We start from the raw sequence: 114,367 nt of genomic DNA, 5'->3' as shown, positions 1-114,367 counted from the left end.
AAGGCCAACTCCTGGAAGCCGACCGTCGCGGACTCCACGGCCAAGGGTTCGTACCGGATGCGGGTGTGGCGCACGGACTACGGCATCGTCACCCACCGCGCCACGGTGGACGGCAAGCCCGTCGCGTACACCACGCTGCGCACCACCTACCGGCACGAGGCCGACTCGATCATCGGCTTCCAGATGCTCAACGACCCGTCGTACGTCACCGACGCCGCCTCCTTCCAGCGGGCGGCGAGCAACATCGACTACGCCTTCAACTGGTTCTACGCCGACTCCCGCACCGCCGCCTACTACAACAGCGGCATGAACCCGGTGCGCGCGGCCGGCGTCGACCCGGCGCTGCCCATCAGGGCCGAGAAGGCGTACGAGTGGCAGGGCTACGACCCGGCGGCCAACACCGCCGCGTACACGCCCTTCGCCGAGCACCCGCACTCCAGCGGCCAGGACTACTACGTCTCCTGGAACAACAAGCAGGCCGAGGGGTACGCCGCCGCGGGCTTCGGGCTCAGCGCGGTGCACCGGGGCGACCTGCTCGACGACCGGGTCTCCAAGCTGGTCGACGAGGGCGGCGTGACCCGCGCCTCCCTGACCCGCGCGATGGCGGACGCGGCCCTCACCGACCTGCGCGGGGAGCAGTTGCTGCCCGAGCTGCTGAAGGTGATCCGCTCCCAGCCGGTCACCGACCCGGACCTGAACGCGGTGGTCCAGCAGCTGGACTCCTGGCGCGCCTCGGGCGCCCAGCGCAAGGAGAGCAGCCCCGGCTCGCACGCGTACACCCATGCCGACGCGGTACGGATCATGGACGCGTGGTGGCCGCGGCTGATCGAGGCGGAGTTCCGGCCGGGGCTCGGTGACGACCTGTACGGGGCACTGACCGCGAACCTCGCCACCGACGAGTCCCCGGCCGCCAGCCACGGACCGAGCGGGGCGCACAGCGGTTCGGCCTTCCAGTACGGCTGGTGGGGCTTCGCCGACAAGGACCTGCGCCAGGTGCTGGGCCGGCCGGTCAAGGGCCCGCTGGCCAAGTCGTACTGCGGCGACGGCGACCTGAGCGCCTGCCGTACGGCGCTGCTGTCCTCGCTGAAGGAGGCGGCGGCGGTGCCGGCGGCCGAGGTCTACCCGGCCGACGACAACTGCAAGGCCGGCGACCAGTGGTGCACGGACTCGATCATCCACCGCGCACTGGGCGGCATCGCCCAGAAGGCCATCCACTGGCAGAACCGCCCGACGTACCAGCAGGTGGTGGAATTCCCGGCCCACCGCTGACGAACCCAGCCGGCCCGGCCAACCATTCCAGCCCGTCCGGCGTTTGAGGACGGAACCGTTCACGCGGGCGGGCCCGAATCCAACGGGCCCGCCCGGCACCACCTCACCGATACTGCAAGTACCGTTTCCGCACCGCCCGGAACGCCGCGAGGTCGGCCGCCCACGCCCCCACCACCTCGTCCACATCCGCCCCCGCATCGATCATCGTGCGGACCCGCGTGTTGCCGGTCAGCTTGTCGATCCAGTTGTCCGACCGCCACGCGAACCCGCTCCACGTCCGCTTGGCCGTGATCAGCAGCGCGATCCCCGTGCGCACCGGGTCGAAGACCTCGCGGTCCAGGACGTGCACCTGCACCCCGCCCACCGTCACGCCCTCGAACTTCGAGAACGTCGGCGCGAAGTACGCCTCGCGGAACGCCACTCCGGGCAGGTCCAGCGTGTTCGCGGCGGCCGCCCAGGTGTGGTCGATGCCCTCCGCGCCCAGCAGCTCGAACGGCTGGGTCGTGCCGCGCCCCTCGGAGAGGTTCGTCCCCTCGAACAGGCAGGTGCCCGAGTAGACGAGCGCCGTGGCGGGCGTCGGCATGTTGGGGCTCGGCTGCACCCACGGCAGGCCCGTCTCGTCGAAGAAGTCGGAGCGCGACCACCCCGACATCTTCACGATCTGCAGGTCCGCCGGGCGGTCCGCCAGGAACTCGCCGTTGAACAGCAGTGCCAGCTCGGTGACCGTCATGCCGTGCGCCTGGGAGATCTCCCGGCGGCCCACGAACGTCCCGAACGCCGGGTCGAGGACGGGCCCGAGCGCGGCCCGCCCGGTCACCGGGTTCGGCCGGTCCAGCACGACGAACTTCTTGCCCGCGAGGGCGGCCGCCTCCATGCAGTCGTACAGCGTCCAGATGTACGTGTAGAAGCGTGCGCCCGCGTCCTGGATGTCGAAGACGACCGTGTCCACGCCGGACGCGGTGAAGACGTCCGCGAGGGCCCGGCCGCTCTTCAGGTACGTGTCGTAGACCGGGAGCCCGGTCGCGGGGTCGTCGTACCGGCCCTCCGAGCCGCCCGCCTGCGCGGTGCCCCGGAAGCCGTGCTCGGGGCCGAAGACGGCGGTGAGGTTCACCCGGCGGTCCGGGTGCATGACGTCCACGATGTGCCGGACATCGGACGTGATCCCGGTCGGATTGGTGACGACGCCGACCCGCTGCCCCTTCAGCAGGGCGTAGCCGTCCGCCGCCAGCCGGTCGAATCCGGTACGGACCCGGCGCTGCCCGTTGCCGTTGCCGTTCCCGTGTCCGTGACCCTTGCCGTGCGACGTACCGGCGGCCGCGGGCCCGGCCGACGCGGCCGTCGCCGCGAGGGCCCCCACCGCTCCGCCGGCGGTCAGCAAACCACGCCTGGACAGGCTCATTCGGCTACCTCCATGATCGCGACGTCTGTCATGGTCACGCACGCTAGCGCGCGGACGGGCCACGGGGAACGCGTCGGACGGGGCCGCCGTGCCAGGCGTGGTCCATGAGGTGGGGCCCACCCCTTCCCTGACGACATACCGACTGGTTAGTCTGCCGGTGCGGTCGTCGGCTGAGAGAGGCGTGAGCGATGAGTACGGTGCAGGGCGCGGGCGTGGTGGTCACCGGGGCCGGAGGCGGCATCGGCGCCGCGCTCGCCCGCAGATTCGCCGCCGAGGGCGCACGGGTCGTCGTCAACGACCTGGACGAGTCCCGGATCAAGGCACTCGCCGAGGAGACCGGCGCCGTCGCGGTCGCCGGGGACGCCTCGCGGATCGTGGACGCGGCCCGGGGCGCGCTGGACGGCACCATCGACGTCTACTGCGCCAACGCGGGCCTCGCCTCGCCGGGCGACCCCCTCGCCGACGAGGAGGTCTGGGCCGCCGCCTGGGACGTCAACGTCATGGCCCACGTCCGGGCGGCCCGCGCCCTGCTCCCCGACTGGCTGGAGCGAGGCGGCGGCCGGTTCGTCTCCACCGCCTCCGCCGCCGGACTGCTGACGATGATCGGCGCCGCGCCGTACAGCGTCACCAAGCACGGCGCGGTCGCCTTCGCCGAGTGGCTGTCCCTCACCTACCGCCACCGGGGCGTCAAGGTGCACGCGATCTGCCCGCAGGGCGTGCGTACGGACATGCTCACGGCCGCCGGATCGGCCGGCGAACTCGTCCTCGCCCCCGGCGCCATCGAGCCCGAGGCCGTCGCCGACGCGCTGTTCGACGCCATGGCCCAGGACCGCTTCCTGGTCCTGCCCCACCCCGAGGTCGGCCGCTACTACCAGGCCCGGGCCGAGGACACCGACCGCTGGCTCCGCGGCATGAACCGCCTTCAGCGCACCTGGGAGGAGACCGGCGCATGACCGAGTCGATCTACGCGGCGAAGCCCTGGCTCCCGCTGCTCAGCGAGGCCCAGCGGGCCCCCGTCCACCCCGCCGAGACCCTGGTGCACGCCTTCCGCGACTCGGTGGGCCGCACCCCGGACCACCCGGCGCTCGCCTACTTCGACGGACGCCTCAGCTACCGCGAGACGGACGAGCTGTCCGACTCCGTGGCCGGCCACCTCGCCGCCCGGGGCCTGGAGCGCGGCGACCGGGTCGCGATCATGCTCCAGAACTCCCCGCAGTTCGTCCTCGCCCTCCTCGGCGCCTGGAAGGCCGGGGCGACGGTCGTCCCGCTCAACCCGATGTACAAGTCCGCCGAGGTCGGCCATGTCCTCAAGGACGCCGAGGTCACCGCCCTCATCTGCGCGGACCGGGCCTGGGAGGCGTACCTGCGGGACACCGCGGCCGCCGCGCCCCGCGTCCGGATCGCCCTCACCGCGTGCGAGCTGGACTTCCAGACGGAGAACGACGAGCGGGTCCTGAACTTCGAGCGGCTGCCCGCCGCCCCGGACGCCGACGACCTGGTCGCCGTCGCCCGCCAGGGCCTGGCCGCCCCCGCCGGACGCGACCTCACCGCCGCCGACGTGGCGCTGATCAGCTACACGTCCGGGACCAGCGGCACCCCCAAGGGCGCCATGAACTCCCACGGCAACATCATGGTCAACGCCGAACGCCAGCGCACCGGCCACCCCGTCCCCGAGGGCGCCGCCTACTTCGCCCTCGCCCCGCTCTTCCACATCACCGGCATGGTCTGCCAGCTCGCCGCCTGCCTCACCAACGGGGGCACCCTCGTCCTCGCCTACCGCTTCCACCCCGGCGTGGTCCTAGACGCCTTCACCGAGCACCGCCCCGCGTACACCGTCGGCCCCTCGACCGCCTTCATGGCGCTCGCCGCCACCCCCGGCGTCACGCCCGAGCACTTCGCGTCCTTCCGGGTCATCTCCTCCGGCGGGGCGCCGCTGCCGCCCGCGCTCGTGGAGAAGTTCCGGGCGGGCCTCGGCCCGTACATACGCAACGGCTACGGCCTCACCGAGTGCACCGCCCCCTGCGCCTCCGTACCGCCCGAGCGCGAAGCCCCCGTCGACCCGGTCTCCGGCACCCTCTCGGTCGGCGTGCCGGGACCGGACACCGTCGTACGGATCATCGACGAGAACGGCGCGGACGTGCCCTTCGGCGAGCAGGGCGAGATCGCGGTGCGCGGCCCGCAGGTCGTCTCCGGCTACTGGCGGCTGCCCGAGGCCACCGCGGCCGCCTTCCCCGACGGCGAGCTGCGCACCGGCGACATCGGCTTCATGGACCGCGAGGGCTGGCTCTACGTCGTGGACCGCAAGAAGGACATGATCAACGCCTCCGGCTTCAAGGTCTGGCCCCGCGAGGTCGAGGACGTCCTCTACACCCACCCCGCCGTGCGCGAGGCGGCCGTCGTCGGCGTGCCCGACACCTACCGGGGCGAGACGGTCCGCGCCTACGTCAGCCTGCGCCCCGGCGCCACGGCCGACCCCGCCGAACTGGGCGCGTACTGCAAGGAACGGCTCGCCGCGTACAAGTACCCGCGCGAAGTCGAGATCCTGGCCGAACTGCCCAAGACGGCTAGTGGGAAGATCCTCAGGCGGGAACTGCGTTCACCCCGCTAGAAACGGTTCACCGGGCACGGTCCACCACGGAACGGAAGGAAGGCGGCGGCTATGGCCAAGGAGACGGACGGGAGCGGCACCCCCGTCCCCCAGCGGCTGCTGGCCGCCGCCACCCGGCTCTTCGCCGAGCAGGGCTACGACCGCACCTCGGTCCAGGAGATCGTGGAGGCGGCCGGCGTCACCAAGGGGGCGCTCTACCACTACTTCGGCTCCAAGGAGGACCTGCTCCAGGAGGTGTACGCCCGGGTGCTGCGCCTCCAGCAGGAGCGCCTGGACGCCTTCGCGAACGCCGAGGCGCCCATCGAGCAGCGGCTGCGCGACGCGGCGGCCGACGTGGTCGTCACCACCATCGAGAACCTGGACGACGCCTCGATCTTCTTCCGCTCCATGCACCACCTGAGCCCGGAGAAGAACAAGCAGGTACGGGGCGAGCGCCGCCGCTACCACGAGCGCTTCCGCGCCCTGGTCGAGGAGGGCCAGCACGGCGGGGTGTTCTCCACGGCCACCCCGGCCGACCTGATCGTGGACTACCACTTCGGCTCGGTCCACCACCTGTCGACCTGGTACCGCCCGGACGGCCCCCTCACCCCGCAGGAGGTCGCCGACCATCTGGCCGACCTGCTGCTCCGGGCGCTCAGGCCGTAGCGCGGTCCTCGCCGCCCAGCCGCCCGAGCAGCGCCTCCGCCGCCGGGTTGCGCGGCCGGGGCGCCCGCCCCACCAGCAGCACGCTCCGGCCCGGCTCCGGCTGCCGGATGGCCACGCACGGCAGCCCCGCGTCCTCGCCGATCCGGCGCGGCACGATCGCGACGCCGATGCCCGCCCGCACGAGGTCCACGAGCAGCCGGATCTGCGTGACGTCACAGGTGATGCGGCGCTCCAGACCGCAGTGCGCGGCCAGCCGGCGCACCGCCGTCTCCAGGCCCGTGCCCGCCCGGAAGTCCACGAACGGCTCGTCGGCGAGGTCCCTGATCAGGGTGCGCCCGGCCGTCGCCAGCCGGTGTCCGGGTGCGGTGATCAGCACCAGGTCCTCCCGCCAGGACGCGAACGCGGTGATGTCCGCGGGCAGTCCGGTGGTGTCCGGCGCCAGATGGGCGAGGTCCAGCTCACCGGCGCGCACCCCCGCCACCAGCTCCGGCGTCGTCGCCTCGCGCAGCGAGATCTGCACCCCGGGCATCCGGGGTTCCACCCGCATCCCCGTCCTGTGGACCGTGGCCTACGGCCCCGACCGCCCCCGCCCGGTCCGCCTCTTCGCCCGCTCCCTGCTCCGCGTCCGGGCCTTCGCCCGTGGCCTGGCGCTGGCCGATCACCTGCCGTCGGGCGGTTACTGACAGCGCGGCGGGCCCGCCGAAGGACACGGGTCCGCCGGAGCCGGTTCCCTACAGGTACCGCTTGATCTCCCGCCGGGCCAGCGACCGCTGGTGCACCTCGTCCGGGCCGTCCGCCAGGCGCAGCGTCCGCGCCGACGCCCAGAGTTCGGCCAGCGGGAAGTCCTGGCTCACCCCGCCTGCGCCGTGCAGCTGCACAGCCTGGTCGAGGATGGCGACGACCGCGCGCGGGGTGGCGATCTTGATGGACTGGATCTCGGTGTGCGCGCCCCGGTTGCCGACCGTGTCCATCAGCCAGGCCGTCTTCAGCACCAGCAGCCGCAGCTGCTCGACGGTGACCCGGGCGTCCGCGATCCAGTTCTGGACGACGCCCTGCTGGGCCAGCGGCTTGCCGAAGGCGGTACGGGAGACCGCGCGCCGGCACATCAGCTCGATGGCGCGCTCCGCCATGCCGATGAGCCGCATGCAGTGGTGGATGCGGCCGGGGCCCAGCCGGGCCTGGGCGATGGCGAAACCGCCGCCCTCCTCGCCGATGAGGTTCGCCGCCGGCACCCGCACGTCGTCGAAGACGACCTCCGCGTGGCCGCCGTGCCAGTGGTCCTCGTAGCCGTACACCTGCATGGCGCGCTTCACCGTGAGGCCCGGGGTGTCGCGGGGGACGAGGATCTGCGACTGCTGGCGGCGGATGTCCGCGCCGTCCGGGTCGGTCTTGCCCATCACGATGAAGATCGCGCAGTCCGGGTTCATCGCCCCGGAGATGTACCACTTGCGCCCGTTGATCACATAGTCATCCCCGTCGCGGATGATCCGGGTCTCGATGTTCGTCGCGTCCGAGGAGGCGACCTCCGGCTCCGTCATCGCGAACGCGGAGCGGATCTCGCCGGCCAGCAGCGGTTCCAGCCACTGCTTCTTCTGCTCGTCCGTGCCGAACTCGGCCAGCACCTCCATGTTCCCGGTGTCCGGCGCGGCGCAGTTCGTCGCGGTCGGCGCCAGGCGCGGGGAGCGGCCCAGGATCTCCGCCAGCGGGGCGTACTGGAGGTTGGTCAGCCCGGCGCCGTGCCCGGCGCCCGGCAGGAAGAGGTTCCACAGGCCCTGCCTGCGGGCCTCCGCCTTCAGGTCCTCCACCACCTGCGGGGTCTGCCAGGGCGAGTCCAGCTCGGCGCGCTGCTCGTCCGCGACCGGCTCGGCCGGGTGGACGTGCTCGTCCATGAAGGCGAGCAGCCGGGCGCGCAGCTCCTCGGTACGGGCGTCGAATGCGAAGTCCATGGGGTCGGTCAGCCTTCCTGGAGGGTGGTGAGACCGTGCTCGATGAAGACGGGGACGAGGTCGCCGATGCGGTCGAAGCCGCTGCCGACCGTCTGGCCCAGCGTGTAGCGGTAGTGGATGCCCTCCAGGATCACGGCGAGCTTGAACCAGGCGAACGCCGTGTACCAGGAGATGGCGGAGGTGTCCCGGCCGGAGCGGGCGGCGTAGCGCTCGATCAGCTCGGCGGGGGAGGGGTGGCCGGCCGCGCCGCTGGTGGTGGAGACGGGCGACTCGGGCAGGCCCAGGTCGGAGCTGTACATCACCAGCAGGCCGAGATCGGTCAGCGGGTCGCCGAGCGTCGACATCTCCCAGTCGAGGACGGCCTTGATCTCGTCGTCGGCGCCGATCAGGGCGTTGTCCAGGCGGTAGTCGCCGTGCACGACCGTGGGGGCGGGGGAGACGGGCAGGTCCCGGCCGAGCGCCGCGTGCAGTGCGTCGATGCCGGGCAGCTCGCGGTTGCGGGAGGCGTCCAGCTGCTTGCCCCAGCGGCGCAGCTGCCGGTCGAGGAAGCCCTCCGGGCGCCCGAAGTCGCCGAGCCCGACGGCTTCCGGGTCCACGGCGTGCAGCTCCACCAGGGTGTCGACCAGGGCGAGCACCGCCGCCCGGGTGCGCTCGGGACCGAGCGGGGCCAGCTGCTCCGCCGTGCGGTACGGGGTGCCCTCCACGTACTCCATGACGTAGAACGGTGAGCTGACGACGGTGTCGTCCTCGCAGAGCAGCACCGGCTCGGGGACCGGGACCGCCGTCGGGTGCAGTGCGCTGATCACCCGGTGCTCGCGCTTCATGTCGTGGGCGGTGGCCAGTACGTGCCCCAGCGGCGGCCGGCGGACCACCCAGCGGCTGGTGCCGTCGGTGACGACGTACGTCAGGTTCGACCGGCCGCCCTCCACGACCCGGGCGTCGAGCGGTCCGTTCACCAGCCCCGGGCGCTCGCGGTCGAGATGTCCGCGCAACCGGTCGAGGTCGAGACCTGGCGGGTGGGCGTGGCTCATCGTGCGTACCTCCGGACTGGGCGAACGGTCGGTCTCATGATGCCGACCAGTCGGTATGTCGTCCAGTGAACTCCCTTAACCGGACGCGCGGGCTCCGGCCGCGCCGCCGTCCGCCCCCTGGCGCGAGGTCGTATCCCTGAATAGAGTTCACGTATGGATACCGCGCTGCTGATCGACCACGTCCGGCTCACCCCGATCCTGATAGCCGACCCGCCCCTCCTCAACACCCAGGGCGTCCACCAGCCCTACACCCCGAGGCTGGTCGTGGAGGTCGTCACCCGGGGCGGGGTCACCGGCGTCGGGGAGACCTACGGCGACGGCAAGTACCTCGGACTCGCGGCGCCCCTCGCCGCCGCCCTGCCCGGACGGGCGGTCAGCGATGTGAACGGGCTGTTCGCCCTGGCCGACGAGGTGTGCGGAGATTCGCGGGCGGCCGACGAGCGGGTCGACGCGGGCGGGCTGCGGGGCGTCCAGACCTCCGACAAGCTCCGGCTCTCGGTCGTCTCCGGCTTCGAGGTGGCCTGCCTGGACGCGCTCGGCAAGACCCTCGGGCTGCCGGTGCACGCGCTGCTCGGCGGCAGGGTCCGCGACCGCGTCGAGTACAGCGCGTACCTCTTCTACCGCTGGGCCGAGCACCCCGAGGGCGGCGAGCGCGACGACTGGGGCGCGGCCCTCGACCCGGCCGGAGTCGTCGCCCAGGCCCGGCGCTTCGCCCGTGCCCACGGCTTCTCCTCCTTCAAGCTCAAGGGCGGCGTCTTCCCGCCCGACCAGGAGATCGCGGCCGTCCGCGCGCTCGCCGAGGCGTTCCCCGGCCGCCCGCTGCGGCTGGACCCCAATGGCGCCTGGTCCGTGGAGACCTCGCTGTACGTCGCCGAGCAGCTGAAGGACGTACTCGAATACCTGGAGGACCCGGCGAGCGGCACCGGGCCGATGGCCGCCGTCGCGGCGGGCACCGATGTGCCGCTGGCCACGAACATGTGCGTCACGACCCTCGCCGAGCTCCCGGAGGCGTTCGCCCGGGACGCCGTCCAGGTCGTCCTGTCCGACCACCACTACTGGGGCGGGCTGCACCGCACCCGTGAGCTGGCCGGTATCTGCCGCACCTACGGCGTCGGGCTCTCGATGCACTCCAACACCCACCTCGGGATCAGCCTCGCCGCCATGACGCACGTCGCGGCCACCGTCCCCAACCTCGACTACGCCTGCGACAGCCACTACCCCTGGCAGAGCGAGGACGTCATCACCACCCGCCACGTCTTCGAGGACGGCCACCTCACCGTCTCCGACGCCCCCGGTCTCGGCGTCGAACTGGACCGGGACCGGCTGGCCGCGCTGCACCGCCGCTGGCGCGACGACGACGGCACGATGCGCGAACGCGACGACGCCGCCGCGATGCGCAAGGCCGAGCCGGAATGGGTCACGCCGTCGATCCCGCGCTGGTGACGGGCCGGGCCGAGTTGCGGACGCCCCGGCGCGCCTTGAGGGTCGGAACATGAAGGCGATCAGTTACAGCAGATTCGGCGATGACGGCGTCCTGGAGTACGGGGAGCGGCCGGACCCCAAGGTCGGCCCCGACACCGTCCTGGTGAAGGTCCGGGCCGCCGCCGTGAACCCGGTCGACCGGCAGGCCAGGGAAGGCAACCTGGACGGCCTCCTGGACGCGGTCTTCCCGGTGATCCCCGGCTGGGACGTCTCCGGCGTCGTCGTCCAGCCCGGGGTGGCCGTGGACGAGTTCGCGGTCGGCGACGAGGTCATCGGCTACGTCCGCGAGGACTTCCTCGGCCGGGGCACCTTCGCCGAATACGTCGCCGCCCCCGTGCGCACCCTCGCGCGCAAACCGCTCAGCCTGAGCTTCGAGGAGGCGGCGGGCCTGCCCCTGGCCGGCCTCACCGCCTACCAGGTGCTCCACCGCACCCTGCACGTCCGCGAGGGGGAGACCGTCCTCGTCCACGCGGCGGCGGGAGGCGTCGGCTCGCTCGCCGTGCAGCTCGCCCGGCACGCCGGCTGCCGGGTCATCGGGACCGCGAGCGAACGCAACCACGACCACCTGCGGCGGCTCGGCGCGGAACCCGTGGAGTACGGGGACGGCCTCGCCGGCCGGCTGCGGGCCCTGGCTCCCGACGGGATCGACGCCGCGTTCGACACCGTGGGCGGCGAGGCCCTGCGCGCCTCCGCCGAGACGCTCGCCCCCGAAGGGCGGCTGGCCTCCATCGTGGACACCGAGGTGTTCTCGTACGGCGGCCGGTACGCCTTCGTCCGGCCGGACGCCCAGGACCTGGCGCATCTGGCGGAGCTGGCCGAACAGGGCATCGTCTCGGTCCACGTGGACCGGGTCTTCCCGCTGGCCGAGACGGCCGAGGCCCACCGGCTCAACGCCGAGGGCCGCACCCGCGGAAAGATCGTCGTCACGGTGGACTGGGACACGCCGGAGAGCTGACGCGCCCCGCGCGCGCCCGGGGTCAGAACAGCATGGCCGCCGCGAACACCGCCAGCGCGATCGTGCACGCGGCGGCCGTCACCGCTCCCGGGGCCTCCAGCGGGCGCGGGCGGGCGCCGCCCATGGCCTGCACCCGGCGGTTGGCGACCCACAGGAACCCCAGCCAGGCCAGCGCGCTCAACGCCAGGGCCACGATCCCGGCGCCCGACGCGCCGCCGTGCAGCGCCTGCTTGCCGGCCAGCAGCGCCGCCACCGTGCAGGACAGCGTCGTACGCCGCCACGCCAGCCGGGTCCGCTCGGGCTGGAGACCCGGGTCGCGCTCCTCGGCGGTCATCGGCCCTCCCAGCCGAAGACCACCACTACCACCATCGCCACCGCCACCACGGCGACCGCGAGGCTCAGCAGCGTCGGGAAGCGGGAGACCGGCAGGTCCTCGCCGCGCCGCATGGCCCGCTCGCACCGCACCCAGTGGTTGACGGCCCGCAGCGCGCACAGCACCCCGGCCGCCAGCAGGGCGAGAGCCAGTCCCGCGCGCACCCCCCAGGACAGCCCCGGCAGGAACTGGTCGACCGCGAAGCCCCCGCCGATCAGGGCCAGGGCCGTCCGGATCCAGGCGAGGAAGGTCCGCTCGTTGGCGAGCGAGAAGCGGTAGTCGGGGGTGTCGCCCTCGTCGCGGATGCGCTGCGGTGCGAACCACAGCCGCAGACTCTGCACGAATTCGTTCACGTGGCGACCTTATCCGTCACCTTCTCGCACACTCCTGGAGCGTTCAGGACACTTCCCGGTCCTGGAGCGCCCGCAGCCGCCGGTAGCAGTCGAGGCCGTCCGGCACCCACAGCCAGTCGCCGAGCCGCCGCTCCAGCTCCTCGTCGGTCAGGAAGGTGTGCCAGGCGACCTCCTCCACCTGGGGCCGCACCGGCAGCTCGCACCGGACCCGGTAGACGGACGACCACCAGGTGTGCCGGCCGCCCTCGTAGAGGAACTTGAACAGCGGCTGCGGGCGGGGCAGCCCCGAGACGCCCAGCTCCTCCTCGGCCTCCCGCAGCGCCGCCTCGTCGTAGCTCTCGCCGGCGCCGACCACCCCGCCGACGAACATGTCGTAGTGCGAGGGGAAGACCAGCTTGGCGGCGGTCCTGCGGTGCACGAAGATCCGGCCCTCGGCGTCCCGGGCCTCGATGAAGACGCACCGGTGGCGCAGGCCACGGGCCGTCGCCTCACCGCGCGGGGCCTGCCCCACGACCACGTCGTCCTCATCGACGATGTCCAGGATCTCGTCAGAAGGTGTCATGCCCGCCATCCAACAGCAGCCCGCCGACACCGTCCCACCCCCACCCCGGCCCCGGGGGCTCAGCGCGGCTGGAGGCTGTGCGTACGACGGCCGCCCATCGGCCCCTCCGGCATCGCCGGATGAAGCCCCAGCAGCACGATCCCGGCCACGATCGCCGCGAGTCCCGCCGCCTGCCAGGCCAGCGCGCCCGTGTCCGTCCGCACCTGGTCGCCCATGAACCCGATCCCGCAGGCGATCCCGGCCAGCGGCTGGGCCGCCGTCAGGGCGGGCAGCGACGTCCGGAGCGGGCCCGTCTCGAAGGCGCTCTGCACCAGCAGCAGCCCCGTCACCCCGAGCACGAGCACCGCGTACGGCTGCCAGGACGTCATCAGGCCCGCCCAGCCGCCCTCCGAGAAGCGCTGCCCGCTGACCCGGGTCAGCGCATCCTGCAATCCGTAGAGCAGCCCGGCCGCCACCGCGAGCAGCGCCGGGGACGCTGCGGACCGCCGGCGCTTGGCGAACGCGGTGAGCAGCAGGGCGAGGCCGGCCACCACGCCCACCACCAGCCAGTGCCGCAGCGGGCTGGACACCGCCTGGCCGCCCTTCGGCTCGCCCGCCAGCAGGAACGCGGCGACCCCGCCGGCCAGCAGCCAGAGCCCCGCCCAGCCCTGCCGGCCCAGCCGCTGGCCGGTGCGGTGCCGGGACAGGGTCATCGCGAAGAGCAGGTTGGTCGCGAGCAGCGGCTCCACGAGGGAGACCTCGCCCTTGCCCAGCGCCAGGGCGCCCAGCACCATGCCGCACACCATCAGACCGATACCGGCCAGCCAGCTGCGCACCTTCATCAGGTCGAGCAGCAGCCGGAACGTCAGATAGTCGCGCTTGGGCGCGTGGGCGGCGGCGGCCTGCTGGAGCACGAAGCCGAAGCCCAGGCAGCAGGCGGCAGCCACGGCGAGCACGAGGACCAGCACCGACACGCTTGTCCACCCCACGTCAGGCCGGAAGAGGGTGATGTGCTTCGACGATAGCGTCTGGGCGGGGCCGGTGCGGCGGCAGCGCGGCCGACCGGGCGGTTGACGCGGGGGCGGGCGGTGCCGAAGATCTGACGCACCAGTAACTTCGCGAGCCCCGACAAGGATGGAAGCCATGGCGTACGACGCTGATGTGATCGTGATCGGGGCAGGGCTCGCGGGTCTCGTGGCCGCCGCGGAACTCGTGGACGCGGGGCGCTCGGTCATCCTGCTCGACCAGGAGCCCGAGCAGTCGCTCGGCGGTCAGGCGCACTGGTCCTTCGGCGGCCTCTTCTTCGTGGACTCGCCGGAACAGCGCCGGCTGCGGATCAAGGACAGCCCCGAACTGGCCCTCCAGGACTGGATGGGCACGGCCGGCTTCGACCGCGAGGAGGACCACTGGCCGCGGAAGTGGGCCGAGGCGTACGTCGACTTCGCCGCCGGTGAGAAGCGCTCCTGGCTGCGCGCGCAGGGCCTGCGGCTCTTCCCCGTCGTCGGCTGGGCCGAACGCGGCGGCTACGACGCGACCGGCCACGGCAACTCCGTCCCCCGCTTCCACATCACCTGGGGCACCGGACCCGGTGTCGTCGCCCCCTTCGAGCGCCGGGTCCGCGAGGGCGTCGCCAGGGGCCTGGTCACTTTCCGCTTCCGCCACCGCGTCACCGGCCTCGCGCGCACCGGGGGCACCATCGACACGGTGACCGGCGAGGTGCTGGAACCGAGCGCCGCCCCGCGCGGGACCGCCAGCAGCCGGGAGAGCGCCGGCACCTTCGAGCTCCGGGCCCAGGCGGTGATCGTCACCTCGGGCGGCATCGGCGGCAACCACGACCTCGTACGCGCGCAGTGGCCCGAACGGCTCGGCACCCCGCCGGCCAAGATGCTCTCCGGCGTCCCCGCACACGTCGACGGGCTGATGCTCGGCATCGCCGAGGAGGCGGGCGCCTACCACATCAACCGGGACCGGATGTGGCACTACACCGAGGGCATCGAGAACTGGAACCCGATCTGGGACAAGCACGCCATCCGCATCCTGCCCGGCCCCTCCTCGCTCTGGCTGGACGCGCGCGGCAAGCGGCTGCCCGTCCCGCTCTTCCCCGGCTTCGACACGCTGGGCACCCTCGAACACATCATGCGCACCGGCCACGACCACACCTGGTTCGTGCTGGACCGGAAGATCATCGGCAAGGAGTTCGCGCTCTCCGGCTCCGAGCAGAACCCCGACCTGACCGGCAAGTCGATCCGCGACGTCATCGGCCGGGCCCGCGCGGACGTGCCGGGACCCGTCCAGGCGTTCATGGACAACGGTGTGGACTTCGTCGTGGAGAAGGACCTCGGCGCCCTCGTACGCGGCATGAACGCGCTCACCGGGGACGGGCTCATCGACGAGGACGAGCTGCGCCGCGAGATCACCGCCCGCGACCGGGAGATCGCCAACCCCTTCACCAAGGACCTCCAGGTCACCGCGATCCGCGGCGCCCGCACCTACCTCGGCGACCGGCTGATCCGTACGGCCGCGCCCCACCGCATCCTCGACCCCGCGGCCGGCCCGCTGATCGCCGTACGGCTGAACATCCTGACCCGCAAGTCGCTCGGCGGACTGGAGACGGACCTGACCTCGCGCGTCCTGACCGAGGACGGCACCCCGCTGGCCGGGGTGTACGCGGCCGGCGAGGCGGCCGGCTTCGGCGGCGGCGGGGTACACGGCTACCGCTCGCTGGAGGGCACCTTCCTCGGCGGCTGCATATTCTCCGGCCGGGCGGCGGGCCGTGCGGCGGCGAAGGCGGTCGGCTAGGTCGTCCTGCGGGGGCTTCGCGCCCCCCGCGCGCGTCCGTCCGGTGGGGTTCGGCGGCCGGAACCGTGCACAGGGGCCGGATCCGGGCATGGGAAGAAGATGCCAGGAGTAGCCGAACCCGTCATCAAACTCGTCCGGCGTACCACCGAACCCGTGGCGGCGCAGACCCTGCGCTCCACGGGCGCGGCGGTGATCGCCTATGCCGTGGCGACCGCGACGCTGACCGAGCCCGCACCCCTGACCGCACCGCTGACCGCGCTGCTCGTCGTCCAGGTGACCCTCTACGCCACTGTCAACATGTCGGTCAAGCGCGTGACCGCCGTGATCGTCGGCGTCCTGATCGCGAGCGGTTTCAGTTCGCTGGTCGGCCTGTCCTGGTGGAGCCTGGGGCTGACCATCTTCACGGCGCTGATCATCGGCAGACTGGTCCGGGTCGACGAATTCGTCCCCGAGGTGGCGATCAGCGCCATGCTCGTCCTCGGCGTCACCTCGGTGGCCGCGCGAACGAGCATGGCGTGGGAGCGCGTGTTCGAGACACTGATCGGCGCCGGTGTGGGCCTGCTGTTCAACCTGCTGTTCGCCCCGCCCGTGTGGGTGCAGACCGCGGGCGCCTCCATCGACGGACTGGCCCGCGAGATGGGGCAGATGTTCCGCGACCTGGGCAGCGACCTCGCCCGCCCGGTCACCGTCCCGGAGGCGGCCGACCGGCTGCACCGGGCCCGCCGTCTCGACCACGACATCGTGGAGGTGGACGCCTCGCTGCGGCAGGCCGAGGAAAGCCTCATGCTCAACCCGAGGGTGCGGCAGGGGCTGCTGCACCGCGTGGTGCTGCGCACCGGTCTGGACACGCTGGAGATCTGCGCGGTCGTCGTGCGGGTGCTGTCGAGGACGCTGACCGACCTCGCCAAGGACCGGGTGGACGAACCCCTCTTCCCCGCCGAGGTCGCCGGGCACATCACGGAGCTGTTCGAACAGATGGCGGGGGCCATCGAGAGCTTCTCGGTGCTCATCACCACCCCGGTGGCCGCCAGCGCGGAGGAGGCCGAGGACCGGCTCTTCGACGCGCTCAACACCAGCCGGGAGACCCGCGACCTGGTGGCGGACATGCTGCTGGCCGCGGTCCAGGAGCACCCCAGGAAGTGGCAGCTGCACGGGGCGCTCCTCGCCGAGGTGGACCGCATCCTGGACGAGCTGGACATCGAGAAGCGCACCGAGCGCCTCGGCCAGGAGCTGGACCGGCGCTCGGCCGAACTGCACGAGCGCCATCCCCGGCTGCTCGCGTTCCGCCGCCGTCTCGGCCTGGTCAAGAGCGCGCACCGGCGCGAGAGGGCGGCGGCGGAGGTGCGGTGAGCGGGACGGGCCCCGGTCAGTCCCGTACGGGCTCCGCGTCCACGGGCTCCGCGTCCACGGGCTCCGCGTCCACGGGCTCCGCGTCCACGGGCTCCGCGGCGGGGCCGAGGCGTTCGACGACCCGGAACCGTTCGGCGACGATCATGGTCTCGCCGTCGACCGTGAACTCCGGGTCGCCGAGCGCCTCGCGCATCTCGTCGCTGTGCCAGAAGCGCTCGTGTCCGGCCCGCCACTCGGCGACCGACGCGTAGCCCTCGCCCTCGTCCAGCGCGTGCTGGAGGTCGACGTCGGCCAGCCGCAGCACCCGTACCTCGGTCACTTCGAGCACCGCGGTCTCCCGGCCGTCCGAGTCGATGAGGGCGGACCGCTCACCGATCGGGGGCAGCTCCTCCTTCTCGATCTCGTACTCCAGGAGCAGGCCGGAGGTCGACACCTTCCGCCCGTCCAGGACCGCGGCGACCAGCTGGTCGCGCAGCGGACCGGGGAAGGCGAGGAGGAAGGGCTTGAGCGCTTCGCGGTTCTCCATGGCGCAAGTCTGGCATCCACCGGGGCGGATGCCAGACCTGCGGGCGGCTGACCGGCCCCGGCTACAGGACCAGGGACAGCAGCAGGATGAAGACCAGCGAGGCCACGGAGATGATGGTCTCCATCACCGACCAGGTCTTCACGGTCTGGCCGACGTCCATGCCGAAGTACTCCTTCACCAGCCAGAAGCCGGCGTCGTTGACATGGCTGAAGAAGAGCGAGCCCGCGCCGACGGCGAGGACCAGCAGGGCCGCGTGCGAGGTCGACATGTCGGCCGCCAGCGGGGCGACCAGACCGGCCGCCGAGATGGTCGCCACGGTCGCCGAACCGGTCGCGAGCCGGATCGCCACGGCGATCAGCCAGCCCAGCAGCAGCGCGGGGATCGACCAGTCCTCGGAGAAGTCCAGGATCATCTGCCCCACCCCGGCGTCGATCAGCGTCTGCTTGAAGCCGCCGCCCGCGCCCACGATGAGCAGCACGCCGGCGATCGGGGCGAGGGACTTCTCCACCGTCGTGGAGAGCCGCGCCCTGGTGAACCCGGCGGCCCGGCCCAGCGTGAACATGCCGACGAGCACGGCCGCGAGGAGCGCGATCAGCGGCGAGCCGATCACATCGGTGACCTTCTGGACCCCCTGCTCGGGGTCGTCCACGACGATGTCGACGAGCGCCTTGACCAGCATCAGCACGACGGGCAGCAGGATCGTCGCGAGGGTGGCGCCGAACCCGGGCCGGCGTTCCAGGTCCTCGGAGGGACGCTGCGGGATCATCTTCTCCGGCGCCTGGATGTCCACCCAGCGCGCGGCGAAGCGGGAGAAGACCGGTCCGGCGAGGATCACCGTCGGGATCGCGACGACCACGCCGAGGGCCAGCGTGACGCCGAGGTTGGCGTCGAGGGCGTCGATCGCGACGAGCGGGCCGGGGTGTGGCGGGATGAGCCCGTGCATCACGGACAGCCCGGCCAGGGCCGGGAGGCCGACGCGCATCAGGGAGTAGTTGCCGCGCTTGGCGACGAGCAGCACGACCGGGATCAGCAGGACGATCCCGACCTCGAAGAACAGCGGCAGGCCGATGATCGAGGCGATGAGGACCATCGCCCACGGCATGGCCCGCTTGCTCGTCCTCGCCAGGATCGTGTCCACGATCTGGTCGGCGCCGCCCGAGTCCGCGAGCAGCTTGCCCAGGATCGCGCCGAGCGCGATGAGGACGCCGACGCCCGCGACGGTCGAGCCGAGGCCCGCGGTGAAGCTCGCTATCGTCTTCGCCGGCGCGGCGCCGGCGAACGAGCCGAGCGCCAGCGAGCCGATGGTCAGCGCGAGGAACGCGTGCATCTTGAACTTGGTGATGAGCAGGACGATGACGGCGATGCCCGCCAGGACGGCGATGCCCAACTGCGCGTTGCCGGCCGAGGTGATCGGTTCGACGGCGTCCGCTGCCAGCATCTCGACGCTGAGACTGGTCACGGTGGTGATCCTTAGTCGTCGAGCCGGCGCAACGCGGCGACGGCTCGCTGGGTGATTTCTTCGGGGGTGCCGGATACGTCCACGGCGACGCCGGCCTCGTCGTCCTCCAGGGGCTGGAGGGTGGCGAACTGCGAGTCGAGGAGGGCGGTCGGCATGAAGTGGCCCTTGCGGCCCGCCATCCGCTCCTCGATCAGGGACCGGTCACCGGTCAGGTGCAGGAAGACCGCACCGGGGGCCCCGGCGCGCAGCCGGTCGCGGTAGGCGCGCTTGAGGGCCGAGCTGCTGACGACCCCGCCGAGCCCCGCCCGGCCGTGCGCCCACTTCCCGATCGCGTCCAGCCAGGGCCACCGGTCCGCGTCCTCCAGCGGGGTGCCGGCCGACATCTTGGCGATGTTCGCGGGGGGATGGAAGTCGTCGCCCTCGGCGTACGGAACGCCCAGTGCGGCGGCGAGCAGGGGGCCGATCGTGGTCTTGCCGGTCCCTGCGACGCCCATCACCACGACGACGTGGGGGGTGCTCATTGCGGTGCCTCGCTGTCTCTTCGATGTCTTCCTCGACATCGGTCCGTCGCGCTACTGAAACGCATACGTACGACTTATTCAAGATGCTGTGACATAAACGTCGTACTTTTTTGTGCCGGAGGCGGCCCCGTACTCTGGGGCCATGACCACACCTGCCCAGGGTCTCCACACGCATGTCCTGGACGCCCTGGGCCTGGAGATCGCCGCGGGGGAGCACCGGCCCGGCCAGGTGCTGCGCACGGACGAACTGGCGCAGCGCTTCGACGTCTCGCGCACCGTCGTCCGCGAGGTGGTCCGGGTGCTGGAGTCCATGCACCTGGTCGAGTCCCGCCGCCGGGTCGGTGTGACCGTGCGGCCGGCCGAGGCGTGGAACGTGTACGACCCCCAGGTCATCCGGTGGCGGCTGGCCGGCGCCGACCGCCCCCGCCAGCTGCGCTCCCTGACCGTGCTGCGCTCCGCGATCGAGCCGGTCGCCGCCTCGCTCGCCGCCCGCAACGCCACCCCCGAGCAGTGCGCCGAGCTGACCGAACGCGCCCTCGGCATGGTCGCCACCTCGCGCGGCCGGCAGCTGGAGGGCTACCTCGCGCACGACATCGCCTTCCACCGCATCGTCCTCAACGCCTCCGGCAACGAGATGTTCGCGCGCCTGGGCGACGTGGTCGCCGAGGTCCTGGCCGGCCGCACCCACCACCAGGTGATGTTCGAGGACCCCGACCCGGCGGCCGTCACCCTGCACGTCCGGCTCGCCGAAGCCGTACGCGCGGGCGACGCGACCGAGGCCGAGCGCCTGACGAAGGAGATCGCGGTCGGCGCCCTGCACGAGCTGGACGTCCTCGCGCCCTGAAGCCGGCAGCCGCCCCGCACGGCGTACCGTTGCCCGTGATCGATCCCGGGAGAAGCCGGGAGCACCGGTCTCAGCGAAGAGTCGGGATAAGGGAGTCCACGGGAATGCCGCAGCACGTACAAGGGGTCATCGCACCGGGCAAGAACGAACCGGTGCGCGTCGAGACGATCGTCATTCCGGACCCCGGCCCCGGTGAGGCCGTGGTCAAGGTCCAGGCGTGCGGCGTCTGCCACACCGACCTGCACTACAAGCAGGGCGGCATCAACGACGAGTTCCCCTTCCTCCTCGGCCACGAGGCCGCGGGGGTCGTGGAGTCCGTCGGCGAGGGCGTCACCGACGTGGCGCCGGGCGACTTCGTGATCCTCAACTGGCGTGCCGTGTGCGGCCAGTGCCGGGCCTGTCTGCGCGGCCGCCCCTGGTACTGCTTCGACACGCACAACGCGAAGCGGAAGATGACCCTGCTCGACGGCACCGAGCTGTCCCCGGCCCTGGGCATCGGCGCCTTCGCCGAGAAGACCCTCGTCGCCGCAGGACAGTGCACCAAGGTCGACCCCGAGGTCTCCCCGGCCGTCGCCGGACTCCTCGGCTGCGGCGTCATGGCGGGCATCGGCGCCGCCATCAACACCGGCCAGGTCGGCCGCGGCGACTCGGTCGCCGTCATCGGCTGCGGCGGCGTCGGCGACGCGGCCATCGCGGGCGCCCGGCTGGCCGGCGCGGCGAAGATCATCGCCGTGGACATCGACGACCGCAAGCTGGAGACGGCGAAGTCGATGGGCGCCACCCACACCGTCAACTCCCGCTCCGCCGACCCCGTCGAGGCCATCCGCGAGCTCACCGGCGGCAACGGCGCCGACGTCGTCATCGAGGCCGTCGGCCGCCCGGAGACGTACAAGCAGGCGTTCTACGCCCGCGACCTCGCCGGCACCGTCGTCCTGGTCGGCGTCCCCACCCCCGAGATGCAGCTCGAACTCCCGCTGCTCGACGTCTTCGGCCGCGGCGGCTCGCTCAAGTCCTCCTGGTACGGCGACTGCCTGCCCTCCCGCGACTTCCCGATGCTCATCGACCTGCACCAGCAGGGCCGCCTGGACCTCGCCGCGTTCGTCACCGAGACCATCGGACTCGGCGACATCGAGCAGGCATTCGGCCGGATGCACGACGGCGACGTCCTGCGCTCGGTGGTGGTCCTCTGATGGCCGCCCGCATCGACCACCTCGTCACCTCCGGCACCTTCGCCCTCGACGGCGGCGAGTGGGACGTCGACAACAACGTCTGGCTCGTCGGCGACGACACCGAGGCCGTCGTCATCGACGCCGCCCACGACGCCGCCGCCATCGAGGCCGTGCTCGCCGGGCGCCGGCTGCGCGCCATCATCTGCACCCACGCGCACAACGACCACATCGACGCCGCCCCCGCGCTCGCCGACGCCACCGGCGCGCCGATCCTGCTCCACCCGGACGACCTGCCGCTGTGGAGGCAGACCCATCCCGACCGCACGCCCGACGGCGAACTGGCCGACGGTCAGGAGATCACCGTCGCGGGCACCACGCTGACCGTCCTGCACACCCCGGGACACGCCCCCGGCGCGGTCTGCCTGTACGCCCCCGAGCTGGCCGCCGTCTTCACCGGCGACACGCTCTTCCAGGGCGGGCCCGGCGCCACCGGCCGGTCCTTCTCGTCCTTCCCGGTGATCGTCGACTCGATCAGGGACCGGCTGCTCACCCTGGACCCGGCGACCGCCGTGCGCACCGGACACGGCGACTCCACCACCATCGGCGCGGAGGCCCCGCACCTGGACGAGTGGATCGCCCGCGGTCACTGACCGCCCGGCCGCTCAGCCCTCCGGCCACGCGGAGAGCCGCAGCCCGCTCTCGAAGCGGTGCGGCTCTCCCGTGACCGGGTCGGTGAACTCCAGCACCCGGGCCAGGAGTTGCAGCGGACGCGAGAAGTCACCGGGGGCGGGGTCCGGCAGGACCGCGGGGTAGACCGGGTCGTGGACGAGCGGCAGGCCCAGGCCGTTCATGTGGACCCGCAGCTGATGCGTGCGCCCGGTGGCGGGCAGCAGCCGGTAGCGGCCGAGGCCCGCCCGGTGCTCCAGCAGCTCGATCCGGCTCTCGCTGTTCGGCTCGCCGGGCTCCTCGCGGGCGGCGATCACCCCGCGCTCCTTCACGATGCGGCTGCGCACGGTACGCGGCAGGACGAACCCGGGATCGTGAGGCGCCACCGCCTCGTACTCCTTGCACACCAGCCGGTCCCGGAACAGGGTCTGGTACGCGCCCCGCTCCCCGGGCCGCACCACGCACAGCACCAGGCCGGCGGTCAGCCGGTCCAGCCGGTGCGCGGGCTGGAGCAGCGGCAGGTCCAGTTCGCGGCGGAGCCGGGCCACGACCGTCTCGGTGATGTGCCGGCCGCGCGGGGTCGTCGCCAGGAAGTGCGGTTTGTCCGCGATCACCAGGTGCTCGTCCCGGTACACCACCGAGACCGGGAACGGCACCGGCTCCTCGGGGGCGAAGTTCCGGTGGAACCACAGGTAGCGGCCCGCCGCGTACGGCTCGTCGCCGGAGACCGGGCCCGCCGTCGACACGATCCGGCCGCCGGCGAGCAGCGCCCCGACCCGGTCCGCGCCGATCGCCCCGGCGAACCGGTCCAGCAGATGGTCGCGGACCGTCGCCCACCGCCCGTCCGGGTCCTCGGGGAGCCGCACCCGCACCGGGTCGACGCCCTCGCGCTGGGGGAGCGGCGAGGGCGGCGGCTTCGCCCGGCCCCTCACCGGGGACCCCCGCCCGGCACCGGCAAGCTGGTTGTTCTCATGGTGCCGGGCATCATTTCACGGCCCCCAGCCGACGCCGCACGGGCGTCAGGACGCGGAGGGCCTCAGCTTCTGCGGGCCGCAGCCGATCCGCTCGGCCTCCGCCGCCACGTAGTCCGGCAGCAGGTCGCGGGCGAACGTGAAGCGGCTGCCCTTGCCCGCCGGGCGCAGCTGCTCCACGACGAGCATGACCGGACCGGTCTGGCAGATCGCCTTGAACACGGCCCGGTTCCCGCCGATCTTGCCGTAGCCCTGGTTGCCGGTGCCGCTGACGGACTCGCCGGAACGCAGCGCGTCCCAGGAGAAGATCTCCGTCAGCGCCGGGTCCACCACCGTCGTCAGCCGCACGGACGCCTCCCGGGAACTGGTCCCCGCCTCGCAGACCCGGGCCGGGCCGCCCTCGCCGCCGACGCGGACCTGCCGCAGTTCCTCGCGGTACGCCTGGGGAAGGGTGAGACCCTCGATGCCGCAGAAGGCGGACGCCTTGGTGTCGTCCCACTTCACCGGCGCGGGCAGGGTGCGCGGCTCCTGGTACGTGCCGGTGCAGCCGAACTCCTTGATCACGCCGTTGGCGGCGTCCACGACGGCCGCGGTCAGGTCGCCCCGGTCCCGCAGGGTGTACTCGGACGAGACCTCGAAGCCCGCCCGGCCCATGCCGATGTCCACCACGGTGGGCCCGGTGAACTCGCTGCGCCCCGTGCATGCCTGCGGCAGCGCGATCCAGGCGCGCGAGGAGGAGGCCATGCCGGGCAGCCCGTCGCCGAGCGAGACCATTGCGGAGGAGAGGAACTCGCTGGGCCAGCTCCGGGAGTCGGTGCCCCGCAGGCCGTCCAGCCGGCGCACGTTCAGGGTGACCTGGCGGCGGGCCCGGTCGCCGTCGAAGCTCGTGATGCGGCACTGGCCGTACGTCAGCGCCTCGGCCATCGGGTCGCTGCGCAGCGACTGCTCCTCGACCTCGGTCCTGCGGTCGCCGAACAGCGACTTCATGGAGCCGTCACTGAGCGAGTCCCAGCAGGGCGCGGGCCCCAGCAGCGGAAGCGTGTCGGTGCGCCAGGCCACCGCACCGGCCCCCACGAGCGCCCCGGCCAGCGCGGCGGCGGTGACCGCCCGGGCGGTACGGCTGCGCAGCAGACGGCGGACGAACGAGGGCCGCGGGCCTTCGGGGAAGGACGGGGCCTCGGGGGTGGTGGCGCTCTCCGGGACGGCGGGGCCTTCGGGGGCTGTGGCCGGTGCGCCGGTCCCGTCTCCGGTGTCCGTCAAGGGCTTCTCCCCGTTCTTCTCCCGGTGCGTTTCCTCGTTCACGCGTCCTCACCGCTCCCGCTCTTGTCCTCGCACCCGATGCGCTTGCTCACGGACTCGACGTAGCGGTCGAACACCCGCTGGTCGTCGGGGAGGCCGAGGCCCTTGAGACCCGCCTCCACATGCCCGTAGAACACCGTCGGCCGGTCGTCGCAGCGCAGGCGCACCAGGCCCTGGGCGGAGCCCTCCGGCAGGCCCCGGAACAGGTCGGACATCCGGGGCCGGTTCGTCATCACGTACTGGGCGGACGGCTCGTCGGGCATCCGCAGCGCCTTCAACACCACCGAACACGTCTGGAGCCGGTCGGTGACCGCGCCCACCTGCTGGTAGTAGCGCGAGTTCCGGCCGAAGTCGAAGGCCACGCCGGGAATCCGGCACAGCGGGGAGGCGGCCCTCTCGTCGTCCTCGGCCACCGTCACCATCGGGGCGCTGGTGCGCAGAGGCTGTGCGGATGCACACCCGGCCTTCTCCATACCGGTGTTGGCGGCATCGAGCAGCATCCGGCCGACGTCGGGACGGGTGCCGATCGTGAAGGGCATGGCGACCTTGCCGAGATGGCCGTCGCCCGTGCTCCCGCTGCGGAGCGTCACAACGGTCGGCAGGGCGCCCTTGTCGCAGGCCGAAGGCAGCACCAGCATCGCCCGGTCGCCGGCGACCAGCCCGTCGAGGCCGCCCGGCAGGGGGGAGGCCGAGCCGTGGAAGAAGTGGGCCAGCCAGTCCCGCCGCTCCTCGGCCTTCGCGGGGACGGGCCCGTACTCCAGGATCACCGACTCCTTGAAGGTCAGCGGCTCGTCGGAGTCGTCGTCCTCGATCTCGGACGTCACGTACACCGTGCACGTGCCCTGCGGGTGGGCGGCCGAGGGCGCCGCCGACTCGGTGGACCCGCGTTCCGAGCCGGACTTGGCGAGGGCGTCGTCGCCGAGGAAGGACGCACCGCTGTTCTGCTCCCACGCGCCCCAGCAGTAGCTGTCACGGAAGGGCCAACTGTCCGTCGCCCACAGGCCGACGCCGGTCGCGAGCACCGCTCCGGCCACCACCCCGGCGACGATCGTGGTCCGTCGCCTGCGGCCGCTGCCCATCACATTCCCCCTTGCGAAGAAGCGAAGATCACACAAAACGCCGATGCTACGACGTCACCGATCGCGCGGAGGAAGCGGGGCGCGAGGCCAACTCGGTACAGAACGGTCTCCGTTGCCGATTCCGTACGGCGGCGGACCCGCCCGGGAGCCGCTGGGGGAGGGGCGGGCGCGCGGAGGGGTGCGCACGGCGAGGCCGCGTTCCGGTACGGGCCGGCCGGCCGCACGCCGGAGGGCCGTACAACGACACATCCCCGCGGTTCGTGAAGAACCGCGGGGATGTGAGTGGTGTCCGAGGGGGGACTTGAACCCCCACGCCCGATAAAGGGCACTAGCACCTCAAGCTAGCGCGTCTGCCATTCCGCCACCCGGACAAGGTGTCTGTCTCGCGGGCCTCGCCCGTTCCGACGTGGAAAACCATAGCAAACATCGGAGGGTGCTCGATCACGCCCGTTCCCGTGTGAAGGCCGCATGACGGGGCGCGGGGCCCCTTGGGTGTGCGCGTCCGGCGCGGGAGGATGAGGAGGAGCACCACAGCGACAGTGGAAGGAACCAGCGTGAGCGAGACCAATGCGGCCCGGACCGGCTCGGGTGAGACCGCCGAGAACGAGGTGGTGGACCTCTGTCGTGACCTGATCCGGATCGACACCAGCAACTACGGGGACCACTCCGGACCGGGGGAGCGGGCGGCCGCCGAGTACGTGGCCGAGAAGCTCGCGGAGGTCGGGCTCGAACCGAAGATCTTCGAGTCCCACAAGGGTCGCGCCTCCACCGTGGCGCGGATCGAGGGCGAGGACCCGTCCCGGCCGGCCCTGCTGATCCACGGCCACACCGACGTCGTCCCGGCGAACGCCCACGACTGGACGCACCACCCCTTCTCCGGCGAGATCGCGGACGACTGCGTGTGGGGCCGGGGCGCGGTCGACATGAAGGACATGGACGCGATGACGCTGGCGGTCGTGCGCGAGCGCATGCGCAGCGGCCGCAAGCCCCCGCGCGACATCGTGCTGGCCTTCCTCGCGGACGAGGAGGCGGGCGGCACGTACGGGGCCCGGTACCTCGTGGACAAGCACCCGGGCCTGTTCGACGGCGTCAGCGAGGCCATCGGCGAGGTCGGCGGCTTCTCCTTCACGGTCAACGAGAACCTGCGGCTCTACCTGGTGGAGACGGCGCAGAAGGGCATGCACTGGATGCGCCTGACCGTGGACGGCACGGCCGGCCACGGGTCCATGACCAACGACGACAACGCGATCACCGAGCTGTGCGAGGCGGTCGGGCGGCTCGGCCGGCACACCTGGCCGGTGCGGGTGACCAAGACGGTGCGCTCCTTCCTGGACGAGCTCTCGGACGCGCTGGGCACCCCGCTGGACCCGGAGGACATGGACGCCACGCTCGCCAAGCTCGGCGGCATCGCCAAGATGATCGGCGCCACCCTGCGCAACTCCGCCGCCCCCACCATGCTCGGCGCCGGCTACAAGGTGAACGTCATCCCCGGACAGGCCACCGCCCACGTCGACGGCCGCTTCCTGCCGGGGTACGAGGAGGAGTTCCTGGCCGACCTCGACCGCATCCTCGGCCCGCGCGTGCGGCGCGAGGACGTGCACGGCGACAAGGCGCTGGAGACCGACTTCGACGGCTCGCTCGTGGACGCCATGCAGACGGCGCTCAAGGCGGAGGACCCGATCGCCCGCGCGGTCCCGTACATGCTCTCCGGCGGTACGGACGCCAAGTCGTTCGACGATCTGGGCATCCGCTGCTTCGGATTCGCCCCGCTGAAGCTGCCGCCGGAGCTCGACTTCGCGGGCATGTTCCACGGCGTGGACGAGCGGGTTCCGGTCGAGGGGCTGAGATTCGGCGCGCGGGTGCTGGACCGCTTCATCGACCACAGCTGACCCGCCACGACGGAAATCGCCAGGGTGTACGCATATAACCGGAACGAGTGAATGGAGCGTTCTACTCGTAGCCCCGTTACTCCCTCCTCGTTACAGGTGATGCGGTCCGCGGCTGGGACCGCGTTTGCCAACTAGGAGGAATAATGATCAAGAAGATCGCCGCCGCTGCGGCTGTCACCGGTGGTCTGGTGCTCGCGGGCGCCGGCATGGCCGTCGCCGACTCGGGCGCCCAGGGTGCCGCCATCGGCAGCCCCGGCGTGCTCTCGGGCAACGTCGTCCAGGTTCCCGTCCACGTCCCCGTGAACGTGTGCGGCAACACGATCGACGTCATCGGTCTGCTGAACCCCGCCTTCGGCAACGTCTGCGTCAACGGCTGACGTCGTGCGTCGACCCGTAAGGGTCTGAGCCCGCTCGGCCCCGGGGCGCACTCCATGCGCCCCGGGGCCGTCGGGTCCTTTGCCTCCGCACAGTCGAGTCCGGGGGTACTCCGGAAGGTAGAAGGCAGGAAACACCTATGCGACAGGTCACGCGTAAAGGCCTGATCACCATGGCGGCCGCGGGCGGCGTTCTCGCGCTCAGCGGTGGCTACGCGCACGCCGACGCGGGAGCGGCCGGCGGCGCATCGAATTCCCCGGGGGTGCTTTCAGGGAATTCGGTACAGATTCCGGTCAACGTGCCGGTCAACGTGTGCGGCAACACGGTCGACGTCGTCGGACTGCTCAACCCGGCGATGGGCAACGCCTGCGCCAACGGTTCGGGCGGCGCGTCCGCCAACGGGCACGGCTCCACCGCGGGCTCGTCCGGCAGCCACTCCGGCAGCCACTCCGGCGGCGGCCAGGCATCGAACGACCACGGCCGGGCGGCCACCGGGAAGCACCGGGGCGCGCGCGACGACGACGGGGGCGGAGCCACCGCCCAGGGGTACACGCAGGGATCACCCGGTCTGCTCTCGGGCAACCTGATCCAGGCGCCCATCGACATTCCCGTGAACGCCTGCGGCAACAGCATCGACGTCGTCGGCCTGCTGAACCCCGCGATGGGCAACACGTGCGAGAACGAGAGCACGCCGCCGGTCGACGTTCCGGAGCCGCCGGTCCGCCATGTGACCCCGCCGGCGCCGCCCACCGTTCCCAACGCGCCCGAGCCGCAGACCGTGCCCGAGGACACCCCGCAGCTCGCCCACACCGGAGCGGGCGGGCTCGACCTGCTCATCCCGGCCAGTGCGGGACTGCTCCTCGCCGGGATGGGCACGGTGCTCTACCGCCGCGCCAAGGCCGCCGCCTGACGGCAGCGCCCCCACCGGCGGAGCACGACGAAGTGAGGGAACGGGCCCCGCGGCCGGCGGGGCCCGTTCCGTGTGTCCGGACGGCCCACAGGGGCGCCCACGGGTCTCACCAGGTGGCCCGCAGCTGACGGATGATCCGGCGGCGCAGCCGCACGCGGCGGCTGCCGTCCCGGCGCAGCGTCAGACGGTCCAGCTCCCAGTGCCCGTACTCGGCATGGTCGGTCAACAGGCGGGCCGTGTCCTTCCGGGACACCCCGCGCGGCACGTACACGTCGACAAATTCGTATTCCGGCATCGAATCTATTGTGCGGGCAGAGCCCCGGTACGGATAGCGTCTGCCTCATGTCTGATGCTGCGCAGCCCACCGCTGCCGAGGTACGCGCCGCCGCCGATGCGGTCAAAGCCGCGATCGACCACCACCTCGAGGCGGTCGAACGCCGGTCGGGGGACGATGATCCAGCCGTCTACGACGCGTTCAACGCACTGGCCGCCGCGGCCGAGGTCTACGACGAACTCCTCTACGACCGTCACGACGAGGTCACCCCCTTCGAGATCCCGGGCGCGCAGGACTCCCTGCCGCCCTACAACGGCCCGGAGGAGCCGCACGCGCTGAGCGTGCTGATCCGCCGCGACTACGCGGTGGTGGAGCCCCAGCGGCTGCTCGCACAGGCACAGCACCTCGCCGACGCCGACCCGGACGCCCGGGACAGCGGGAGCGCGGCGGTGGTCGGCGGCAGCGTCCATGCGGCGCTGGGGGTGCTCTTCGGGGAGTACGAGGCGGACGAGATCGCCACCCGGCACACGGAATTCGGCCTGGAGGAGGGGGACTCCACCCTCTGGGTCGCGGCCGCCGAGGAGCTGCCGGAACCGGGGGAGTGGCTGGACTCCCCGTTCGACGACGCGGACCCGGAGCTGGTGGTCTGCCGCTTCGACGTCAGCGCCGTGTTCGACGAGGACGACGCCGAAGAGGAGCCGGACGGACCGGCGCACAACATCGGCTGACCGCCCGGCGGTGACCGGCCCGGAGGGCCCCGCGGACGCCTGGTGCGGACCGCGGGGCCCTCCTGCCGTGTCACTGCTCCTGCCGCGAGCCCTCCAGCAGCGTGCGCAGCCGCGTGGTGCGCTCCTGGGCGGGGACCTCGGCCACCGCGCGCGGCAGGGCCTGGTCGACGCCGTGCACCACGGACAGGTGCCGCTCGCCCCGGCCGAACGCCGTGTAGACCCACGGCCGGCTCAGCCCGCGCGCCGCGTCCCCCGGCAGCACGACGACCGCGGCGGGCCACCGCATCCCGGCCGCCTGATGGGCACTGAGCGCCCAGGCGTGGCGCACCGAGGCCGCCACCCGCTCCTGCGGTACGACGACCGGGGTCCCCGCACAGTCCAGGTGCAGGCCCTCGGCGTCCGCCGACACGACCACGCCGGGCACCGTCCGCCCCGGGGCCGGGACATGGGCGACCCGGTCGCCCGGGTCGAAGCCGCCGAACCGCCCGGGGCCCGGGTTGAGCCGCTGCTTGAGCGCCTCGTTCAACGCCCGGGTGCCCGCCGAGCCGCCGTGGCCGACGGTGATGACCTGGGTGTCGCCGGAGGGCACCCCGATGGCGCGCGGCACCGAGTCGGCGACCAGCTGCACCGTGCGGTGCACCGCCTCGCCCGCGTCCCGCACGGGGACGATGACGACCTCCTTGCCCGGGGCCTCCACCTGGCTCAGCTCGCCGATGCCGATGCCCGAGACCAGCTCGCCGATCGGGCCGGAGTCCGGGGTGCGGGAGACGATCCGGGGGCAGGCGCGGGCGGCCAGCACATCGGCGAACACCTGGCCCGCACCGGCCGAGCCCAGCACGCCCGGGTCGCCGCTGAGGACCAGCCGGACGCCGTCGGCCAGGGACTCCACCAGCATCGCGCCGGTCTCGACGTCCAGCTGGGGCGCGTCCAGCACGACGAGCAGGTCGACGGCGAGCGCCCCCTCCTCGTCCCGGCCCGGCCCCTCGGTGCCCGACAGCAGCCCGGAGAGCGTGACCGCCGTCTCCGGGTCGCCCGTCTGCGCCGCCAGCCGCTGCCTGCCGTCCGCGCTGTGCGCGGCGCCCAGGGCCCGCAGGCCGAGGCCGCGCGCGGCGGCGATCAGCGCGGCGGGTTCGGCTCTGGCCGCCTCGCCGCCCGTGTGCGCGACGAGCCCGTGGGCGCCGGCCGCGCGGATCAGCTCGGCGGCCGACGGGGAGGGCGCGGCGGCGGCCGCCTGCGACCAGTCCGCCTTCTCGCAGGCGTTGACCAGCCGGGCCAGTCCGTCGGCGAGGCTCTCCTCGGCCAGCGCGTACCGGTCGAGGCCCAGGAGCACCGGCACCGGCTCGGCGGCCTCCTCCGCCCCCTCGGCATCCTCGCCGCTCTCCTCGCCCGTCTCGCCCGTCTCGCCCCTCTCGCCCGTCTCGCCCTCCGGGCCGTCCTGGAAGACCAGCACCACGCCCTCCGCGATGGCGTGCTGGACGGCCGCTTCGGCATCGCTCACACCCCGGCCGGCGAGGGCCGTGCGCACCTGGTCGGCGTCGAGCGCGGTGTGGCCCTGGAGCGCGGCGCGCTCCAGCAGCCAGCCGGTCAGGGCCGCGGTGCGCCGCTCGTCGTCGGGGCCGCAGCCCGCGCCGAGCAGCGCCCGGGCGAAGCCGTCGGCCTGCTCGGGTCCGACGCCGGGCAGGGCGAGCAGCTGCCAGGGGTCCTCGCGCAGGACCTCGGCGGCCCGGTCCCCGAGCAGGGCCGCCGCGGGCTCAGCCAGGGCCTCGGGGGCGCCGCCCCGGGACAGCACGGCGGTCGTGGCGGCGACGGCCTCGGGCGAGGCGGTCCGGGGCGCCGGGGCGGGTCCGGGGGCCCGTTCCCGTACCGGCGGCGGGGTGGGTGCGGCGCGGCGGGCGGGGGCAGGGGCGGGCGAGTCGAAGAAGGCGTTGGCGGGCTTGGCGCCGCTCTCCACCGCCCGGACGGCCGCCAGCAGGTCGGCCGCGGAGCCGCTCAGCTTCGCGCCGGCGTCGATGGGGCCCTCCTTCTCGGCCTTGCGCTTCTCGATCCGCTCGCGCAGCTCCCGCTGGGCGGCGAGTTCGGCCTCGGCCTCGGAGGGCGCGGGGGCGTCGCCCGCCTCGCCCTGCGCGTCCGTGCCCTCTGCCGCGCCGTCGTCCCCGTCCCCGTCCGCATCGGCGGCGGGCTCGGTGGTGGGCTCCTCCGGGACGACAGCGGCGGCGTCCTCGCCGGTGGCCGAGGGGCCGGGGGATTCCCCCCGGGGAAGCGCAGTCACAGCGTGCTCCAGTCCTGGTCGGGATAGCGGTGCACGGGCGCCGACACGTCGTCGAGCGCCTGGCAGATCTCGTAGGGAAGACTAAGCGCCTCCACTGACAACGCCTCCGTCAGCTGCTGCGCGTTGCGCGCGCCGACGATCGGCGCCGCCACCCCCGGCCGGTCCCTGACCCAGGCGAGGGCCACCTGGAGCGCCGTGGTGGCCAGCCCCTCGGCCGCCGTCGCCACGGCGTCCACGACCCGGCTCGCCGCGTCGTCGAGATACGGCTCGACGAAGGGGGCCAGCAGCTCGGAGGCGCCGCGTGAGTCGGCCGGTGTCCCGGTGCGGTACTTGCCGGTCAGCACGCCCCGGCCCAGCGGCGACGAGGGCAGCAGCCCCACACCGAGGTCGAGCGCGGCCGGCAGCACTTCGCGCTCCACGCCCCGCTGCAGCAGCGAGTACTCCATCTGCGTACTGGCCAGCCGGGTGCGCGTCCCGGGCCCGGTGAGCTGCCAGGTGGCGGCCTTCGCCAGCTGCCAGCCGCAGAAACCGGACACCCCGGCGTAGCGGGCGCGCCCCGAGGACACCGCCAGGTCCACGGCCTGGAGCGTCTCCTCCAGCGGGGTCGCCGGGTCGAAGGCGTGCAACTGCCACAGGTCCACGTAGTCCGTGCCGAGCCGGTTCAGCGAGGCGTCCAGGGCCGCCAGCAGGTGGCCGCGCGAGCCGTTGACCCTGCGGTACGGGTCGGCGACGCTGCCCGCCTTGGTCGCGATGACCAGGTCGCGCCGGGGGACCAGCCCCTCGACCAGCCGCCCGAGCAGGTATTCGGCCTCGCCGCCGCCGTACACGTCGGCGGTGTCGACCAGGGTGCCGCCCGCCTCCCAGAACACCTTCAGCTGCTCGGCAGCGTCGTGCTCGTCGGTGTCCCGGCCCCAGGTGAGGGTGCCGAGCCCGATCCGGGACACTCGTAGGCCGGTGCGGCCGAGATGCCTCTGCTCCATGGGCGCCGAGATTACTGGGCAGCCCTCCCGTGCGTGGCGGGCCTGTGGACAACCGGGCCCGGGGTGGCCCCTGCCGGATCGCGCGGCCGCGCGCTAGAGTCCGGAGCTCAGGGACGTTACTGATCAGTAAGGGGTTCGGCTATGCGGCTCGGCATCAATCTCGGTTACTGGGGCGCGGGGATGGACGGCGACAACCTCGCCGTCGCGCAGGAGGCCGACCGGCTCGGCTACGACGTCTGCTGGGCGGCCGAGGCATACGGCTCCGACGCGCCGACCGTGCTCGCCTGGGTGGCCGCGCAGACCGAGTCCATCGACGTCGGCTCCGCGATCATGCAGATCCCGGCGCGCCAGCCCGCCATGGCGGCGATGACCGCGGCCACGCTCGACTCCCTGTCCGGCGGCCGGTTCCGCCTCGGCCTCGGTGTGTCGGGCCCGCAGGTCTCCGAGGGCTGGTACGGCGTCAGGTTCGACAAGCCGCTGGCCCGCACCCGGGAGTACGTCGACATCGTCCGCAAGGCGATGACCCGCGAGCGCCTGTCGTACGAGGGGCGGCACTGGACGCTCCCGCTGCCGGAAGGACCGGGCAAGCCGCTCAAGCTGACCGTGCACCCGCAGCGCGAGCACATCCCGCTCTACATCGCCGCGATCGGCCCGAAGAACCTGGAGCAGACCGGCGAGATCGCCGACGGCGCCCTGCTGATCTTCCCGTCCGCCGAGCACCTGGAGGAGACCGCGGTCAGCCACCTGCGGGCCGGCCGGGAGAAGGCCGGCAAGACCATGGAGGGCTTCGACGTCTGCCCGACCGTGCCGCTCGCCGTCGGTGACGACGTCAACGGCCTCGCCGACATGTTCCGCCCCTACACCGCGCTGTACGTCGGCGGCATGGGCAGTCCGAAGCAGAACTTCTACAACCGGCTCGCCCAGCGCATGGGGTACGAGAAGGAAGCCGCCGAGATCCAGGAGAAGTACCTCTCCGGCGACAAGAGCGGCGCGGCCGCCGCCGTCCCGCACCGGCTGATCGACCAGACCACGCTGCTCGGATCGGTGGAGCGCATCGCCGAGCGCATGCAGGCATACGCGGAGGTGGGCGTCACCACGCTGACCCTGGCGCCGGCCGGCTTCACCCTCGACGAGCGGATCGCCGCGCTGCGGGCCGGCACGGACGCGCTGGAGCGCGCCGGGCTCGCGTAAAGGCCGGGGACCGCGCCGAGGGGGCGGCACTACGGCCGTGGTGGGGGCTCGGGGGCCTCCCCGCCACGGCCGTCACGCGGAACAACGCGGACGGGGCGGCCGGGTTACGGGTCCATGCAAAAACGGTTCGCCGATCTGTCCTCCGGCGCCCGGGCGGTGCTCGTTCGGCGCAGTCGCGGGTGCGCTCCTGTTGCCCGCCCGGGCCCGGCGCATTTGACTGGCGCTCGGCGACGCCGGCACGGAGGTGGCAGTGATGCTCTCGGCAAAGAACCTGTTCCAGGAGATCCTCGACAACGACGAGTCGTTCCGGCTGTTCTGCTCCATCGCCGCCAGCGGGGAGGCCCAGGGCGGCTGGGAGAACGGGCGCATCGCGGTCCTCGTACCCCTGAGCCAGCGTCCCCTGGCCCCCAAGATCGCCCGCCACGGCGCCGACGAGGACAAGCACGGCAGGATCTTCAACGCCCTGCTCAAGAAGCGCGGCCTGACCCCCGCCGAGGTCCCGGCGGACACCGACTACACCATGCTGCTGGAACGGCACGGTATCGGTCTCGCGCACGAGCAGCTGGGCCGCGACGAGCCCCTCACCGAACGCGACATCATCACCTACCTGGCCCACAGCCGGGTGACCGAGCAGCGCGCGTCCGAGCAGATGCGGCTGCTCGGCAAGCACTTCGCCGACCACCCCGAGCTGGGCCGCGCGGTGCAGATGATCTCGAACGACGAGGACAACCACCTGGCCTACTGCCACGAGGAACTGCTGCGCCTCGCCCGGGCCGGGCACGGCCGCACGATCCAGCACATCCTGCGCGAGTGCGCGCTCGCCGAGATCCGCGTCTACCGCGACGTCAGCCTCGCCGTGATGGACCACATGGGCCGGGTCCTCGGCTGGTCCCGGGCGAAGGCGGCGCTGCTCGCCGCGGGCATCCGTGCCGTCTACGCGTACGAGCGCCTGGGCGGCTGGCGGCGCATGGTCAGCCTGGCACCGCCCCGGCGGCGCGACGCGCTCGGCGGCCCCGCGGCCCCGGCGCCCGAGTACGCGTAGCAACCGCCCCTCAGAGCCAGCCGCGCCGCTTGAACTGCCGGTACAGGCCGAGGACCACCCCGGCCATGAGGAGCAGGACCGCCGGGTAGGACCCGACCCAGCGCAGCTCCGGCATGTGGTCGAAGTTCATGCCGTAGATCCCCGCGACCATCGTCGGCACCGCGGCCATCGCCGCCCACGCGGAGATCTTGCGCATGTCGTCGTTCTGCCGCACCCCCATCTGCGCGAGGTGCGCGGACAGGATGTCGGACAGCAGCCGGTCAAGGCCCTCCACCTGCTCGTTGGCCCGGGTCAGGTGGTCCTGCACGTCCCGGAAGAACGGCTGGGCGTGCTCCTGGACGAACGGCACCCCGGCGCTCACCAGCCGGGCCAGCGGCGCGGTCAGCGGGACCGTCGCCCGGCGGAACTCCAGCACCTGGCGCTTGAAGGTGTAGATGCGGGCCGCGGTGTTCTTGGAGTCGTCGGTGCCGCTCGGCGCGAAGACCTGCGTCTCCAGCTCCTCCAGGTCGACCTGGAGCTCGCCCGCCACGTCTATGTAGTGGTCCACGATCGCGTCGCTGACCGCGTACAGGACGGCCGTGGGCCCGTGCTTGAGCACCTCGGGCTCGGCCTCCAGCCGGCGGCGCACCGCGGCCAGGGGCGCGCCCTCGCCGTGCCGGACCGTCACGACGAACGAGTCGCCCATGAACACCATCAGCTCGTGGGTGGTCACCGTGTCGTCGTCGTGGTCGTACAGGACCGGTTTGATCACCGCGAACAGCGAGTCGTCGTACACCTCCAACTTCGGCCGCTGGTGGGCGGACAGGGCGTCCTCGACGGCCAGCGGATGCAGCCCGAACTCGGTGCTGACCTGGTCGAACTCCTTCTCCGTCGGCTCGTGCAGGCCGATCCAGAGGAACGCGTCACCGGCCGCCCGCGCCTGGGCGAGGGCATCGGAGAAGTCGGCGGGGCCGTCGGTCCGGCGTCCGTCGCGGTAGATGGCACAGTCGACAATCACGGCGTGCATTCTTCCCTGCTCCGCCCTTTGTACGCACCTTTGCCGGGGCGCCGCGCGCCTGCCCGGGACCGCGGGACAGCCCTTACGCTGGAGCCCATGCCCACCCTGATCCTCGTACGCCACGGACGCTCCACCGCCAACACGGGCGGGGTGCTCGCGGGCCGGACCCCCGGCGTCGCCCTCGACGAGCGCGGCGCCCAGCAGGCCGCGGCGCTCCCCGGACGGCTGGCCGCGCTGCCGCTGGCCGCCGCGGTCAGCAGCCCCCTCCAGCGCTGCCGGGAGACCCTGGCCCCCCTGCTGGCCGCCCGCCCGGAGCTGCCGCTGCACACCGAGGACCGCATCAGCGAGTGCGACTACGGCGACTGGTCGGGCCGCAAACTCGCCGAACTCACCGACGAGCCGCTGATGACCGTGGTCCAGCAGCACCCCTCAGCCGCGGCGTTCCCCGGCGGCGAGTCGATGCGGACCATGCAGGCGCGCGCCGTCGACGCGGTCCGGGAGTGGAACGCGCGGATCGAGGCGGAGCACGGCGAGAACGCCCTCTACGTCATGTGCTCGCACGGCGACATCATCAAGTCCCTCGTCGCCGACGCGCTAGGCATGCACCTGGACCTCTTCCAGCGCCTCCACGCCGACCCGTGCTCGGTCACCGCGATCCGCTACACCCGGCTGCGCCCGTACCTGCTGCGGCTCGGCGACACCGGCGACCTCGCCGCGCTGGCGCCCCGCGAACCGGGCCCGGACGCCGGCGCCGCGCAGGACGCGGCGGTAGGGGGCGGCGCTGGGGCGCCGTGATCGCCGCGCGCAGTAGGGTGGACGCGCCGTAGAACGCTCTCCGGCCCACCCTCATCTGCCGTCGATTCTCAAGGGAGACAGGACGTGTCCCGTCAGGTGTTCCTCTACGACCCCCCGGACCGTTTCGTGGCCGGTACGGTCGGGCTGCCTGGGCGTCGTACGTTCTTCCTGCAGGCTTCCTCAGGCGGACGTGTCACCAGCGTTGCCCTGGAGAAGACCCAAGTCGCCGCGCTCGCCGAGCGCGTGGACGAACTGCTCGACGAGGTGGTGCGGCGTACCGGCGGGAACTCCCCGGTGCCCGCCGTCGCCCCGATGGACGTCACCGACACCGCGCCCCTCGACATCCCGGTCGAGGAGGAGTTCCGGGTCGGCACCATGGCGCTCGCCTGGGACGGCGAGGAACAGCGCATGATCGTCGAGGCCCAGGCCCTGGTCGAGCTGGACGCCGACTCCGTCGAGGACCTGGCCGAGGCCGAGGAGCGGCTGCTCCAGGACGAGGAGAACGGCCCGCCGATGCTCCGCGTCCGGCTCACCGGCGCCCAGGCCCGGGCCTTCGCCAAACGCGCCCTGGACGTCGTCAACGCGGGCCGCCCGCCGTGCCCCCTGTGCAGCCTGCCGCTCGACCCGGAAGGACACGTATGCCCGCGCCAGAACGGATACCGCCGGGGCGCCTGACCGACGCCGAGCTGGTCACCCTGCTCACCGAGGGCCGGCTGACCGTCCTCGGACAGGTGCGCGGGGCCTCCAACGCGGTGCTGTACTGCTCGGTCGCGTACGAGGACGAGGAGGCGGCTTGCGTGTACAAACCGGTCGCCGGCGAGCAGCCGCTGTGGGACTTCCCCGACGGCACCCTCGCCCAGCGCGAAGTGGCCGCCTACGCGATCTCCGAGTCCACCGGCTGGGGCCTGATCCCGCCGACCGTGCTGCGGGACGGGCCCTACGGCCAGGGCATGTGCCAGCTGTGGATCGAGGCGGAGCCGCCGGGCGAGGACGAGCCCGGACTGCTCGCGCTCGTCGAGGACGAGGAGCCCGGCGAGGGCTGGAAGGCCGTGGCGTTCGCCGAAGTGGGGGAGGGGAGGACCGCGCTGCTGGTGCACGCCGACGACCCCCGGCTGCGTCGGCTCGCCGTCCTGGACGCGGTCATCAACAACGGCGACCGCAAGGGCGGGCACCTGCTGCCCGCGCCCGACGGCCGGCTCTACGGCATCGACCACGGCGTCACCTTCCACACGGACGACAAGCTGCGCACCCTGCTGTGGGGCTGGGCGGGCGAGCCGCTGCCCGCCGAGGCCGTCGAGACGCTGGACCGGCTGGCCGCGGAACTGGCGCCCGGCGCCGCTCTGGTCACCCGGCTGGCCGAACTCATCACCGCGGCCGAGATCGAGGCCCTGCGGGCCCGCGTGAGCGCCCTGCGGGCCACCGGGCTGCACCGGCAACCGAGCGGCGAGTGGCCGGCCATCCCCTGGCCACCGGTCTGACCGCGCCCCGGTGACCGCCGGGGCGCGCACCGAGGCGCGCCGGCATGCACGTCGCGGGCCCGGGCGCAAGAGTGCCTCTTCGGTCGGGATCGGCCCTCCGGTTCGTATCCGGAAGCCGCATCCGGTTACGCTCGTGGCATGCATGCCTGGCCCGCTTCTGAGGTCCCCGCCCTGCCTGGCAAGGGCCGCGACCTTCGGATCCACGACACCGCGACCGGCGGACGGATCACCCTTGACCCCGGTCCCGTCGCCCGCATCTACGTCTGCGGCATCACGCCGTACGACGCGACCCATATGGGTCATGCGGCGACCTACAACGCGTTCGACCTCGTTCAGCGCGTGTGGCTCGACACCAAGCGGCAGGTTCACTACGTCCAGAACGTGACCGACGTGGACGACCCGCTGCTGGAGCGGGCCGTGCGCGACGGACAGGACTGGACCGAGCTCGCCGAGCGCGAGACGGCCCTGTTCCGGGAGGACATGACCGCGCTGCGCATGCTCCCGCCGCAGCACTACATCGGAGCCGTCGAGGCGATACCCGGCATCGTGCCGCTCGTCGAACGGCTCCGCGACGCGGGCGCCGCCTACGAACTCGACGGCGATGTGTACTTCTCCGTCGACGCCGACCCGCACTTCGGCGAGGTGTCCCACCTCGACGCGGAGGCGATGCGACTGCTCTCCGCCGAACGCGGCGGCGACCCGGAGCGCCCCGGCAAGAAGAACCCGCTCGACCCGATGCTCTGGATGGCCGCCCGCGAGGGCGAGCCGAGCTGGGACGGCGGCTCGCTCGGAGCGGGCCGGCCCGGCTGGCACATCGAGTGCGTGGCCATCGCCCTGGACCACCTCGGCATGGGCTTCGACGTCCAGGGAGGCGGCTCCGACCTCGTCTTCCCGCACCACGAGATGGGCGCGTCGCACGCCCAGGCCCTGACCGGCGAGCACCCGTTCGCCCAGGCGTACGTGCACGCCGGCATGGTCGCCCTGGACGGCGAGAAGATGTCCAAGTCGAAGGGCAACCTGGTCTTCGTCTCGGCGCTGCGCCGCGACGGCGTGGACCCGGCGGCGATCCGTCTCGCCCTCCTCGCCCACCACTACCGCTCCGACTGGGAGTGGACCGACCAGGTGCTCGCCGACGCCGTGGCGCGGCTCGCCCGCTGGCGCGCCGCCGTCTCGCGCCCCGACGGCCTGTCCGCCGACGCCCTGGTCGAGGAGGTCCGCGCGGCCCTCGCCGACGACCTGGACGCCCCGGCAGCGCTGGCCGCCGTCGACCGCTGGGCCGAACGGCAGAGCGCCGATGGCGGTACGGACGAGGGCGCGCCCGGCCTCGTCTCCCGCACCGTCGACGCGCTGCTCGGCGTCGCGCTCTAGTCGCTTTTTTCGTAACTCTCCGTCGCAGCAGCCCACTTCACCGGCCCCGGACTTCTTCATGAAGTTCGGGGCCGGTTCCGTTTTGTCCATGGTCAAATGCTCGGTGCTGCGCTAAAAGCGCTCTATGCAATCATCAACGCGCATCAGATCGGCGGTAGTTGCAACGCTGCTGGGACTGCTCGCCGTGCTCACAGGACCGGGCGGTGCCAGGGCGGCGGACGCGGCGGAGCCCACCGCCACGACGGTCGGCGACCTCACCGGCTTCTCGGCAGACGGGGCGGTGTACCGCCTGGCGGCGGGGGCGGCGAAGGCCCGGGTCAGCTTCGTCTCCGAGGAGACCTTCCGCATCGAACTCGCCCCGGACGGCACCTTCCGGGACCCGGCCGGCGACGCCATCGTGCTGCCGCAGGGCAAGCCGCCCCGCACCCGGTGGAAGGAGCGCGCCGACCGCTACGAGCTCTCCACCCGCAGTGTCACCCTCCGTGTCTACAAGTCGCCCCTGCGGTTCGCCCTGTACCGGGCTGACGGCAGCAGGGTCTGGTCCGAGGCGAAGGGGCTGAGCTGGGACGCCGAGCAGACCACGCAGACCCTGGCACGCGGGGCCGGCGAGCAGTTCTACGGCGCCGGCATGCAGAACGGCCGGGGCAACACCTCGCACCGCGGCAAGACCGTCGAGGTGGGCGTCGACTACAACTGGGACGACGGCGGCCACCCCAACTCGGTGCCGTTCTACCTCTCATCGGCCGGATACGGCGTCTTCCGCAACACCTTCGCGCCCGGCACCTACGCCTTCAACGACCCGGTGACCACGAGCGAGCGGGAACAGCGCTTCGACGCCTACTACTTCGCGGGCGACAGCGCCAAGGACGTCATCGGCCAGTACACCGGGCTCACCGGCAAGCCGTTCATGCCGCCGGTGTACGGCATGGAGATGGGCGACTCCGACTGCTACCTGCACAACGCCAACCGCGGTGAGCGCCGCACCCTGGACGCGCTGGACGTGGCCGACGGCTACGTCGACCACGACATGCCGAACGGCTGGATGCTCGTCAACGACGGCTACGGCTGCGGCTACGAGGACCTCGCCGAGACCGCGAAGGGCCTCCAGGACCGCAACATGCAGCTCGGCCTGTGGACCGAGGACGGCATCGACGCGATCGGCGACCAGGTCAAGGCCGGCCAGCGCGTCGCCAAGCTGGACGTGGCCTGGGTCGGCCCCGGCTACAAGTTCGCGCTCGACGGCTGCAAGGACGCCTACCAGGGCATCGAGGACAACAGCGACGCCCGCGGCTTCACATACGCCCCCGAGAGCTGGGCGGGCGCCCAGCGCTGCGGTGTCCAGTGGTCCGGCGACCAGTACGGCACCTGGGACTACATCCGCTGGCAGATCCCGACCTACGCGGGCGCCACGATGTCCGGCCTCGCCTACACCACGGGCGACGTCGACGGCATCTTCGGCGGCAGCGCCAAGACGTACACCCGTGACCTCCAGTGGAAGATGTTCCTGGGGACCACGATGACCATGGACGGCTGGGCGGCGAGCGACAAGCAGCCCTTCCGCTACGGCGAGCCGTACACCTCCGTCAACCGCGACTACCTCAAGCTCAAGGAGTCGCTGCTGCCCTACCAGTACTCCTACGCGCACGAGGCGACGAAGACCGGTGTCGGCATGGTCCGCCCGCTGGTCCTGGAGTACCCGGACGACCCGAAGGCCGCGACGGACGCGGCGAAGTACGAGTTCATGTCGGGCGAGGACTTCCTCGTCGCCCCGGTCTACGAGGACAGCACCGAGCGCGACGGCATCTACCTGCCCAAGGGCACCTGGACCGACTACTGGACCGGGCGCACCTACCAGGGCCCCGTCACCCTCGACGACTACAGCGCCCCGCTCGACACCCTGCCGCTGTTCGTCAAGGCCGGTGCCAGTGTGCCGATGTGGCCCGGCATCCGCTCGTACCAGGACCGCACCGCCTCCTCCCCGCTGGCCTGGGACATCTACCCGCAGGGCAGATCGTCGTTCACGCTGTACGAGGACGACGGCGTGACCCGCGCGCACCGCGACGGCGCGTACGCCACGCAGACCGCCGACGTCCGCGCCCCCGCCCGGGGCTCCGGCGACGTGACGGTGGACATCGGCGCGAGCAGGGGGAAGTTCACCGGCAAGCAGGCCACCCGCCCCTACGAGTTCACCGTGCACACCGGCTCCGAGCCGAGCGCGGTGAAGCTCAAGGGCAAGCTGCCCCGGCTCACCTCGGCCGCCGCGTACGCGAAGGCGAAGCAGGGCTGGTGGTACGACCGCGACGACCGCGGCGGCGTGGTGAAGATCAAGACCGCATCGCTGTCCACGGGCAAGAAGTTCTCCCTGAAGCTGGAGAACACCAGCGCGGTCGGCGGCCGCGACGCAGCCGCCACGGCCTCCGTCTCCGCGCCCCGGGGCCAGGAGACCGGCGCCGGCGCCCCGGGCACCGTCGCCGTCGACGTGACCGCGGGCAAGGCCGACGTGACGGACGCGGTCCTCACGCTCGACGTCCCGAAGGGCTGGCAGGCCACCCCCGCCGCGCCCGTGAAGCGGATACCCGCGGGCACCACCCGGCGGGTCGAGGTGAAGGTCACCCCGGCGAAGGACGCCCGGATCGGCGAGGAACGGATCACCGCCCTCGCGCGCTACCGCTCGTCGGGCGAGTCCCGTACCGCGTCCCAGCGGCTGGCGGTCTCCGTCATGCCGGCCCCGCCCAGCGGGGAGACCTGGGCGAGCGACATGGAGTGGCTGAACGAGACGAACGGGTACGGTCCCGCCGAGCGCGATCGCAGCAACGGCGAGTCGGGCGCGTCGGACGGCCACCCGATCACGCTGGCCGGGAAGGTGTACGAGAAGGGGATCGGCACCCACGCCGACTCCGACATCGAGGTCTACCTCGGCGGCCGGTGCTCGAAGTTCACCGCGGACGCCGGCATCGACGACGAGATCGACGGCTACGGCGAGGTGGCGTTCTCCGTGGAGGCGGACGGCAAGGTGCTGTGGACCTCGCCGAAGGTGACGGGGGCGTCCGAGACCGTTCCGGTGGACGTGGCGCTCGACGGCGCGCGGCACGTGCGCCTGAAGGTCACCGACACCAACGGGTCCAAGACCGGCGACCACGGGGACTGGGGCGCGGCGCGCTTCACCTGTTCCTGAATGACGGCGAGAAAGCAAGGGAGCCGGGCGGGTGCGCACCCGCCCGGCTCCGCGCTGCCCGGGCCGGCCCTTGCCGGGCCGGTCCTGCCCGGTTCAGTCCTGCGAGGGGCCGTCCGGGCCGTTGTCCGTGTCCGCGTCCGGCCCGTCGTCGGACGATCGCGCCGGGTCGTCGTCCGCGGCGCGGTCGTCGTCGGGGTCGCCGGGCGAGGGCCTTCCGGTCCCCGGGCCGCCCGGGCGGCCGCTTCCGGGCCCGCTCACCGGTCCGGGCCCTGTCTCCGGCCGGATCGGCTTCGGCGGTCTGGTGCGGCCGCTGGAGGCGTCGCGCAGATAGGTGGCGTCCCCGCTCTCCGTGGCGTGCCCGCCGGACGGCTGGCCGGGGCCCGGGTCGCGGCGCCTGAGATAGCGCTCGAACTCCCGGGCGATGGCCTCGCCGCTCGCCTCGGGCAGCTCCGCGGTGTCCCGGGCCTCCTCCAGCGTCTGCACGTACTCGGCCACCTCGCTGTCCTCGGCGGCCAGTTGGTCGACCCCGACCTGCCAGGCGCGCGCGTCCTCCGGCAGTTCGCCGAGCGGGATGCGCAGCCCGAGCAGGTCCTCCAGGCGGTTCAGCAGCGCCAGCGTGGCCTTCGGGTTGGGCGGCTGCGACACGTAGTGCGGCACCGCCGCCCACAGGCTCACCGCGGGCACGCCGGCGTGCGTGCACGCCTCCTGGAGGATGCCGACGATGCCCGTCGGGCCCTCGTATTTGGTCTCCTCCAGGTCCATGGTGCGCGCCAGATCGGGGTCGGACGTGACCCCGCTGACCGGGACCGGCCGGGTGTGCGGGGTGTCGCCCAGCAGCGCACCGAGCACCACCACCATCTCGACGCCCAGTTCATGCGCGAAGCCCAGGATCTCGTTGCAGAACGAGCGCCAGCGCATGGACGGTTCGATACCCCGGACCAGGACCAGATCGCGGGGCTTGTCCCCGCCGATGCGGACCACGGAGAGCCGGGTGGTCGGCCAGGTGATCTTGCGCACCCCGCCGTCCAGAAAGACGGTCGGGCGATTGACCTGGAAGTCGTAGTAGTCCTCGGCGTCCAGCGCCGCGAACACCTCGCCCTTCCACTCCCGGTCCAGGTGCGCGACCGCCGTGGAGGCGGCGTCACCTGCGTCGTTCCACCCCTCGAACGCGGCCACCATGACCGGGTCGATCAGCTCGGGAACCCCCTCGAGCTCGATCACCCAGGCCTCCTTCCGAAGTTCCCTTGTGTACGGAACAACCTTACGGCTTACGGCCTCCCGCACAGCAGGCCCTTGGCGCGGCCCGGGCAATACATCCGATCTGTGGTCCGCGATTTTGGGCCCACCTCTGGACTTACCTCCTCTGAGGCGGCTATACATCGGATGACCGGAACAGAGGTCCGATGTTATTTCCCCTGGGGGCGCACATGAGTCAGACCGTCACGGATTTCGAGGTCCACGACATCCGTTTTCCGACCTCGGAACAACTGGACGGCTCGGACGCCATGAACCCGGACCCCGACTACTCGGCCGCCTACGTCATCCTGCGCACCGACGCCGCCGACGACACCGGCGCCGCTGCCGAGGGGCATGGCTTCTGCTTCACCATCGGGCGCGGCAACGAGGTGATGGCCGCCGCCATCGAGGCGCTGCGGCCGCACGTCACCGGCCGCCCGGTGCCCCGTACGGCGGCCGACCTCGGCGCCCTGTACCGGGACCTCACGCACGACTCCCAACTGCGCTGGCTCGGGCCCGAGAAGGGCGTGATGCACATGGCGGCCGGCGCGGTGGTCAATGCCGCCTGGGACCTGGCGGCGAGACAGGCGGGACTGCCCGTCTGGGAGTTCCTGGCCGGCATGACGCCCGAGGAACTGGTCTCCCTGGTCGACTTCCGCTACCTCACCGACGCGCTCACCCCCGAGGAGGCGCTGGCCATCCTGCGGGCCGCCGAACCGGGCCGCGCCGAGCGCGCCGCCCGGCTGCGGGCCGAGGGCTACCCCGCGTACACCACCTCGCCCGGCTGGCTCGGCTACTCCGACGACAAGCTGGTCCGGCTCGCCAAGCAGGCCGTCGCCGACGGCTTCACCCAGATCAAGCTCAAGGTCGGCGGCGAGGTCGGCGACGACGTGCGCCGGATGGCACTCGCCCGCGAGGCCGTCGGCCCCGGCATACGGATCGCGGTCGACGCCAATCAGCGCTGGGACGTCGCCGACGCGGTCGCCTGGATGACCGCGCTCGCCCCGTACGACCCGCACTGGATCGAGGAGCCGACCAGCCCCGACGACGTACTCGGCCACGCCGCCGTGCGCGCCGGGCAGCCGGTCAAGGTCGCCACCGGCGAACACGTCGCCAACCGCGTCGTGTTCAAGCAGCTGCTCCAGGCCGGGGCCGTCGACTTCGTCCAGATCGACGCCGCACGCGTCGCGGGCGTCAACGAGAACCTGGCGATCCTGCTGCTGGCCGCCAAGTACGGCGTCCCGGTCTGCCCGCACGCGGGCGGCGTCGGACTGTGCGAACTGGTCCAGCACCTCGCGATGTTCGACTACGTGGCCGTCTCCGGCACCTGGGATGACCGGGTGATCGAGTACGTCGACCACCTCCACGAACACTTCGTCGACCCGACCGTCATCGAGAACGGGCGCTACACCGCCCCCGCCTCGCCGGGCTTCTCGGCCACGATGCGCCCCGAGTCGATCGCCGCACACAGCTATCCGCACGGGCCCGTCTGGCAGGCCCGCCGCGTCGAGAAGGAGGAGAGCCGATGACCGGCACACACGACTTCGAGGGAATGAACGCCCTGGTGACGGGCGGCGCCTCCGGCATCGGCGCCGCCGTCACGGCCCAGCTCATCGAGCGCGGCGCCCGGGTCGCCGTCCTCGACCGGGACACCTCAGGCGCACCCCGGGGGGCCCTCGCCGTCGAGGCCGACGTCAGCGACGACGCCGCCGTGCGCGCCGGAGTGGAGCGGGCCGTCTCCGTCATGGGCTCCCTGCACACCCTCGTCTCCAACGCGGGCATCGGCTCCATCGGCACCGTCGAGGACAACGCCGACGAGGAGTGGACCAGGGTCCTCGACATCAATGTCCTCGGCATGGTCCGCACCGCCCGGCACGCCCTGCCCCACCTGCGCAGAGCCGCCGCCGACCGCCCCGGCGCCGTGTCGATCACCCACACCTGCTCGATCGCCGCCACCGCCGGGCTGCCCCAGCGCGCCCTGTACAGCGCGAGCAAGGGCGCCGTCCTCGCGCTGACCCTCGCCATGGCCGCCGACCACGTCCGCGAGGGCGTCCGCGTCAACTGCGTCAACCCGGGCACCGCCGACACCCCCTGGGTCGGCCGGCTGCTGGACCAGGCCGAGGACCCGGCCGCCGAACGCGCCGCCCTCAGCGCCCGGCAGCCGCTGGGCCGGCTGGTCACCGCCGAAGAGGTGGCCGCCGGGATCGTCTACCTCGCCGGTCCCGCCGCGGCCTCCGTGACCGGCACCGCACTGGCCGTCGACGGCGGGATGCAGGGCCTGCGCCTGCGCCCCGCCGGCAGCTGAAACCGCACCGCCGCAATGCCATCCGGGCTCCGAGCCGCGACCTCACCAAGGAACGGGACACCAATGAGAGTGCGTACGACGAGTGCGGCCGCCTGTGCCGTACTGCTGGCCGTCACCGCCCTCGCGGGCTGCAACCGCGAATCGTCGGACAGCGGCGCGGGCGGCGGCAAGGTCGGCATCGACCTGCCGCGCAGCGACAGCGACTTCTGGAACTCCTACCAGAACTACATCAAGAAGGGCGTCAAGGACGGCGAGGTCTCCGCGCTCCCGCTGACCAACTCGCAGAACGACATCGGCAAGCTCGTCGCCAACGTCCAGACCTTCACCGACCAGGGTGCCAAGGCCGTCGTCATGGCCCCGCAGGACACCGGCGCCATAGCCGAGTCGCTCAACACGCTCAACGAGAAGAAGATCCCCGTCGTCAGCGTCGACACCCGCCCCGACAAGGGCGACATCTACATGGTGGTGCGCGCCGACAACAAGGCGTACGGGACGAACGCCTGCAAGTACCTCGGCGAGCGGCTGAAGGGCAAGGGCAAGGTCGTGGAGTTCCAGGGCGACCTGTCCTCCATCAACGGCCGCGACCGGTCCGAGGCGTTCAAGGCGTGCATGGACAAGGACTTCCCGGACATCAAGGTGTTCGAGCTGGCCACCGACTGGAAGGGCGACGTCGCCTCCGCCAAGCTCCAGTCGACGCTGGCCGCCCACCCCGACATCGACGGCATCTACATGCAGGCCGGCGGCGTCTTCCTGCAGCCCACCCTCGCGCTCCTGGAACAGAAGAAGCTGCTCAAGCCCGCCGGTTCGCCCGGCCACATCACCATCATCTCCAACGACGGCATCCCGGAGGAGTTCGACGCCATCAAGGCCGGGAAGATCGACGCGACGATCTCCCAGCCCGCCGACCTGTACGCGAAGTACGCGCTGTACTACGCCAAGGCGGCCCTGGACGGGAAGACCTTCAAGGAGGGTCCCACCGACCACGACTCCACCATCATCAAGATCCCGAACGGCTACGAGGACCAGCTCCCCGCGCCCCTGGTCACCAAGGACAACGTCGACGACCCGAAGCTGTGGGCCAACCAGCTGGAGAAGAAGAGCTAGCCATGGACCAGGCAGCACCACCCGCCGTACAGGCGGAAGGCGTCGTCAAGCGCTTCGGGCCGACCGTGGCGCTGGACGGGGTGAAGCTGACCGTGCGGCCCGGCGAGTCGCACGCGCTCGTCGGCCGCAACGGCGCCGGCAAGTCCACCCTGGTCAGCGTCCTGACCGGGCTCCACAAGGCGGACGCGGGCACCGTCACATTCGGCGGGGAGCCCGCCCCCGCCTTCGGGGACACCACGGCCTGGCAGTCCAAGGTCGCCTGCGTCTACCAGAAGTCCATGGTCGTCCCCGACCTGACCGTCGCCGAGAACCTCTTCCTCAACCGGTTCGACGACCACGCCCGCTGGATCAGCTGGGGCAGGCTGCGCAAGCGCGCCGAGCAGCTGCTCGCCGCGTACGGAGTCCAGGTCGACCCGAACACCCGGGCGCGCGATCTCGCGGTCGAGCAGCGGCAGTTCGTGGAGATCGCCCGCGCGCTGTCCTTCGGCGCCCGGCTGATCATCCTGGACGAGCCGACCGCCCAGCTCGACGCCCGGGGCATCGCCCGGCTCTTCGACAAGCTGCGCGAACTCCAGAGCCGGGGCGTGGCGTTCCTCTTCATCTCCCACCACCTCCAGGAGGTGTACGAGCTGTGCACCGCGGTCACCGTCTACCGCGACGCCCGCCACGTCCTGACCGCCCCCGTCGCCGACGTCGCCAAGGAGGACCTGGTCGCGGCGATGACCGGCGAGAAGGCCGCCGGCGCGACCGCCTGGCACGCGGCCGGCGACACGGCGCCCGACCTGTCGGCCGAGCCCGTCCTGACCACCGAACAGCTGGCCCTGGACGGCCGGTTCGAGCCCCTGGACCTCCAGGTGCGCCCCGGCGAGGTGCTCGGCCTGGCCGGCTCCGCGGCCAGCGGCAACACCGCGGTCGGCGAAGTGCTCGCCGGTATGCGCAAGGCGGGCGGCGGCACGGTCCGGGTGCGCGGCCGGGCCGTACGGACGGGCAGTGTCCCGCACGCCCTGGCCGCCGGGATCGGCTACATCCCCGAGGACCGGCACGACCAGGGCCTCGTCCTGGAGCGCAGCGTCGCCGAGAACGCCACCCTCACGGTCACCGACCAGCTCGGCCCGTGGGGGACCGTCCTGCCCTCCCGTACCAGGGAGTTCGCCCGGTCCATGATCGCCTCACTGGACATCAAGACCCAGGGGCCCGAGCAGCCCGTCTCCGGGCTCTCCGGCGGCAACCAGCAGAAGGTCGTGGTCGCCCGCGCGCTCGCCCGTGAACCCAGCGTCCTGGTGGCCGTCCGGCCCACCGCGGGCGTGGACGTCAAGTCCAAGGACTCGCTCCTCGGAGTCGTACGCCGGGTCGCCGACGCGGGCAACGCCGCGGTCGTCGTCTCGGACGAGCTGGACGACCTGCGGGTCTGCGACCGGGTGCTCGCCCTGTTCCACGGGCGGGTCGTCGCAACGTTCGACAGCGGGTGGACCGACGGGGAACTCGTCGCCGCCATGGAAGGTGTGGGGGAAAGGGAATGACCGGCACGGTACGGCCGTCCACGGCCGACGACTTCGACACGGCACTGAAGGGCTCCCCGGGCGGGAACAGCCCGCTGAGCCGGCTTGGGCTGATCCGGTGGAGCGACTTCTCGCTGGTGCCGGTGATCCTGGTGCTGATGCTGATCGGCTTCATCGTCTCGCCGGTCTTCCTCACCTCCGACAACCTGATCAGCGTCGTCCAGCAGTCCTCCGAGCTGAGCCTGCTGGTCCTCGGCCAGGCGCTGATCCTCATCTGCGGCCGGATGGACCTCTCGCTCGAATCGACGATCGGCATCGCGCCCGTCGTCGCGATGTGGCTGGTGCTGCCCGCCGAGGGCGGCCGCTTCGCCGGCCTCGGGCTCCTCCCCGCCTGGTCGGCGATCCCGCTCTGTCTGCTGGTCGGCCTCGTCATCGGTGCGATCAACGGCTTCCTGATGCTGAAGCTGCGGGTCAACGGCTTCATCGCCACGCTCGGCATGCTCACCATGCTGCGCGGACTCCACATCGGCATCACCGAGGGCAAGTCCATCACCGACGTCCCGGAATCCTTCCGCTACCTCGGCAAGACCTCGTGGTTCGGTGCGCCGGCCGCGGTCTGGATCTGCCTGGTCCTCTTCGCCGTCGGCGGCGCGGCCCTGGCCTGGCTGCGCCACGGGCGCTCGCTGTACGCGATCGGCGGCAACCCGGAAGCGGCCCGCGCCGCGGGCATCCGCGTCGACCGCGTCACCTGGATCGTCCTCGCCATCGGCGGCCTGCTCGCCGCCTTCGCGGGCATCCTCTACACCGGCCACTACGGGGCGGTCGCCGCGACCCAGGGCGACGGCTGGATCTTCCAGGTCTTCGCCGCCGCCGTGATCGGCGGCATCAGCCTCAAGGGCGGCCGCGGCACCCTGTTCGGCGCCCTGACCGGCGTACTGACGCTCCAGCTGGTCGTCAACGTCATGACCCTCGGCGGCGTCCCGGCCCTGTGGAACCAGTTCCTCAACGGTGCGATCATCATCGTCGCCCTGGTCATCTCCCGCTTCGCGAGCGGCGAGAAGCAGGACTGAAGGCCCGCCCGGACCCCGCTCCTCAAGCCCCTCCGGCGTTTGAGGAGCGGGGTCCGGGGCAGAGCCCCGGGTCGGCTACAACGTCGACCGCAACCACTGCTCCACGCTCGCCACATGCACCGTCGCCCAGGCCCGCGCAGCCTCCGCGTCCCGGTCCCGCAGCGCCGACACGATCGCCCGGTGCTCGTGCAGCGTCCGGCTCACCGCGTCCTCCTGGGTCAGCCCCCGCCACACCCGCGCCCGCGTCGTCGGCCCCGAGAGGCCGTCGAGCAGCGAGCAGAGCACCGAGTTGCCGGACGACTGGACGATGCCCCGGTGGAAGTCCAGGTCGCAGGCCACCAGCTCCTCCACGGACGGGCGCTCGCCCAGCGCGTCCAGCTGGGCGCTGAGCGCGTCCAACTGCTCCTCGCTGATCCGGCTCGCCGCCATCGCCGTCGCGGCCGGCTCCAGGATCCGCCGCACCGCAAGGAACTCCAGCACCGTGTCGTCGCGGTGGAAGTCCACCACGAAGCTCAGCGCTTCGAGCAGCAGCTGCGGGTCCAGGCTGGTGACGTACGTGCCGTCGCCCTGGCGCACGTCGAGGATGCGGATCAGCGACAGGGCGCGCACCGCCTCCCGCAGCGAGTTGCGGGACAGGCCCAGCTCCGAGGCGAGCTCGCTCTCCTTGGGGAGACGATCGCCGGGCCGTAGCGCACCCGAGACGATCATTCCCTTGATCTTCTCGATGGCCTCGTCAGTGACAGCCATGGGCGACCTCCAGACATCCGATGTATCGCCCTATTATGCGTGCCCGACGAGGGCCGGTACGACCTTCGGACCAACTCGAAGGCCGCCCGGCCACCCGGTGCGCGCCTCAGCCGCGCCGCTCGCCGAGCACCGACTCCACACCGGCCCTGATCTCGTCCGTCGCCAGGCCCCGGATCGTCAGCGTCGTCCGCCGCCGCAGCACGTCGTCCGCCGTCTCGGCCCACTCGTGGTCCCGCGCGTAGGCGACCTGCGCCCAGATCTCCGGGGCTTCCGGGTGGATGCGCTCGGCGAGGGCCGGGTCGTCGTTGGCCAGCCGGGCGATGTCGAAGGACAGCGAACCGTAGTGCGTGGCCAGGTGCCGTGCCGTGTCGGCGGCCATCCGGGGGCCGGGCGTACCGCCGTCGACCAGCAGCCGGTGCGCCACCGCGTTCGGGTTGGCGATCCCCGGCAGCGGCAGCTTCCTCGGCAGCCGGGCCATCGGCTCCATGTCCTCGGCGAGCGGGTGCCCGGGGAGCGCGGCCAGCTTGTTCATCACCGTACGGCCGATGTGGCGGAACGTCGTCCACTTGCCGCCCGCGACCGACAGCATCCCGCCCCGGCCCTCCGTCACGACCGTCTCGCGCTTGGCCTTCGAGGTGTCACCGGGGCCGCCCGGCAGCACCCGCAGCCCCGCGAAGGAGTACGTGATCAGATCCCGCGACAGCTGCTGGTCGCGCACCGAGAACGCCGCCTCGTCCAGGATCTGCGCGGTGTCCTTCTCGGTCACCGCGACCTCGGCCGGATCGCCCTCGTACTCCTCGTCCGTCGTGCCCAGCAGCAGCATGTCCTCCCACGGCAGGGCGAACGTGATGCGGTACTTGTCGATCGGCGTGGCCAGCGCCGCCTTCCACGGGCGGGTGCGCTTGAGCACCAGGTGCGCGCCCTTGGACAGGCGTATGGAGGGCGCCGCGTCCGGGTCCTCCATCTTGCGCAGGTGGTCGACCCACGGGCCGGTTGCGTTGAGCACCAGGCGGGCGGTGACACCGAACTCGGTGCCGTCGGTACGGTCCTGGAGGTCCGCGCCCGTCACCCGGCCCTTGGTGAACCGCAGCCCGGTCACCGCCGCGTGGTTGAGCACCACCGCGCCCGCGTCGACGGCCGCGCGGACCGTCATCAGCGCCATCCGCGCGTCGTTCATCTGGTCGTCCCCGTAGACCGCGACGGCCTTCAGGTTCTCCGTACGCAGCTCCGGCACATCGCGCCGCGCCCGCGCCGGGCTGATCACATGGCCGACGCCGTCGCCGAAGGCGGACAGCGCCGAGTACGCGAACACGCCCGCGCCGAGCTTCGCCGCGCCGTGCGGCCCGCCCCTGTACACCGGCAGGTAGAAGGTGAGCGGATTGGCCAGGTGCGGGGCCACCTGGCGGGAGACCGCACGGCGCTCGAAGTGGTTCTCCGCCACCAGCTTCACCGCGCCGGTCTGCAGGTAGCGCAGACCGCCGTGGAGCAGCTTGGAGGAGGCGGAGGAGGTGGCGCCGGCGAAGTCGCCGGCGTCCACCAGCGCCACCCGCAGCCCGGACTGCGCGGCGTGCCAGGCGGTGGAGATGCCCAGGATGCCGCCACCGATCACCAGGAGGTCGTACGTCGCCTTGGAGAGCTGCTCCCGGGTCTCGGCACGGCTCGGAAGGGAGCCGGAGGCCGGATGCGTCCCGAGGGCGGGGACGCTCTGCAGGGTGGTCATGTTGTCTACTCCTCGTCGTCCAGCCAGCCCATGGTGCGTTCCACGGCCTTGAGCCAGCTCTTGTACTCGCGGGCGCGGGTGTCCGCGTCCATGCGGGGGGTCCACTCGGCGGCCCTGCGCCAGTTGGCGCGCAGCGCGTCGGTGTCGGGCCAGAAGCCGACGGCCAGTCCGGCGGCGTAGGCGGCACCGAGGCAGGTGGTCTCGGCGACCATCGGCCGCACCACGGGCGCGTCCAGGAAGTCGGCGAGCGTCTGCATCAGCAGGTTGTTGGAGGTCATCCCGCCGTCGACCTTGAGCGCGGTCAGCTCGACGCCGGAGTCCTTGGTCATGGCGTCGCTGATCTCCCGCGTCTGCCAGGCGGTGGCCTCCAGCACGGCACGGGCGATGTGCGCCTTGGTGACGTAGCGGGTGAGGCCGGCGATGACACCGCGGGCGTCGGGGCGCCAGTACGGGGCGAACAGGCCGGAGAAGGCCGGCACGAAGTACGCGCCGCCGTTGTCCTCGACCGAGGAGGCCAGGGTCTCGATCTCGGCCGCGGACTGGATCAGGCCCATCTGGTCGCGCATCCACTGCACCAGCGAACCGGTGACGGCGATCGACCCCTCCAGGGCGTACACCGCCTTCTGCTCGCCGATCCGGTAGCCGACCGTGGTCAGCAGCCCGTTGTAGGAGTTGACCGGCGTCTCACCGGTGTTCATCAGCATGAAGGTGCCGGTGCCGTACGTGGACTTGGCCTCGCCCTCGGCGAAGCAGGTCTGGCCGAACAGCGCCGCCTGCTGGTCGCCCAGTGCGGAGGCCACCGGCACCCCGTCGAGCACGCCGCCCTTGGTGGTGCCGTACACCTCGGCCGAGGAGCGGATCTCGGGCAGCATGGCCATCGGCACGCCGATGGAGGAACAGATCTTCTCGTCCCACTGCATGGCGTGCAGGTTCATCAGGAGGGTGCGCGAGGCGTTGGTGACGTCGGTGACGTGGACGCCGCCGTCGGTTCCGCCGGTCAGGTTCCAGATGACCCAGGAGTCCATGGTGCCGAAGAGGATGTCGCCGCGCTCGGCCCGCTCGCGCAGCCCCTCGACGTTGTCGAGCAGCCAGCGGGCCTTGGGCCCGGCGAAGTACGAGGCGAGCGGCAGCCCGGTCTCGCGGCGGAAGCGGTCCTGGCCGACGTTGCGGCCGAGCTCCTTGCAGAGCGCGTCCGTACGGGTGTCCTGCCAGACGAGGGCGTTGTGGACGGGCTCACCGGTGTGCTTGTCCCACAGCAGGGTGGTCTCGCGCTGGTTGGTGATGCCGATGGCCTTCACGTCGGCGGCGGTGATGCCCGCCTTGACGATGGCTCCGGCGACGACCTCCTGCACGTTCTCCCAGATCTCGGCGGCGTCGTGCTCGACCCAGCCGGGCTTGGGGAAGATCTGCTCGTGCTCCTTCTGGTCGACGGAGACGATCCGGCCGTCCTTGTCGAAGACGATGCAGCGGCTGGAGGTGGTGCCCTGGTCGATGGCCGCGATGAACGGCCCGGTGCCGTGGGTGCCGGTGGTGTGTGCGTCGGTCACGGTGTGCTCCCGGAGGTCTGTGTGGTGTGGGTGGGGGCGGGCTAAGCGAAGGCGAGGTTGTAGAGCCCGCCCGCGAGTGCGCCGCCGATCAGCGGGCCGACGACGGGGACCCATGCGTAGCCCCAGTCGGAGCCGCCCTTGTTCGGCAGCGGAAGCAGCGCGTGCACGATACGCGGACCGAGATCGCGGACCGGGTTGATCGCGTACCCCGTCGGGCCGCCGAGCGACAGGCCGATGCCGACGACGACCAGTGCGGTGATCAGGGCGCCCAGCGCGCCGAGGCCGTTGCCGTCGTCGTTGAGGCCCTGGGTGAGGATCGCCAGCACCAGCACGATCGTGGCGATGACCTCGGTGAGGACGTTCTGCACGGCGTTGCGGATCTCAGGACCGGTCGAGAAGACACCGAGAACCGGTCCAGCCTTGGGAGCGGCGGTCTGGTCGACCATGCCCTCCTCACCCGTATGGGCGCGCAGGACCTCCGGATCGGTGAGATGGGCCCGGAACTGCCCGTAGTAGGTCAGCCAGACCAGCACCGCGCCGATCATCGCGCCGAGGAGTTCGGAGGCGAGGTAGAGCGGTACGTCGCTCCACTTCGTGCCGCCCTCGATCGCCAGGCCGATGGTGACCGCCGGGTTGAGATGCGCCCCCGACACGCCGCCGGCCAGATAAGCGCCGGTCAGGACCGCGAACCCCCACCCGAAGGTGATGGCGAGCCAGCCGGCGTTCTGCGCCTTCGAGTGCTTGAGCGTGACGGCGGCACAGACACCGGCGCCGAGCAGGATGAGTACGGCGGTACCGATGGTCTCGCCGATGAAGATGTCGGAGCTGGACACCCGCGACTCCTTTGTCGTTCGTCCAGGGAAGCCGAACCCCGGGTCCCTCCGGTGGTCCGCGCCCTCGTGTGAGGGCTTGGCCGGCCCTTGGCACAGTCACACCCTAACGCGTATTTCCGTTAAGTGTTCGACAATGCCGACCGGTGAACGGCAGTGTTTCTCCCGGGCGAAGCCAGCGTCAAGAGGTTGTGACCGCGGACTCGGCCGTCGGTGACGGCCGACGGGTGTACGGGGGTGCCCGGCGCGACGGCGGGGCGGGGGCTCAGAAGCGCCGGGCGCCCAGGTCCCGGGAGACCGCGCGGGCGCAGTCGCGTACGGCCGCGACCAGCTCGGGGCGCAGCTCCCCGTCCTTGCAGACCCGCTCCACCGCACCGGTGACGGCGATGGCCCCCACCGGCATCCGGCGCCGGTCGTGGATCGGGGCGGCCACCGCGGCCACCCCCTCCCAGGTCTCCTCCACGTCGGCCGCCCAGCCCCGGGCCCGGGTCAGGTCGAGCATCGCCTCGAACTCCTCCGGGCCGGTGACGGTCCGGGGCGTGAACGACCGGCGCTCGGCCTCCAGCGCCTCCGTGTGGGCCACCGGGTCGTACGCGGACAGCACCTTGCCCAGGGCCGTGGAATGCAGCGGCTGCATGGCCCCCACCTCCAGGACCTGCCGGCTGTCGTCGGGGCGGAAGACGTGGTGGACGATCAGCACGCCCTGCTGGTGCAGCACGCCCAGGTGGACGCTCTCGCCGCTGGACCGGGCCAGGTCGTCCGTCCAGACCAGGGCCCGGGCCCGCAGCTCGTGGACGTCGAGGTAGCTGTTGCCCAGGCGCAGCAGTTCCGCCCCGAGCTGGTAGCGGCCGGACGCGGCGTCCTGCTCGACGAATCCCTCGTGCTGGAGCGTGCGCAGGATGCCGTGTGCGGTGCCTTTGGCCAGGCCCAGGGAGGAGGCGATGTCGGACAGCCCGAGCCGCCGCTCGCCGCCTGCCAGCAGCCGCAGCATCGCGGCCGCCCGCTCCAGCGACTGGATGTTCTTGGCCATCGCGCCGTACTCCTCCACCTTGTTCGACAATGCTGAACACTATCGGCCGATGCCGACCCGCGCTCGACCGCGGCGGAAGTCCGCAGCTCCCCGCCACCCCGGACACAGCATGCAGTCCGGCTCGTGGGACAGAGTGACCGCCCGGGAGAAGGCCCGGCTACCCTGACCGGGTGCGCCTTCCGCCGAAGACGCAAAGCCGACAGCCGTCGCAACCCAGGGAGTACATCCATGGCCTCGTCGCCGACCTCTTCCGCCGACAGCCGGAACCGAGCCGCAGCCCTCCGTGAGGCGCTCGCCACCCGAGTGGTGGTGGCCGACGGAGCCATGGGCACGATGCTCCAGGCGCAGGACCCCACGCTCGCGGACTTCGAGAACCTCGAAGGCTGCAACGAGATCCTGAACCTCACCCGGCCGGACATCGTGCGCTCCGTGCACGAGGCGTACTTCTCCGTCGGCGTCGACTGCGTCGAGACCAACACCTTCGGCGCCAACACGGCGGCCCTCGGCGAGTACGACATCCCCGAGCGGGTCCACGAGCTGTCCGAGGCCGGCGCGCGCATCGCCCGCGAGGTCGCCGACGAGTACACCGCCTCCACCGGGGAGCAGCGCTGGGTGCTCGGCTCCATGGGCCCCGGCACCAAGCTCCCGACCCTCGGCCACGTCCCCTACGTCACCATCCGCGACGGCTTCCAGGCGAACGCCGAGGGCCTCGTCGCCGGCGGCGCCGACGCGCTGATCGTGGAGACGACCCAGGACCTCCTGCAGACCAAGGCCGCGATCCTCGGCGCCCGCCGCGCCCTGGACGCCCTGGGCAGCGACCTGCCACTGCTGTGCTCGCTCGCCTTCGAGACGACCGGCACCATGCTGCTGGGCTCCGAGATCGGCGCGGCCCTCACCGCCCTGGAACCGCTCGGCATCGACATGATCGGTCTGAACTGCTCGACCGGGCCGGCCGAGATGAGCGAGCACCTGCGCTACCTCACCCGCCACTCCCGCATCCCGCTGCTCTGCATGCCCAACGCCGGACTGCCGGTCCTCACCAAGGACGGCGCGCACTTCCCGCTCGGCCCCGAGGGGCTGGCCGACGCGCAGGAGACGTTCGTCCAGGAGTACGGGCTCTCACTGGTCGGCGGCTGCTGCGGTACGACTCCGGAGCACCTGCGCCAGGTCGTCGAGCGCGTGCGCGGCGCCGCCCCCGCGACCCGCGACCCGCGCCCCGAGCCCGGCGCCGCCTCCCTGTACCAGACCGTGCCCTTCCGCCAGGACACCTCGTACCTGGCCATCGGCGAGCGTACGAACGCCAACGGGTCCAAGAAGTTCCGCGAGGCCATGCTCGAAGGCCGCTGGGACGACTGCGTGGAGATGGCCCGCGACCAGATCCGCGAGGGCGCGCACATGCTCGACCTGTGCGTCGACTACGTGGGCCGCGACGGCGTCGCCGACATGGAGGAGCTGGCCGGCCGGTTCGCGACCGCCTCGACCCTGCCGATCGTCCTGGACTCCACGGAGCTGCCCGTGCTGCGGGCCGGCCTGGAGAAGCTCGGCGGCCGCGCGGTCCTCAACTCCGTCAACTACGAGGACGGCGACGGGCCCGAGTCCCGCTTCGTCAAGGTCACCCGGCTGGCCGCCGAGCACGGCGCCGCGCTGATCGCCCTCACCATCGACGAGGAGGGCCAGGCCCGCACCGCCGAGCACAAGGTCGCCATCGCCGAACGGCTCATCGCGGACCTGACCGGCAACTGGGGCATCCAGGAGTCGGACATCCTGATCGACACCCTGACCTTCACCATCTGCACCGGCCAGGAGGAGTCCCGCAAGGACGGCATCGCCACCATCGAGGCCATCCGCGAGCTGAAGAAGCGCCACCCGGCCGTGCAGACCACGCTCGGCCTGTCGAACATCTCCTTCGGCCTCAACCCGGCCGCCCGCACCGTGCTGAACTCCGTCTTCCTGGACGAGTGCGTCAAGGCCGGCCTCGACTCCGCCATCGTGCACGCCTCGAAGATCCTGCCGATCGCCCGGCTGGAGGAGGAGCAGGTCAAGGTCGCCCTCGACCTCCTCTACGACCGCCGCGCCGAGGGCTACGACCCCCTGCAGAAGCTCATGGAGCTCTTCGAGGGCGTCAACATGAAGTCGATGAAGGAGGGCAAGGCCGAGGAACTGCTCGCCCTGCCGCTGGACGAGCGCCTCCAGCGCCGCATCATCGACGGCGAGAAGAACGGCCTGGAGGACGACCTCGCCGAGGCCCTTCAGGACACGCCGGCCCTGGACATCGTCAACAACACCCTGCTGGAGGGCATGAAGGTCGTCGGCGAACTCTTCGGCTCCGGCCAGATGCAGCTGCCGTTCGTGCTCCAGTCCGCCGAGGTCATGAAGAGCGCGGTGGCCTACCTGGAACCGCACATGGAGAAGACCGACGCCGAGGGCAAGGGCACCATCGTCCTGGCCACCGTCCGCGGCGACGTCCACGACATCGGCAAGAACCTCGTCGACATCATCCTGTCCAACAACGGCTTCAACGTCGTCAACATCGGCATCAAGCAGCCCGTCTCCGCGATCCTGGAAGCCGCCGAGGAGCACAAGGCGGACGTCATCGGGATGTCCGGCCTCCTGGTCAAGTCCACCGTGATCATGAAGGAGAACCTGGAGGAGCTGAACCAGCGCAAACTGGCCGCCGAGTACCCGGTGATCCTGGGCGGCGCCGCCCTCACCCGCGCCTACGTCGAGCAGGACCTCCACGAGATCTACGAGGGCGAGGTCCGCTACGCCCGCGACGCCTTCGAGGGCCTGCGCCTGATGGACGCGCTCATCGCCGTCAAGCGCGGCGTCCCCGGCGCCACCCTCCCCGAGCTGAAGCAGCGCCGCGTCCCCCAGCGCGACACCGCCGTGCTGGAGGTCGAGGAACCGGAGGAGGGCGTGCGCTCCGACGTCTCCGTCACCAATCCGGTGCCCACCCCGCCGTTCTGGGGCAGCCGGGTCGTCAAGGGCATCCAGCTCAAGGAGTACGCCTCCTGGCTGGACGAGGGCGCCCTGTTCAAGGGCCAGTGGGGCCTCAAGCAGGGCAGGGCCGGTGACGGACCGACGTACGAGGAGCTCGCCGAGAGCGAGGGCCGCCCGCGCCTGCGCGGCCTGCTCGACAGGCTGCAGACGGAGAACCTGCTGGAAGCGGCCGTCGTCTACGGCTACTACCCCTGCGTCTCCAAGGGCGACGACCTGATCCTGCTGCACGAGGACGGCTCGGAGCGTACCCGCTTCACCTTCCCGCGCCAGCGCCGCGGCCGCCGCCTGTGCCTGGCGGACTTCTTCCGCCCCGAGGAGTCCGGCGAGACGGACGTCATCGGCCTCCAGGTCGTCACCGTCGGCTCGAAGATCGGCGGCGAGACCGCCAAGCTCTTCGAGGCCAACTCCTACCGCGACTACCTGGAGCTGCACGGGCTCTCCGTACAGCTGGCCGAGGCGCTCGCCGAGTACTGGCACGCACGGGTCCGCTCGGAGCTGGGCTTCGCGGGGGAGGACCCGGCGGACGTCGAGGACATGTTCGCCCTGAAGTACCGGGGCGCCCGCTTCTCGCTGGGCTACGGCGCCTGCCCCGACCTGGAGGACCGGGCGAAGATCGCGGACCTGCTCCAGCCGGAGCGGATCGGCGTCCACCTCTCCGAGGAGTTCCAGCTCCACCCCGAGCAGTCCACCGACGCGATCGTCATCCACCACCCGGAAGCGAAGTACTTCAACGCGCGGTAGGACACCGTTCGCCGCGCGGTAGCCGATCAGGTCGTACACTGGTCGGTCCAATGCAGGCCGGTCGCCCTTCCTCCGGGACGGGCGGCCGGCCTTCTCGTCCCTCATGGAAGGTGTGCCGGATGACCAGTACGGTTCCCGCGTCCCTGACCCGTACGGCCGAGGGCGCTGCCCTCCAGGCCGTGTTCCTCGACATGGACGGCACCTTGGTCGACACCGAGGGCTTCTGGTGGGACGTCGAGGCCGAGGTCTTCGCCGACCTCGGGCACCGGCTGGACGAGGCGTGGCGCGAGGTCGTCGTCGGGGGGCCGATGACCCGCAGCGCCGGCTACCTCATCGAGGTCACCGGAGCCGACGTCACCCTGGACGAGCTGACCGTGCTGCTCAACGACCGGTTCGAGAAGCGCATCGGCCGCGGCGTGCCGCTGATGCCGGGCGCCGCGAGACTCCTGGCCGAACTGCACCGGCACGAGATCCCCACCGCCCTCGTCTCCGCCTCGCACCGCCGGATCATCGACCGGGTCCTTGACTCCGTGGGCCGCCACCACTTCGCGCTCACCGTCGCGGGCGACGAGGTCACCCGCACCAAGCCGCACCCCGAGCCCTACCTCACCGCCGCCCGCGGCTTCGGCGCCGACCCCCGGCTGTGCGCCGTCATCGAGGACACCGCGACCGGGGTCGCCGCGGCGGAGGCGGCCGGCTGCCGGGTCGTCGCGGTGCCCTCGGTCTCACCGATCGCGCCCGCCGCCGGCCGGGTCGTCGTGGGCTCCCTCGAAGAAGTCGATCTCGCGTTCCTCAGGGGCCTGGTCACCTGAACGGACCAGGCGCGGCGCACGGCCACGAAGCCCGCCGCGAGGCACGCGAGACACCCCCGGGCCCCCGCCCACGCCTCACTGGGCGCCGGGGCGCACCAGGCCGCTCTCGTACGCGTACACCGCGGCCTGCACGCGGTCGCGCAGGCCCAGCTTCGTCAGCACATGGCCCACGTGCGTCTTCACCGTCGTCTCGCTGACGAACAGGTCGGCGGCGATCTCCGCGTTCGACAGGCCGCGCGCCACCAGCTTCAGGACCTCCACCTCGCGGTCCGTCAGCGTGTGCAGCGTGTCCGGCACCGGCTCCTCGCCGGACGGCAGGTGGTCCGCGTACTTGTCGAGCAGCCGGCGCGTGACGCTCGGGGCGAGCATCGCCTCGCCGCCCGCCACCACCCGGATGGCCTGAACCAGCTCATCGGCCGGCGCGTCCTTCAGCAGGAAGCCGCTCGCGCCCGCCCGCAGCGCCTCCACCACGTACTCGTCGAGGTCGAACGTGGTCAGCACCAGCACCTTGGCCGGACCGTCCCGGCCCGGGCCGGTGATCTGGCGGGTCGCCTCGACCCCGTCCATCCGGGGCATCCGGATGTCCATGAGCACCACATCGGGCTGGAGCGCGCGCACCTGGTCGATGGCCTGGAGACCGTCACCGGCCTCACCGACCACCGCCAGATCGCCCTCGGCCTCCAGAATCATCCGGAAGCCGGTGCGCAGCAGCGGTTGGTCGTCGACCAGAAGGACGCGGATAGCCACCAGATCTCCTCAATGCCCGTCAAGGGCCACAGGCCGGCCGGCCTCAGCCCGGACCGGGTCCATTCTGCCCTGGTCATCCTCCGCCGGATCCGCCGGGCGCACGGTCAGCGGATAGACCGGGGGAGTCCCGCCGAATTCGGGACAGAGCGCCTGGTGATCGCACCAGCCGCACAGCTTCGTCGGCCGCGGCCGCCACTCGCCCGTCCGCGTGGCCAGCGAGATCGCCTCCCACAGCGCCAGCAGCTTGCGCTCCACCCGCTCCAGGTCCGCCACGACCGGGTCGTACGTCATCACGTCACCGCTGCCCAGATAGACCAGCTGCAGCCGGCGCGGCACCACACCCTTCAGCCGCCACACGACCAGGGCGTAGAACTTCATCTGGAACAGGGCGCCCTCCGCGTACTCCGGACGCGGCGCCTTCCCCGTCTTGTAGTCGACGATCCGGACCTCGCCCGTCGGCGCCACATCGATCCGGTCGATCACCCCGCGCAGCCGCAGCCCCGACTCCAGCTCCGTCTCCACGAACAGCTCGCGCTCCGCCGGCTCAAGACGCGTCGGGTCCTCCAGCGAGAACCAGCGCTCCACCAGCCGCTCCGCCTGCGCCAGCCACTGCGCCAGCCGCTCGCCCTCCGGATCCTGCGCGAAGAGCTCGGAGAGCTCCGGCTTCGACTCCAGCAGCCGGTCCCACTGCCCCGGGACCAGCGCCGTCGCCCGGCCGGGCGTGCGCTCCGCCGCCGGATTGTCGAACAGCCGCTCAAGCACCGCATGGACCAGCGTGCCACGGGTAGCGGCCTCACTGGGCTTCTGGGGCAGCTTGTCGATGACCCGGAAGCGGTACAGCAGGGGGCACTGCATGAAGTCACTCGCCCGCGACGGAGAGAGCGACGAGGGCGGCTGCGGCCGGGGCGGAACGGAGGTCATGACGAAGACCCTACGACCCCCCACTGACACCAACCGGCATACCATCGACCACAGACCCTCGAACACCGCATCATCGTGCCGAAGGGCACCGAACCGAAGGGACCCCGTGGACGAGAGCGGCGACAGCCGGCAGCCGCGCCCCGGCCCGGGGGGAACCGGCCCCGGCGACGACCCCGGCAAGGGCGCGCCCCGGCGCCGGGACGAGCCGGGAGGCGGCATCCTCATGGGCCGCCCCTTCGGCGTACCCGTCTACGTCGCCCCCAGCTGGTTCGTGGTGGCGGCCCTGATCACCTGGGTCTTCGGCGGCCAGCTCGACCGGATCCTGCCCGGCCTCGGCGCAGCCCGCTACCTCGTCGCGCTCTTCTTCGCGATCGCCTTCTACGCCTCCGTGCTCGTGCACGAACTCGCGCACACGGTCGCCGCGCTGCGCTACAAGCTCCCCGTCCGCCGCATCCAGCTCCAGTTCTTCGGCGGCGTCTCCGAGATCGAGAAGGAGACCGAGACCCCCGGCCGCGAATTCGTCCTCGCCTTCGTGGGCCCGCTGCTCTCCCTGGTCCTGGCCGGCCTCTTCTACGTACCGCTGCTCTTCGTCGAGCGCGGCACCGTCCCCGCCGTCCTGCTCGGCGGGCTGATGATCTCCAACCTCATCGTCGCCGCCTTCAACCTGCTGCCCGGACTCCCGCTCGACGGCGGCCGCATGCTCAGGGCCGTCGTCTGGAAGATCACCGGCCGCCCCATGAGCGGCACCGTCGCCGCCGCCTGGGTCGGCCGCGCCCTCGCCGTCGGCACCCTCATCGGCCTGCCCCTGCTCACCCGCACTGGGGCCCTCGGCAACGACCCCGGCGAGATCAGCGGCATGGAAACCGTCACCGACGCCCTGCTCGCCGCGATCCTCGCCGCCATCATCTGGACCGGCGCGGGCAACAGCCTGCGCATGGCCCGGCTCCGCGAACACCTCCCCGACCTGCGCGCCCGCAGCCTCACCCGGCGCGCCGTCCCCGTCGAGGCCGCCACCCCGCTCTCCGAGGCCCTGCGCCGCGCCAACGAAGCCGGCGCCCGCGCGCTCGTCGTGGTCGACGGCAACGGCACACCCAAGGCCCTCGTCCGGGAGACCGCCATCGTCGGCATCCCCGAGCACCGCCGACCCTGGGTCCCCGTCAGCGGCCTCGCCCAAGACCTCACCGACGGCATGAAGGTCTCCGCCGAACTCGCCGGCGAAGCCCTCCTGGACCGCCTCAAGGCCGCCCCCGCCACCGAGTACCTCGTCGTGGAGGAGACCGGTGAGATCTACGGGGTCCTCTCCACCGCCGACGTCGAGCGGGCCTTCGTCGCCGCCATGGCCCGCCCCGCCGCCTGACGCTCGCACGTCTGTACGGGCAGCGGTCGGCGGCCCCCGAAACACCGGTACGCTGGTCACATGTCTGAACCGACCGGTGCCGCCCGCCGACGCGGGCCCTTCAAGGTCGGGGACCAGGTCCAGCTCACCGATCCCAAGGGACGCCACCACACCTTCACGCTCGAAGCCGGAAAGAACTTCCACACCCACAAGGGTTCTTTCCCGCACGACGAGCTGATCGGTGCCCCCGAGGGCAGTGTGGTCCGTACCACGGGAAACGTCGCCTACCTCGCGCTGCGCCCCCTGCTCCCCGACTACGTCCTGTCCATGCCCCGCGGCGCCGCCGTGGTCTACCCGAAGGACGCGGGGCAGATCCTCGCCTTCGGCGACATCTTCCCCGGCGCCCGCGTCGTGGAGGCGGGCGTCGGCTCGGGCGCGCTCTCCACCTTCCTGCTCCGCGCCATCGGCGAACAGGGCATGCTGCACTCCTACGAGCGCCGCGAGGACTTCGCCGAGATCGCCCAGCAGAACGTCGAGCGCTACTTCGGCAGCCCCCACCCGGCCTGGCAGCTCACCGTCGGCGACCTCCAGGACAACCTCACGGACACCGACGTGGACCGCGTCGTGCTGGACATGCTGGCGCCCTGGGAATGCCTGGACGCCGTCTCCAAGGCGCTCGTCCCCGGCGGCATCCTCTGCGCGTACGTCGCCACCACCACCCAGCTCTCCCGGACGGTCGAGTCCATCCGCGAGAACGGCTGCTTCGCCGAACCGCAGCCCTGGGAGTCGATGATCCGCAACTGGCACGTCGAGGGACTCGCCGTCCGCCCGGACCACCGCATGATCGGCCACACCGGCTTCCTCGTCACCGCCCGCCGGCTCGCCGACGGCGTCCAGGCCCCGGCCCGGCGCCGCCGCCCCTCCAAGGGCGCCTACGGCGAGGACTACGACGGCCCGGGCAGCCAGAGCGGCTCCGCCCCCCGGGACTGACCTCCCGCAACGCACCGGCGCCGCCGCCGAGTTCCCGGACCGACCCGGGAGCCCGGCGGCGGCGCCTTTTCGTTCCCGTCACGGTTCCCCGGGCCTGCGCGGGGGCCGTGATCCTCCGCCACCCCACCGTTCCCCTGCCGTGTGAGGTGTGGCACGATGCTGGCCACCCCCGCACCGCCGACGCCGAGGCGGCGGCACCGCCTCATCCGGCATCCCGCACCACAGGAACCACAACAGGAGACATCCCGCGTGCAGCCCTCCGCGCTCCCGGACCTCGCGCACACCGACACCAGGCCGATGCACTGGCTCGCCACCGCGGCCGCCATGGCCGCCGTCGTCGCGGCCGCCGGTCTGCTCCAGCCGGACGCGAGCGCCTCGGCCTCCACGCCCCACCCGGCCGCCGGCGCCCGGCACGGCACCGTCCGCGCCGCGGCGCCCGACCCCGCCAAGGCGGCCTTCCCGCTCGACTGCGGCGACCTCGGCAACACGGTGGCCAAGGAGGCACCCGGCGACCTCGACGGCGACGGCCGGCCCGAGACCGTCGCCGTCGTCCACTGCGCGGCCGGACTGGGCACCCCGCCCAGCGGCGTCTACGTCCTCACACAGGGAAGCGGGGCCACTCCCCGGATCGTCGCGACCCTGGTGGACCCCGCCCAGCAACTGAGCATCGGCGACTTCACGGTCCGCGACCGCGTCATCTCCGCCACGCTCCTCGGCTACTCCTCGTCCTCCGTACCCTCCTGCTGCCCCGACCAGCAGGAGAAAGTGACCTGGAAGTGGCAGAACGGCGCCTTCATCCGCACCGGCCGGACGGCCGGGCCCTCCGACAAGGGCGTCTGACCGCCCGCCCGGCCGCCGGGGATCAGGCCGCCTCGGGCCCGTAGACCTCGACCCTGTCCGAAACGCGCCGCACGTGGATGCAGTCGCCCGGGCACTCCTTCGCCGAGTCGACGACGTCCTGAAGCAGCGGCAGCGGCACCGGGGTGGTCGCGCCCTTGTCCTGGAGCAGCTCGTCCTCGTCGCTCTTCACATACGCCAGACCGTCGATGTCCAGCTCGAACACCTCGGGCGCGTACTGCACGCAGATCCCATCGCCCGTGCAGAGGTCCTGGTCGATCCAGACCTCCAGGTCCTGCGCCTCGCCATCGGTGGGAGCGTCCTGCCGCACGGTCATGTCGCCTGCCGTTTCCTGCGTATCCGGACCGGAAAAAGCCAGTCCTGACGGGTGTTGAACGCTTCGACGATACAACCGGCGGCTTTCCGATGTTGAACGGTGGGTATTCACCTGGGACGAGGGAGAGCGCAAGGGTGAAGATCGGACACACCCCACAGTCTTTGTGATCTAGGGGTTTCAATCACCACCCACCCAGGTAGGGTCAGGAAGCGTCCAGCTCCCCTTGGAGGAGGTGAGGACCGTGGCAGCCCACGACGACGACATCAACCGCGGCATCCGGCCCGGGCGGGGGTCCGACGACCCAGCCGGCCAGGTCGCCTATCTTGAGCAGGAAATCGCCGTCCTGCGACGTAAGCTCGCCGACTCTCCGCGTCATACGAGGATTCTCGAAGAGCGGATCGTCGAGTTGCAGACCAACCTCGCAGGCGTGTCCGCCCAGAACGAACGGCTCGCAAGCACACTCCGCGAGGCCCGCGACCAGATCGTGGCCCTCAAGGAAGAGGTCGACCGGCTCGCACAGCCACCGGCAGGCTTCGGCGTGTTCCTGCAGGCCAACGAGGACGGCACCTGCGACATCTTCACCGGGGGCCGCAAGCTCCGGGTGAACGTCAGTCCCAGCGTCGAGCTCGAAGACCTCCGGCGCGGCCAGGAAGTCATGCTCAACGAAGCGCTCAACGTGGTCGACGCCATGGAATTCGAGCGGGCCGGGGACATCGTCACCCTCAAGGAGATCCTTGAGGACGGCGAACGCGCCCTGGTCATCGGGCACACCGACGAGGAAAGGGTGGTGAGGCTCGCCGAGCCGCTGCTGGACATCACCATCCGCCCCGGCGACGCCCTGCTGCTCGAACCCAGGTCCGGCTACGTCTACGAAGTCGTTCCCAAGAGCGAGGTCGAAGAGCTCGTCCTCGAAGAAGTACCGGACATCGACTACGACAAGATCGGCGGCCTGGGCGACCAGATCGAGCTGATCCGGGACGCGGTCGAGCTCCCCTATCTCCACCCCGACCTCTTCCGCGAGCACGAGCTGCGCCCGCCGAAGGGCATCCTGCTCTACGGCCCGCCCGGCTGCGGCAAGACGCTCATCGCCAAGGCCGTCGCCAACTCCCTCGCGAAGAAGGTCGCCGAGGTCACCGGCCAGCCCGCCGGAAAGAGCTACTTCCTCAACATCAAGGGCCCCGAACTCCTCAACAAGTACGTCGGCGAGACCGAGCGCCACATCCGCCTGGTCTTCCAGCGTGCCCGCGAGAAGGCGAGCGAGGGTACCCCCGTCATCGTCTTCTTCGACGAGATGGAGTCCCTCTTCCGCACCCGCGGATCCGGCGTCAGCTCGGACGTGGAGAACACCATCGTCCCCCAGCTGCTCGCCGAGATCGACGGCGTCGAGGGCCTGGAGAACGTCATCGTCATCGGCGCCTCCAACCGCGAGGACATGATCGACCCCGCGATCCTGCGCCCCGGCCGGCTCGATGTGAAGATCAAGATCGAGCGTCCGGACGCGGAGGCCGCGAAGGACATCTTCGCGAAGTACCTCACCCCCTCGCTGCCGTTGCACTCGGACGACCTGGCCGAGCACACCGGCTCCAAGGAAGCCGCCGCGCACGCCATGATCCAGTCGGTCGTCGAGCGGATGTACACCGAGTCCGAGGAGAACCGCTTCCTCGAGGTCACGTACGCCAACGGCGACAAGGAGGTCCTGTACTTCAAGGACTTCAACTCCGGCGCGATGATCCAGAACATCGTCGACCGGGCCAAGAAGATGGCCATCAAGGCATTCCTCGACCACGGCCAGAAGGGCCTTCGCGTCTCCCACCTCCTCCAGGCATGCGTGGACGAGTTCAAGGAGAACGAGGACCTGCCGAACACCACCAACCCGGACGACTGGGCCCGCATCTCCGGCAAGAAGGGCGAGCGGATCGTCTTCATCCGCACGCTCGTCACCGGAAAGCAGGGCGCGGACACCGGCCGTTCCATCGACACGGTGGCGAACACCGGGCAGTACCTGTAGAAGGCGTACCGGCTGCGGATGCCCGGCCGGGCATCCGCAGCCGGTTGCTTTCCGGACAGCCGCGGCGACACCGCGGCAATCACGACGCAATTGATCTCCCCACCGGCACAGAGGCGTTCTAGGCTCTGGCGTACCGCCCGTCCACGCAGCTCGGCACGGGCGGACCGCACGCACCGAAGAAGCAGCGGTACTTGAGCGCCGCCCCGGAAGGGAGCGTCGCCGGGCAAGGAGGGCCGCATGACCGTACGGCGAGTAATGGGCATCGAGACCGAGTACGGGATCTCCGTGCCGGGACACCCCAACGCCAATGCCATGCTCACCTCGTCCCAGATCGTCAACGCCTACGCGGCGGCGATGCACCGGGCGCGCCGCGCCCGCTGGGACTTCGAGGAGGAGAATCCGCTGCGGGACGCGCGAGGCTTCGACCTCGCCCGCGAGACCGCCGACTCCAGCCAGCTCACGGACGAGGACATCGGCCTGGCCAATGTGATCCTCACCAACGGGGCCCGGCTCTACGTCGACCACGCACACCCGGAGTACAGCTCCCCGGAGATCACCAACCCCAGGGACGCGGTCCTGTGGGACAAGGCCGGCGAGCGCATCATGGCGGAGGCCGCCGAGCGCGCGGCGCAGCTGCCCGGCGCCCAGCCGATCCTGCTCTACAAGAACAACACCGACAACAAGGGCGCCTCCTACGGGACGCACGAGAACTACCTGATGAAGCGGGAGACCCCCTTCTCGGACATCGTGCGGCACCTGACGCCGTTCTTCGTCTCGCGGCAGGTGGTCACCGGCGCCGGACGGGTCGGAATCGGCCAGGACGGCCACGAGCACGGCTTCCAGCTCAGCCAGCGCGCGGACTACTTCGAGGTCGAGGTCGGCCTGGAGACCACGCTCAAGCGCCCGATCATCAACACCCGCGACGAGCCGCACTCCGACGCCGAGAAGTACCGCCGGCTCCACGTGATCATCGGCGACGCCAACCTCTCGGAGATCTCCACCTATCTCAAGCTGGGCACCACCTCGCTCGTCCTGTCCATGATCGAGGACGGCTTCATCAACGTCGACCTGGCCGTGGACCAGCCGGTGCGCACCCTGCACGAGGTCTCCCACGACCCGGAGCTCCGGCAGCTGATCACGCTGCGCAGCGGCCGGACACTCACCGCGGTGCAGCTTCAGATGGAGTACTTCGAGCTGGCCCGCAAATACGTCGAGGAGCGGTACGGGGCGGACGCGGACGAGCAGACCAAGGACGTCCTCAGCCGGTGGGAGGACACCCTCAACCGCCTGGAGAACGACCCGATGAGCCTGGCCGGCGAGCTGGACTGGGTCGCCAAGCGCCAGCTCATGGAGGGCTACCGGCGCCGCGACGGCCTGGACTGGGACGCGGCGCGGCTGCACCTGGTGGACCTCCAGTACGCCGACGTACGGCCCGACAAGGGGCTGTACAACCGCCTGGTGGCCCGCGGCCGGATGAAGCGCCTGCTCGACGAGGACGAGGTCGGACGGGCCCGCACGGCGCCGCCGGAGGACACCAGGGCGTACTTCCGCGGCCGCTGTCTCGAACAGTACGCGGACGACGTCGCCGCGGCCTCCTGGGACTCGGTCATCTTCGACCTGCCGGGCCAGGACTCGCTGCAGCGCGTGCCCACGATGGAGCCGCTGCGGGGCACCCGCGAACACGTACAGGGCCTCCTGGACCGCTGCCGTACGGCTCAGGAGCTGGTCCAGGTCCTGTCGGGCGGCTGAAAGGGCCTCCGGCTGGGAATCATTCCGATGACCTCCGGACGTTGAGACAAGTACCGGGCCAATGTCGGACCCCATGGGTAGGGTCTGATCAAGTGCTTCGAACCGAGCGGGGTGAGCTATATGGCGACCAAGGACACCGGCGGCGGACAGCAGAAGGCGACGCGCTCCACCGAGGAGGCCGAGGAGCAGGCGCAGGACGCGCAGGGCTCCGAGGACCTCAAGGAACGCCAGGAGAAGCTGAGCGACGACGTGGACGACGTCCTCGACGAGATCGACGACGTGCTCGAGTCCAACGCAGAGGATTTCGTCCGGTCATTCGTGCAAAAGGGCGGCGAGTAACCGGCCCGGCGCCGGAGCCGGCGGGTGTGCGGCACGGGCGATCCGCCCGTGCCGCACACCGCGGGCGATCGGACCGCGCTACCGGTCCGATTGCCCCCGCCTCCTATGTGGATCACCGCCGCCGGGCGGGTAGGGTCCGGGACGTACCGTGCTTCAACTGCAATTCGGCCATCGGCAAGTTGGGAGATGATCCTGACGCCTTGCGCAGGGCCATCGCATACCTGGAGGGAAACGCGTGGAAGCCAACACTCGTAGCACCGGGCGTCTACCAGCTGCCTTCCTGACGCCGGGGTCGTCCTCTTTCATGGACTTCCTGTCCGACCAGGCGCCCGGGATGCTGCCGGGCAACCGCCAGATGCCGCCCATGAAGGGGGTCATCGAGGCGCCCCACGGCACGACGATCGTGGCGGCGACCTTCCCCGGCGGTGTCGTCCTGGCCGGTGACCGGCGGGCGACCATGGGCAACATGATCGCGCAGCGCGACATCGAGAAGGTCTTCCCGGCCGACGAGTACTCGGCGGTGGGCATCGCCGGTACGGCGGGACTCGCCGTGGAGATGGTCAAGCTCTTCCAGTTGGAGCTGGAGCACTTCGAGAAGGTGGAAGGCGCCCAGCTCTCCCTGGAGGGCAAGGCGAACCGGCTCTCCACGATGATCCGGAGCAACCTCGCGATGGCCATGCAGGGCCTCGCCGTCGTCCCGCTCTTCGCCGGCTACGACGTCGACCGCGAGCGCGGGCGGATCTTCAGCTACGACGTCACCGGCGGGCGTTCCGAGGAGCACGGGTACGCCTCCACCGGCTCCGGCTCGATCTTCGCCCGGGGCTCGATGAAGAAGCTCTACCGCGAGGACCTGACGGAGGAGCAGACGCTCACGCTGGTCGTGCAGGCGCTGTACGACGCGGCGGACGACGACTCGGCGACCGGCGGCCCGGACGTGGCCCGCCGGATCTATCCGATCGTCACCGTCATCACCGACGAGGGCTTCCGGAGGCTGACCGAGGTGGAATCCTCCGAGATCGCCCGGTCGATTCTGGAGCGCCGCCTGGAACAGCCCGACGGCCCGCGCGCCGCGCTGCTCTGAGCGTTCGTATCCAGGCTTCTTCGATGCTCCTGCCACTGACAGAAAGGGACGGATAGCCGGTGTCGACGCCGTTCTATGTCTCACCTCAGCAGGCCATGGCCGACCGGGCGGAATACGCCCGGAAGGGCATCGCCCGTGGTCGCAGCCTGGTTGTGCTGCAGTACGCCGACGGAATTGTGTTCGTCGGCGAGAACCCGTCCCGTGCACTGCACAAGTTCAGCGAGATCTATGACCGGATCGGTTTCGCCGCGGCCGGTAAGTACAACGAGTACGAGAACCTCCGCATCGGCGGTGTGCGTTATGCGGATCTGCGCGGATACACCTATGACCGCGACGATGTGACGGCGCGTGGACTGGCGAACGTCTACGCGCAGACGCTCGGCACCATTTTCTCCAGTGCGGCCGAGAAGCCTTACGAAGTGGAACTGGTCGTCGCCGAGGTCGGCGCCGAGCCGGAGGGCGACCAGATCTACCGGCTGCCGCACGACGGCTCGATCGTGGACGAGCACGGCTCGGTCGCGGTCGGCGGCAACGCGGAGCAGATCAGCACCTTCCTGGACCAGCGCCACCGTGACGGAATGTCGCTCGCCGAGGCGCTGAAGCTGGCGGTGCAGGCGTTGTCGCGCGATCCCAACGGCAGCGAGCGGGAGATCCCCGCGGAGCGGCTGGAGGTCGCGGTCCTGGACCGTACGAGGCCCCAGCAGCGCAAGTTCAAGCGGATCGTCGGCCGGCAGCTGGCCCGGCTGCTGGAGGCGGACGCCGCCGCATCGACCCCGACGGACGCCCCGTCCGACGCGGAGGACGGCGACGCCGCGGATACGCCCGCGGCCACGTCGGACCCGAAGGGCGCGACGGAAACCACCGATTCCGGAGGGGACGTGGAGTAGCGGCCCCGGCCGCCCGCACCGCGACGCTCCGGCCCCGGTCCGCCCCTCCGGCGGGCCGGGGCTCCGTCATGCGTGCGGGGGGCCGGGCGGCGGGGCCGAGGAGCCGCGGGTGACCAGCCGCACCGGCAGGCTGCCCGGCTGGGCGCTCCGCCCGTCCAGGACGGCCAGCAGGGCGGCCATGCCGCGCTCGCCGACCTGCTCGGCGGGCAGCTGCACCGTGGTCAGTTCCGGCTCCACGGCCGTGGCTAGGGCCAGATCGTCGAAGCCGGTGACCGACAGGTCGTCCGGCACCCGCAGCCCGAGCCTGCGCGCGGCCTTGCAGGCGCCCGCCGCCAGGATGTCGTCGTCGCACACGACCGCGGTGGGGCGGGGCCCCGGGCCCCTCAGCGCGCGCTCCGCGCCCTCGCGCCCCGCCCGTACGTCCAGCGCGGCGGACACGGTGCGCACCTCGGTGCCCGGGACCTCGCGCAGCGCCTCGTGGAGGGCGTCCCCGCGGGCCGTGAACGTCCAGGTGTCGACGGCCGCGGCGAGGTGGAGGAAGCGCCGGTGGCCGAGGGCGAGCAGGTGGCGGGCGACCTGGCGCATCCCGTCGGCGATGTCGAGGTTGACCCGGGCGGCGGGGCCCGGTGCCGAGGGGTCGCTGTCCAGCATCACCAGCGGGACGTCCGCGCCGTGCAGGGCGTCGAGCGCGTCGGCGGCCATGGACGAGGCGATGACCCCGTCCAGGGCGGTGCGGGCCGAGGGGAAGGGGTCGCGGGCCGGGCCGGTGCCGTCGGGGGAGGGGTAGAGGACGACCCCGAAGCCGTGTTCGGCGGCGACCGCGGCGGCGCCGGTGTACACCCGGGCGAAGAACTCGTTGGTGAGGGCGGGGACGACCAGGAGGGCCGTCCTGGTCCGGCCGAGGCGCAGATTGCGGGCGGCGAGGTTGGGCCGGTAGCCGAGGCCCCGGGCGGCGTCGCGCACCCGCCCGGCGGTGGTCTCGGAGACCCGGCCCCGCCATTTGTCGCCGAGGACGAGGGAGACCGTGGCCTGGGAGACGCCTGCGGCCCGTGCCACGTCACGGCTGGTGGGCCGGGGCGGGCCGGGCGGTGCTGGGCTGGTCACGCGGGCCTCCGGGCCGGTCGGGGCAGGCCCGTGCGGTGGACCTGAGGACGGGCTCATGGTACGTATGAACCCGGTAGTTATACGTAAAACCTCGCGGCCCGAACGGGCGTCCGGGGGAGAGGGGCGGGACATGGCCGCGGGATATCTGGACATCCTCCGGGCGCGGCATGCCGCGCAGCTGCTGACGGGCACCCTGGTGGGCCGGCTGCCCAACGGCACCGCGAACATCGCGATCGTGCTGTTCGTCCGGGCCGAGGGCGGCAGCTACACCCTCGCGGGCGCGCTCGCGGCCGTCTACGGGCTGGCCACGGCGGTCGGACAGCCGCTGCTGGGCCGCGCGGTGGACCTGTACGGGCAGCCGCGCGTCCAGCTGCCCGCCGCCGTCGTGTCCGCCCTCGGCATGGCCCTGCTCGCCGTGGCGGGCTTCGGCTCCCTGCCGCTCGCCTACGCGGCGGTGGCCGTGGCCGGTGTGTTCACCCCGCCGCTGGAGGGCGGCCTGCGGGCCCTGTGGCCGAGCGTGCTGGGCCGCGAGGACCGGGTGCACCGGGCCTACGCCATGGACGCGGTCGCCCAGGAGGTCATGTTCACGGCCGGGCCGCTCCTCGTGACGCTCCTGGTCGCGCTCTGGTCGCCGGCCGCCGCCCTGATCGTCATCAACGCGATCGGCGTACTCGGCGCCCTGTCCGTCGTGCTGTCCGAGCCCTCGCGGACCTGGCGCTCCGCCCCGCGCGAGGCGCACTGGCTGGGCGCGCTGCGCTCACCGGGGCTGCTGGCGCTGCTCGGCGCGTTCTTCTTCGTCGGGCTGGCGCTCGGCTCCATCACCGTGGCCGGCATGGCGTACGCCGACGACCACGGCCGGGAGTCCGTCTACGGCTGGCTGATGGCCGCCCTGGGGCTCGGTGCGCTGATCGGCGGGGCGGCGTACGGGGCGCGGCAGTGGGCCGGGGCGCCCGAGCGCCGGCTGCGGGTGATCGTGGGGCTGCTCGCGCTGGGCTACCTGCCGCTGATGCTGACGCCGGGTGTGGTCGCGATGACCCTGCTGGCCGCGGTGTCCGGGGTGTTCCTCGCCCCGGCCGTCGCGTGCTCGTTCATCGTCGTGGACCGGCACGCCCCGCGCGGCACGGTGACGGAGGCGTTCTCCTGGCTCGTGACCACCTTCGGGGTGGGCGCGGCCGCCGGGACGGCGGTGGCCGGCCCGGCCGTGGAGCTGGGCGGGACGGCATGGAGCTTCGCCGTCGCGGGGGCCGGTGGGGTGGCCGCCCTGGCCGTCCTCCTGGCCACCGGGAAGGTCCTCGCAGCTCCCGCCCGCACCGCCGTAGCGGTGCGAGGATCGGAAAATGATCGAAACGGTGCCGTCGAACCCGGTTTCAGCTCGGGTCATCAGGCGTAATGTTCAGTCATGGACCGCCGCATTTTCGGGCTGGAGAACGAGTACGGCGTCACGTGCACGTTCAGGGGACAGCGCCGACTGTCTCCTGATGAAGTGGCGCGCTACCTCTTCCGCCGTGTTGTGTCATGGGGCCGCAGCAGCAATGTCTTTCTGCGGAACGGCGCCCGCCTCTACCTCGACGTGGGATCGCATCCGGAATATGCAACCCCCGAGTGCGACAACCTGACCGAACTGGTCACCCACGACAAGGCCGGCGAGCGCATTCTCGAAGGTTTGCTCGTCGATGCCGAACGCCGCCTGCACGAGGAGGGAATCGCCGGCGACGTCTACCTCTTCAAGAACAACACCGACTCGGCGGGAAACTCCTACGGATGCCACGAGAACTACCTCGTGGCCCGGCACGGAGAATTCTCGCGCCTCGCGGACATCCTCATTCCCTTCCTCGTCACCAGGCAGCTGATCTGCGGCGCCGGCAAGGTGCTGCAGACCCCGCGGGGCGCGGTCTACTGCGTCAGCCAGCGTGCCGAGCACATCTGGGAGGGCGTCAGCTCCGCGACGACGCGCTCCCGGCCGATCATCAACACCCGCGACGAACCGCACGCGGACGCGGAGCGCTACCGCCGCCTCCACGTCATCGTCGGTGACTCCAACATGTCCGAGACGACCATGCTGCTCAAGGTCGGCGCGACCGACCTGGTGCTCCGCATGATCGAGGCGGGCACGGTGATGCGCGACCTGACCCTGGAGAACCCGATCCGGGCGATCCGCGAGGTCAGCCACGACACCACCGGGCAGCGCAAGGTCCGCCTCGCCAGTGGCCGCGAGGCGTCCGCCATAGAGGTGCAGCGCGAGTACTACGAGAAGGCCGTGGACTTCGTCGACCGCCGCGGCATCCGCACGGGCAACGTCGAGCGCGTCCTCGAACTGTGGGGCCGCACGCTCGACGCGATCGAGGCGGAGGACCTCGACCGGATCGAGACCGAGATCGACTGGGTCATGAAGTACAAGCTCATCGAGCGGTACCGGGCCAAGCACAACATGACCATGTCGAATCCGCGGGTCGCCCAGATAGACCTCGCCTACCACGACATCCACCGCCGACGGGGGCTGTACTACCTGCTGGAGCGCAAGGGGCAGGCCGCCCGCGTGTGCAACGACCTGAAGATCTTCGAGGGCAAGTCGGTGCCTCCGCAGACCACCAGGGCGAGGCTGCGCGGCGACTTCATCCGGCGGGCCCAGGAGCAGCGGCGGGACTTCACCGTCGACTGGGTCCACCTCAAGCTGAACGACCAGGCGCAGCGCACGGTGCTGTGCAAGGACCCGTTCCGTTCCGTGGACGACCGCGTGGAGAAGCTGATCGCGGGTATGTGAGCCGGCGCGGGATGCGTCCAGGCACCGGCTGCGACTCGGGCCCCGTACGTTCCTCGTACGGGGCCCCTCGTACGGCCTAGAGTGGCGGGGTCCCGGACCCCCGGGGCGTGTCCCCCACATATGCCGTCTGAGATCTGAGGAACCAGTGCGCCGACTTGCCGGCCTTCTCGTCGTCCCCCTGCTGCTGTTGTCAGCGGCCTGCGGCAGCGACGACAAGGGCTCCGACTCCGCTTCCGCCTCCGCGTCCGCCCCTTCCACGGGTGGTTTCCCCGCCATCACCGCGGGCGCGAAGTTCGGCGAGAAGCCCACCCTGGCCAAGGGCAAGGGAACGCCGCCCAAGGAGCTGAAGACCAAGGTCATCAGCGAGGGCGACGGCGCGAAGCTCAAGAACGGCGACGTGGCCCAGGTCAACTACCTCGGCCAGCAGTGGGACACCACCGAGCCGTTCGACAACAGCTTCGACCGCAAGCAGCCGTTCGACCTGACGCTGGGCGCCGGCATGGTCATCCAGGGCTGGGAGAAGGGCCTGGTCGGCCAGAAGGTCGGCAGCAGGGTCGAGCTGGTCATCCCCCCGGACCTCGGCTACGGCGCCCAGGGCCAGGACCCCATCAAGCCGAACGCCACGCTCGTCTTCGTCGTGGACATCCTGAAGGCGAAGCAGATCCCGGCGTCCGCCAAGGGCACCGCCGTCGCCCAGGACGACATCGACCTGCCGAAGGTGGGTACCGAGACCGACGGCAAGGCGCCGAGCCTGAAAATCCCCAGCAAGGTCGACCCGCCGAAGAAGCTGGTCTCCGACTACGTCCTGGAGTCCAAGGGCGACGTCGTCAAGGACACCGACACGGTCGTCGTGAACTACGTGGCCAAGCTGTGGAAGGACGGCAAGGAGTTCGACAACACCTACACCACGGGCAAGACGGCCACCTTCCCGCTGGCCCAGGTCACCCTCAAGGGACTGAAGAACGGTCTGGTCGGCAAGAAGATCGGCAGCCGCGTACTCCTCGTCGTGCCGCCGGACCAGGGCCTCGGCGACAAGGAGCAGCAGTCGATCCCCGCCAACTCCACGTTGGTGTTCGCCGTGGACATCCTGGCGAAGATGTAAGACTGTCCCGGTTGCCCAGTTCATCAGTAAGAGGAGCAAGTCAGTGAGCATCGAGAAGCCCGAGGTCGACTTCCCGGGTGGCGAGCCGCCGGCCGACCTGGAGATCAAGGACATCTGGGAGGGCGAGGGCGAGGAGGCCAAGGCCGGCCAGCTCGTCTCCGTCCACTACGTGGGTGTGGCCTTCTCCACCGGCGAGGAGTTCGACGCCTCGTGGAACCGCGGCAAGCCGCTGCAGTTCCAGCTCGGTGCCGGTCAGGTCATCGCGGGCTGGGACAAGGGCGTGCAGGGCATGAAGGTCGGCGGCCGTCGCCAGCTGACCATCCCCGCGCACCTCGCCTACGGTGACCGCGGCGCGGGCAGCGCGATCGCCCCGGGCGAGACTCTGATCTTCGTCTGCGACCTGGTCGCCGTCTGATCCCGCGCACTCGCGCTCCGAGGGCCCGTGCCGCAAGGCGCGGGCCCTCGCTTTTGTCCGGACACCCCGGGGCGGTACGGTCGGGCGTCGTAGAGCACAACAGAAAGGGCGTCGATGGCGATTGCCAAGGCCGAGCGGCTGATGAACCTCGCGCTGTGTCTGCTGGGGACCCGGCGCCCGCTCAGCAAGCGCGAACTGCGCGGTTCCATCGAGGCATACCTGGAAGCCGGCTCCGACGACGCCTTCAACCGGATGTTCGAGCGCGACAAGGACGATCTGCGCGAGCTGGGCCTGGTCATCGAGACCGTGGAGAACCTGGACGGCGACACCGGCTACCTCGCCCGGCGCGACAGCAACCGGCTCCCCCCGATCACCCTGGACGCCGAGGAGGCCGCCGCTCTCGGCCTGGCCGCCAAGGTCTGGCAGCAGGCCCGCCTCGCCGGTGCGGCCAGCGGCGCCCTGCAGAAGCTGCGGGCCGCCGGCATGCCCGAGACCGAGGACGCCTACGAGGTGCACAGCGCCCTCGAACCCCGTATCCCCGTCCACGAGGCCGCGTTCGAACCCCTGATGCTGGCCTGCCGCGACCGCCGCCCGGTGGTCTTCGACTACCGCAAGGCCAACGCCGCCCAGCCCGAGCAGCGCCACGTCGAGCCGTGGACGCTGGAGTGCTGGCGCGGCCACTGGTACCTGGCCGGCTGGGACCGGGACCGCGGCGCCGAGCGCGTCTTCCGGCTCTCCCGGATCACCGGCAAGGTCCGCTCCCGGGCCGGCGCCTTCACCGCCGAGGTGCCCGACGTCGTCACCGTCCGCGAGACCGTCGAGAGCTGGGCCGGCGAGACGGCCACCCGGACCGCCCTGATCAGGCTGCGCACCGACTCCGGATACCCGCTGCGCGCCCGGGCCATATCGGTCCGGGAACTCGGGAACGGGTGGGAGGAGTTGGAGATCCCGTACGGACACGGCCTGGACGCCTGGCTCGTCGAGTTCGGCCCCGACGTCGTCGTCACCGGACCCGAGGACCTGCGGGCCGACGTGGTGGACCGGCTGCGCGCCGTGGCCAAGGACTGAGGGGACCGAATTCATGGCCACGAACGCCATCGACCAGACACGCCGGATGCTCTCCCTGGTGACGTATCTGCGCGAGCGCCCCGGCGCCCACGTCCAGGACGTCGCCCGGGCCTTCGGGATCACCGAGGACGAGCTGATCTCCGACCTCGACGTGCTGCCCATGTGCGGGACCAGCTTCCGGGGCGGCGACCTGCTCGACATCGACACCGACGGCGACCGCATCTGGTGGCACAACGCGGACGACGTCGCCGAACCCCTGCGGCTCGCCGCCGACGAGGCGACGGCCCTGCTGGTCGCCGCCCGCGCCGTGGCGACCCTGCCCGGGCTCCGCGAGAGCGACCGCCAGGCGCTGCTGCGCGCCACCGCCAAGCTGGAGACCGCCGCCGGCGAGGTGGGCGCCGCCAGCTCCAGGCTCTCGGTCACCTTCGAGTCCGAGGGCGGCGTCTTCGCCGAGGTGGACCGGGCGATCTCGGAGCGGCGCCGGCTCTGGCTGCGCTACTACTCGCCCGCCCGCGACGAACTCACCGAGCGCGAGGTGGACCCGATCCGGCTGTTCGCCGTCGGGCACACCTATATGGAGGCGTGGTGCCGCTCCTCCGAGGACCGGCGCACCTTCCGGCTCGACCGGGTCGCCGAGATCCGGCTGCTCGACGAGCCCGCCGCCCCGCCCGAGCTGGAGCTGCGGGACCTGTCGGCGGGGCTGGTCCAGCCGGCCGCCGAGGACCCGGAGGTCGTGATCGAGGTCGGCCCCGGCGGGCGCTGGGTCGCCGAGTACTACCCGCACGACCGGGCCGAGGAACTGCCCGACGGCGGTCTGCGGATCAGCCTGCGCACCCCCGACCCGGCCTCGCTGCGCCGGCTCGCGCTGCGGCTCGGCGGGGAGGGGCGCATCGTCTCGCCCCCGGAGCTCGCCGAGAGCGCGCGGGTCGCGGCCCGGGCGGCGCTCGCCGCGTACGACGGCGCGGCCTGAAGGGACGGCTGAGGAGACATGGGCCACCTGTCCGCGCTGCCGGGCCACGCCGCCGTATCCACCGTTCCGGTGCCGCAGTCGGCGCGCTTCAAGGCCGCCTGCCCCGACTGCCGCGCGCGCTTCGAGCTGGCGGCGGCGGAGTTCCGGCTCGTGATCGGCGCCACCAGCCGCACCACGTTCTACTCCTTCACCTGTCCCGAGTGCGCCGCGTGCGTCCGCAAGCCGGCGGGGGAGCGGATAGTGGAACTCCTCACCGACGGCGGCGTACGCACGCTGCGCCTGCACACCGGCTCCTGAGAGGCTCTGCGCATGTTCTGGCCCATGCTCGCCATCGCCCTGGGATTCCTCGGAATCGCCGTGCTCGGCGTGCTGGCCATCAAGGTGTTCGTCGAGGCCCAGCGCCTCGGCCGCCAGGTGACCCGCACCACGGAACGCATCAACCGCGCCGCCGACGACCTGGAGCGCGCGGCGGCGGGGGTGGCCAAGGCGAGCAGGGACGCGCTCTGACCCTGCGGCGGGTGCGGCGGAAAGCGCTTTACCGTTGTGGCCTGTCGGCCCGGCAGGTGCGGCGGGTAGGCTCATTCGCGTGGCCTGGGAGTGAGACGCGGGCCGCAGGTGGGAGTACGCGCAGGCATTGCCCTGTGTTTACCCCCGCGGGATACCATCGCCGTCGACGCGACGGCCTGACACCGGTCCGGCCGGACCTGCAGCCCGCCCCTGCTGCCTCAGCGAAGAAGGTAAACGGATATGTTCGGAAAGCTCGGTGCCCCCGAGATCATCCTGATTCTCGTAGTGATCATTCTGCTGTTCGGTGCGAAGAAGCTCCCCGACATGGCGCGTTCGCTGGGCAAGTCCGCCCGCATCCTCAAGAGCGAGGCGAAGGCGATGAAGAGTGAGGGCGGCAACACCGCGGCGGCTCCCGCGGACCCGCCGAACAACGACCAGGACGTGTCGGTGCCGCGCACCATCAAGGCGGCGCCCGGCGACGTGACCAGCTCCCGTCCCGTGTCGGAGAAGACCAACCAGTCGCAGAGCTGAGCCCGTGAACTGATCAAGAGCTGATCGAAGGCCGGCCCTGGGCGTCGGCCTGCGCACGAGATGAGGACGTGGGTTGCTCAAGTCTGCCCGCAAACAGGAGAAGGACCCCGAGGGGCGGATGCCGCTCGGGGAGCATTTGCGCGAGCTCCGTAACCGGCTCGTCAAGAGCGTGTTGGCGATGGTTGTCGCGAGCGTCGTCGCCGCCTTCTTCTACAAGGACGTCATGGAGTTCTTCACGAACCCCATTCTCAGGGCGGTGGGCTGCGAATACACTTTCTCCCACCTGGCCAAGGCGCCCAATGATGCGCACTGCGCGCGTATCGTGCAGAACGGCTTGCTGAGCCCCTTCACGCTGGCCCTCACGGTCTCTTTCTCGGCGGGTGCAGTACTGGCGTCTCCGGTTTGGCTCTACCAGCTTTGGGGGTTTCTCGCCCCAGGGCTTCATCGTCACGAGAAGAAATATGCTCTCGGCTTCGTGGGTGCGGGCTTCCCCTTGTTTGTCATGGGAGCATATTTCGCCTACTGGTCGCTGCCCAAGATGGCTTCCGTGATGTTGGAGTTCTCGCTCATCGGAAGCGACAACCAGCTCCCTCTCGACGATCTCCTCAAGCTGATCATGCGGATGATCCTCGTGTTCGGCCTTGCTTTTGAGCTTCCGCTGCTTCTGGTCATGCTGAACTTCGGTGGGGTCCTTTCCGGGAAGAAGATGATCGGCTGGTGGCGCGGCATGATCATGGGCATTACGCTCTTCGCCGCCATCGCCACTCCGAGCACCGATCCGATTTCCATGCTGGCGCTTGCGGGCCCCATCTGCGTGCTGTACTTCGGGGCTACGGGTATTGCGCTGGCGAACGACCGTCGTCGGGCTCGTCGGCGCGCCGAGGAGCCCGCTGATGATGAGGCTTCGCACCTCGACCTCACGCCGGAGAGCGTGGGTGCGGTCGAGCCGGTCAGTGCGAGTCGAGAGTTTCCCGAGCAGGCAACCGGTGAACGCTCGCGCGCGGAAGGGTATCGCGCGGATGGATATGACGACGTGACGTAGCGGGCTGCTACACGTCACGCAGAGAGGAGACCACCGGTCATGAGGTGGTCTCCTCTCTGCGTGTCACAGGGGAGAAGCGGCGCAAGCCTGCCAAGGGTTTGCCGAAAATCACCTTGTGAGTGACGAAGGGGGTGCATACCGTTCACCTGGTGTTTGGGGGCGTTCACGGCACGTCATGCGTGGAGGGGCCCCTTGTTTTTGCAATCCCAGGGGAGGGAAATTCAAAATGCGTCGTCGTGGTCTGATGCGGTCGACATTCGTAACGTTGGCCGCAGGTGGTGCGCTCTTCGTGACGATGGCTAGTCCTGCGGCTGCGGCCGAGGAGGTTGACAAGGGTGTCGCCAGCGGCGAGCCGAGTGGGGGGACCTGCATCGTGGAAGTAGCGGGTGCCACAGGGTGCTTCAAGCCCTACGGTGATGTGATCTACACCCGCGACAATTCCTATGATGCTTACTCCGTCTACGCCAAGTGGCAGAATCAAATTCGTGACTCCAGCGGTACGTGGCATGCGTACCGAAACGGTAAGTGCACGAACGACCGTGGACAAGGTGACTGGGCGAAGTGCGACAAGAACTTCTATGAGGCCAGCACCACAAACGCCTACGGGGGCAAGGGGAGCCGCATCAAGCTCACCGTCTGTGTCGCGAACCTTGGTGACGACCACTGTGCGACAACCCCGTGGCTCAGCAATGACAGCTGAGCCCATCGCCTGATCCGCGTTTCGCACCGTAGTAAGCGGCCCGCCCTAAGGGGGCGGGCCGCTGTCGATGATGAGCGTTTTCGACCGTGAGCGCGACGGTTACGAGAACATCACCTGACCTTGTAGGGTCCCCGGGTGACCAGCGAGATCACCCTCTTCGTCAATCCCACCGCGGGGCGCGGCCGGGGCGCGCGAGCCGCGCAGCCGGCCGCTTCCGCGTTGCGGGAGGCCGGCTTCTCCGTACGCACGATCCTCGGCGAGGACGCGGATGACGCGCTGCGCCGGGCGCGCGAGGCGGTGGCGGAGGGGACCGGGGCGCTCATAGCCGTCGGCGGGGACGGGCTGATGTCCCTGGCCCTCCAGGCGGTCGCCGGGACGCTCACCCCGCTCGGCGTCGTGGCTGTGGGCACCGGCAACGACTTCGCCCGCGCCCTGGGCCTGCCGATACGCGACCCGGAGGCGGCGGGCCGGCTCGCCGCCGACGCGCTCAAGGGCCGGGCGCCCGTGCGCGAGATCGACCTCGGCCGGGTCGGGGAGCGCTGGTTCGGGTCCGTGCTCGCCTCCGGGTTCGACTCCCGGGTCAACGATCGGGGCAACCGGATGCGCTGGGTGGGCGGTCGGTTCAAGTACGACCTGGCGATCCTCGCCGAACTCGCCGCCTTCAAGCCGATCACGTACCGCATGACCCTCGACGACGGGCCCGCACGCGAGATCCGGGCGACGCTCATCGCGGTCGGCAACGGCACGGCGTACGGCGGCGGCATGCGGATCTGCGCCGACGCGGTCATGGACGACGGCCTCTTCGACGTCACGGTGGTCGGCGAGTGCAGCCGTACGACGCTGCTCAAGGTCTTCCCCCGGGTGTACAGGGGGACGCACCTGAGCCACCCCGTCGTGACCGTGCACCGGGTCTCCTCGATCACTCTGGAAGCCGTCGGGATCACCGCGTACGCGGACGGCGAACCCCTCGGCGCCCTGCCGCTGACCGCCGCCTGCGTACCGAAGGCCGTGCGGGTGCTCGGGGCGGCTCCCGGGGCCTGAGCCATGGGCGATTAAAGATCGCGTCACTGTCGGAGGCGGCGGGTAGGCTCGTGGACAAGATGACAGAGGACCTCTCACCAGCTGAGCAATACCAGGCTTCCCGGCTCCGGGCCGCCGCGCAGGCGACCGCGCTCGGGCCGTTCCGCGAGATGTACGACTTCGATCTCGACCCGTATCAGATCGAGGCGTGCAAGGCGCTGGAGGCCGGCAAGGGCGTGCTCGTCGCGGCCCCGACCGGCTCGGGCAAGACGATCGTCGGCGAATTCGCCGTGCACCTCGCCCTGGAGCAGGGCCGCAAGTGCTTCTACACCACCCCGATCAAGGCCCTGTCGAACCAGAAGTTCGCCGACCTGGTCAAGCGCTACGGCGCGGAGAAGGTCGGCCTGCTGACCGGTGACAACAGCGTCAACGCCGACGCCCCGGTGGTCGTGATGACCACCGAGGTCCTGCGGAACATGCTCTACGCGGGCTCCCAGGCGCTCAACGGCCTCGGACACGTGGTGATGGACGAGGTGCACTACCTCTCCGACCGCTTCCGGGGCGCGGTGTGGGAGGAAGTGATCATCCACCTCCCCGAATCCGTCACCCTGGTCTCCCTGTCGGCGACCGTGTCCAACGCCGAGGAGTTCGGCGACTGGCTGGACACCGTGCGCGGCGACACCGAGGTGATCGTCTCCGAGCACCGGCCCGTGCCGCTCTGGCAGCACGTGCTGGCCGGCCGCCGGATGTACGACCTCTTCGAGGAGGAGAGCGACCACGGCGGCCGGGGCGTCACCCGCCGCGAGGTCAACCCCGACCTCGTGCGGCTCGCCCGCATGGAGAACCAGCGCGGGTACAACCCGCGCGAACGGCGGCGCGGCAAGATGGTGCGCGAGGCCGACCGTGAGCGCGAGCGCCGCCAGCGCAGCCGGATCTGGACGCCCTCGCGCCCCGAGGTCATCGACCGGCTCGACGCCGAGGGCCTGCTGCCCGCCATCACGTTCATCTTCAGCCGGGCCGCCTGCGAGGCCGCCGTGCAGCAGTGCCTGCACGCCGGACTCCGGCTCAACGACGAGGACAAGCGCCGGCTGGTGCGGGAGATCGTGGAGGAGCGGACGGCGTCCATCCCCCCGGAGGACCTGCACGTCCTCGGCTACTACGAGTGGCTCGAAGGTCTGGAACGAGGCATCGCCGCGCACCACGCCGGGATGCTCCCGAGGTTCAAGGAGGTCGTGGAGGAGCTGTTCGTCCGCGGCCTGGTCAAGGCGGTCTTCGCCACCGAGACGCTGGCGCTCGGCATCAACATGCCCGCCCGCTCGGTGGTCCTGGAGAAGCTCGTCAAGTGGAACGGCGAGCAGCACGCCGACATCACCCCCGGTGAATACACCCAGCTGACCGGCCGGGCCGGGCGGCGCGGGATCGACGTCGAGGGCCACGCCGTAGTGCTCTGGCAGCGCGGCATGGACCCGGGCGCCCTGGCCGGACTCGCCGGCACGCGCACGTACCCGCTGCGCTCCAGCTTCCGGCCGTCGTACAACATGGCGGTCAATCTCGTGCACCAGTTCGGGCGGCACCGTTCGCGCGAACTGCTTGAGACGTCGTTCGCGCAGTTCCAGGCGGACCGGTCGGTCGTCGGGATCTCCCGGCAGGTCCAGAAGAACGAGGAGGGCCTGGAGGGCTACCGCGAGGGCATGACCTGCCACCTCGGTGACTTCGAGGAGTACGCGCGGCTGCGCCGCGACCTCAAGGACCGGGAGACGGAGCTCGCCAAGCAGGGTGCCACGCAGCGGCGGGCCGCCGCCGCGGCCTCCCTGGAGAAGCTGAAGCCCGGCGATGTCATCCATGTGCCGACCGGCAAGTTCGCCGGGCTCGCGCTCGTCCTGGACCCCGGGCTTCCGGCCGGGCGGACCAACGGGCACGGCCACCGCGGCATGGAGTACCACGACGGGCCCCGGCCGCTGGTGCTGACGGCCGAGCGGCAGGTCAAGCGGCTCGCCTCGATCGACTTCCCGGTCCCGGTCGAGGCCGTGGAGCGGATGCGCGTCCCGAAGTCGTTCAACCCGCGCTCGCCGCAGTCGCGCCGCGACCTGGCGTCCGCGCTGCGCACCAAGGCCGGCCACATCGTCCCGGACCGGCACCGCCGGGGGCGCGCCCCCGCCGCCGACGACCGCGAGATCGCGCGCCTGCGCACCGAGCTGCGCGCCCACCCCTGCCACGGGTGCGACGAGCGCGAGGACCACGCCCGCTGGGCCGAGCGCTACTACCGGCTCCAGCGGGACACCCGGCAGCTGGAGCGGCGCATCGAGGGCCGGACCAACACGATCGCCCGCACCTTCGACCGGATCGTGGCCCTGCTCACCGAGCTGGACTACCTGCGCGGCAGCGAGGTCACCGAGCACGGACGGCGCCTCGCCCGGCTGTACGGCGAGCTGGACCTGCTGGCGAGCGAGTGCCTGCGCGCGGGTGTCTGGGAGGGGCTGAACGCGGCGGAGCTCGCGGCCTGCGTCTCCGCCCTGGTGTACGAGGCGCGGCAGGCCGACGACGCGGTGGCGCCGAAGCTGCCGTCCGGTCCCGCGAAGACCGCGATGGGCGAGATGGTCCGGATCTGGGGGCGGCTCGACGCCCTGGAGGAGGACTTCAAGATCAACCAGGCGGAGGGGGTCGGCCAGCGCGAGCCCGATCTCGGCTTCGCCTGGGCGGTGTACATGTGGGCGTCGGGCCGGTCGCTGGACGAGGTCCTGCGGGAGGCGGAGATGCCGGCGGGCGACTTCGTACGGTGGTGCAAGCAGGTCATCGACGTGCTGGGTCAGGTGGCTGCCGCCGCACCCCGGGAGGACAGCACGGTGGCGCGCAGCGCGCGCAAGGCGGTGGACGAGGTGCTGCGGGGCGTGGTGGCGTACAGCTCCCTGGGCTGAGGGCTGAGGGCTGAGGGCTGAGGGCTGAGGGCTGAGGGCTGAGGCGTGGCGCCGGCCCCGGCGCACGGCCGCCGGCCGGAGACGCGGTCCGGTCGGCGGTGGTGCGGGGGCTCCGTCCCCCCGGGAGTGGGCTGCGGGACGCTAACCGCGTCGGCCGCCGCGGCTCATCTTCATCGACGCGCCCGCGCACACCATTCCCAGCAGGGCGGTCAGTCCGCCGATGATGACGTTGTTCAGGACGACTCCCCTGTCCGGACTGCTGCCCACCACCCAGGGCGAGACGATCATCCAGGCACCCATGGCGACGATGGCCCAGCTCAGGCCGTACATCCGCTGCGGCATCGCGGTGAACCCGAGACCGAGCACGGCGATCGCGATACCCATGATCAGGTTGTTCGTCACCAGGGAGGACTGCGAGGTCGTGAAGTGCAGCACCCACGGGGAGACGGCGCAGTAAAGGCCGACCAGGAAGACCGGCGCGTCCACGAGCGCCACGTCGCGGCCGCCCATCACGCGCGCGTAGCGGTCGCTCATCTCCGGTGCATCGGGGTGTCCGGCCATGTCGTGGCCGGCGTGCGAGACGTTTGACATGAGTTCGTTCCCCTTCGGATCGTGCGGACCCGGTCACCGCCGTGTGCGGGAAATGGCCCGCACACACCAGTCTGCTCTTATATCTGGCTTATGCGTAGTTTTGCGGTGACCGGATCTCCGCAGCGTCCGCACTGTGCCCGACGGCCTCGCGGTGGGCGTGGCGCCCACCGCGAGGAGAACCGCTACGCGGCGGGCGGCATCAGCACCGTGTCGACGATGTAGACCGTCGCGTTGGCGGTCGGGACATTGCCGCAGACGACCTTCGAGGAGTCGTTGACGGTGTACGCCATGTCCGAGCCGGACGTCGTCAGCTCCTCCTTCTCCAGGGTGTCGAAGGACCCCTTCTCCAGCTGCTTCGGCGTCAGCTCCCGGCCCACCACGTGGTAGGTGAGGACCTTGGTGAGCGCGGCCTTGTCGGCGAGCAGCTTGTCGAGGTCGGCCTTCGGGATCTTGGCGAAGGCGTCGTTGGTCGGGGCGAACACGGTGATGTTCTGCGCGTTGTTCAGGGTGTCGACCAGGCCGGCCTTCTTGACCGCGGTGACCAGGGTGGACAGGGCAGGGTTGTGGGAGGCCGCCGTGGCGACCGGGTCCTTCGCCATGCCGGAGAAGGAGCCCGCGCCGTCCTTCGGGACCGACGCGCAGGCCGGACCGAAGGGCTTGTCCATGCCCATGGAGTCGTCGGCGGAGGGCGAGGCGGGCGCCGGGGCCTTCGCCGACGACGCGGTGGAGCCGGACGCGCTGTCCTTGGAATCGCTGGAACAGGCCGTCAGGGCCAGCGGCAGGATCGCCGCGGCGGACAGGGCGACGGCGGCGCGGCGGGCGTGGATGACCTTCATGGTGTTCTCCTGGTTCATACGCGTGACTGATTGATTACGAGGGGTAGTTGATGGGGGATGTGGGCGGCCCGGGCGGGCGCTGCACAAGTGGGTGCCCCGGGCGGCGCGCGCCGGTCAGGTCACGTCGACCACCACCGTGTGCCGGCCCGTCGCACCGTCGGGCACGGTCCCGGCGCGCCGGTCGGTCTGCACGGCGCCGGTCCGGTCCGTCGCGCGGACCTCCAAGGTGTGGCTGCCGGGGGTGGCCGGCCACTCCCATACCCACTGGCGCCAGGTGTCCCGGCCGGCCTGCGCGGCCAGCCGCGCGGGATGCCACGGGCCGCCGTCCACCCGGACCTCGACCCGCGTGATGCCCCGGTGCTGGGCCCAGGCGACCCCGGCGACCGGGACCGTGCCGGCCTTCGGGGAGGCGAAGGGGCGGGGGGTGTCGATGCGGGACTGGGTCTTGACGGGGGCCCGCGGGGACCACGACCGCTTGACCCAGTAAGCGTCGTAGGCGTCGAACGTGGTCAGCTCGATGTCCTTGATCCACTTGCAGGCCGAGACGTATCCGTACAGGCCGGGGACGACCATCCGGACCGGGAAGCCGTGCTCGAAGGGCAGCGGCTCGCCGTTCATGCCGAGGGCGAGCAGCGCGTCGCGGCCGTCCATGACGTCCTCGACCGGAGTGCCGATCGTCATCCCGTCCACCGAGCGCGCCACGATCTGGTCGGCACGCCCGCCCTCGGACGGCGGCCTCACCCCGGCCTCCCGCAGCAGATCGGCCAGCCGCACGCCGATCCACCGGGCGTTGCCCACGTACGGCCCGCCCACCTCGTTCGATACGCAGGTCAGGGTGATGTCGCGTTCCACGATCTCCCGGCGCAGCAGGTCCCGGAAACTCAGCGTCACTGGCTCGGGCACGCCCGTGCCGTGAATCCTCAGCCGCCACGCCTCGGCATCGACGCGCGGCACGACCAGGGCCGTGTCGACGCGGTAGAAGTCCTTGTCGGGCGTGACGAACGGGCCCAGGCCCCGGATCTTCAGCTCCGCGCCCGCCGGTACGGCAGGTGCCGGCGAGTCGGGCACGGGCAGCACCAGGTCGCGCCGGGACGCGGCGGCCCCGGCCTGCACGGCGGAGGTGATCCGCCGCCCCAGCAGACCGGCCCCGGCCGACGCGGCCGCCGCGGCGCTCGCCGCGATGACGAACCCGCGCCGGTCGAACGCCCCGGCCGCGGGCCCGCCGGGTGACGGGGCGACGGCCGGGGTCAGCCGTCCGGCCAGGAGATACAGCAACCCCGCGGCCACCACGGCACCGATCACCGACGGCAGGGCGTCGGACACCCGCCCCTCCGGCCGCCCGATGGCCGCCGCAGCCCCGACCGCACCAAAGACCAGCACGGCTGCGGCGCCCGGCAGCCGGTGCCGCAGCGCCAGCAGCCCGACCGCCACGGCGAACAGCGCCAGAAGGGCCAGGATGCCGAGCTCCAGCACCAGCTTGTCGTTCGTCCCGAAGTTCCGTACGGCGAAGTCCTTGAGCGCCGGGGGAGTGCGGTCGATCACCGCACCGCCCACCACCGCGACCGGACCCGCCTCGGGACGGACGACCGCCGCCATCAGCTCGGCGACGGCCAGGGCACAGAACCCGGCGATCACACCGCTGAGCGCCGCGCAGGCCGCACGGGCCCAACGGGACCGCCGGGGCGCTGCGGCCCCGGTCTGCGGATCGTTCCGATCTTCACTCACGACGGGGATTCGGCGCCGGGGGCCCGGCGGATTGGTCTGTCACCCGATCGGATGAGAGTTGCTTCCGGGCAATCCGCCGCGCGACCTGTAACGAACCACCTTCCCAGAGGCATCCGCCGCGTGCGGTGCCGGTGCTCGGAGGGAGTGGCATGACAGACAGGCGGCGACGCACGGCCGTCGTGGGCAGCGGGGTGGCGGGACTGACCGCCGCTCACATCCTGCGGACGGCCCAGGACGTGACGCTGTTCGAGGCGGACGACCGGGTGGGCGGCCATGCGCACACCCACGAACTGCCCGGCGCGGACGGCCGCGTCCACCGCGTGGACTCCGGCTTCATCGTGCACAACCGGCGCACCTACCCGCACCTGCTGCGGCTGTTCGCCGAACTCGGCGTGCCGACGCAGGAGTCGGAGATGAGCACGTCCGTACGGTGCGGGGGCTGCGGCCTGGAGTACGCGGGCGCCCGCGGCCCCGCCGGACTCCTCGCCCGCCCGCCCGCCCGGCCGCGCTCCGCGCCCCCGCCTATCCGCGCATGCTGGCCGCCGTGCCCCGGTTCCACCGGTCCGCCCGGCGGCTGCTGCGCGGCGGCGGACCGGACGCGGACACGCTGACCCTCGGCGAGTTCGCCGCGCGCGGCCGCTTCTCGCCGTACTTCACCGCGCACTTCCTGACGCCCCTGGTGGCGGCGGTCTGGTCCTGCGACCCGGCGACCGCGATGCGCTACCCGGCCCGCTACCTCTTCCGGTTCCTCGACCACCACGGCATGTTCGGCCCTGCCCCGGGCCTCCCGGCTGTACCTGCTCCAGGGCGCCCTGTGCTGGCTGATCTCGCTGCCCGTGCAGGCGGCCGGCAACCTGACCGGGCCCGTGGGCGCCGTGGCCTGGGCCGGGGCCGCGCTGTGGGCGGTCGGTCTGTTCTTCGAGGGCGTGGGCGACCACCAGCTGGCCCGGTTCAAGGCCGATCCGGCGAACCGGGGCAGGATCACGGACCGGGTGCTGTGGTCCTGGACCCGGCACCCGAACTACTTCGGGGACTTCTCGTGTGGTGGGGCCTGTTCCTGATCGCCTGCCAGGCGCCGGCCGCGGCCACGCTGGTGGCGCCCGCCCTGATGACGTATCTGCTCGTCGGCGGCAGCGGCAAGGCCCTCCTGGAGCGGCACATGGCCGAGCGCCCCGGCTTCGCCGCGTACGCCGCGCGGACCAGCGGCTTCTTCCCACGCCCGCCGCGCCGGGGCTGAACGGTCTCCGAGGGGGCGGGGCCCCGTCACGCGGCCCCGCCCCTCCGCCTCACGCTCTCGGCAGGTCCATGAGCGCGAGTGGATCCGAGGTCGGCTGCGCCGAGCCGCCCGCCGGTTCCACGGTGATGCCCATGCCCGTCGCCCCGTCGACCGGGCCGTCGAGCATGGCCGCGTACGTCGTCGGCGACGCGCCCGAGGCCCGCATCAGGCCCGCCGGGCGCATCGTGCCGCCGTCGTCGAACCACAGCTGGTACACCTTGCCGCTAGGTGCCTTCGCCAGCCCCGAGGCCAGGAACACGGCGCGGTCCTGGCTCCGGGAGACCACCACCGTGCCCTTCGCGCCGTTCTTCAGCGTGCCGGCCGACGACCGGGCGTCGGGGGCGGCGAGGACCTCGGCCACCTGCGCGCCCTGCTGCCGGGCGGCCTCCGCCTCCTGGCGGGCGTCCCGCGCCTCCTGGTGCTGCCAGACCGCGACGCCGCCGAAGCCCGCCGCCGCGGCCAGGCTCGCCGCCAGTGCGAACCGGGGCCATCCGGCCGCCCCGCCCCGCCGGACACGCGAACGGTCTCGGCGGCCCACGGCCGGCGGCTCCTGGCGTACGGTCGTGATCTCCCGCAGCACCCGCTCGCGCAGCTCCCGGGGGGCCGGGGCGGCGGCGGCCAGTCCGAGCCGGGTCGCGGTCTCGGAGAGCTCGCGCACCTCCACGGAGCAGGCATCGCAGGCGCCGAGGTGCCGTTCGAAGTCCCGGCGTTCCGCGTCCGGGAGTGCGTGCAGGACGTAGGCACCCGTCAATGTGTGGAGTCCGGCGTCACTCATGCGCTCACCCCGAGGCAGTCGCGCATCCGGATCAGTCCGTCGCGCAGTCGAGTCTTGATCGTGCCGAGCGGCACCGCGAGCAGTTCGGCCACCTCGCGGTAGGTCAGCCCGCGGTAGTACGCCAGGGTGACGGACTCCCGCTGCAGCTCGGAGAGGGTCCGCATGCAGCGGCGCACCTGCTCGCGCTCCAGCCGGCTCTCGACCTGTTCGGTGACGTCGTCGAAGGCGGGCGTGCGGTCGAGCAGGGCCGCCTTGTGCTCACGGGCGGCCGCCGCCTGCGCCGAGCGGACGCGGTCCACGGCGCGGTGGTGGGCCAGGGTCAGCACCCAGTTCATGGCGCTGCCCCGGGCGGCCTGGAAGCGCGACGCCGTACGCCACACCTCGACCAGGACCTCCTGGGCGACCTCCTCGGACTGGGCCGGATCGCGCAGGACGCCGCGGACGAGCCCGAGCACCGGAGCGCTCACCGTGTCGTAGACCTGGGCGAAGGCGTCCTGGTCGCCCCGGGCGACCCTTCCCATCAGCTCCTGGAGATCGGGCCCCGCCGCGGCCGTTCCGCTGATGTACACGGCTTCTTTCACGCGGGGGTTCCCTTCGATGGTCATCGCTCTCCGGGGGTGATTCGGAGCCGGTGCCGGTGCGGATTGGCGGGGGCGGGCATCTTTCCACGTCTCCTGCGCCGGACGACCTCTGAAGAAACGCGCGTCCGACAAGAAGGGGGCGGTGTCGGTGGCCGAGCGGCGCAAGCTCAGCAATCCGCTGGCGCTCACGGTGATGGTGCTGCTCGCCGAGCGCTCCATGCATCCGTACGAGATCGCCCAGACCCTCCGCAGGCGGGGCAAGCAGCACAGCGTCAAGATCAATTTCGGCTCGCTCCACACCGTCGTCCAGAACCTGGAGAAGCACGGTTACGTCGAGGTCGCGGTCGTACAGCGCGAGGGCAACCGCCCGGAGCGCACGCTGTACGGCATCACCGAGGGCGGGCGCGTCGAGATGCTGGACTGGCTGTCCGACCTGATCGCGGTGCGGCCGAGGAGTTCCCGGCCTCCGAGACGGCCCTCGCCCTGCTGCCGGTGCTGCCGCCGCAGGAGGTGGAGACCCTGCTCGGCGACCGGGAGCAGGCGCAGAGCAAGCAGGCCGCGGCGCTGCGCGGAGTGCTCAGCCGGCTCGGTGACAGGCTGCCCCGTGTCTTCGTCGTCGAGACGGAGTACCAGCCGCACATGCTGGAGGCTCGGGTGGCGTGGATCAGGAAGTTCCGCGAGGAGATCGGCGACGCCACCATCAGCGGCATCGAGGAGTGGCAGTCGTTCCACGACACCGGCGAGGTCCCGCAGGACTGGCAGGACATCGACGCGCAGGAAACCGCCCGCGACCCCGGGCGGACGCAGGCGAAGACCCCGGCGGCAGCTGTTGCAGCAGCGCCCACCGGGGTCTCGAACCCCGGGGCCTTCCGTTTGGATCAGACCGGGCTCGCGGGCTCCGGTGCCTGATCCGCCCTGATCCGAACGAAAGGCCCCAGACCGGACGGCCGTGGAGGCGGCCCGGGCCATCGAGGTGCGGCACACCCGTCCGTCGCCGCGCACGACGTCCTGCGCCACCCCGACCGGGTGCGCCGCGCGATCGGGGCGCCCAGAAGTCCGGCGCCGGCCCCGTCGCCACCGGCCGCGAGAACCTGCTGCTCCAGGGCAGGCTCCACGGGATGCGCGGCGCCGCCGTGCAGCGCAGCGCCGACGAGCTGCTGGCGCGCTTGGGCCCGGCACGCCGAGAACTTGGGGAAGCACCTGACACAGCCCGGCCCGCCCTCCGGGCGAACGACGGGAATCTGAGACAGAACCTAGGCCGCGCCCTCCTGCTCGCGCTCCACCTGTTCGTTCCACTCGCGCTTGACGGAGCGCCAGGCGTCGTCGTCCTTGCCGAGCCGCCAGTAGCCGGAGATCGACAGCTGCGACACCGGGATCTCGCGCTCCAGGCGCAGGTGGCGGCGGATCTCCTTGACGAAGCCCGCCTCGCCGTGGACGAACGCCTGCACGTCACCGGGCGGGAACTCCAGCTCCTTCACCGCCGCGGTGAGCGCCTCGCCGACCGGGCGGCCCGCGCGGTGCAGCCAGGTGATCTCGACGCCGTCCGGCGTGGCGATCTTCTGCTCCTCCGCCGCGTCCTCCACCTCCACGAACGCGCGGACCACCGCGCCCGCCGGCATCTGCTCCAGCGCGGCGGCGACGGCCGGCAGCGCGCTCTCGTCGCCCACCAGCAGGTGCCAGTCCGCCGAGGCGTCGGGGGCGTAACCGCCGCCGGGGCCCAGGAACGTCACCTGGTCACCGGCCTCGGCCCGCGCCGCCCAGGGGCCTGCGAGGCCCTCGTCGCCGTGGACCACGAAGTCGATCGCCAGCTCGCGGGCGCCGGCGTCCCAGGAACGCACCGTGTACGTACGGGTAGTGGGCCACAGCTCGCGGGGATACTCCTCGCGGATGCGGGCCATGTCGAAGGGGTGGGCGTAGTCCGCGCCCTCGGGGGCGAAGCACAGTTTGACGTAGTGGTCGGTGAGGCCCGAGAGCGTGAAGTCCGCGAGACCGTCACCGCCGAGCACCACCCGGATCATGTGCGGGGTGAGCTGCTCGGTGCGCAGGACCTGCGCTCCCTGAGCCTTGGGTGCCCGCCGCTCCGGTCGTTCTGCCACGAGGTTTACTCCCTGCTGCCGGAAAATGGGGCCGTCGACCGATACGGACATCGATCTTAGGGTTACCTAACTTAACACCTCAGGGGTGCAGTACGGCGAGCAGGCGCTGAAGTGCTCCGCCCAGCCCCCACCGCGCCGCGAGGGCGTCGAGCGCGGCCGGGTCGCGCGGCCCGGCGGGCAGCGCGGGGTCGAAGTCCGGCAGCGGTACGTCACCGGCGACCCGCACCACCTTCGGCGCGACGGCCACATAGGCGCGGGCCTCGTCCAGCCGCCTGCGCTGCGAGGGCGGCAGCCTGGCGGCCGGGTCGTCCACGGCGGCCATGATCCCGGCCAGGTCGCCGAAGGCGTCCAGCAGCTTCGCCGCCGTCTTCTCGCCGATGCCGGGCACGCCGGGCAGCCCGTCGCTCGGGTCGCCGCGCAGCAGCGCCAGGTCCACGTAGCCCGGGCCGTCCACGCCGTACTTCTCGCGCAGCCACGCCTCGTCCGTCACCTGGAGCGTGCCGACCCCCTTGACCGGGTAGAGGACCCGCACCCGCCGGGCGTCGTCCACCAGCTGGTAGAGGTCGCGGTCGCCGGTGACGATGTCGACCGGCCCGGCCGCCCGGCCCGCCAGCGTGCCGATCACGTCGTCCGCCTCGTACCCCGCGACCCCGACCCGGGCGATGCCGAGGGTGTCCAGGACCTCCGCGATGACCGGCACCTGCGGCGCCAGCGTGTCGGGCGTCTCCTCCTCGTCGGGCGCCCCGGCCCCGGTCTCCACCGCGACCCGGTGCGCCTTGTACGAGGGGATCAGGTCGACCCGCCACTGCGGCCGCCAGTCCGCGTCCCAGCAGGCGACGAGGTCGTCGGGCCGGTGGTCCCGCACGAGCCGGCCGATGAAGTCCAGCAGCCCGCGCACGGCGTTGACCGGGGTGCCGTCCGGCGCGCGCACCGAGTCGGGCACGCCGAAGTAGGCGCGGAAGTAGAGGGAGGCGGTGTCGAGGAGCATCAGGCGTCGCGTCACACGCCGATGATGCCGCACGGCACCGACAACGGCCGCCCTGGCCGTGATTCCCGTACGCCGAGCCCATGTGTGTGATCCAGGTCACTCTTGTGTTTGCTCCGATTAAGTGGGGGCAGGCGCGGCACTGGAGCGGACCACGTCGCATTTTCAACTAGTGCATGTGCCATGCGGACGGAATCCGTGCCGCTCCACGGTCTGCCGGAGGGGGTGGCAGACCGTTTTCGGTTCGACGCGTGAGGTGTATGTGTCCAGGCTGCAAGCCGAGCACTTGTACAAAGTGTTCGGCAGACGACCCGCTCAAGCCGTGCAGAAGCTGCGGAGCGGTACCGACCGCGGCGCACTGCGCGCCGACGGAACGACCGCAGCGGTGATCGACGCCTCGTTCACCGTGGAACCGGGCCAGATCTTCGTCGTGATGGGTCTGTCGGGCTCGGGCAAGTCCACGTTGCTGCGGATGCTGAACGGCCTGCTGGAGCCCACCTCCGGCCAGGTGCTCTTCGACGGCCAGGACCTGACCGCCCTGAGCCCCGCCCAGCTCCGCCACGTCCGCTCCACCAAGATCAGCATGGTGTTCCAGCACTTCGCGCTCTTCCCCCACCGGAGCGTCCTGGAGAACGCCGCGTACGGCCTGGAGGTGCAGGGCGTCCCGCGCGCCGAGCGCAACCGCCGCGCCACCGAGGCGCTGCAGCTGACCGGCCTCGCCGGCTGGGAGAAGTCCTGGCCCGACGAGCTCTCCGGCGGCATGCAGCAGCGCGTTGGCCTGGCCCGCGCGCTCGCCACCGACGCCGACCTGCTCCTGATGGACGAGTCCTTCAGCGCGCTCGACCCGCTGATCCGCCGCGACATGCAGGACCAGCTGCTGGAGCTGCAGAAGCGGCTGAAGAAGACCATCGTCTTCATCACCCACGACCTCAACGAGGCCATGCGCCTCGGCGACCGCATCGCCGTGATGCGCGACGGGGAGATAGTCCAGCTCGGCACCGCCGAGGACATCCTCGTCACCCCGGCCAACGACTACGTCGCCTCCTTCACCCAGGACGTGGACCGCTCCCGGGTGCTGACGGCGGGCGCCATCATGGCCGAGACGCAGACCGTCATCGGCACCCTCTGCGACCAGGGCACGGAGCTGCGGACCCCCGCCGACGTGCTGCGGGCCACCCCGGCCGCCGTCACCGAGTCCACGCCGATCATCGAGCTGTTCACGCCCTGCTCGCGGAGCCGGGTCGCGGTGGCCGTGACCGACGACAAGGGCAAGCTGCTCGGCGTCGTGCCCCGGGAGCGGCTGCTCGCCGTGCTCGGCGAGCCGATGACCCCCGCCGAGGCGCCCCGGGACGCCGCGACCTCGCTGAAGAAGGTGGCCGGTGTTTAGGCTCCGTCTCGGCGACTGGGTCGACTCCGCGGTCGACTGGCTCCAGACCCACCTGGCCTGGCTCTTCGACGCCATCAGCTCCGTCGTGAGCGGCATGTTCGACGGCATCGCCGCCGTCCTGTCCGCTCCCGCGCCCCTGCTCTTCGCGGGCATCGTCGCCGTCATCGCCTGGTGGCTGCGCGGCCTGCTCGCCGGCCTCCTCGCGTTCGTCGGCTTCGCCCTCATCGACTCCGTCGAATTGTGGGACGAGGCGATGGACACCCTCACCCTGGTGCTCGTCGCGACGATCGTGACGCTGGTGCTGGCCGTGCCGCTCGGCATCTGGGCGTCCCGCTCCAAGACGGTCAGCGCGGTGACCCGGCCGGTCCTCGACTTCATGCAGACCATGCCCGCCATGGTCTACCTGATCCCCGGCGTGATCTTCTTCGGCGTCGGCGTCGTCCCCGGCATCATCGCCACCATCATCTTCGCGCTGCCCCCGGGCGTCCGGATGACCGAACTCGGCATCCGCCAGGTCGACGGCGAGCTGGTCGAGGCCGCGGAGGCGTTCGGCACCACCTCCCGCAACACTCTGCTGCGGGTGCAGCTGCCGCTGGCCCTGCCCACGATCATGGCGGGCATCAACCAGGTCATCATGCTGGGCCTGTCCATGGTGGTCATCGCCGGCATGGTCGGCGGCGGCGGCCTCGGCGGCTCCGTCTACCGGGCCATCGGCAACGTGGACGTCGGCCTCGGCTTCGAAGCCGGTGTCTCCATCGTCATCCTCGCCATGTACCTGGACCGGATGACCAGCGCCCTGGGCCGCGAGGTCTCCCCGCTCGCCCGCCGCGCGCTCGCCAAGGCGCAGTCGATGACCGGCGGCCTGAAGATCTGGCACCACCGCCCGCAGCCCGTCGTCGCCGTGGCCGGGGTGGTCGCCCTGGCGCTCGTCGCGGGCGGCATCGGCCTGTTCGGCTCCTCGGACGAGGACGCCACGACCGCGTCGGACCCGGCGAACATCGGGGCCGGCAAGAAGATCAGCATGGGTTACATCCCGTGGGACGAGGGCATCGCCTCCACCTTCCTGTGGAAGGAGATGCTGGAGCGTCGCGGCTTCGACGTCGACGTCAAGCAGTACGAGGCCGGCGCGCTGTACACCGGCATGGCGGGCGGCCAGATCGACTTCGAGACCGACTCCTGGCTGCCGGTCACCCACGCCTCGTACTGGGAGAAGTACAAGGACCGCCTGGAGGACATGGGCTCCTGGTACGGCCCCACCTCGCTGGAGCTGGCCGTCCCCAGTTACGTCAAGGACGTGAAGTCCCTGGCCGACCTCAAGGGCAAGGCGTCCGACTTCAAGGGCCGGATCGTCGGCATCGAGCCGAGCGCCGGTGAGACCGGCCTGCTCAAGGACAAGATCCTGCCCGGCTACGGCCTGGACAAGGAGTACAAGGTCGTGGACGGCTCCACGCCGTCCATGCTGGCCGAGCTGAAGCGCGCGTACGCCAAGAAGGAACCGATCGTCGTACCGCTGTGGTCGCCGCACTGGGCGTACAACCAGTACGAGCTGACCAAGCTCAAGGACCCCAAGAACCTCTGGGGCAAGGGCGACGGCATCCACACGCTGACCCGCAAGGGCTTCACCGCCGACAACCCCGAGGTCGGCGCGTGGCTCAAGGACTTCAAGATGAGCGAGGACCAGCTCACCAGTCTTGAGGCCCAGATCCAGAAGAGCGGCTCCGGCAAGGAGCAGGAGGCCGTCCGCACCTGGCTGAAGGCCAACCCGGACGTCGCCGGCAAGTGGACCCCGGTCAAGAAGTCCGCCCCCGCCAAGGGCGCGAACGGCAAGGACGAGCGCGACCGCGCGGTCGAGATGGCCTGGTTCCCCTGGGAGGAGGACATCGCCGCCACGTACCTGTGGAAGGCCGTCCTGGAGGACCGCGGCTACAAGATCAACCTCAAGCAGTTCGAGGTCGGTCCGATGTACACCGCGATGTCGCGCGGCCAGATCGACGTGCAGTTCGACGGCTGGCTCCCGTTCACCCAGAAGAACTACTGGGACAAGTACGGCTCCAAGCTGACGGACATGGGCTCCTGGTACGGCCCGACCTCGATCGAGGTCGCGGTGCCCGACTACGTCAAGGACGTGAAGTCCCTGGCCGACCTCAAGGGCAAGAGCTCGAAGTTCAGGGGCCGGATCGTCGGCATCGAACCCGGCACCGCCACGATGGAGAACCTCAAGAAGAACGTGCTCCCGGCCTACGGCCTGGACAAGGAGTACAAGGTCCTCGACTCCTCGACGCCCGGCATGCTGGCCGAGCTGAAGCGCGCCTACGCCAAGAAGGAGCCCATCGCCGTCCTGCTGTGGACGCCGCACTGGGCGTACAGCGAGTACGGGATGACCAAGCTCCAGGACCCGAAGAAGGCATTCGGGGAGGGCGACCGGCTGCACACCATCGCCTCCGAGCAGTTCCCGGAGAACTACCCGCAGCTGACGAAGTGGTTCAAGGACTTCAAGCTGAGCGAGGACCAGCTCGCCGGCCTGGAGAACCAGATCCAGAAGCACGGCACGGGACACGAGGAGCAAGCCGTGAAGGCATGGATGGAGAAGAACCCGGGCATCGCGGACAAGATGGCTCCCCAGTCGTAGCCGCGACCGGCCCCCACCGGGGCCGCGGCACATGAAGGGGTGGGTCCCGCAGACGGCGGGACCCACCCCTTCCGGCGTTCCGAAGAGGTCACTTTCCGGGCCGTCCTCGCGTAACGGTGTGCGCGAGGCGCCCGCAACCGGAAGGATGGCCAGTCGGGAGGGAGCCGGACATGGACGAGAAGGAAACACTCCGGGTGGGCGCCGCCGTCCGCCGACAGCGCAGATCCCTGGGACTCACCCTGGCCGCGGTCGCCTCGCGCAGCGGTCTGTCCGTACCGTTCCTCAGCCAGATCGAGAACGAACGCGCCAGACCCAGCACACGGTCCCTGGACCGGGTCGCCGAAGCACTGGAGACCACCCCGGCGCGGCTGCGCGCCGCCGCCGACTCCGCCCGCGCGGTCGATGTCGTGCGCGGGACGCAGGAGGACGGGGTGCACCGCGTGGTGCGCGGACGCCACCAGCTCAGCGCCCTGGAGTTCACCGGGGAGCTCGACCTCGGGCGCGAGTTCCAGCACCGCAACGACGAGCTGCTGTACGTCGCGGAGGGCGCCGCCGAGGTGGAGGCGGAGGGCCAGGCATACCGGCTGGTCCAGGGCGACACGCTGTTCCTGTCCGGCGGGGTGCGCCACCGCTGGCGGGCCACCCTCCCCGGCACCCGGCTGCTGTGCGTCGCGGTGGCCGAGCACATCGACGCCACGTCCGACCCCCGGCGCTGACCGCCCGGGGGCCGGCGAGCGGCCCCACCTCTCAGGCGGTACGGGCCGCCACCGGGGCGGGCCCCTGCGGCGCGGCCAGCAGCGCCCCGCTGACCAGCCCGCGCACCGTGCGCACCCCGGCCACCGCCCACGCCGACACCAGCAGCACGTACAGCGCCACGGCCAGCCAGGTGAACGCGGTCAGGCCGGTGTGCCGGGCCAGACCGGCGGCGCCCGTCACACACGTGCCGACGGGGAACGTGAAGCCCCACCACGTCATCGAGAACGTCATCCCGCCGCGCACCGCCCGCACCACCAGCGCCGCGGCCAGGGCCAGCCACAGCAGGGCGAACCCCATCACCGGCACCCCGTACAGCACGGCGAACGCGCCCAGCGCGGAGGCGTACGCCCCCGGGACCGCTCCCGGCGCCACATCGGCCAGCGCGTTGACCGCGGTCGTCGACTGGCCCAGCGGACCGAGCACCAGGAACAGGGTCGGAGTCAGCGCGAGCGGCAGCGGGCCCCGGTGCACCAGCCGGCCGAAGACCAGGGGCAGCATCACCAGCGTCGCCAGGAGGCTCAGCCCGAACATCGCGTAGCAGCCGAGCAGCAGCGCCTCCCGCCCCTGGCCCGCGGGCAGCTCCGGCACCAGCAGCGGGCCGAGGGCGGCCGACACCATCGGAGCCACCACCGGCAGCAGCCACACCGGCGACGCGGTGCCCGGCTCCGGGCGGTGGCGCACGATCATCAGATACGGGACCGCCACCGCGGCGGCCAGCCCGGTCAGCGTGCCCGCCGTGTACAGGACCACGTCCAGCGCGAGCGCAGCCGAGTGCCCGATGACGTCCCTGCCCACGACCATCCCGGAGCCCCCGACGGCCAGCAGCGCCATCGAGAGACAGCCGTAGAACGGTGCGACGGCCGGGTCCAGGAGGTGGGCGCGCGCCTGGTCGCGGTGGGCCGCCCAGTGCCCGGCGCGCGCCGTCAGCACGGCGGCGAGCAGCAGCGCCGAGAGCAGCCACACCGCCGTGCAGGCGCCCCGCAGCCCGGGCACGTGCACGGGCAGCGCGACGCCCGCGCTCGCCACGATCGAGGTGCCCATGACCGTCGCGTACCAGTTGGGGCCGAAATACCGCAGCGTGGGCCGCCGGACGGCGGCGGAGTACGGGGGATATGTGCGGGTCTGCGGAAAGGTGGCCATGCCACGATTCTCCGGGGCCGGGCAGGGCCCCACCAGGGAGCGCTGCCCTATGAGGTCATAAGGTGGACTTATGTCCAGCGATCCGCCCGCCCTCCTGTCCCACCGGGTGCCCGATCTCGGCGCGCTGGAGCTGCTTCTCGCCGTCGCCCGGCACGGCAGCCTCGGCCGGGCCGCCCGTGACGTCGGCATCACCCAGCCCGCCGCCAGCAGCCGCATCCGCTCGATGGAACGGCAGCTCGGCCTCGCCCTCCTCGACCGCTCGCCCCGGGGCTCCCGGCTCACCGACGCGGGCGCACTGGTCACCGACTGGGCGCGCCGGGTCGTGGAGGCCGCCGAGGCGTTCGACGCGGGCGCCCAGGCGCTGCGGGTCCGCCGCGACTCCCGGCTGCGGGTCGCCGCCTCCATGACCATCGCCGAATACCTGCTGCCCGGCTGGCTCATCGCCCTGCGCGCCGAACGGCCCGGCACCGCCGTCTCGCTGCTCGCCGGGAACTCCGCCGTGGTCGCCGAGCGGCTGCTGACCGGGGACGCGGACCTCGGCTTCGTGGAGGGCCTGTCCGTACCGGAAGGGCTCGACGGCACCGTCATCGCCCACGACCGCCTGGTCGTCGTGGTCGCCCCCTCCCACGCCTGGGCCCGCCGCCGCACCCCGCTGACCCCGCGCGAACTGGCCGCGACCCCGCTGATCCTGCGCGAGCACGGCTCCGGCACCCGCCAGGTCCTGGACGCCGCGCTCGCCGTGCACGGCCCCCTGGCCCAGCCGCTCCTGGAACTCTCCTCGACGACCGCGCTCAAGGGTGCGGCGGAGAGCGGCGCGGGCCCCTGTGTGCTGAGCGAGCTGGCGCTCGGCGAGGAGCTGTCGGCCCGCCGCCTGGTCAAGGTCCCCATCGCCGGGGCCCGGCTGCGGCGCCAGCTGCGCGCGGTCTGGCCGGCGGGCCACCGCCCCACGGGCCCGGCCCGCGACCTGCTCACGCTGACGAGGACGGGGACACCTGCCGGTGCCTGAAAAACGGGGCGACGCGCCCGGCGGGGCACGGCACCCTTGCAGGGCCCGGCACCCCACCGAAAGGACCACCCCGTGAGCCCCGTGACCACCGCGCCGCACCTGCGACGGGCCGGCGCGGACGACGCCGCCGAGGTCACCCGCCTGCGCCGGATCATGCTCGCCTCGGCGGGCATCGTCCCGGAGGCCGACTGGACCCCGCAGTGCGAGGCGTACTTCCGTGAACGGCTCGGCACCGACCCGCACTTCGTCGCCTATGTGATCGACGCCGGGGATCGGCTGCTGTCCAGCACGGTGGGCCAGTACATGTGGTCCCTCCCCAGGCCCGGCCGCGGCCCCTACGCCGGGCACATCGCCTCGGTCGCCACCGACCCCGCGCACCGGCGGCGGGGATACGCCCGCCAGACCTTCCAGGCCGTCCACGACCACCTCGTCGAGGCCGGCTGCTCCCGGATCAACCTGACCGCCACCCCCGAGGGCGAGGGCCTCTACCGCTCCCTGGGCTACGGCGACCCCACGGGCCCCATGCCGCTGACGTGGACGGCCGACTGAGCAGCGCCAAACCGGTGGCCCGCCCACCCCGGCCCCGGAAGGATGGAGCGATGACCGCCACCGCACCGCCCGCCCGGGGCGTCCGCCACCACTGGGCCGACCTGCCCGCCGCCGTCCGCAGCGGCGTCGAGGACATCCTCGGCGCCCCGGTCGTCGGGGCCCGCACCCAGAACGGCGGCTTCTCGCCCGGGGTCGCCGCCCGCGTCCGGCTCGCCAACGGCGGCCGCGCCTTCGTCAAGGCCGTGAGCGCCGAGGTGAACCCGGACAGCCCGGACCTGCACCGCGCCGAGATCCGCCACACGGCCGACCTGCCGCCCCACGCCCCGGTGCCCCGGCTGCTCGGCTCGTACGACGACGGCACCTGCGTCGCCCTCGTGCTGGAGGACATCGAGGGCCGCCAGCCCCGCGTCCCCTGGGACCGGGACGAACTGGACCGCGTCCTGGCGGCCCTCGGCGGCCTCGTCCGCCTCCTCACCCCGGCCCCGGCCGACGCGCCGCCCGCCGCCGGGAGCAAGTCCACGACGTTCACCGGCTGGCGGACCCTGCACGCGGCGGGCGACACCACGGGCCTGGACCCCTGGGCGGCGCGCCGGCTCGGAACCCTGGCGGAACTGGAGTCCGGCTGGGCGCGGGCCGCCACCGGGGGCACCCTTGCCCATGGCGACCTGCGCGCCGACAACATCCTGCTCACCGGGGACCGGGTCGTCTTCGTGGACTGGCCGCACGCGGTGCGCGCCGCCCCCTGGTTCGACCTGCTGGTGATGCTCCCCTGCGTGGCGGCCCAGGGGTACGCGGCCGGACCGGTCGGCCCCGACCCGGAGGCCCTGTTCACCGCCCACCCGCTCGGCCGGGACGCGGACCCGGACGCGGTCACCGCCGTACTCGCCGCCGTGGCCGGGTACTTCGCGGAGCACGCGCTGCGTCCCGCCCCGCCCGGCCTGCCCACGCTCCGGGCGTTCCAGGCGGCCCAGGGCGCCGCCGCCCTGGACTGGCTACGCCACCGGCTCGGCTAGCCGGGCCTCCCGGGAAGCGACGGCCTGCACCAGGCCCCGCACCACGCGCAGGTCGTCGCCCGCCTCCGGATGCCACTGCACTCCCAGCACCCAGTGGTCGCCGGGCAGTTCGACCGCCTCCACCGTGCCGTCCGCCGCGTGCGCCGAGGCCACCAGGCCGGCGCCGATCCGGTCGACGGCCTGGTGGTGGTACGTGGGGACGGCGCACACGTCCGGCACCAGCGACGCGTACCGGGTGCCCGGCACCGGCGTCACCGGGTGCGAGCCGAACACGCCCGTCGCCCCGTCAGGGCCCGCGTGCCCGTCCAGATGCTGCGTCAGGGCGCCGCCGCACACCACGTTCAGCAACTGCAACCCCCGGCAGATCCCCAGCAACGGCGTCCCGGACTCCAGCGCCGCACCGATCAGCGCCGCCTCCCAGGCGTCACGCTCCGGCGCCGGCGGCCCGGTCCGCGGATCGCGCCCGGCCCCGTAGCGCGCGGGCTCCACATCCGGCCCGCCCGCCACCACCACCGCGTCGAGCCGCGCCACCGCCTCGGCCGCGAGCTCCGGCGCGTCCGGCGGCAGCAGCACGGCCAGGCCACCGGCCTCGCGCACCATCCGCGCGTACCCGGCGGGCAGCAGCGCGGCGGGCAGCTCCCACACGCCCCAGCGCACCGACGCCTCCAGATAGGTGCTGATCCCGATCAGCGGACGGTTCACCGGATGCCTCCTCGAAGCGGCGCGCGGAACACCCCGGCACCGTACCCACAACCGCCGCCCTGCCCATAGATTTGGACCGTCCGCCGGCCCGTGAGGAGAGGACCCGACCGTGTCCGACCGAACAGCCCCGCTCGCCCTCGGAGACCTGCGCCGCCTCGTGCACGACGGTGAGATCGACACCGTGGTCCTGGCCTTCCCCGACATGCAGGGACGGCTCCAGGGCAAACGCTTCGCCGCCCCCTTCTTCCTCGACGAGGTCGTGCGGCACGGCACCGAGGGCTGCGCCTACCTCCTCGCCGTCGACACCGACATGAACACGGTCGACGGCTACGCCATGTCCTCCTGGGACAACGGCTACGGCGACTTCGCCATGCGCCCCGACCTCACCACCCTGCGCCGGGTGCCCTGGCACGACGGCACCGCGATGGTCCTCGCCGACCTCGCCTGGGCCGACGGCTCGCCCGTCGCCGCCGCACCCCGGCAGATCCTGCGCCGCCAGCTCGAACGCCTCGCCGCGCACGGCTACACCGCCCACGCCGGCACCGAACTCGAGTTCATCGTCTTCAAGGACACCTACGAACAGGCATGGGACCGCGGCTACCGCGACCTGACCCCCGTCAACCAGTACAACGTCGACTACTCCGTCCTCGGCACCGGCCGCGTCGAGCCCCTGCTGCGCCGCATCCGCAACGAGATGGCGGGCGCCGGCCTCGCCGTCGAGTCCGCCAAGGGCGAGTGCAACCCCGGCCAGCACGAGATCGTGTTCCGCTACGACGAGGCCCTGGTCACCTGCGACCAGCACGCCATCTACAAGACCGGTGCCAAGGAGATCGCCGCCCAGGAAGGCATGGCGCTCACCTTCATGGCCAAGTTCAACGAGCGCGAGGGCAACTCCTGCCACATCCACCTCTCGCTCCGCTCCACCGACGATCCCGGACGATCCGTCATGGCCGGTGAGAGCGGCGCGATGTCCCCGGTGATGCGGCACTTCCTGGCCGGCCAGCTCGCCGCCCTGCGCGACCTCGCCCTCCTCCTCGCACCGAACATCAACTCCTACAAGCGGCTGCGCCCCGGCTCCTTCGCCCCGACCGCCGTCGCCTGGGGCCACGACAACCGGACCTGCGCCCTGCGCGTCGTCGGCCACGGTCCCTCGCTGCGCTTCGAGAACCGGCTCCCCGGCGGCGACGTCAACCCGTATCTGGCCGTCGCCGCCCTCGTCGCCGCCGGCCTGCACGGCATCGAGCACGAACTCGAACTCCCCGAACCCTGCGAGGGCAACGCCTACACCGCCGGCTACGACCAGGTCCCCGCCACCCTGCGCGAGGCCGCCGCCCTCTGGGAGGACAGCGAGATCGCCCGGGAAGCCTTCGGCGAGGACGTCGTGGCGCACTACCGCACCATGGCCCGCGTCGAACTGGACGCCTTCGACGCGGCGGTGACCGACTGGGAACTGCGCCGCTCCTTCGAACGCCTGTGAGGCCCGAGTGACCCGAGCGCCGCTTCTTCGAACGCCTGTGAGGCCCGAGTGACCCGAGCGCCGCTTCTTCGAAAGCCTGTGAGGCCCGAGTGATCCACGAGCACCACGTCCTGAACCCGGCGACCGGGGAAACCGTCGCCACCGTCCCCGCCACCTCGGCGGCCGGCGTGCACACCGCCGTCACCCGCGCCACCGCCGCCCAGCGGACGTGGGCCGCCCTTGCCCCCGCCGACCGGGCCCGGCTGCTGCGCCGGTTCGCCGCCGCCGTCGACGCCCGCACCGAGGAGCTGGCCCTGCTGGAGGTCGAGGAGGCCGGGCACACCATCGGCAACGCCCGCTGGGAGGCCGGCAACGTCCGCGACCTGCTCGACTACGCCGCCGGGGGAGTGGAACGGCTCAGCGGCCGGCAGATCCCCGTCCCCGGCGGCATCGACCTCACCCTTCTGGAACCCCTCGGCGTCGTCGGCGTCATCGCCCCCTGGAACTTCCCCCTGCCGATCGCCGCCTGGGGCACCGCCCCCGCCCTCGCCGCCGGCAACGCCGTGATCCTCAAACCCGCCGAGACCACCCCGCTGACCGCCCTCAGGCTCGCCGACATCGCCCTGGAGGCGGGCCTGCCCGAACACCTCTTCCAGGTGCTGCCCGGCGCGGGCGACGAGGCCGGCAACGCCCTGGTCGAACACCCGGACGTCGCCAAGATCGTCTTCACCGGCTCCACCCGCACCGGCAAGCGGATCATGGCCAAGTGCGCCGACCGCCTCAAGCGGTTCACCCTCGAACTCGGCGGCAAGAGCCCCAACATCGTCTTCGCCGACGCCGACATCGAGGCCGCCGCGGCAGCCGCCCCCCTCGCCTTCCTGGACAACGCCGGCCAGGACTGCTGCGCCCGCACCCGCATCCTCGTCCAGCGCTCCGCGTACGACCGCTTCCTGGAACTCCTCGCCCCGGCCCTCAAGGCGGTCGTCGTCGGCGACCCCGCCGATGAGAGGACCCGGATGGGCCCGCTCATCTCCCGTACCCAGCTGGACCGGGTGCGCGGATACGTCCCCGAGGGCGCCGCCGCGATCCGGGGCACCGCCCCCGAGGGCCCCGGCTTCTGGTACCCGCCGACCGTCCTCACCGACACCCCGCCCCACGCACCCGTCGCCACCGAGGAGGTCTTCGGGCCCGTCGCCGTCCTGCTGCCCTTCGAGGACGAGGCGGACGCCGTCCGGCTCGCCAACGCCACCGAATACGGTCTCGCCGGCTCGCTCTGGACACGGGACGTCGGCCGCGCCCTGCGTGTCTCCCAGGCCGTCAGGGCGGGCAACCTCTCCGTCAACTCCCACTCGGCGGTCCGCTACTGGACCCCGTTCGGCGGGTTCAGGCAGTCCGGCATCGGCCGCGAGCTCGGCCCGGACGCCCTCACCGCCTTCACCGAAACCAAGAACGTCTTCCTCAGTACGGAGGTCTGAACCGCAATGACCACGGACCACGGGATCATCTGCCGCCGCCTCGTCGGCCGCACCGCCGTCATCACCGGCGCAGGCAGCGGCATCGGCCTGGCCACCGCCCACCGGCTCGCCTCCGAAGGGGCCCACGTCGTCTGCGGCGACATCGACGCGGCGGCGGGCGAGGCGGCGGCCGAAGCGGTCGGCGGCACCTTCGTACGCGTCGACGTGACCGACCCCGGACAGGTCGCGGAGCTGTTCCGGGTCGCCGACGACACCTATGGCTCGGTCGACATCGCGTTCAACAACGCCGGCATCTCGCCGCCCGACGACGACTCCATCCTCACCACGGAACTGGAGGCGTGGAAACGCGTCCAGGACGTCAACCTCACCTCCGTCTACCTGTGCTGCAAGGCCGCCCTGCCCTACATGCGCCGCCAGGGCCGCGGCTCCATCATCAACACCGCCTCCTTCGTGGCCCGGATGGGCGCGGCGACCTCGCAGATCTCGTACACCGCCTCCAAGGGCGGGGTGCTGGCGATGACCCGTGAACTGGGCGTCCAGTTCGCCCGCGAGGGCATCCGCGTCAACGCGCTGTGCCCGGGGCCGGTCAACACCCCGCTGCTGCGGGAGCTGTTCGCCAAGGACCCGGAGCGGGCGGCCCGCCGGCTGGTGCACATCCCGCTCGGCCGGTTCGCCGAGGCGACCGAGATCGCGGCCGCCGTCGCCTTCCTGGCGAGCGACGACTCCTCGTTCGTCAACGCCACCGACTTCCTGGTGGACGGCGGCATCTCCGGCGCCTACGTCACTCCCCTGTAGCGGGCCCGGGCGGGCGGGGCCTCTTCTAGAGTGGGGCGATGAGCAACGCGACACCGCCCGGCTGGTACCCGGACACGTCCGCGCCCGGCAGCGAGCGCTGGTGGGACGGCACGGCCTGGACCGCCCACACCCGCGCCGTCGCACCCGCCCCCGCCCCGCCGTACGCCGCCCACCAGCAGCCGGCCGCGCCGGCGGGCGGAAAGGGCGGCAAAGGCGCACGGGCCGTCGCGCTCGTGGCGGCCGGTGCGGTCGTCGTCGGCGCCGTCGTGACCGGGGCCGTCCTGCTCACCGGGAAGGACGACCCCGCGACCCCGCACGCCCACTCCACGCCCGCGCGGACCGGCACGGACGACGAGGCCCCCGGCGACGACAGCCCCTCCCCGGACGACTCACCGGCGGACGAGGACCCCACGGTGCTCGTGGACCAGCTCAACGGCATCACCCTGCCCATCCCCGACGGCTGGGAGCGGCCGGAGCGGAACGCCGGGGTACTCCTCACCATCCGCACCAAGGACTCCTACGACTGCCCCGGGGCGTCGTCCTCCTTCTGCTACCACGGCACGGTCACCACCCGCACCCCGAGCGGCACCGACGCCACCACCCCGCAAGCCCTCGCGAAGGAGGACATCGCCGACGCCGCGGATCGGGCGTACGAGGAGGACCTCGTCGGCCGGCGCATCCACGGCGGCATCACCTCGCACCGGCAGATCGCCGCCGGCGAGGTCGGCGTGGCCGGCCGCACCGGCTACTACATCCGCTGGCAGGTCACCACCGCCAAGGGCCCCGGCGGCTACGTGCAGTCGCTCGCCTTCCCCTCGGCCGTCGGCAGCGAATCGCCCGTCATCGTGCGGTACGCCTTCGACGCGGGCCCCGACGGGCCGCCGCTGACACTCATGGACACCCTCACCCGGTCCATCCGGCCCCTCGGCGACAGCGCGACCGACGGCGGCGTCGGCAGCTCGATCGCAAGGTAGAACGCGGCTCAGAGGAAGGTGCGGCCCTCGCCCCGGTACGTCGGGACGGTCGCCGTCACCCGGTCGCCCTCGATGAGCTGCAACGCGTCGAAACGCTCGCACAGCTCACCGGCCTTCGCGTGCCGGAACCACACCTTGTCACCGATCAGCAGGTCGTCGGCCGGGGCGCCCAGCAGCGGGGTCTGCACCTCGCCGGGCCCCTCCTGCGGGTCGTAGCGCAGCCCCTCCGGCAGGTACGGGACCGGCAGCCGGTCCGCCCCCGCAGCCCCCGACGCCGGGTAGCCGCCGCCGAGCACCGTCACCACGCCCACCCCGGGCCGGCGCACCACGGGCTGCGCGAACAGCGCGGCCGGGCGCGCGGTGAACGAGGTGTAGTTGTCGAACAGGCGCGGCACATAGAGCCCCGAACCGGCGGCGATCTCCGTCACGGCGTCCTCCGCCGCGGTGTGCTGCACGCTGCCGGTGCCGCCGCCGTTCACGAACTCCAGGTCCGGCGCCACCGCACGGACCGCCCGCACCACCTCGGCCCGCCGGACCGCCAGCTCCTTGCGGGCCGTGGCCTGCATGAGACGGATCGCCCGGGACCGCAGCGGCCGGCCCGCGACCGAGTCGCCGACCCCCGCGATGTGCCCCTCGTACGCCATCAGACCCACCAGCCGGAAACCGGGCCGCCGCACCACGGACCTGGCCAGCTCGGCCAGCTGGGCGGGGGAGCGCAGCGGCGAGCGCAGGGCCCCGATCCTGACCCGGCCGCCCAGCATCCGCAGCGAGGTGTCCAGCTCCAGGCAGACCCGGATCTCCTCGGCGCCGCCCGCCCGCGCCGCGTCGATCAGGTCCAGCTGGGCGTGGTCGTCCACCATCACCGTCACGGCGGCCGCGAGCTTCGGGTCGGCCGCCAGCTCCGCGTACGCCGGCCGGTCGGCGGAGGGATAGGCGAGCAGGACGTCGTCGAACCCGGCCCGCGCCAGCCACAGCGACTCCGCGAGCGTGAACGACATGATGCCGGCGAACCCGGGCCGGGCCAGCACCCGTTCCAGCAGGGCACGGCAGCGCACCGACTTGCTCGCCACCCGGATGGGCTTGCCCGCGGCGCGGCGTACGAGATCGTCGGCGTTGGCGTCGAACGCCTCCAGATCGACGACGGCTACGGGGGCGTCGAGATGGGCGGTGGCCCGGTCGTAGCGGGTCCGGTCAGTGGCACGCGCAGTCATGGCCGCAGCTTGCCAGACGGTTGTACCGCTGGGTAGGGGGACGATCCGTGCAGATCGTCCGGTGCGGTGTCCGTCCGCTCCCACCCGGGCCGCCGCAGCCCGTAGAGTGACGCCCACGCGGCGAGCGGGTCCCGTCCGAGCAGGCAGGGGCCGCGCGCGGTACGGAACGGACCAGGGGGGCGGATGAGTACCGAGGCGCAGCGCGCTCCCGTCCCGCCCCGCCCGAGCACCCCGCCGCGCCCCACGACCCCGCCACGCCCCGCCCCGTACTTCCCCCCGCCCCCGTATCCGGGCGCGACCGCACCCCCGCCCCCGGCCGTCCCGCCGCCCCCCGCGCACACCCGGCGTCCGTACCGGGCCGTGGCCGCCGGTGTCTGTGCCGTGCTCGGCCTCGGGCTGATCGGCGGGGCCGCCACCGGCAGCTGGCTCATCAGCGACTCCACGGCCGGTCCGGCCACCCGCAGCGCGTACACCGTGGGCCGGGACGCCTGGCACAGCATCCCCGTGAACACCCTCTTCCCCCGCACCCTGAAGGGCGAAGGCGCCGGGCCAGGCGGCGCCGACCGGGTCTGGACCAGGCTCGCCGTCGCCCCGGACAGCGGCTGCGCCACCGCACTCGACCCCCTGCTGACCAAGACGCTCCGCACGGTCGGCTGCGCCCACGTGCTGCGGGCCACCTACACGGACGCGACGGCCAGCAGCGTCACCACCGTCGGGCTCGTCTTCACCGAGGCCGACACCGACGCGATGCGGGCCCTGAGCACCCGCTTCGCCGACGAGCACCTCGACCGGCGCGCCGACCTGCTGCCCCGCACCTACCCGGTGCAGGACAGCCCCGCCGACGCGTTCGGCAACCGGCAGCGCGCCAGCTGGTCCGTGCACGTGCTGACCGAGGTCCCCGTCGTCGTCTTCTCCGTGTCCGGGTTCGCCGACGGGCGCGCGACCGCCTCGCCCCAGCCCGCCGAGCAGGCCATGGCGTCCGGCGCCACCACCGCCGCCGCGCAGGCCGGACTCGGGCACGAGGCCAAGGGCGTGGCCGACCGCGTCGAGCGCGCCCTGCGCACCACCGTCGCCGACCTCACGGAGAAGCCGGAATGACCCGCCGCGCCCGCCACCGCGTCCTCGGCGCCCTCTGCACCGCCACCGCCACCGCCTTCGCCCTGCTGCCCGTGACCCCCGCCGGGGCGGACACCATCCGCGCCCAGCAGTGGGGCCTGGACGCCCTGCACACCGACCGGGCCTGGCAGACCACCCGGGGCAAGGGCGTCACCGTCGCCGTCGTGGACACCGGGGTCGACGGCAGCCTGCCCGACCTCACCGGCCAGGTCCTGACCGGCAAGGACATGATCGGCTTCGGCGCCGGCCGCGGCGACAGGGCCTGGGCCCGGCACGGCACCGCCATGGCCGGGATCATCGCGGGCCGGGGCCACGGCGAGGGGCGCGCCGACGGTGTCCTCGGCATCGCCCCCGAGGCGAAGATCCTGCCGGTGCGCGTCATCCTCGAAGCGAGCGACCCGGCCCGCGCCGAGGCCCGCAAGACGCGGGGCACGGCCCTCGCCGACGGCATCCGCTGGGCCGCCGACCACGGGGCCGACGTCATCAACCTCTCCCTGGGCGACGACAGCGAGTCCGCCCACCCCGAGCCCGGCGAGGACGCCGCCGTCCAGTACGCGCTGAAGAAGGGCGCCGTCGTCGTCGCCTCGGCCGGCAACGGGGGAGAGAAGGGCGACCACATCTCCTACCCCGCCGCCTACCCCGGAGTGATCGCCGCCGCCGCCGTGGACCGGTACGGCACGCACGCCTCGTTCTCCACCCGCCGCTGGTACGCCACCGTGAGCGCCCCCGGTGACGACATCGTCGTACCGGCGCCCGACCGCAAGTACTACGTGGAGTGGGGCACCTCCGCCGCCGCCGCATTCGTCTCCGGGGCCGTGGCCCTCGTCAGGTCCGCGCACCCCGGACTCTCGCCCGCGCAGATCAAGAAGCTCCTCACGGACACCGCGCGCGACGCCCCCGCCGCGGGACGCGACGACGCACGCGGCTACGGGATCGTCGACCCGGCCGCGGCCATCGAGGCGGGCGGCAAGCTGCGCCCCGCCGGGGTGGGCACCGACTCCGCCCCGGCCGGCTACCGCGAGCGGTACTTCGGGAGCGGGCCCACGCCCGAGCCGGAGGACGACGGACCGGCCGACTGGCTCGCCCCGGCGGCCGGCGGCCTCGGCGTGCTCCTGCTCGCGGGGGCCGTGGCACTCTGGCGCGGCCGCGACGGCCGCTCCCTGTTCCCCCGGCGCCGCTGACCCGCCCGCGCCCCTTCACCGCGCGGCCTCCAGCAACCCCACGGCCGCCTTCGCCGCGTCCAGGCCCGCCGCCCCGCCGACCGCCGCCAACAGCGCGGTCGCGGAGTCGTTGTCGCTGTTCTCGATCATCGCGGCCGCCCGGGCCCGCTCGGCGGCGGTCAGCCCACGCCCCTCGTCCTGCGCCCGCAGCAGCAGCGCCGCCAGGATGTCCACCTTGACGATGCTCGCCGTCTCGTACGTCTTCGCCGCGCCCCCGTACACCGCACGCGCCCCGCTGCCGCTGTCCAGCACCGCCACCGAGAGCGCCGGCGGCGCCGCGCCCAGCAGCGGCTCGACGGCCCCGGCCAGCTCCGCGTCCAGATCCACCACCGGCTCCTCGCTCGCTTCCGGGGACGCCGACGACGAGGCCGGCGACGCCGAGGATACGGAGGCGACGGCCGCGGGCGCCCGGTCCGGCACACGGCCGACGAGGTACGCGCCTCCCGCGGCCGAGGCGGCCAGCACGGCGGCGGCCGTCAGGGATACGGGCAGGGCGGAGCGGCGTATGCGGTGTCGGGGCATGGTCCGGACGCTAGGAACCGTGGCTGAGAACCGGCTGGGCCCCACCTGTCGGCCGGATGAGAATGCCCAGGCACTACGCTCGCCCTGTGGCGCAGAAGAACATTCCGGACCCCGGTTACTCCGACGACGACGGCGCGGCCGACCCCGCACTGGCCGGGGCGCTCGCCGCCTGGGCCGAGGACCGCACCGCCGTCGCACCCGTTCTCGAAGCCCTGCGGGGGGCCCGGCTCCTGGTTCCCGTGGTGGCCGTCCTCGGTGAGGTGGAGGTGGACGAGAAGGGGCTTCGCCGGGAGAAGACCAGCGACATGGCCGTCCCCACTCTCCAGGCCGGCGGCCGCCGCGCGCTGCCCGCCTTCACCTCCACCGCCTCACTGGCCCGCTGGGACCCGCAGGCCCGCCCCGTCGCCGTACCCCTGCACCAGGCGCTCCAGGCCGCCGCGCACGAGAAGGCCGACACCGTGGTGCTCGACCTCGCCGGTCCGGTGGCCTTCGAGCTGACCGGCCCCGCCCTGCTCGCCCTCGCCGAGGGCCGCACCAGCGCCGACCCGCTGGACGACCCGGCCGTCACCGCCGCGGTACGGGACGCGGTCGCCGCCGAGCCCGCCGTGCTCCGCGCCCACCTCGGCCCGGGCAGCGCCGACGGCACCCTCGCCCTGGTCCTCGCGGCCGACGCCGACCCGGCCGAGGCGGCGGGCCGCGTCGCCCGCGCGCTGGCGGCCGACGAGGTGCTGCGCGCCCGGCTGGTCCGGGGCCTGGACCTCGCGCTGCTCCCGGCCGGCGCGCACACGCCCGGTGAGGCCCTGTTCGCGCGCTGATCACTGTCCGCGAAGGTCTGCGCCTACCCCGTACGCGGTGAGCCCCCCGCCGGAAGGACCGGCGGGGGGCTCACGTACGGAAGGGGAGGGGGTGACAGTGCTCGCTCAGCCGAAGACCGGGCCGGTGTACTTCTCGCCCGGGCCCTGGCCGGGCTCGTCCGGGACGAGCGATGCCTCACGGAAGGCCAGCTGCAAGGACTTCAGGCCGTCACGCAGCGGAGCCGCGTGGAAGGAGCTGATCTCGGTGGTGCTCGCGTCCAGCAGCCCGGCCAGCGCGTGGACCAGCTTGCGGGCCTCGTCCAGATCCTTGTGGTCGTCGCCGTCCTCGGTCAGCCCGAGCTTCACGGCGGCGGCGCTCATCAGGTTGACCGCGACCGTCACGATCACCTCGACGGCGGGCACCTCCGCGATGTCGCGGGCCATCTCGTCGAAGCCGGGGGAATCACAGCTGGGGGTCGCGTCACTCATGCGCCTTACGATAGGCCCACGGCGCCGGCCCGCCGCCCGCGGGAGCCGGTGCGCAGGCCGGTTGGTGCGGGCCCGGCCGAGCTGCTAACCTTGGGTAACGACCGGCTGGGCAGCTATGTGCCCGGCCCACAAGTGGAGGCTCCGATCTCCCACCTGGCCGTCCTCAGGACGGCGGGTCACCGGTCAGGTGGTGCCCATCGTTCCGTACGGACGATGGAGCCGCCCGATGCGCCCCGCGGTTCACCGTGGCGGTGTTCCGGTTTTCCAGGAGCCCCGCCTGTGTCCCGTCCGGGGCATTTTTCTTGCTCCGATGCGGTTGGTCTGTTGAAACAGACGTTACGCGGCTGTCCGCCAGGCGGCCGCGTGGTGCTACCGAGGAGGATCCATCAGCGCCGAGCCCCGCATCAACGACCGGATTCGCGTACCCGAGGTGCGACTTGTCGGTCCCAGTGGCGAGCAGGTCGGGATTGTTCCACTTGCCAAGGCCCTGGAACTCGCACAGGA

102 protein-coding genes, 1 tRNA gene and 6 pseudogenes (2 of these 109 running past the window's edge) are annotated in these 114,367 nt (G+C 72.0%); 68 read left to right on the top strand and 41 right to left on the bottom strand.

Annotated elements, in window-relative coordinates; genetic code table 11:
• Positions 1-1,269, top strand: partial view of a penicillin acylase family protein gene (locus E6R18_RS06575; protein ID WP_136315887.1) — the 3' portion only. 1,572 nt of this gene lie to the left of the window's left edge; 1,269 of the gene's 2,841 nt are visible here — the last part of the coding sequence; its start codon lies beyond the left edge, outside the window; the stop codon is at positions 1,267-1,269.
• Between the two features lie 103 nt (positions 1,270-1,372).
• Here E6R18_RS06575 and E6R18_RS06570 read toward each other — a convergent pair whose 3' ends face one another.
• Positions 1,373-2,668, bottom strand: coding sequence for a DUF1343 domain-containing protein (locus E6R18_RS06570; protein ID WP_136315886.1), 1,296 nt, complete (start codon positions 2,666-2,668; stop codon positions 1,373-1,375).
• Between the two features lie 188 nt (positions 2,669-2,856).
• Here E6R18_RS06570 and E6R18_RS06565 point away from each other — a divergent pair, with 188 nt between their 5' ends.
• From E6R18_RS06565 to E6R18_RS06555, 3 genes are read left to right on the top strand one after another with little or no spacing between them, the layout of a single operon-like run.
• Positions 2,857-3,621, top strand: a complete 765-nt coding sequence (locus E6R18_RS06565) for an SDR family oxidoreductase (RefSeq protein ID WP_136315885.1) — start codon at positions 2,857-2,859, stop codon at positions 3,619-3,621.
• Positions 3,618-5,276, top strand: coding sequence for an AMP-binding protein (locus E6R18_RS06560; protein ID WP_136315884.1), 1,659 nt, complete (start codon positions 3,618-3,620; stop codon positions 5,274-5,276). Before E6R18_RS06565 ends, E6R18_RS06560 begins: the two co-directional genes overlap by 4 nt.
• 51 nt (positions 5,277-5,327) lie before the next feature.
• Positions 5,328-5,921, top strand: coding sequence for a TetR/AcrR family transcriptional regulator (locus tag E6R18_RS06555; RefSeq protein ID WP_136315883.1), 594 nt, complete (start codon positions 5,328-5,330; stop codon positions 5,919-5,921).
• Here the strand turns inward: E6R18_RS06555 and E6R18_RS06550 are convergent.
• From E6R18_RS06550 to E6R18_RS06535, 3 genes and pseudogenes are all read right to left on the bottom strand, one after another.
• A pseudogene (locus tag E6R18_RS06550) lies at positions 5,911-6,447 on the bottom strand (LysR substrate-binding domain-containing protein); the annotation flags it as partial. The gene E6R18_RS06555 and the pseudogene E6R18_RS06550 overlap by 11 nt on opposite strands.
• A 205-nt stretch (positions 6,448-6,652) precedes the next feature.
• A complete protein-coding gene (locus E6R18_RS06540; protein WP_136315881.1) occupies positions 6,653-7,867 on the bottom strand; it encodes an acyl-CoA dehydrogenase family protein in 1,215 nt (404 codons plus the stop codon).
• Positions 7,868-7,875: 8 nt separating this feature from the next.
• Positions 7,876-8,898: a phosphotransferase family protein gene (locus E6R18_RS06535; protein ID WP_136315880.1), complete on the bottom strand. Its 1,023-nt coding sequence runs from the start codon at positions 8,896-8,898 to the stop codon at positions 7,876-7,878.
• 153 nt (positions 8,899-9,051) lie between these two features.
• Between E6R18_RS06535 and E6R18_RS06530 the strand changes: the two genes are divergently transcribed.
• The gene (locus E6R18_RS06530; protein ID WP_136315879.1) at positions 9,052-10,341 is read left to right on the top strand and encodes a glucarate dehydratase family protein; all 1,290 of its coding nucleotides are present in this window, start codon (positions 9,052-9,054) and stop codon (positions 10,339-10,341) included.
• A gap of 49 nt (positions 10,342-10,390) precedes the next feature.
• Positions 10,391-11,335, top strand: a complete 945-nt coding sequence (locus E6R18_RS06525; protein ID WP_136315878.1) for an NADP-dependent oxidoreductase — start codon at positions 10,391-10,393, stop codon at positions 11,333-11,335.
• Positions 11,336-11,357: 22 nt separating this feature from the next.
• Here E6R18_RS06525 and E6R18_RS06520 read toward each other — a convergent pair whose 3' ends face one another.
• The 4 genes from E6R18_RS06520 to E6R18_RS06505 are packed head-to-tail and all read right to left on the bottom strand — an operon-like array spanning position 11,358 to position 13,576.
• Complete coding sequence (locus E6R18_RS06520) at positions 11,358-11,669, bottom strand: DUF202 domain-containing protein (RefSeq protein ID WP_136315877.1); 312 nt, start codon at positions 11,667-11,669, stop codon at positions 11,358-11,360.
• Positions 11,666-12,061: a DUF202 domain-containing protein gene (locus E6R18_RS06515; protein WP_136315876.1), complete on the bottom strand. Its 396-nt coding sequence runs from the start codon at positions 12,059-12,061 to the stop codon at positions 11,666-11,668. Before E6R18_RS06515 ends, E6R18_RS06520 begins: the two co-directional genes overlap by 4 nt.
• A 43-nt stretch (positions 12,062-12,104) precedes the next feature.
• Positions 12,105-12,623 (bottom strand): NUDIX domain-containing protein, encoded by a 519-nt coding sequence (locus E6R18_RS06510; RefSeq protein ID WP_136315875.1) that lies wholly within the window; start codon positions 12,621-12,623, stop codon positions 12,105-12,107.
• Positions 12,624-12,682: 59 nt separating this feature from the next.
• Positions 12,683-13,576, bottom strand: a complete 894-nt coding sequence (locus E6R18_RS06505; RefSeq protein WP_136315874.1) for a DMT family transporter — start codon at positions 13,574-13,576, stop codon at positions 12,683-12,685.
• 169 nt (positions 13,577-13,745) lie between these two features.
• Between E6R18_RS06505 and E6R18_RS06500 the strand changes: the two genes are divergently transcribed.
• Together E6R18_RS06500 and E6R18_RS06495 are read left to right on the top strand one after the other, a co-directional pair.
• Positions 13,746-15,401 carry an FAD-binding dehydrogenase gene (locus tag E6R18_RS06500; RefSeq protein ID WP_136315873.1) on the top strand — a complete coding sequence of 552 codons (1,656 nt, stop codon included), beginning with the start codon at positions 13,746-13,748 and terminating at the stop codon, positions 15,399-15,401.
• Between the two features lie 99 nt (positions 15,402-15,500).
• Positions 15,501-16,751, top strand: a complete 1,251-nt coding sequence (locus E6R18_RS06495; RefSeq protein WP_136315872.1) for an FUSC family protein — start codon at positions 15,501-15,503, stop codon at positions 16,749-16,751.
• 103 nt (positions 16,752-16,854) lie between these two features.
• On the opposite strand, the pseudogene E6R18_RS06490 reads toward E6R18_RS06495, so the two are convergent.
• The 3 genes and pseudogenes from E6R18_RS06490 to E6R18_RS06480 form a co-directional block, all read right to left on the bottom strand.
• Positions 16,855-17,277, bottom strand: a pseudogene (locus E6R18_RS06490) (ASCH domain-containing protein); the annotation flags it as partial.
• A 61-nt stretch (positions 17,278-17,338) separates the two neighbouring features.
• Positions 17,339-18,736, bottom strand: coding sequence for a gluconate:H+ symporter (locus E6R18_RS06485; RefSeq protein ID WP_136315871.1), 1,398 nt, complete (start codon positions 18,734-18,736; stop codon positions 17,339-17,341).
• An 11-nt stretch (positions 18,737-18,747) separates the two neighbouring features.
• Positions 18,748-19,257 (bottom strand): gluconokinase, encoded by a 510-nt coding sequence (locus tag E6R18_RS06480; RefSeq protein WP_136315870.1) that lies wholly within the window; start codon positions 19,255-19,257, stop codon positions 18,748-18,750.
• Between the two features lie 142 nt (positions 19,258-19,399).
• Here E6R18_RS06480 and E6R18_RS06475 point away from each other — a divergent pair, with 142 nt between their 5' ends.
• The 3 genes from E6R18_RS06475 to E6R18_RS06465 all read left to right on the top strand — a co-directional run bounded on the left by E6R18_RS06475 (position 19,400) and on the right by E6R18_RS06465 (position 21,920).
• A complete protein-coding gene (locus tag E6R18_RS06475; protein ID WP_136315869.1) occupies positions 19,400-20,101 on the top strand; it encodes an FCD domain-containing protein in 702 nt (233 codons plus the stop codon).
• A 104-nt stretch (positions 20,102-20,205) separates the two neighbouring features.
• The gene (locus tag E6R18_RS06470; RefSeq protein WP_136315868.1) at positions 20,206-21,291 is read left to right on the top strand and encodes an S-(hydroxymethyl)mycothiol dehydrogenase; all 1,086 of its coding nucleotides are present in this window, start codon (positions 20,206-20,208) and stop codon (positions 21,289-21,291) included.
• Entirely contained in the window at positions 21,291-21,920 is a 630-nt protein-coding gene (locus E6R18_RS06465) for an MBL fold metallo-hydrolase (protein WP_136315867.1), read from the top strand. The genes E6R18_RS06470 and E6R18_RS06465 overlap by 1 nt, the downstream gene beginning before the upstream one ends.
• A gap of 12 nt (positions 21,921-21,932) precedes the next feature.
• Here E6R18_RS06465 and E6R18_RS06460 read toward each other — a convergent pair whose 3' ends face one another.
• The 4 genes from E6R18_RS06460 to E6R18_RS06445 all read right to left on the bottom strand — a co-directional run bounded on the left by E6R18_RS06460 (position 21,933) and on the right by E6R18_RS06445 (position 25,656).
• Positions 21,933-22,868, bottom strand: a complete 936-nt coding sequence (locus tag E6R18_RS06460) for a pseudouridine synthase (protein ID WP_136315866.1) — start codon at positions 22,866-22,868, stop codon at positions 21,933-21,935.
• 87 nt (positions 22,869-22,955) lie between these two features.
• Complete coding sequence (locus tag E6R18_RS06455) at positions 22,956-24,209, bottom strand: hypothetical protein (protein ID WP_136315865.1); 1,254 nt, start codon at positions 24,207-24,209, stop codon at positions 22,956-22,958.
• Positions 24,206-25,285, bottom strand: coding sequence for a hypothetical protein (locus tag E6R18_RS06450; protein ID WP_136315864.1), 1,080 nt, complete (start codon positions 25,283-25,285; stop codon positions 24,206-24,208). Before E6R18_RS06450 ends, E6R18_RS06455 begins: the two co-directional genes overlap by 4 nt.
• Before the next feature lie 283 nt (positions 25,286-25,568).
• Positions 25,569-25,656 (bottom strand) — tRNA-Leu (locus tag E6R18_RS06445).
• A gap of 183 nt (positions 25,657-25,839) precedes the next feature.
• Here E6R18_RS06445 and E6R18_RS06440 point away from each other — a divergent pair.
• The 3 genes from E6R18_RS06440 to E6R18_RS06430 all read left to right on the top strand — a co-directional run bounded on the left by E6R18_RS06440 (position 25,840) and on the right by E6R18_RS06430 (position 28,459).
• Complete coding sequence (locus E6R18_RS06440; protein ID WP_136315863.1) at positions 25,840-27,174, top strand: M20/M25/M40 family metallo-hydrolase; 1,335 nt, start codon at positions 25,840-25,842, stop codon at positions 27,172-27,174.
• A 143-nt stretch (positions 27,175-27,317) separates the two neighbouring features.
• A complete protein-coding gene (gene chpH / locus E6R18_RS06435; protein WP_136315862.1) occupies positions 27,318-27,551 on the top strand; it encodes a chaplin ChpH in 234 nt (77 codons plus the stop codon).
• A gap of 137 nt (positions 27,552-27,688) precedes the next feature.
• Positions 27,689-28,459, top strand: a complete 771-nt coding sequence (locus E6R18_RS06430) for a chaplin (RefSeq protein WP_136315861.1) — start codon at positions 27,689-27,691, stop codon at positions 28,457-28,459.
• Between the two features lie 106 nt (positions 28,460-28,565).
• Here E6R18_RS06430 and E6R18_RS06425 read toward each other — a convergent pair whose 3' ends face one another.
• A complete protein-coding gene (locus E6R18_RS06425) occupies positions 28,566-28,754 on the bottom strand; it encodes a DUF5703 family protein (RefSeq protein WP_018103708.1) in 189 nt (62 codons plus the stop codon).
• A 47-nt stretch (positions 28,755-28,801) separates the two neighbouring features.
• Here E6R18_RS06425 and E6R18_RS06420 point away from each other — a divergent pair, with 47 nt between their 5' ends.
• Positions 28,802-29,461, top strand: coding sequence for a hypothetical protein (locus tag E6R18_RS06420; protein WP_136315860.1), 660 nt, complete (start codon positions 28,802-28,804; stop codon positions 29,459-29,461).
• 70 nt (positions 29,462-29,531) lie between these two features.
• Here E6R18_RS06420 and E6R18_RS06415 read toward each other — a convergent pair whose 3' ends face one another.
• Together E6R18_RS06415 and E6R18_RS06410 are read right to left on the bottom strand one after the other, a co-directional pair.
• Positions 29,532-31,730, bottom strand: a complete 2,199-nt coding sequence (locus tag E6R18_RS06415) for an ATP-dependent RecD-like DNA helicase (protein WP_136315859.1) — start codon at positions 31,728-31,730, stop codon at positions 29,532-29,534.
• Positions 31,727-32,710, bottom strand: a complete 984-nt coding sequence (locus E6R18_RS06410; protein ID WP_136315858.1) for an aldo/keto reductase — start codon at positions 32,708-32,710, stop codon at positions 31,727-31,729. Before E6R18_RS06410 ends, E6R18_RS06415 begins: the two co-directional genes overlap by 4 nt.
• A gap of 141 nt (positions 32,711-32,851) precedes the next feature.
• Between E6R18_RS06410 and E6R18_RS06405 the strand changes: the two genes are divergently transcribed.
• Entirely contained in the window at positions 32,852-33,901 is a 1,050-nt protein-coding gene (locus tag E6R18_RS06405; RefSeq protein ID WP_136315857.1) for an LLM class F420-dependent oxidoreductase, read from the top strand.
• Between the two features lie 253 nt (positions 33,902-34,154).
• Positions 34,155-34,943, top strand: a complete 789-nt coding sequence (locus E6R18_RS06400) for a ferritin-like domain-containing protein (protein WP_136315856.1) — start codon at positions 34,155-34,157, stop codon at positions 34,941-34,943.
• Between the two features lie 10 nt (positions 34,944-34,953).
• Here the strand turns inward: E6R18_RS06400 and corA are convergent, their stop codons facing one another.
• Positions 34,954-35,949, bottom strand: coding sequence for a magnesium/cobalt transporter CorA (gene corA, locus E6R18_RS06395; protein WP_136315855.1), 996 nt, complete (start codon positions 35,947-35,949; stop codon positions 34,954-34,956).
• 87 nt (positions 35,950-36,036) lie between these two features.
• On the opposite strand from corA, the gene E6R18_RS06390 reads away from it, so the two are divergent.
• The 5 genes from E6R18_RS06390 (at position 36,037) to E6R18_RS06370 (ending at position 42,756) form a co-directional block, all read left to right on the top strand.
• The gene (locus E6R18_RS06390; protein ID WP_136315854.1) at positions 36,037-36,735 is read left to right on the top strand and encodes a histidine phosphatase family protein; all 699 of its coding nucleotides are present in this window, start codon (positions 36,037-36,039) and stop codon (positions 36,733-36,735) included.
• Between the two features lie 84 nt (positions 36,736-36,819).
• Positions 36,820-37,410 (top strand): DUF3090 domain-containing protein, encoded by a 591-nt coding sequence (locus E6R18_RS06385; RefSeq protein ID WP_018556125.1) that lies wholly within the window; start codon positions 36,820-36,822, stop codon positions 37,408-37,410.
• On the top strand, positions 37,374-38,213 hold the full coding sequence (locus tag E6R18_RS06380) for an SCO1664 family protein (protein ID WP_136315853.1): 840 nt from the start codon (positions 37,374-37,376) through the stop codon (positions 38,211-38,213). Before E6R18_RS06385 ends, E6R18_RS06380 begins: the two co-directional genes overlap by 37 nt.
• Positions 38,214-38,351: 138 nt before the next feature.
• On the top strand, positions 38,352-39,581 hold the full coding sequence (gene mshC / locus E6R18_RS06375) for a cysteine--1-D-myo-inosityl 2-amino-2-deoxy-alpha-D-glucopyranoside ligase (protein WP_136315852.1): 1,230 nt from the start codon (positions 38,352-38,354) through the stop codon (positions 39,579-39,581).
• 124 nt (positions 39,582-39,705) lie between these two features.
• Positions 39,706-42,756, top strand: coding sequence for an NPCBM/NEW2 domain-containing protein (locus E6R18_RS06370; protein WP_136315851.1), 3,051 nt, complete (start codon positions 39,706-39,708; stop codon positions 42,754-42,756).
• 93 nt (positions 42,757-42,849) lie between these two features.
• Here E6R18_RS06370 and E6R18_RS06365 read toward each other — a convergent pair whose 3' ends face one another.
• On the bottom strand, positions 42,850-43,977 hold the full coding sequence (locus E6R18_RS06365; protein WP_136315850.1) for a PAC2 family protein: 1,128 nt from the start codon (positions 43,975-43,977) through the stop codon (positions 42,850-42,852).
• A 206-nt stretch (positions 43,978-44,183) separates the two neighbouring features.
• Here E6R18_RS06365 and E6R18_RS06360 point away from each other — a divergent pair, with 206 nt between their 5' ends.
• The 5 genes from E6R18_RS06360 to E6R18_RS06340 all read left to right on the top strand — a co-directional run bounded on the left by E6R18_RS06360 (position 44,184) and on the right by E6R18_RS06340 (position 49,970).
• Positions 44,184-45,521 (top strand): enolase C-terminal domain-like protein, encoded by a 1,338-nt coding sequence (locus E6R18_RS06360; protein WP_136315849.1) that lies wholly within the window; start codon positions 44,184-44,186, stop codon positions 45,519-45,521.
• A complete protein-coding gene (locus tag E6R18_RS06355; protein WP_136315848.1) occupies positions 45,518-46,297 on the top strand; it encodes an SDR family oxidoreductase in 780 nt (259 codons plus the stop codon). The genes E6R18_RS06360 and E6R18_RS06355 overlap by 4 nt, the downstream gene beginning before the upstream one ends.
• A 63-nt stretch (positions 46,298-46,360) precedes the next feature.
• A complete protein-coding gene (locus E6R18_RS06350) occupies positions 46,361-47,401 on the top strand; it encodes a sugar ABC transporter substrate-binding protein (RefSeq protein ID WP_136315847.1) in 1,041 nt (346 codons plus the stop codon).
• 2 nt (positions 47,402-47,403) lie between these two features.
• A complete protein-coding gene (locus E6R18_RS06345; RefSeq protein WP_136315846.1) occupies positions 47,404-48,921 on the top strand; it encodes a sugar ABC transporter ATP-binding protein in 1,518 nt (505 codons plus the stop codon).
• On the top strand, positions 48,918-49,970 hold the full coding sequence (locus tag E6R18_RS06340) for an ABC transporter permease (RefSeq protein ID WP_136315845.1): 1,053 nt from the start codon (positions 48,918-48,920) through the stop codon (positions 49,968-49,970). Before E6R18_RS06345 ends, E6R18_RS06340 begins: the two co-directional genes overlap by 4 nt.
• 75 nt (positions 49,971-50,045) lie before the next feature.
• Here the strand turns inward: E6R18_RS06340 and E6R18_RS06335 are convergent, their stop codons facing one another.
• The 5 genes from E6R18_RS06335 to E6R18_RS06315 form a co-directional block, all read right to left on the bottom strand.
• On the bottom strand, positions 50,046-50,717 hold the full coding sequence (locus E6R18_RS06335) for a FadR/GntR family transcriptional regulator (protein WP_136315844.1): 672 nt from the start codon (positions 50,715-50,717) through the stop codon (positions 50,046-50,048).
• Positions 50,718-50,823: 106 nt separating this feature from the next.
• Positions 50,824-52,437: a glycerol-3-phosphate dehydrogenase/oxidase gene (locus E6R18_RS06330; protein ID WP_136315843.1), complete on the bottom strand. Its 1,614-nt coding sequence runs from the start codon at positions 52,435-52,437 to the stop codon at positions 50,824-50,826.
• Positions 52,438-52,442: 5 nt separating this feature from the next.
• Entirely contained in the window at positions 52,443-53,984 is a 1,542-nt protein-coding gene (gene glpK / locus E6R18_RS06325) for a glycerol kinase GlpK (protein WP_136315842.1), read from the bottom strand.
• A gap of 41 nt (positions 53,985-54,025) precedes the next feature.
• Positions 54,026-54,817 (bottom strand): MIP/aquaporin family protein, encoded by a 792-nt coding sequence (locus E6R18_RS06320; protein ID WP_136315841.1) that lies wholly within the window; start codon positions 54,815-54,817, stop codon positions 54,026-54,028.
• Between the two features lie 262 nt (positions 54,818-55,079).
• On the bottom strand, positions 55,080-55,862 hold the full coding sequence (locus tag E6R18_RS06315) for an IclR family transcriptional regulator (protein ID WP_206308228.1): 783 nt from the start codon (positions 55,860-55,862) through the stop codon (positions 55,080-55,082).
• A gap of 210 nt (positions 55,863-56,072) precedes the next feature.
• Between E6R18_RS06315 and metH the strand changes: the two genes are divergently transcribed.
• Together metH and E6R18_RS06305 are read left to right on the top strand one after the other, a co-directional pair.
• A complete protein-coding gene (metH, locus tag E6R18_RS06310) occupies positions 56,073-59,585 on the top strand; it encodes a methionine synthase (protein WP_136315839.1) in 3,513 nt (1,170 codons plus the stop codon).
• A gap of 119 nt (positions 59,586-59,704) precedes the next feature.
• Positions 59,705-60,397 (top strand): HAD family phosphatase, encoded by a 693-nt coding sequence (locus tag E6R18_RS06305; protein WP_136315838.1) that lies wholly within the window; start codon positions 59,705-59,707, stop codon positions 60,395-60,397.
• Between the two features lie 75 nt (positions 60,398-60,472).
• On the opposite strand, the gene E6R18_RS06300 is transcribed toward E6R18_RS06305, so the two are convergent.
• Positions 60,473-61,144: a response regulator transcription factor gene (locus tag E6R18_RS06300; protein ID WP_136315837.1), complete on the bottom strand. Its 672-nt coding sequence runs from the start codon at positions 61,142-61,144 to the stop codon at positions 60,473-60,475.
• A 9-nt stretch (positions 61,145-61,153) separates the two neighbouring features.
• A complete protein-coding gene (locus E6R18_RS06295) occupies positions 61,154-61,999 on the bottom strand; it encodes a PD-(D/E)XK nuclease family protein (RefSeq protein WP_240799612.1) in 846 nt (281 codons plus the stop codon).
• Between the two features lie 172 nt (positions 62,000-62,171).
• Between E6R18_RS06295 and E6R18_RS06290 the strand changes: the two genes are divergently transcribed.
• The 3 genes from E6R18_RS06290 to E6R18_RS06280 all read left to right on the top strand — a co-directional run bounded on the left by E6R18_RS06290 (position 62,172) and on the right by E6R18_RS06280 (position 65,231).
• Entirely contained in the window at positions 62,172-63,422 is a 1,251-nt protein-coding gene (locus tag E6R18_RS06290) for a site-2 protease family protein (RefSeq protein WP_136315836.1), read from the top strand.
• Between the two features lie 60 nt (positions 63,423-63,482).
• Positions 63,483-64,391: a tRNA (adenine-N1)-methyltransferase gene (locus tag E6R18_RS06285; protein ID WP_136315835.1), complete on the top strand. Its 909-nt coding sequence runs from the start codon at positions 63,483-63,485 to the stop codon at positions 64,389-64,391.
• A gap of 249 nt (positions 64,392-64,640) precedes the next feature.
• Positions 64,641-65,231: a hypothetical protein gene (locus E6R18_RS06280; RefSeq protein WP_136315834.1), complete on the top strand. Its 591-nt coding sequence runs from the start codon at positions 64,641-64,643 to the stop codon at positions 65,229-65,231.
• A gap of 22 nt (positions 65,232-65,253) precedes the next feature.
• On the opposite strand, the gene E6R18_RS06275 is transcribed toward E6R18_RS06280, so the two are convergent.
• Positions 65,254-65,565, bottom strand: a complete 312-nt coding sequence (locus E6R18_RS06275; protein WP_136315833.1) for a ferredoxin — start codon at positions 65,563-65,565, stop codon at positions 65,254-65,256.
• 241 nt (positions 65,566-65,806) lie between these two features.
• Between E6R18_RS06275 and arc the strand changes: the two genes are divergently transcribed.
• The 6 genes and pseudogenes from arc (at position 65,807) to prcA (ending at position 71,629) form a co-directional block, all read left to right on the top strand.
• Positions 65,807-67,573 (top strand): proteasome ATPase, encoded by a 1,767-nt coding sequence (gene arc, locus E6R18_RS06270; protein WP_136315832.1) that lies wholly within the window; start codon positions 65,807-65,809, stop codon positions 67,571-67,573.
• A gap of 237 nt (positions 67,574-67,810) precedes the next feature.
• The gene (dop, locus tag E6R18_RS06265; protein ID WP_136315831.1) at positions 67,811-69,322 is read left to right on the top strand and encodes a depupylase/deamidase Dop; all 1,512 of its coding nucleotides are present in this window, start codon (positions 67,811-67,813) and stop codon (positions 69,320-69,322) included.
• Positions 69,323-69,442: 120 nt separating this feature from the next.
• On the top strand, positions 69,443-69,661 hold the full coding sequence (locus E6R18_RS06260; RefSeq protein WP_136315830.1) for a ubiquitin-like protein Pup: 219 nt from the start codon (positions 69,443-69,445) through the stop codon (positions 69,659-69,661).
• A 92-nt stretch (positions 69,662-69,753) separates the two neighbouring features.
• A pseudogene (locus tag E6R18_RS06255) lies at positions 69,754-69,945 on the top strand (endonuclease domain-containing protein); the annotation flags it as partial.
• Positions 69,897-70,742, top strand: coding sequence for a proteasome subunit beta (gene prcB, locus E6R18_RS06250; protein ID WP_136315829.1), 846 nt, complete (start codon positions 69,897-69,899; stop codon positions 70,740-70,742). The pseudogene E6R18_RS06255 and the gene prcB, both read left to right, overlap by 49 nt.
• Positions 70,743-70,801: 59 nt before the next feature.
• Positions 70,802-71,629 (top strand): proteasome subunit alpha, encoded by an 828-nt coding sequence (gene prcA, locus E6R18_RS06245; protein WP_136315828.1) that lies wholly within the window; start codon positions 70,802-70,804, stop codon positions 71,627-71,629.
• Between the two features lie 66 nt (positions 71,630-71,695).
• On the opposite strand, the gene E6R18_RS06240 is transcribed toward prcA, so the two are convergent.
• Positions 71,696-72,733 carry a LacI family DNA-binding transcriptional regulator gene (locus tag E6R18_RS06240; protein WP_206308226.1) on the bottom strand — a complete coding sequence of 346 codons (1,038 nt, stop codon included), beginning with the start codon at positions 72,731-72,733 and terminating at the stop codon, positions 71,696-71,698.
• Between the two features lie 130 nt (positions 72,734-72,863).
• Here E6R18_RS06240 and E6R18_RS06235 point away from each other — a divergent pair, with 130 nt between their 5' ends.
• The 13 genes from E6R18_RS06235 (at position 72,864) to E6R18_RS06175 (ending at position 85,764) form a co-directional block, all read left to right on the top strand.
• Positions 72,864-74,123 (top strand): MFS transporter, encoded by a 1,260-nt coding sequence (locus tag E6R18_RS06235; protein WP_136315827.1) that lies wholly within the window; start codon positions 72,864-72,866, stop codon positions 74,121-74,123.
• A 9-nt stretch (positions 74,124-74,132) separates the two neighbouring features.
• Positions 74,133-75,494, top strand: a complete 1,362-nt coding sequence (pafA, locus tag E6R18_RS06230) for a Pup--protein ligase (RefSeq protein WP_136204044.1) — start codon at positions 74,133-74,135, stop codon at positions 75,492-75,494.
• Positions 75,495-75,639: 145 nt separating this feature from the next.
• Positions 75,640-76,596, top strand: coding sequence for an FKBP-type peptidyl-prolyl cis-trans isomerase (locus E6R18_RS06225; RefSeq protein ID WP_136315826.1), 957 nt, complete (start codon positions 75,640-75,642; stop codon positions 76,594-76,596).
• A 43-nt stretch (positions 76,597-76,639) separates the two neighbouring features.
• A complete protein-coding gene (locus E6R18_RS06220; RefSeq protein ID WP_136315825.1) occupies positions 76,640-77,011 on the top strand; it encodes an FKBP-type peptidyl-prolyl cis-trans isomerase in 372 nt (123 codons plus the stop codon).
• Positions 77,012-77,125: 114 nt separating this feature from the next.
• The gene (locus E6R18_RS06215; RefSeq protein WP_136315824.1) at positions 77,126-78,079 is read left to right on the top strand and encodes a WYL domain-containing protein; all 954 of its coding nucleotides are present in this window, start codon (positions 77,126-77,128) and stop codon (positions 78,077-78,079) included.
• Positions 78,080-78,092: 13 nt separating this feature from the next.
• The gene (locus E6R18_RS06210) at positions 78,093-79,049 is read left to right on the top strand and encodes a WYL domain-containing protein (RefSeq protein WP_136315823.1); all 957 of its coding nucleotides are present in this window, start codon (positions 78,093-78,095) and stop codon (positions 79,047-79,049) included.
• An 18-nt stretch (positions 79,050-79,067) separates the two neighbouring features.
• Positions 79,068-79,346, top strand: a complete 279-nt coding sequence (locus tag E6R18_RS06205; RefSeq protein WP_136315822.1) for a hypothetical protein — start codon at positions 79,068-79,070, stop codon at positions 79,344-79,346.
• 12 nt (positions 79,347-79,358) lie between these two features.
• Entirely contained in the window at positions 79,359-79,556 is a 198-nt protein-coding gene (locus E6R18_RS06200) for a hypothetical protein (RefSeq protein WP_136315821.1), read from the top strand.
• A 240-nt stretch (positions 79,557-79,796) separates the two neighbouring features.
• Positions 79,797-80,087, top strand: a complete 291-nt coding sequence (gene tatA / locus E6R18_RS06195) for a Sec-independent protein translocase subunit TatA (RefSeq protein WP_136315820.1) — start codon at positions 79,797-79,799, stop codon at positions 80,085-80,087.
• Positions 80,088-80,160: 73 nt separating this feature from the next.
• On the top strand, positions 80,161-81,129 hold the full coding sequence (gene tatC, locus E6R18_RS06190; RefSeq protein ID WP_136315819.1) for a twin-arginine translocase subunit TatC: 969 nt from the start codon (positions 80,161-80,163) through the stop codon (positions 81,127-81,129).
• Between the two features lie 226 nt (positions 81,130-81,355).
• The gene (locus E6R18_RS34685) at positions 81,356-81,829 is read left to right on the top strand and encodes a hypothetical protein (RefSeq protein ID WP_240799607.1); all 474 of its coding nucleotides are present in this window, start codon (positions 81,356-81,358) and stop codon (positions 81,827-81,829) included.
• Positions 81,830-81,964: 135 nt separating this feature from the next.
• A complete protein-coding gene (locus E6R18_RS06180) occupies positions 81,965-82,870 on the top strand; it encodes a diacylglycerol kinase (protein ID WP_136315818.1) in 906 nt (301 codons plus the stop codon).
• Positions 82,871-82,929: 59 nt separating this feature from the next.
• Positions 82,930-85,764 carry a DEAD/DEAH box helicase gene (locus E6R18_RS06175; protein ID WP_136315914.1) on the top strand — a complete coding sequence of 945 codons (2,835 nt, stop codon included), beginning with the start codon at positions 82,930-82,932 and terminating at the stop codon, positions 85,762-85,764.
• Positions 85,765-85,905: 141 nt separating this feature from the next.
• Here the strand turns inward: E6R18_RS06175 and E6R18_RS06170 are convergent, their stop codons facing one another.
• The 3 genes from E6R18_RS06170 to E6R18_RS06160 form a co-directional block, all read right to left on the bottom strand.
• Positions 85,906-86,355, bottom strand: a complete 450-nt coding sequence (locus E6R18_RS06170; protein WP_206308225.1) for an SPW repeat protein — start codon at positions 86,353-86,355, stop codon at positions 85,906-85,908.
• Between the two features lie 182 nt (positions 86,356-86,537).
• Positions 86,538-87,191, bottom strand: coding sequence for a fasciclin domain-containing protein (locus E6R18_RS06165; RefSeq protein ID WP_136315912.1), 654 nt, complete (start codon positions 87,189-87,191; stop codon positions 86,538-86,540).
• Between the two features lie 114 nt (positions 87,192-87,305).
• Positions 87,306-88,787: a sulfite oxidase gene (locus E6R18_RS06160; RefSeq protein WP_240799611.1), complete on the bottom strand. Its 1,482-nt coding sequence runs from the start codon at positions 88,785-88,787 to the stop codon at positions 87,306-87,308.
• Between the two features lie 278 nt (positions 88,788-89,065).
• On the opposite strand from E6R18_RS06160, the pseudogene E6R18_RS06155 reads away from it, so the two are divergent.
• Together E6R18_RS06155 and E6R18_RS06150 are read left to right on the top strand one after the other, a co-directional pair.
• Positions 89,066-89,682 (top strand): annotated as a pseudogene (locus E6R18_RS06155) (NAD(P)-binding protein); the annotation flags it as partial.
• 22 nt (positions 89,683-89,704) lie between these two features.
• Positions 89,705-90,153: pseudogene (locus E6R18_RS06150) on the top strand (DUF1295 domain-containing protein); the annotation flags it as partial.
• A 49-nt stretch (positions 90,154-90,202) separates the two neighbouring features.
• Here E6R18_RS06150 and E6R18_RS06145 read toward each other — a convergent pair.
• Both E6R18_RS06145 and E6R18_RS06140 read right to left on the bottom strand, forming a co-directional pair.
• Complete coding sequence (locus E6R18_RS06145; protein WP_136315817.1) at positions 90,203-90,967, bottom strand: anti-sigma factor; 765 nt, start codon at positions 90,965-90,967, stop codon at positions 90,203-90,205.
• On the bottom strand, positions 90,964-91,548 hold the full coding sequence (locus E6R18_RS06140; RefSeq protein WP_136315816.1) for a sigma-70 family RNA polymerase sigma factor: 585 nt from the start codon (positions 91,546-91,548) through the stop codon (positions 90,964-90,966). Before E6R18_RS06140 ends, E6R18_RS06145 begins: the two co-directional genes overlap by 4 nt.
• A gap of 148 nt (positions 91,549-91,696) precedes the next feature.
• Here E6R18_RS06140 and E6R18_RS06135 point away from each other — a divergent pair.
• A pseudogene (locus E6R18_RS06135) lies at positions 91,697-92,328 on the top strand (PadR family transcriptional regulator); the annotation flags it as partial.
• A 473-nt stretch (positions 92,329-92,801) separates the two neighbouring features.
• Here E6R18_RS06135 and E6R18_RS06125 read toward each other — a convergent pair.
• Positions 92,802-93,644: a siderophore-interacting protein gene (locus E6R18_RS06125; protein ID WP_136315815.1), complete on the bottom strand. Its 843-nt coding sequence runs from the start codon at positions 93,642-93,644 to the stop codon at positions 92,802-92,804.
• A 79-nt stretch (positions 93,645-93,723) separates the two neighbouring features.
• Positions 93,724-94,632 (bottom strand): 5'-3' exonuclease, encoded by a 909-nt coding sequence (locus tag E6R18_RS06120; protein ID WP_136315910.1) that lies wholly within the window; start codon positions 94,630-94,632, stop codon positions 93,724-93,726.
• Positions 94,633-94,951: 319 nt separating this feature from the next.
• On the opposite strand from E6R18_RS06120, the gene E6R18_RS06115 reads away from it, so the two are divergent.
• The 3 genes from E6R18_RS06115 (at position 94,952) to E6R18_RS06105 (ending at position 99,361) form a co-directional block, all read left to right on the top strand.
• A complete protein-coding gene (locus E6R18_RS06115) occupies positions 94,952-96,016 on the top strand; it encodes a betaine/proline/choline family ABC transporter ATP-binding protein (RefSeq protein ID WP_136315814.1) in 1,065 nt (354 codons plus the stop codon).
• Positions 96,009-98,645 (top strand): ABC transporter permease/substrate binding protein, encoded by a 2,637-nt coding sequence (locus E6R18_RS06110; protein WP_136315813.1) that lies wholly within the window; start codon positions 96,009-96,011, stop codon positions 98,643-98,645. The genes E6R18_RS06115 and E6R18_RS06110 overlap by 8 nt, the downstream gene beginning before the upstream one ends.
• Before the next feature lie 170 nt (positions 98,646-98,815).
• Complete coding sequence (locus E6R18_RS06105; RefSeq protein ID WP_136315812.1) at positions 98,816-99,361, top strand: helix-turn-helix transcriptional regulator; 546 nt, start codon at positions 98,816-98,818, stop codon at positions 99,359-99,361.
• Positions 99,362-99,392: 31 nt separating this feature from the next.
• Here E6R18_RS06105 and E6R18_RS06100 read toward each other — a convergent pair whose 3' ends face one another.
• Entirely contained in the window at positions 99,393-100,541 is a 1,149-nt protein-coding gene (locus E6R18_RS06100; RefSeq protein ID WP_136315811.1) for a TDT family transporter, read from the bottom strand.
• A gap of 70 nt (positions 100,542-100,611) precedes the next feature.
• Between E6R18_RS06100 and E6R18_RS06095 the strand changes: the two genes are divergently transcribed.
• From E6R18_RS06095 to E6R18_RS06085, 3 genes are all read left to right on the top strand, one after another.
• The gene (locus tag E6R18_RS06095; protein ID WP_136315810.1) at positions 100,612-101,547 is read left to right on the top strand and encodes a LysR family transcriptional regulator; all 936 of its coding nucleotides are present in this window, start codon (positions 100,612-100,614) and stop codon (positions 101,545-101,547) included.
• 72 nt (positions 101,548-101,619) lie between these two features.
• On the top strand, positions 101,620-102,096 hold the full coding sequence (locus E6R18_RS06090; RefSeq protein WP_240799605.1) for a GNAT family N-acetyltransferase: 477 nt from the start codon (positions 101,620-101,622) through the stop codon (positions 102,094-102,096).
• Between the two features lie 50 nt (positions 102,097-102,146).
• Complete coding sequence (locus tag E6R18_RS06085; RefSeq protein WP_136315809.1) at positions 102,147-103,109, top strand: aminoglycoside phosphotransferase family protein; 963 nt, start codon at positions 102,147-102,149, stop codon at positions 103,107-103,109.
• Here E6R18_RS06085 and E6R18_RS06080 read toward each other — a convergent pair.
• Entirely contained in the window at positions 103,089-103,811 is a 723-nt protein-coding gene (locus E6R18_RS06080) for a gamma-glutamyl-gamma-aminobutyrate hydrolase family protein (protein ID WP_136315808.1), read from the bottom strand. The two genes, E6R18_RS06085 and E6R18_RS06080, sit on opposite strands and share 21 nt — an antisense overlap.
• A gap of 109 nt (positions 103,812-103,920) precedes the next feature.
• Between E6R18_RS06080 and E6R18_RS06075 the strand changes: the two genes are divergently transcribed.
• The 4 genes from E6R18_RS06075 to E6R18_RS06060 all read left to right on the top strand — a co-directional run bounded on the left by E6R18_RS06075 (position 103,921) and on the right by E6R18_RS06060 (position 108,511).
• The gene (locus tag E6R18_RS06075) at positions 103,921-105,288 is read left to right on the top strand and encodes a glutamine synthetase family protein (protein WP_136315807.1); all 1,368 of its coding nucleotides are present in this window, start codon (positions 103,921-103,923) and stop codon (positions 105,286-105,288) included.
• An 89-nt stretch (positions 105,289-105,377) separates the two neighbouring features.
• Entirely contained in the window at positions 105,378-106,742 is a 1,365-nt protein-coding gene (locus E6R18_RS06070) for an aldehyde dehydrogenase family protein (protein WP_136315806.1), read from the top strand.
• Positions 106,743-106,748: 6 nt separating this feature from the next.
• Positions 106,749-107,537 (top strand): 3-oxoacyl-ACP reductase, encoded by a 789-nt coding sequence (locus E6R18_RS06065; protein WP_136315805.1) that lies wholly within the window; start codon positions 106,749-106,751, stop codon positions 107,535-107,537.
• A gap of 38 nt (positions 107,538-107,575) precedes the next feature.
• On the top strand, positions 107,576-108,511 hold the full coding sequence (locus E6R18_RS06060; protein ID WP_136315804.1) for a DUF2510 domain-containing protein: 936 nt from the start codon (positions 107,576-107,578) through the stop codon (positions 108,509-108,511).
• Positions 108,512-108,519: 8 nt separating this feature from the next.
• On the opposite strand, the gene E6R18_RS06055 is transcribed toward E6R18_RS06060, so the two are convergent.
• On the bottom strand, positions 108,520-109,722 hold the full coding sequence (locus tag E6R18_RS06055; RefSeq protein ID WP_136315803.1) for an amino acid deaminase/aldolase: 1,203 nt from the start codon (positions 109,720-109,722) through the stop codon (positions 108,520-108,522).
• A gap of 183 nt (positions 109,723-109,905) precedes the next feature.
• Here E6R18_RS06055 and E6R18_RS06050 point away from each other — a divergent pair, with 183 nt between their 5' ends.
• Positions 109,906-110,820 (top strand): hypothetical protein, encoded by a 915-nt coding sequence (locus E6R18_RS06050; RefSeq protein ID WP_240799604.1) that lies wholly within the window; start codon positions 109,906-109,908, stop codon positions 110,818-110,820.
• Complete coding sequence (mycP, locus tag E6R18_RS06045; protein ID WP_136315802.1) at positions 110,817-112,019, top strand: type VII secretion-associated serine protease mycosin; 1,203 nt, start codon at positions 110,817-110,819, stop codon at positions 112,017-112,019. The genes E6R18_RS06050 and mycP overlap by 4 nt, the downstream gene beginning before the upstream one ends.
• Positions 112,020-112,034: 15 nt before the next feature.
• On the opposite strand, the gene E6R18_RS06040 is transcribed toward mycP, so the two are convergent.
• The gene (locus E6R18_RS06040; protein ID WP_206308224.1) at positions 112,035-112,580 is read right to left on the bottom strand and encodes a hypothetical protein; all 546 of its coding nucleotides are present in this window, start codon (positions 112,578-112,580) and stop codon (positions 112,035-112,037) included.
• An 86-nt stretch (positions 112,581-112,666) separates the two neighbouring features.
• Here E6R18_RS06040 and E6R18_RS06035 point away from each other — a divergent pair, with 86 nt between their 5' ends.
• Complete coding sequence (locus E6R18_RS06035) at positions 112,667-113,395, top strand: SseB family protein (protein ID WP_136315801.1); 729 nt, start codon at positions 112,667-112,669, stop codon at positions 113,393-113,395.
• A 105-nt stretch (positions 113,396-113,500) separates the two neighbouring features.
• Here the strand turns inward: E6R18_RS06035 and E6R18_RS06030 are convergent, their stop codons facing one another.
• Positions 113,501-113,863: a DUF1844 domain-containing protein gene (locus tag E6R18_RS06030; RefSeq protein WP_136315800.1), complete on the bottom strand. Its 363-nt coding sequence runs from the start codon at positions 113,861-113,863 to the stop codon at positions 113,501-113,503.
• 385 nt (positions 113,864-114,248) lie between these two features.
• Here E6R18_RS06030 and infC point away from each other — a divergent pair, with 385 nt between their 5' ends.
• On the top strand, positions 114,249-114,367 hold the start of the coding sequence (gene infC, locus E6R18_RS06025) for a translation initiation factor IF-3 (protein WP_136315799.1). The gene runs 541 nt beyond the window's last position; 119 of the gene's 660 nt are visible here — the first part of the coding sequence; its start codon is at positions 114,249-114,251; its stop codon lies beyond the right edge, outside the window.

The organism is Streptomyces sp. A1277 (genome assembly GCF_004795015.1).
Lineage (GTDB): Bacteria > Actinomycetota > Actinomycetes > Streptomycetales > Streptomycetaceae > Streptomyces.
This window is presented reverse-complemented; position numbering and strand designations above follow the sequence as displayed.

Bases quoted from the DNA above. Each gene is read 5' to 3' on its own strand.
- E6R18_RS06570 (WP_136315886.1), bottom strand. From the start codon at position 2,668: ATGAGCCTGTCCAGGCGTGGTTTGCTGACCGCCGGCGGAGCGGTGGGG.
- E6R18_RS06565 (WP_136315885.1), top strand. From the start codon at position 2,857: ATGAGTACGGTGCAGGGCGCGGGCGTGGTGGTCACCGGGGCCGGAGGC.
- E6R18_RS06560 (WP_136315884.1), top strand. From the start codon at position 3,618: ATGACCGAGTCGATCTACGCGGCGAAGCCCTGGCTCCCGCTGCTCAGC.
- E6R18_RS06555 (WP_136315883.1), top strand. From the start codon at position 5,328: ATGGCCAAGGAGACGGACGGGAGCGGCACCCCCGTCCCCCAGCGGCTG.
- E6R18_RS06540 (WP_136315881.1), bottom strand. From the start codon at position 7,867: ATGGACTTCGCATTCGACGCCCGTACCGAGGAGCTGCGCGCCCGGCTG.
- E6R18_RS06535 (WP_136315880.1), bottom strand. From the start codon at position 8,898: ATGAGCCACGCCCACCCGCCAGGTCTCGACCTCGACCGGTTGCGCGGA.
- E6R18_RS06530 (WP_136315879.1), top strand. From the start codon at position 9,052: ATGGATACCGCGCTGCTGATCGACCACGTCCGGCTCACCCCGATCCTG.
- E6R18_RS06525 (WP_136315878.1), top strand. From the start codon at position 10,391: ATGAAGGCGATCAGTTACAGCAGATTCGGCGATGACGGCGTCCTGGAG.
- E6R18_RS06520 (WP_136315877.1), bottom strand. From the start codon at position 11,669: ATGACCGCCGAGGAGCGCGACCCGGGTCTCCAGCCCGAGCGGACCCGG.
- E6R18_RS06510 (WP_136315875.1), bottom strand. From the start codon at position 12,623: ATGACACCTTCTGACGAGATCCTGGACATCGTCGATGAGGACGACGTG.
- E6R18_RS06500 (WP_136315873.1), top strand. From the start codon at position 13,746: ATGGCGTACGACGCTGATGTGATCGTGATCGGGGCAGGGCTCGCGGGT.
- E6R18_RS06495 (WP_136315872.1), top strand. From the start codon at position 15,501: ATGCCAGGAGTAGCCGAACCCGTCATCAAACTCGTCCGGCGTACCACC.
- E6R18_RS06480 (WP_136315870.1), bottom strand. From the start codon at position 19,257: ATGAGCACCCCCCACGTCGTCGTGGTGATGGGCGTCGCAGGGACCGGC.
- E6R18_RS06475 (WP_136315869.1), top strand. From the start codon at position 19,400: ATGACCACACCTGCCCAGGGTCTCCACACGCATGTCCTGGACGCCCTG.
- E6R18_RS06470 (WP_136315868.1), top strand. From the start codon at position 20,206: ATGCCGCAGCACGTACAAGGGGTCATCGCACCGGGCAAGAACGAACCG.
- E6R18_RS06465 (WP_136315867.1), top strand. From the start codon at position 21,291: ATGGCCGCCCGCATCGACCACCTCGTCACCTCCGGCACCTTCGCCCTC.
- E6R18_RS06450 (WP_136315864.1), bottom strand. From the start codon at position 25,285: ATGGGCAGCGGCCGCAGGCGACGGACCACGATCGTCGCCGGGGTGGTG.
- chpH (WP_136315862.1), top strand. From the start codon at position 27,318: ATGATCAAGAAGATCGCCGCCGCTGCGGCTGTCACCGGTGGTCTGGTG.
- E6R18_RS06430 (WP_136315861.1), top strand. From the start codon at position 27,689: ATGCGACAGGTCACGCGTAAAGGCCTGATCACCATGGCGGCCGCGGGC.
- E6R18_RS06425 (WP_018103708.1), bottom strand. From the start codon at position 28,754: ATGCCGGAATACGAATTTGTCGACGTGTACGTGCCGCGCGGGGTGTCC.
- E6R18_RS06420 (WP_136315860.1), top strand. From the start codon at position 28,802: ATGTCTGATGCTGCGCAGCCCACCGCTGCCGAGGTACGCGCCGCCGCC.
- E6R18_RS06410 (WP_136315858.1), bottom strand. From the start codon at position 32,710: ATGGAGCAGAGGCATCTCGGCCGCACCGGCCTACGAGTGTCCCGGATC.
- E6R18_RS06405 (WP_136315857.1), top strand. From the start codon at position 32,852: ATGCGGCTCGGCATCAATCTCGGTTACTGGGGCGCGGGGATGGACGGC.
- E6R18_RS06400 (WP_136315856.1), top strand. From the start codon at position 34,155: ATGCTCTCGGCAAAGAACCTGTTCCAGGAGATCCTCGACAACGACGAG.
- corA (WP_136315855.1), bottom strand. From the start codon at position 35,949: ATGCACGCCGTGATTGTCGACTGTGCCATCTACCGCGACGGACGCCGG.
- E6R18_RS06390 (WP_136315854.1), top strand. From the start codon at position 36,037: ATGCCCACCCTGATCCTCGTACGCCACGGACGCTCCACCGCCAACACG.
- E6R18_RS06380 (WP_136315853.1), top strand. From the start codon at position 37,374: ATGCCCGCGCCAGAACGGATACCGCCGGGGCGCCTGACCGACGCCGAG.
- mshC (WP_136315852.1), top strand. From the start codon at position 38,352: ATGCATGCCTGGCCCGCTTCTGAGGTCCCCGCCCTGCCTGGCAAGGGC.
- E6R18_RS06370 (WP_136315851.1), top strand. From the start codon at position 39,706: ATGCAATCATCAACGCGCATCAGATCGGCGGTAGTTGCAACGCTGCTG.
- E6R18_RS06360 (WP_136315849.1), top strand. From the start codon at position 44,184: ATGAGTCAGACCGTCACGGATTTCGAGGTCCACGACATCCGTTTTCCG.
- E6R18_RS06355 (WP_136315848.1), top strand. From the start codon at position 45,518: ATGACCGGCACACACGACTTCGAGGGAATGAACGCCCTGGTGACGGGC.
- E6R18_RS06350 (WP_136315847.1), top strand. From the start codon at position 46,361: ATGAGAGTGCGTACGACGAGTGCGGCCGCCTGTGCCGTACTGCTGGCC.
- E6R18_RS06345 (WP_136315846.1), top strand. From the start codon at position 47,404: ATGGACCAGGCAGCACCACCCGCCGTACAGGCGGAAGGCGTCGTCAAG.
- E6R18_RS06340 (WP_136315845.1), top strand. From the start codon at position 48,918: ATGACCGGCACGGTACGGCCGTCCACGGCCGACGACTTCGACACGGCA.
- E6R18_RS06335 (WP_136315844.1), bottom strand. From the start codon at position 50,717: ATGGCTGTCACTGACGAGGCCATCGAGAAGATCAAGGGAATGATCGTC.
- E6R18_RS06330 (WP_136315843.1), bottom strand. From the start codon at position 52,437: ATGACCACCCTGCAGAGCGTCCCCGCCCTCGGGACGCATCCGGCCTCC.
- metH (WP_136315839.1), top strand. From the start codon at position 56,073: ATGGCCTCGTCGCCGACCTCTTCCGCCGACAGCCGGAACCGAGCCGCA.
- E6R18_RS06305 (WP_136315838.1), top strand. From the start codon at position 59,705: ATGACCAGTACGGTTCCCGCGTCCCTGACCCGTACGGCCGAGGGCGCT.
- E6R18_RS06295 (WP_240799612.1), bottom strand. From the start codon at position 61,999: ATGCAGTGCCCCCTGCTGTACCGCTTCCGGGTCATCGACAAGCTGCCC.
- E6R18_RS06285 (WP_136315835.1), top strand. From the start codon at position 63,483: ATGTCTGAACCGACCGGTGCCGCCCGCCGACGCGGGCCCTTCAAGGTC.
- E6R18_RS06275 (WP_136315833.1), bottom strand. From the start codon at position 65,565: ATGACCGTGCGGCAGGACGCTCCCACCGATGGCGAGGCGCAGGACCTG.
- dop (WP_136315831.1), top strand. From the start codon at position 67,811: ATGACCGTACGGCGAGTAATGGGCATCGAGACCGAGTACGGGATCTCC.
- E6R18_RS06260 (WP_136315830.1), top strand. From the start codon at position 69,443: ATGGCGACCAAGGACACCGGCGGCGGACAGCAGAAGGCGACGCGCTCC.
- E6R18_RS06235 (WP_136315827.1), top strand. From the start codon at position 72,864: ATGGCCGCGGGATATCTGGACATCCTCCGGGCGCGGCATGCCGCGCAG.
- pafA (WP_136204044.1), top strand. From the start codon at position 74,133: ATGGACCGCCGCATTTTCGGGCTGGAGAACGAGTACGGCGTCACGTGC.
- E6R18_RS06215 (WP_136315824.1), top strand. From the start codon at position 77,126: ATGGCGATTGCCAAGGCCGAGCGGCTGATGAACCTCGCGCTGTGTCTG.
- E6R18_RS06210 (WP_136315823.1), top strand. From the start codon at position 78,093: ATGGCCACGAACGCCATCGACCAGACACGCCGGATGCTCTCCCTGGTG.
- E6R18_RS06205 (WP_136315822.1), top strand. From the start codon at position 79,068: ATGGGCCACCTGTCCGCGCTGCCGGGCCACGCCGCCGTATCCACCGTT.
- E6R18_RS06200 (WP_136315821.1), top strand. From the start codon at position 79,359: ATGTTCTGGCCCATGCTCGCCATCGCCCTGGGATTCCTCGGAATCGCC.
- tatA (WP_136315820.1), top strand. From the start codon at position 79,797: ATGTTCGGAAAGCTCGGTGCCCCCGAGATCATCCTGATTCTCGTAGTG.
- E6R18_RS34685 (WP_240799607.1), top strand. From the start codon at position 81,356: ATGCGTCGTCGTGGTCTGATGCGGTCGACATTCGTAACGTTGGCCGCA.
- E6R18_RS06175 (WP_136315914.1), top strand. From the start codon at position 82,930: ATGACAGAGGACCTCTCACCAGCTGAGCAATACCAGGCTTCCCGGCTC.
- E6R18_RS06170 (WP_206308225.1), bottom strand. From the start codon at position 86,355: ATGTCAAACGTCTCGCACGCCGGCCACGACATGGCCGGACACCCCGAT.
- E6R18_RS06165 (WP_136315912.1), bottom strand. From the start codon at position 87,191: ATGAAGGTCATCCACGCCCGCCGCGCCGCCGTCGCCCTGTCCGCCGCG.
- E6R18_RS06160 (WP_240799611.1), bottom strand. From the start codon at position 88,787: ATGGCGGCGGTCGTCCGTCCCGAGGCGGGTCCGGTCGCGGTGGTGGGC.
- E6R18_RS06145 (WP_136315817.1), bottom strand. From the start codon at position 90,967: ATGAGTGACGCCGGACTCCACACATTGACGGGTGCCTACGTCCTGCAC.
- E6R18_RS06120 (WP_136315910.1), bottom strand. From the start codon at position 94,632: ATGCTCCTCGACACCGCCTCCCTCTACTTCCGCGCCTACTTCGGCGTG.
- E6R18_RS06105 (WP_136315812.1), top strand. From the start codon at position 98,816: ATGGACGAGAAGGAAACACTCCGGGTGGGCGCCGCCGTCCGCCGACAG.
- E6R18_RS06100 (WP_136315811.1), bottom strand. From the start codon at position 100,541: ATGGCCACCTTTCCGCAGACCCGCACATATCCCCCGTACTCCGCCGCC.
- E6R18_RS06095 (WP_136315810.1), top strand. From the start codon at position 100,612: ATGTCCAGCGATCCGCCCGCCCTCCTGTCCCACCGGGTGCCCGATCTC.
- E6R18_RS06085 (WP_136315809.1), top strand. From the start codon at position 102,147: ATGACCGCCACCGCACCGCCCGCCCGGGGCGTCCGCCACCACTGGGCC.
- E6R18_RS06065 (WP_136315805.1), top strand. From the start codon at position 106,749: ATGACCACGGACCACGGGATCATCTGCCGCCGCCTCGTCGGCCGCACC.
- E6R18_RS06060 (WP_136315804.1), top strand. From the start codon at position 107,576: ATGAGCAACGCGACACCGCCCGGCTGGTACCCGGACACGTCCGCGCCC.
- E6R18_RS06055 (WP_136315803.1), bottom strand. From the start codon at position 109,722: ATGACTGCGCGTGCCACTGACCGGACCCGCTACGACCGGGCCACCGCC.
- E6R18_RS06050 (WP_240799604.1), top strand. From the start codon at position 109,906: ATGAGTACCGAGGCGCAGCGCGCTCCCGTCCCGCCCCGCCCGAGCACC.
- mycP (WP_136315802.1), top strand. From the start codon at position 110,817: ATGACCCGCCGCGCCCGCCACCGCGTCCTCGGCGCCCTCTGCACCGCC.
- E6R18_RS06040 (WP_206308224.1), bottom strand. From the start codon at position 112,580: ATGCCCCGACACCGCATACGCCGCTCCGCCCTGCCCGTATCCCTGACG.
- E6R18_RS06030 (WP_136315800.1), bottom strand. From the start codon at position 113,863: ATGAGTGACGCGACCCCCAGCTGTGATTCCCCCGGCTTCGACGAGATG.